Source organism: Acinetobacter thutiue, from assembly GCF_030385805.1.
In the GTDB taxonomy this organism is placed as follows: Bacteria; Pseudomonadota; Gammaproteobacteria; order Pseudomonadales; family Moraxellaceae; genus Acinetobacter; species Acinetobacter corruptisaponis.
In genome coordinates this window covers 1-115,343 of the sequence record NZ_JAUDZE010000001.1, presented here as the reverse complement: position 1 = coordinate 115,343, position 115,343 = coordinate 1, and the positions used below count along the sequence as shown (strand labels likewise).

At 42.3% G+C, this 115,343-nt stretch carries 106 protein-coding genes, 3 tRNA genes and 1 pseudogene (1 of these 110 running past the window's edge); 59 read left to right on the top strand and 51 right to left on the bottom strand.

Annotated elements, in window-relative coordinates; all coding sequences use genetic code 11:
* From QTA56_RS00550 to QTA56_RS00535, 4 genes are all read right to left on the bottom strand, one after another.
* Window positions 1–131: the 5' portion of an adenosine deaminase gene (locus QTA56_RS00550; protein ID WP_267979019.1), read on the bottom strand. The gene continues 868 nt to the left of window position 1, outside the view; the window shows 131 of its 999 coding nt (coding positions 1–131); its start codon is at window positions 129–131; the stop codon falls past the left edge of the window.
* A 64-nt stretch (window positions 132–195) separates the two neighbouring features.
* A complete protein-coding gene (locus tag QTA56_RS00545; RefSeq protein ID WP_004676959.1) occupies window positions 196–1,515 on the bottom strand; it encodes an NCS2 family permease in 1,320 nt (439 codons plus the stop codon).
* Window positions 1,516–1,845: 330 nt separating this feature from the next.
* Window positions 1,846–2,043, bottom strand: a complete 198-nt coding sequence (locus QTA56_RS00540; protein WP_267979018.1) for a hypothetical protein — start codon at window positions 2,041–2,043, stop codon at window positions 1,846–1,848.
* Between the two features lie 336 nt (window positions 2,044–2,379).
* Window positions 2,380–4,572, bottom strand: a complete 2,193-nt coding sequence (locus tag QTA56_RS00535; protein WP_267979017.1) for a TonB-dependent receptor — start codon at window positions 4,570–4,572, stop codon at window positions 2,380–2,382.
* 253 nt (window positions 4,573–4,825) lie between these two features.
* Here QTA56_RS00535 and QTA56_RS00530 point away from each other — a divergent pair, with 253 nt between their 5' ends.
* On the top strand, window positions 4,826–6,898 hold the full coding sequence (locus tag QTA56_RS00530; RefSeq protein ID WP_267979016.1) for a TonB-dependent receptor plug domain-containing protein: 2,073 nt from the start codon (window positions 4,826–4,828) through the stop codon (window positions 6,896–6,898).
* Window positions 6,899–6,967: 69 nt separating this feature from the next.
* Here the strand turns inward: QTA56_RS00530 and QTA56_RS00525 are convergent, their stop codons facing one another.
* Genes QTA56_RS00525 through QTA56_RS00515 form a run of 3 tightly spaced genes read right to left on the bottom strand, consistent with a single transcriptional unit; the run spans window position 6,968 to window position 10,639 of the window.
* The gene (locus QTA56_RS00525) at window positions 6,968–8,437 is read right to left on the bottom strand and encodes a sulfite reductase subunit alpha (RefSeq protein ID WP_267979015.1); all 1,470 of its coding nucleotides are present in this window, start codon (window positions 8,435–8,437) and stop codon (window positions 6,968–6,970) included.
* A 9-nt stretch (window positions 8,438–8,446) separates the two neighbouring features.
* Window positions 8,447–9,037 (bottom strand): PepSY-associated TM helix domain-containing protein, encoded by a 591-nt coding sequence (locus QTA56_RS00520; protein WP_267979014.1) that lies wholly within the window; start codon window positions 9,035–9,037, stop codon window positions 8,447–8,449.
* 36 nt (window positions 9,038–9,073) lie between these two features.
* Window positions 9,074–10,639 (bottom strand): DUF2271 domain-containing protein, encoded by a 1,566-nt coding sequence (locus QTA56_RS00515; RefSeq protein WP_267979013.1) that lies wholly within the window; start codon window positions 10,637–10,639, stop codon window positions 9,074–9,076.
* Between the two features lie 321 nt (window positions 10,640–10,960).
* Here QTA56_RS00515 and QTA56_RS00510 point away from each other — a divergent pair, with 321 nt between their 5' ends.
* The 3 genes from QTA56_RS00510 (at window position 10,961) to QTA56_RS00500 (ending at window position 13,712) form a co-directional block, all read left to right on the top strand.
* Entirely contained in the window at window positions 10,961–11,869 is a 909-nt protein-coding gene (locus QTA56_RS00510; protein WP_267979012.1) for a DUF4198 domain-containing protein, read from the top strand.
* Window positions 11,870–11,993: 124 nt separating this feature from the next.
* Window positions 11,994–12,992, top strand: a complete 999-nt coding sequence (locus QTA56_RS00505; protein ID WP_267979011.1) for an AraC family transcriptional regulator — start codon at window positions 11,994–11,996, stop codon at window positions 12,990–12,992.
* A gap of 96 nt (window positions 12,993–13,088) precedes the next feature.
* A complete protein-coding gene (locus tag QTA56_RS00500) occupies window positions 13,089–13,712 on the top strand; it encodes a sterol desaturase family protein (RefSeq protein ID WP_267979010.1) in 624 nt (207 codons plus the stop codon).
* A gap of 68 nt (window positions 13,713–13,780) precedes the next feature.
* Here the strand turns inward: QTA56_RS00500 and QTA56_RS00495 are convergent, their stop codons facing one another.
* The gene (locus tag QTA56_RS00495) at window positions 13,781–14,113 is read right to left on the bottom strand and encodes a DMT family transporter (protein WP_267979009.1); all 333 of its coding nucleotides are present in this window, start codon (window positions 14,111–14,113) and stop codon (window positions 13,781–13,783) included.
* Between the two features lie 109 nt (window positions 14,114–14,222).
* Window positions 14,223–16,103, bottom strand: a complete 1,881-nt coding sequence (gene mnmG, locus QTA56_RS00490) for a tRNA uridine-5-carboxymethylaminomethyl(34) synthesis enzyme MnmG (RefSeq protein WP_267979008.1) — start codon at window positions 16,101–16,103, stop codon at window positions 14,223–14,225.
* A 251-nt stretch (window positions 16,104–16,354) separates the two neighbouring features.
* Between mnmG and QTA56_RS00485 the strand changes: the two genes are divergently transcribed.
* The 9 genes from QTA56_RS00485 (at window position 16,355) to QTA56_RS00445 (ending at window position 26,024) form a co-directional block, all read left to right on the top strand.
* A complete protein-coding gene (locus QTA56_RS00485) occupies window positions 16,355–16,732 on the top strand; it encodes a hypothetical protein (RefSeq protein WP_267979007.1) in 378 nt (125 codons plus the stop codon).
* Window positions 16,733–16,925: 193 nt separating this feature from the next.
* Window positions 16,926–17,828: a 50S ribosomal protein L11 methyltransferase gene (gene prmA / locus QTA56_RS00480; RefSeq protein ID WP_267979006.1), complete on the top strand. Its 903-nt coding sequence runs from the start codon at window positions 16,926–16,928 to the stop codon at window positions 17,826–17,828.
* A gap of 14 nt (window positions 17,829–17,842) precedes the next feature.
* A complete protein-coding gene (locus QTA56_RS00475; RefSeq protein ID WP_267979005.1) occupies window positions 17,843–18,709 on the top strand; it encodes a DUF3426 domain-containing protein in 867 nt (288 codons plus the stop codon).
* Window positions 18,710–19,079: 370 nt separating this feature from the next.
* Window positions 19,080–19,349 carry a DNA-binding transcriptional regulator Fis gene (fis, locus tag QTA56_RS00470; protein WP_001086304.1) on the top strand — a complete coding sequence of 90 codons (270 nt, stop codon included), beginning with the start codon at window positions 19,080–19,082 and terminating at the stop codon, window positions 19,347–19,349.
* Window positions 19,350–19,433: 84 nt separating this feature from the next.
* Window positions 19,434–21,008: a bifunctional phosphoribosylaminoimidazolecarboxamide formyltransferase/IMP cyclohydrolase gene (gene purH / locus QTA56_RS00465; protein ID WP_267979004.1), complete on the top strand. Its 1,575-nt coding sequence runs from the start codon at window positions 19,434–19,436 to the stop codon at window positions 21,006–21,008.
* A 188-nt stretch (window positions 21,009–21,196) separates the two neighbouring features.
* Window positions 21,197–22,483: a phosphoribosylamine--glycine ligase gene (gene purD / locus QTA56_RS00460; RefSeq protein ID WP_267979003.1), complete on the top strand. Its 1,287-nt coding sequence runs from the start codon at window positions 21,197–21,199 to the stop codon at window positions 22,481–22,483.
* A gap of 612 nt (window positions 22,484–23,095) precedes the next feature.
* Window positions 23,096–23,971, top strand: coding sequence for a MetQ/NlpA family ABC transporter substrate-binding protein (locus QTA56_RS00455; RefSeq protein ID WP_267979002.1), 876 nt, complete (start codon window positions 23,096–23,098; stop codon window positions 23,969–23,971).
* A gap of 335 nt (window positions 23,972–24,306) precedes the next feature.
* Window positions 24,307–25,332, top strand: coding sequence for a methionine ABC transporter ATP-binding protein (locus QTA56_RS00450; protein ID WP_267979001.1), 1,026 nt, complete (start codon window positions 24,307–24,309; stop codon window positions 25,330–25,332).
* On the top strand, window positions 25,329–26,024 hold the full coding sequence (locus QTA56_RS00445; RefSeq protein ID WP_267979000.1) for a methionine ABC transporter permease: 696 nt from the start codon (window positions 25,329–25,331) through the stop codon (window positions 26,022–26,024). The genes QTA56_RS00450 and QTA56_RS00445 overlap by 4 nt, the downstream gene beginning before the upstream one ends.
* Before the next feature lie 44 nt (window positions 26,025–26,068).
* Here the strand turns inward: QTA56_RS00445 and QTA56_RS00440 are convergent, their stop codons facing one another.
* The 3 genes from QTA56_RS00440 to QTA56_RS00430 all read right to left on the bottom strand — a co-directional run bounded on the left by QTA56_RS00440 (window position 26,069) and on the right by QTA56_RS00430 (window position 28,381).
* The gene (locus QTA56_RS00440) at window positions 26,069–26,278 is read right to left on the bottom strand and encodes a hypothetical protein (RefSeq protein ID WP_267978999.1); all 210 of its coding nucleotides are present in this window, start codon (window positions 26,276–26,278) and stop codon (window positions 26,069–26,071) included.
* Window positions 26,279–26,522: 244 nt separating this feature from the next.
* Window positions 26,523–27,401, bottom strand: a complete 879-nt coding sequence (locus tag QTA56_RS00435) for an arginase family protein (RefSeq protein WP_267978998.1) — start codon at window positions 27,399–27,401, stop codon at window positions 26,523–26,525.
* Window positions 27,395–28,381 carry a hypothetical protein gene (locus tag QTA56_RS00430; protein WP_267978997.1) on the bottom strand — a complete coding sequence of 329 codons (987 nt, stop codon included), beginning with the start codon at window positions 28,379–28,381 and terminating at the stop codon, window positions 27,395–27,397. Before QTA56_RS00430 ends, QTA56_RS00435 begins: the two co-directional genes overlap by 7 nt.
* Before the next feature lie 350 nt (window positions 28,382–28,731).
* Between QTA56_RS00430 and gloB the strand changes: the two genes are divergently transcribed.
* The 8 genes from gloB to QTA56_RS00390 all read left to right on the top strand — a co-directional run bounded on the left by gloB (window position 28,732) and on the right by QTA56_RS00390 (window position 40,428).
* Entirely contained in the window at window positions 28,732–29,463 is a 732-nt protein-coding gene (gene gloB, locus QTA56_RS00425; RefSeq protein ID WP_267978996.1) for a hydroxyacylglutathione hydrolase, read from the top strand.
* 297 nt (window positions 29,464–29,760) lie between these two features.
* On the top strand, window positions 29,761–29,967 hold the full coding sequence (locus QTA56_RS00420) for a hypothetical protein (protein WP_004638493.1): 207 nt from the start codon (window positions 29,761–29,763) through the stop codon (window positions 29,965–29,967).
* Between the two features lie 308 nt (window positions 29,968–30,275).
* Window positions 30,276–31,658, top strand: a complete 1,383-nt coding sequence (gene ahcY, locus QTA56_RS00415; RefSeq protein ID WP_267978995.1) for an adenosylhomocysteinase — start codon at window positions 30,276–30,278, stop codon at window positions 31,656–31,658.
* 131 nt (window positions 31,659–31,789) lie between these two features.
* On the top strand, window positions 31,790–32,626 hold the full coding sequence (gene metF, locus QTA56_RS00410) for a methylenetetrahydrofolate reductase [NAD(P)H] (protein WP_267978994.1): 837 nt from the start codon (window positions 31,790–31,792) through the stop codon (window positions 32,624–32,626).
* Between the two features lie 22 nt (window positions 32,627–32,648).
* On the top strand, window positions 32,649–33,368 hold the full coding sequence (locus QTA56_RS00405) for a 16S rRNA (uracil(1498)-N(3))-methyltransferase (protein ID WP_267978993.1): 720 nt from the start codon (window positions 32,649–32,651) through the stop codon (window positions 33,366–33,368).
* Between the two features lie 119 nt (window positions 33,369–33,487).
* Window positions 33,488–36,364, top strand: a complete 2,877-nt coding sequence (locus QTA56_RS00400; protein WP_267978992.1) for a bifunctional diguanylate cyclase/phosphodiesterase — start codon at window positions 33,488–33,490, stop codon at window positions 36,362–36,364.
* A 205-nt stretch (window positions 36,365–36,569) separates the two neighbouring features.
* Window positions 36,570–38,840 (top strand): NADP-dependent malic enzyme, encoded by a 2,271-nt coding sequence (locus QTA56_RS00395; RefSeq protein ID WP_267978991.1) that lies wholly within the window; start codon window positions 36,570–36,572, stop codon window positions 38,838–38,840.
* A gap of 358 nt (window positions 38,841–39,198) precedes the next feature.
* The gene (locus QTA56_RS00390; protein ID WP_267978990.1) at window positions 39,199–40,428 is read left to right on the top strand and encodes a multifunctional CCA addition/repair protein; all 1,230 of its coding nucleotides are present in this window, start codon (window positions 39,199–39,201) and stop codon (window positions 40,426–40,428) included.
* Between the two features lie 69 nt (window positions 40,429–40,497).
* On the opposite strand, the gene tsf is transcribed toward QTA56_RS00390, so the two are convergent.
* Entirely contained in the window at window positions 40,498–41,376 is an 879-nt protein-coding gene (gene tsf, locus QTA56_RS00385; protein ID WP_267978989.1) for a translation elongation factor Ts, read from the bottom strand.
* A gap of 138 nt (window positions 41,377–41,514) precedes the next feature.
* The gene (rpsB, locus tag QTA56_RS00380) at window positions 41,515–42,267 is read right to left on the bottom strand and encodes a 30S ribosomal protein S2 (RefSeq protein ID WP_004878543.1); all 753 of its coding nucleotides are present in this window, start codon (window positions 42,265–42,267) and stop codon (window positions 41,515–41,517) included.
* A 212-nt stretch (window positions 42,268–42,479) separates the two neighbouring features.
* Here rpsB and map point away from each other — a divergent pair, with 212 nt between their 5' ends.
* Window positions 42,480–43,304 (top strand): type I methionyl aminopeptidase, encoded by an 825-nt coding sequence (gene map / locus QTA56_RS00375; RefSeq protein ID WP_004761570.1) that lies wholly within the window; start codon window positions 42,480–42,482, stop codon window positions 43,302–43,304.
* A 323-nt stretch (window positions 43,305–43,627) separates the two neighbouring features.
* Here the strand turns inward: map and QTA56_RS00370 are convergent, their stop codons facing one another.
* Window positions 43,628–44,179 carry a TetR/AcrR family transcriptional regulator gene (locus QTA56_RS00370; protein WP_267978988.1) on the bottom strand — a complete coding sequence of 184 codons (552 nt, stop codon included), beginning with the start codon at window positions 44,177–44,179 and terminating at the stop codon, window positions 43,628–43,630.
* 1,171 nt (window positions 44,180–45,350) lie between these two features.
* Here QTA56_RS00370 and QTA56_RS00365 point away from each other — a divergent pair.
* From QTA56_RS00365 to QTA56_RS00350, 4 genes are all read left to right on the top strand, one after another.
* Entirely contained in the window at window positions 45,351–46,406 is a 1,056-nt protein-coding gene (locus tag QTA56_RS00365; RefSeq protein ID WP_267978987.1) for an OmpW/AlkL family protein, read from the top strand.
* Window positions 46,407–46,806: 400 nt separating this feature from the next.
* Window positions 46,807–48,153: an MFS transporter gene (locus tag QTA56_RS00360; RefSeq protein ID WP_267978986.1), complete on the top strand. Its 1,347-nt coding sequence runs from the start codon at window positions 46,807–46,809 to the stop codon at window positions 48,151–48,153.
* 73 nt (window positions 48,154–48,226) lie between these two features.
* Window positions 48,227–49,351 (top strand): porin, encoded by a 1,125-nt coding sequence (locus tag QTA56_RS00355; RefSeq protein ID WP_267978985.1) that lies wholly within the window; start codon window positions 48,227–48,229, stop codon window positions 49,349–49,351.
* Between the two features lie 154 nt (window positions 49,352–49,505).
* Window positions 49,506–50,711, top strand: a complete 1,206-nt coding sequence (locus tag QTA56_RS00350) for an MFS transporter (RefSeq protein ID WP_267978984.1) — start codon at window positions 49,506–49,508, stop codon at window positions 50,709–50,711.
* 340 nt (window positions 50,712–51,051) lie between these two features.
* On the opposite strand, the gene QTA56_RS00345 is transcribed toward QTA56_RS00350, so the two are convergent.
* A complete protein-coding gene (locus QTA56_RS00345) occupies window positions 51,052–52,233 on the bottom strand; it encodes a trypsin-like peptidase domain-containing protein (RefSeq protein WP_267978983.1) in 1,182 nt (393 codons plus the stop codon).
* A 183-nt stretch (window positions 52,234–52,416) separates the two neighbouring features.
* Here QTA56_RS00345 and QTA56_RS00340 point away from each other — a divergent pair, with 183 nt between their 5' ends.
* The 8 genes from QTA56_RS00340 to QTA56_RS00305 all read left to right on the top strand — a co-directional run bounded on the left by QTA56_RS00340 (window position 52,417) and on the right by QTA56_RS00305 (window position 57,063).
* Entirely contained in the window at window positions 52,417–53,175 is a 759-nt protein-coding gene (locus tag QTA56_RS00340) for a Nif3-like dinuclear metal center hexameric protein (RefSeq protein ID WP_267978982.1), read from the top strand.
* 313 nt (window positions 53,176–53,488) lie between these two features.
* On the top strand, window positions 53,489–54,112 hold the full coding sequence (locus QTA56_RS00335) for a superoxide dismutase (RefSeq protein ID WP_267978981.1): 624 nt from the start codon (window positions 53,489–53,491) through the stop codon (window positions 54,110–54,112).
* 227 nt (window positions 54,113–54,339) lie between these two features.
* On the top strand, window positions 54,340–54,966 hold the full coding sequence (gene sodB, locus QTA56_RS00330; protein WP_004761574.1) for a superoxide dismutase SodB: 627 nt from the start codon (window positions 54,340–54,342) through the stop codon (window positions 54,964–54,966).
* A 146-nt stretch (window positions 54,967–55,112) separates the two neighbouring features.
* Window positions 55,113–55,188, top strand: a tRNA-Asn gene (locus QTA56_RS00325).
* Window positions 55,189–55,197: 9 nt separating this feature from the next.
* Window positions 55,198–55,273 (top strand) — tRNA-Asn (locus tag QTA56_RS00320).
* Between the two features lie 177 nt (window positions 55,274–55,450).
* Window positions 55,451–55,759, top strand: a complete 309-nt coding sequence (locus QTA56_RS00315) for a DUF8200 family protein (protein ID WP_267978980.1) — start codon at window positions 55,451–55,453, stop codon at window positions 55,757–55,759.
* 88 nt (window positions 55,760–55,847) lie between these two features.
* Window positions 55,848–55,923: transfer RNA gene (locus QTA56_RS00310), tRNA-Asn, on the top strand.
* 78 nt (window positions 55,924–56,001) lie between these two features.
* Window positions 56,002–57,063: a hypothetical protein gene (locus QTA56_RS00305; protein WP_267978979.1), complete on the top strand. Its 1,062-nt coding sequence runs from the start codon at window positions 56,002–56,004 to the stop codon at window positions 57,061–57,063.
* Window positions 57,064–57,112: 49 nt separating this feature from the next.
* Here the strand turns inward: QTA56_RS00305 and QTA56_RS00300 are convergent, their stop codons facing one another.
* From QTA56_RS00300 to QTA56_RS00250, 11 genes are all read right to left on the bottom strand, one after another.
* Window positions 57,113–57,769, bottom strand: coding sequence for a MiaE family protein (locus QTA56_RS00300; RefSeq protein ID WP_267978978.1), 657 nt, complete (start codon window positions 57,767–57,769; stop codon window positions 57,113–57,115).
* Between the two features lie 4 nt (window positions 57,770–57,773).
* A complete protein-coding gene (pdxJ, locus tag QTA56_RS00295) occupies window positions 57,774–58,502 on the bottom strand; it encodes a pyridoxine 5'-phosphate synthase (RefSeq protein ID WP_267978977.1) in 729 nt (242 codons plus the stop codon).
* A 54-nt stretch (window positions 58,503–58,556) separates the two neighbouring features.
* Window positions 58,557–59,264, bottom strand: a complete 708-nt coding sequence (gene recO, locus QTA56_RS00290) for a DNA repair protein RecO (RefSeq protein WP_267978976.1) — start codon at window positions 59,262–59,264, stop codon at window positions 58,557–58,559.
* Window positions 59,265–59,273: 9 nt separating this feature from the next.
* Window positions 59,274–59,474 (bottom strand): NF038104 family lipoprotein, encoded by a 201-nt coding sequence (locus tag QTA56_RS00285; protein ID WP_267978975.1) that lies wholly within the window; start codon window positions 59,472–59,474, stop codon window positions 59,274–59,276.
* Window positions 59,475–59,500: 26 nt separating this feature from the next.
* Complete coding sequence (era, locus tag QTA56_RS00280) at window positions 59,501–60,541, bottom strand: GTPase Era (protein ID WP_267978974.1); 1,041 nt, start codon at window positions 60,539–60,541, stop codon at window positions 59,501–59,503.
* A 4-nt stretch (window positions 60,542–60,545) separates the two neighbouring features.
* Complete coding sequence (gene rnc, locus QTA56_RS00275) at window positions 60,546–61,241, bottom strand: ribonuclease III (protein WP_267978973.1); 696 nt, start codon at window positions 61,239–61,241, stop codon at window positions 60,546–60,548.
* Entirely contained in the window at window positions 61,210–61,587 is a 378-nt protein-coding gene (locus QTA56_RS00270; protein ID WP_267978972.1) for a DUF4845 domain-containing protein, read from the bottom strand. The genes rnc and QTA56_RS00270 overlap by 32 nt, the downstream gene beginning before the upstream one ends.
* Window positions 61,588–61,616: 29 nt before the next feature.
* On the bottom strand, window positions 61,617–62,480 hold the full coding sequence (gene lepB, locus QTA56_RS00265) for a signal peptidase I (RefSeq protein ID WP_267978971.1): 864 nt from the start codon (window positions 62,478–62,480) through the stop codon (window positions 61,617–61,619).
* Between the two features lie 21 nt (window positions 62,481–62,501).
* Window positions 62,502–64,319 (bottom strand): translation elongation factor 4, encoded by a 1,818-nt coding sequence (gene lepA, locus QTA56_RS00260; protein ID WP_267978970.1) that lies wholly within the window; start codon window positions 64,317–64,319, stop codon window positions 62,502–62,504.
* Window positions 64,320–64,476: 157 nt separating this feature from the next.
* Window positions 64,477–64,935, bottom strand: coding sequence for an acyl-CoA thioesterase (locus QTA56_RS00255; RefSeq protein ID WP_267978969.1), 459 nt, complete (start codon window positions 64,933–64,935; stop codon window positions 64,477–64,479).
* 111 nt (window positions 64,936–65,046) lie between these two features.
* Window positions 65,047–66,423, bottom strand: a complete 1,377-nt coding sequence (locus QTA56_RS00250; protein ID WP_267978968.1) for a Do family serine endopeptidase — start codon at window positions 66,421–66,423, stop codon at window positions 65,047–65,049.
* A 307-nt stretch (window positions 66,424–66,730) separates the two neighbouring features.
* On the opposite strand from QTA56_RS00250, the gene QTA56_RS00245 reads away from it, so the two are divergent.
* Window positions 66,731–67,744, top strand: coding sequence for an AraC family transcriptional regulator (locus QTA56_RS00245; protein WP_267978967.1), 1,014 nt, complete (start codon window positions 66,731–66,733; stop codon window positions 67,742–67,744).
* A 7-nt stretch (window positions 67,745–67,751) separates the two neighbouring features.
* Here QTA56_RS00245 and QTA56_RS00240 read toward each other — a convergent pair whose 3' ends face one another.
* The 5 genes from QTA56_RS00240 to QTA56_RS00220 form a co-directional block, all read right to left on the bottom strand.
* A complete protein-coding gene (locus QTA56_RS00240; RefSeq protein ID WP_267978966.1) occupies window positions 67,752–68,522 on the bottom strand; it encodes a fimbrial biogenesis chaperone in 771 nt (256 codons plus the stop codon).
* A complete protein-coding gene (locus tag QTA56_RS00235) occupies window positions 68,519–70,108 on the bottom strand; it encodes a fimbrial protein (RefSeq protein WP_267978965.1) in 1,590 nt (529 codons plus the stop codon). The genes QTA56_RS00240 and QTA56_RS00235 overlap by 4 nt, the downstream gene beginning before the upstream one ends.
* Before the next feature lie 2 nt (window positions 70,109–70,110).
* Window positions 70,111–72,735, bottom strand: a complete 2,625-nt coding sequence (locus tag QTA56_RS00230; RefSeq protein WP_267978964.1) for a fimbria/pilus outer membrane usher protein — start codon at window positions 72,733–72,735, stop codon at window positions 70,111–70,113.
* Between the two features lie 23 nt (window positions 72,736–72,758).
* On the bottom strand, window positions 72,759–73,499 hold the full coding sequence (locus tag QTA56_RS00225; protein WP_267978963.1) for a fimbrial biogenesis chaperone: 741 nt from the start codon (window positions 73,497–73,499) through the stop codon (window positions 72,759–72,761).
* Window positions 73,500–73,624: 125 nt separating this feature from the next.
* Window positions 73,625–74,167 carry a fimbrial protein gene (locus tag QTA56_RS00220; RefSeq protein WP_267978962.1) on the bottom strand — a complete coding sequence of 181 codons (543 nt, stop codon included), beginning with the start codon at window positions 74,165–74,167 and terminating at the stop codon, window positions 73,625–73,627.
* A 521-nt stretch (window positions 74,168–74,688) separates the two neighbouring features.
* Between QTA56_RS00220 and nadB the strand changes: the two genes are divergently transcribed.
* The gene (gene nadB, locus QTA56_RS00215; RefSeq protein WP_267980004.1) at window positions 74,689–76,329 is read left to right on the top strand and encodes an L-aspartate oxidase; all 1,641 of its coding nucleotides are present in this window, start codon (window positions 74,689–74,691) and stop codon (window positions 76,327–76,329) included.
* Window positions 76,330–76,415: 86 nt separating this feature from the next.
* On the opposite strand, the gene QTA56_RS00210 is transcribed toward nadB, so the two are convergent.
* On the bottom strand, window positions 76,416–76,847 hold the full coding sequence (locus QTA56_RS00210; protein WP_267978961.1) for a transcriptional repressor: 432 nt from the start codon (window positions 76,845–76,847) through the stop codon (window positions 76,416–76,418).
* Between the two features lie 474 nt (window positions 76,848–77,321).
* Between QTA56_RS00210 and QTA56_RS00205 the strand changes: the two genes are divergently transcribed.
* The 4 genes from QTA56_RS00205 to QTA56_RS00190 all read left to right on the top strand — a co-directional run bounded on the left by QTA56_RS00205 (window position 77,322) and on the right by QTA56_RS00190 (window position 82,427).
* A complete protein-coding gene (locus tag QTA56_RS00205; RefSeq protein WP_267978960.1) occupies window positions 77,322–79,670 on the top strand; it encodes a TonB-dependent receptor in 2,349 nt (782 codons plus the stop codon).
* 99 nt (window positions 79,671–79,769) lie between these two features.
* A complete protein-coding gene (locus QTA56_RS00200) occupies window positions 79,770–80,453 on the top strand; it encodes a Fe2+-dependent dioxygenase (protein ID WP_267978959.1) in 684 nt (227 codons plus the stop codon).
* Between the two features lie 55 nt (window positions 80,454–80,508).
* On the top strand, window positions 80,509–81,168 hold the full coding sequence (locus tag QTA56_RS00195; RefSeq protein ID WP_267978958.1) for a response regulator transcription factor: 660 nt from the start codon (window positions 80,509–80,511) through the stop codon (window positions 81,166–81,168).
* Window positions 81,165–82,427: a sensor histidine kinase gene (locus QTA56_RS00190; protein WP_267978957.1), complete on the top strand. Its 1,263-nt coding sequence runs from the start codon at window positions 81,165–81,167 to the stop codon at window positions 82,425–82,427. The genes QTA56_RS00195 and QTA56_RS00190 overlap by 4 nt, the downstream gene beginning before the upstream one ends.
* Here the strand turns inward: QTA56_RS00190 and tmk are convergent.
* From tmk to pabC, 3 genes are read right to left on the bottom strand one after another with little or no spacing between them, the layout of a single operon-like run.
* Complete coding sequence (tmk, locus tag QTA56_RS00185) at window positions 82,420–83,019, bottom strand: dTMP kinase (RefSeq protein WP_267978956.1); 600 nt, start codon at window positions 83,017–83,019, stop codon at window positions 82,420–82,422. The genes QTA56_RS00190 and tmk overlap by 8 nt on opposite strands.
* The gene (mltG, locus tag QTA56_RS00180) at window positions 83,019–84,095 is read right to left on the bottom strand and encodes an endolytic transglycosylase MltG (RefSeq protein WP_267978955.1); all 1,077 of its coding nucleotides are present in this window, start codon (window positions 84,093–84,095) and stop codon (window positions 83,019–83,021) included. The genes tmk and mltG overlap by 1 nt, the downstream gene beginning before the upstream one ends.
* A gap of 1 nt (window position 84,096) precedes the next feature.
* Entirely contained in the window at window positions 84,097–84,909 is an 813-nt protein-coding gene (gene pabC / locus QTA56_RS00175) for an aminodeoxychorismate lyase (protein WP_267978954.1), read from the bottom strand.
* Between the two features lie 251 nt (window positions 84,910–85,160).
* Between pabC and QTA56_RS00170 the strand changes: the two genes are divergently transcribed.
* From QTA56_RS00170 to QTA56_RS00145, 6 genes are all read left to right on the top strand, one after another.
* Complete coding sequence (locus tag QTA56_RS00170; RefSeq protein ID WP_267978953.1) at window positions 85,161–86,168, top strand: sulfate ABC transporter substrate-binding protein; 1,008 nt, start codon at window positions 85,161–85,163, stop codon at window positions 86,166–86,168.
* 155 nt (window positions 86,169–86,323) lie between these two features.
* Window positions 86,324–86,926 carry an RBBP9/YdeN family alpha/beta hydrolase gene (locus QTA56_RS00165; protein ID WP_267978952.1) on the top strand — a complete coding sequence of 201 codons (603 nt, stop codon included), beginning with the start codon at window positions 86,324–86,326 and terminating at the stop codon, window positions 86,924–86,926.
* Between the two features lie 84 nt (window positions 86,927–87,010).
* Window positions 87,011–87,844, top strand: a complete 834-nt coding sequence (cysT, locus tag QTA56_RS00160) for a sulfate ABC transporter permease subunit CysT (protein ID WP_004676888.1) — start codon at window positions 87,011–87,013, stop codon at window positions 87,842–87,844.
* A complete protein-coding gene (gene cysW / locus QTA56_RS00155) occupies window positions 87,841–88,725 on the top strand; it encodes a sulfate ABC transporter permease subunit CysW (RefSeq protein WP_262450360.1) in 885 nt (294 codons plus the stop codon). The genes cysT and cysW overlap by 4 nt, the downstream gene beginning before the upstream one ends.
* Before the next feature lie 11 nt (window positions 88,726–88,736).
* On the top strand, window positions 88,737–89,807 hold the full coding sequence (locus tag QTA56_RS00150; protein WP_267978951.1) for a sulfate/molybdate ABC transporter ATP-binding protein: 1,071 nt from the start codon (window positions 88,737–88,739) through the stop codon (window positions 89,805–89,807).
* Between the two features lie 75 nt (window positions 89,808–89,882).
* The gene (locus tag QTA56_RS00145; RefSeq protein WP_267978950.1) at window positions 89,883–90,806 is read left to right on the top strand and encodes a CysB family HTH-type transcriptional regulator; all 924 of its coding nucleotides are present in this window, start codon (window positions 89,883–89,885) and stop codon (window positions 90,804–90,806) included.
* 59 nt (window positions 90,807–90,865) lie between these two features.
* Here QTA56_RS00145 and QTA56_RS00140 read toward each other — a convergent pair whose 3' ends face one another.
* From QTA56_RS00140 to carO, 3 genes are all read right to left on the bottom strand, one after another.
* Window positions 90,866–92,020 (bottom strand): fatty acid desaturase family protein, encoded by a 1,155-nt coding sequence (locus QTA56_RS00140; protein ID WP_267978949.1) that lies wholly within the window; start codon window positions 92,018–92,020, stop codon window positions 90,866–90,868.
* An 11-nt stretch (window positions 92,021–92,031) separates the two neighbouring features.
* Window positions 92,032–93,159, bottom strand: a complete 1,128-nt coding sequence (locus QTA56_RS00135) for a ferredoxin reductase (protein WP_267978948.1) — start codon at window positions 93,157–93,159, stop codon at window positions 92,032–92,034.
* Window positions 93,160–93,434: 275 nt separating this feature from the next.
* Complete coding sequence (carO, locus tag QTA56_RS00130; RefSeq protein WP_267978947.1) at window positions 93,435–94,169, bottom strand: ornithine uptake porin CarO; 735 nt, start codon at window positions 94,167–94,169, stop codon at window positions 93,435–93,437.
* 290 nt (window positions 94,170–94,459) lie between these two features.
* On the opposite strand from carO, the gene dapD reads away from it, so the two are divergent.
* From dapD to QTA56_RS00090, 8 genes are all read left to right on the top strand, one after another.
* A complete protein-coding gene (gene dapD / locus QTA56_RS00125) occupies window positions 94,460–95,281 on the top strand; it encodes a 2,3,4,5-tetrahydropyridine-2,6-dicarboxylate N-succinyltransferase (protein ID WP_267978946.1) in 822 nt (273 codons plus the stop codon).
* Between the two features lie 86 nt (window positions 95,282–95,367).
* Complete coding sequence (gene queE / locus QTA56_RS00120) at window positions 95,368–96,078, top strand: 7-carboxy-7-deazaguanine synthase QueE (protein WP_267978945.1); 711 nt, start codon at window positions 95,368–95,370, stop codon at window positions 96,076–96,078.
* Between the two features lie 71 nt (window positions 96,079–96,149).
* Window positions 96,150–96,818 carry a 7-cyano-7-deazaguanine synthase QueC gene (gene queC, locus QTA56_RS00115; protein WP_267980003.1) on the top strand — a complete coding sequence of 223 codons (669 nt, stop codon included), beginning with the start codon at window positions 96,150–96,152 and terminating at the stop codon, window positions 96,816–96,818.
* A gap of 30 nt (window positions 96,819–96,848) precedes the next feature.
* Window positions 96,849–97,268, top strand: a complete 420-nt coding sequence (locus tag QTA56_RS00110) for a hypothetical protein (RefSeq protein WP_267978944.1) — start codon at window positions 96,849–96,851, stop codon at window positions 97,266–97,268.
* Between the two features lie 93 nt (window positions 97,269–97,361).
* A complete protein-coding gene (locus QTA56_RS00105) occupies window positions 97,362–98,048 on the top strand; it encodes a Dph6-related ATP pyrophosphatase (protein ID WP_267978943.1) in 687 nt (228 codons plus the stop codon).
* Window positions 98,049–98,067: 19 nt separating this feature from the next.
* Entirely contained in the window at window positions 98,068–98,532 is a 465-nt protein-coding gene (locus QTA56_RS00100) for a peroxiredoxin (RefSeq protein ID WP_267978942.1), read from the top strand.
* 113 nt (window positions 98,533–98,645) lie between these two features.
* Window positions 98,646–99,215, top strand: a complete 570-nt coding sequence (locus QTA56_RS00095; protein WP_267978941.1) for a CAP domain-containing protein — start codon at window positions 98,646–98,648, stop codon at window positions 99,213–99,215.
* Window positions 99,216–99,226: 11 nt separating this feature from the next.
* Window positions 99,227–99,589: a glyoxalase superfamily protein gene (locus QTA56_RS00090; RefSeq protein ID WP_267978940.1), complete on the top strand. Its 363-nt coding sequence runs from the start codon at window positions 99,227–99,229 to the stop codon at window positions 99,587–99,589.
* Between the two features lie 42 nt (window positions 99,590–99,631).
* Here QTA56_RS00090 and QTA56_RS00085 read toward each other — a convergent pair whose 3' ends face one another.
* From QTA56_RS00085 to gstA, 3 genes are read right to left on the bottom strand one after another with little or no spacing between them, the layout of a single operon-like run.
* Window positions 99,632–100,012, bottom strand: coding sequence for a nuclear transport factor 2 family protein (locus QTA56_RS00085; RefSeq protein ID WP_267978939.1), 381 nt, complete (start codon window positions 100,010–100,012; stop codon window positions 99,632–99,634).
* Between the two features lie 5 nt (window positions 100,013–100,017).
* Window positions 100,018–100,245, bottom strand: a complete 228-nt coding sequence (locus tag QTA56_RS00080) for a tautomerase family protein (RefSeq protein WP_267978938.1) — start codon at window positions 100,243–100,245, stop codon at window positions 100,018–100,020.
* A 43-nt stretch (window positions 100,246–100,288) separates the two neighbouring features.
* Window positions 100,289–100,891, bottom strand: coding sequence for a glutathione transferase GstA (gene gstA, locus QTA56_RS00075; protein WP_267978937.1), 603 nt, complete (start codon window positions 100,889–100,891; stop codon window positions 100,289–100,291).
* 97 nt (window positions 100,892–100,988) lie between these two features.
* Here gstA and QTA56_RS00070 point away from each other — a divergent pair, with 97 nt between their 5' ends.
* On the top strand, window positions 100,989–101,906 hold the full coding sequence (locus QTA56_RS00070) for a LysR family transcriptional regulator (protein ID WP_267978936.1): 918 nt from the start codon (window positions 100,989–100,991) through the stop codon (window positions 101,904–101,906).
* 1 nt (window position 101,907) lies between these two features.
* On the opposite strand, the gene QTA56_RS00065 is transcribed toward QTA56_RS00070, so the two are convergent.
* Window positions 101,908–102,474 (bottom strand): nicotinate-nicotinamide nucleotide adenylyltransferase, encoded by a 567-nt coding sequence (locus QTA56_RS00065; RefSeq protein ID WP_267980002.1) that lies wholly within the window; start codon window positions 102,472–102,474, stop codon window positions 101,908–101,910.
* A 107-nt stretch (window positions 102,475–102,581) separates the two neighbouring features.
* Here QTA56_RS00065 and QTA56_RS00060 point away from each other — a divergent pair, with 107 nt between their 5' ends.
* Window positions 102,582–103,382, top strand: coding sequence for an enoyl-CoA hydratase-related protein (locus tag QTA56_RS00060; protein WP_267978935.1), 801 nt, complete (start codon window positions 102,582–102,584; stop codon window positions 103,380–103,382).
* Window positions 103,383–103,495: 113 nt separating this feature from the next.
* Window positions 103,496–104,257, top strand: a complete 762-nt coding sequence (locus tag QTA56_RS00055) for a nitroreductase family protein (RefSeq protein WP_267978934.1) — start codon at window positions 103,496–103,498, stop codon at window positions 104,255–104,257.
* 1 nt (window position 104,258) lies between these two features.
* Here QTA56_RS00055 and QTA56_RS00050 read toward each other — a convergent pair whose 3' ends face one another.
* Together QTA56_RS00050 and QTA56_RS00045 are read right to left on the bottom strand one after the other, a co-directional pair.
* Window positions 104,259–104,573, bottom strand: a complete 315-nt coding sequence (locus tag QTA56_RS00050) for a YqfO family protein (RefSeq protein ID WP_267978933.1) — start codon at window positions 104,571–104,573, stop codon at window positions 104,259–104,261.
* 62 nt (window positions 104,574–104,635) lie between these two features.
* Window positions 104,636–104,767 (bottom strand): KGW motif small protein, encoded by a 132-nt coding sequence (locus QTA56_RS00045; RefSeq protein WP_267978932.1) that lies wholly within the window; start codon window positions 104,765–104,767, stop codon window positions 104,636–104,638.
* Between the two features lie 142 nt (window positions 104,768–104,909).
* On the opposite strand from QTA56_RS00045, the gene QTA56_RS00040 reads away from it, so the two are divergent.
* Window positions 104,910–105,554, top strand: coding sequence for a prolyl hydroxylase family protein (locus QTA56_RS00040; RefSeq protein ID WP_267978931.1), 645 nt, complete (start codon window positions 104,910–104,912; stop codon window positions 105,552–105,554).
* Window positions 105,555–105,597: 43 nt separating this feature from the next.
* Here QTA56_RS00040 and QTA56_RS00035 read toward each other — a convergent pair whose 3' ends face one another.
* The 5 genes from QTA56_RS00035 to QTA56_RS00015 form a co-directional block, all read right to left on the bottom strand.
* On the bottom strand, window positions 105,598–106,005 hold the full coding sequence (locus tag QTA56_RS00035; RefSeq protein ID WP_267978930.1) for an NUDIX hydrolase: 408 nt from the start codon (window positions 106,003–106,005) through the stop codon (window positions 105,598–105,600).
* Window positions 106,006–106,068: 63 nt separating this feature from the next.
* Window positions 106,069–107,289 carry a multidrug effflux MFS transporter gene (locus tag QTA56_RS00030; RefSeq protein ID WP_267978929.1) on the bottom strand — a complete coding sequence of 407 codons (1,221 nt, stop codon included), beginning with the start codon at window positions 107,287–107,289 and terminating at the stop codon, window positions 106,069–106,071.
* A gap of 167 nt (window positions 107,290–107,456) precedes the next feature.
* Window positions 107,457–107,930, bottom strand: coding sequence for a CC0125/CC1285 family lipoprotein (locus QTA56_RS00025; protein WP_267978928.1), 474 nt, complete (start codon window positions 107,928–107,930; stop codon window positions 107,457–107,459).
* A gap of 203 nt (window positions 107,931–108,133) precedes the next feature.
* A complete protein-coding gene (gene purL / locus QTA56_RS00020) occupies window positions 108,134–111,964 on the bottom strand; it encodes a phosphoribosylformylglycinamidine synthase (RefSeq protein WP_267978927.1) in 3,831 nt (1,276 codons plus the stop codon).
* 400 nt (window positions 111,965–112,364) lie between these two features.
* The gene (locus QTA56_RS00015; RefSeq protein WP_267978926.1) at window positions 112,365–113,306 is read right to left on the bottom strand and encodes a trypsin-like serine peptidase; all 942 of its coding nucleotides are present in this window, start codon (window positions 113,304–113,306) and stop codon (window positions 112,365–112,367) included.
* Between the two features lie 454 nt (window positions 113,307–113,760).
* Between QTA56_RS00015 and QTA56_RS00010 the strand changes: the two genes are divergently transcribed.
* Window positions 113,761–115,101 (top strand): deoxyguanosinetriphosphate triphosphohydrolase, encoded by a 1,341-nt coding sequence (locus QTA56_RS00010; protein WP_267978925.1) that lies wholly within the window; start codon window positions 113,761–113,763, stop codon window positions 115,099–115,101.
* Between the two features lie 130 nt (window positions 115,102–115,231).
* Here the strand turns inward: QTA56_RS00010 and QTA56_RS00005 are convergent.
* Window positions 115,232–115,343: pseudogene (locus QTA56_RS00005) on the bottom strand (IS982 family transposase); the annotation flags it as partial.

The following is a 115,343-nucleotide window of genomic DNA, read 5'->3' as shown; positions in this document are numbered from 1 at the left end:
ACAGATTGATATGGAATCTGAATCTGGTTGCGTTGTGCGATGGCAAACATCAACTCTGGTTCAAATGTCCCTTCAATATGCACATGCAATTCAGCTTTTGGTAAAGCCTGTATCAGTTCAATTGCATTCATCATTTTTCTCCAAAGAAAAAAGGATGTCGCCAGCCATAACGACATCCTTTTATTGATTGATATGTTAACCGCCAAAGGCAATAAACTTAAATACCCAAAGTGCTGCAATAATCCAAACCATATAGGGAACGGTCTTTGCCTTGCCCGTGAATAATTTAACCAGCGCATAGCTGATAAAGCCCATCGCGATACCATCTGCGATTGAGTAGGTAAATGGCATAAACACGATGGTTAAAAAGGCAGGAACCGCTTCGGTAATATCTTCCCAGTCAATATGGGTAATGCCCTGAATCATCAACACGCCAATGAACAGCAATGCGGGTGCCGTCGCAAAGCCAGGTACTGACTGCGCCAAGGGTGCCAGAAATAAACAGCCAATGAACAACAAGGCAACCACAACTGCGGTTAAACCTGTACGCCCACCTGCCGCAACCCCAGAAGCAGATTCAATATAAGGTGTGGTGGATGATGTACCCAAGGCCGCACCCGCAACAATTGCGGTTGAGTCTGCGAACAAGGCCTTTTTCAAACGCGGTAATTTTCCATCCTGCAACAAGCCTGCACGATGTGACACCCCCACCAGTGTTCCTGTACTGTCAAACAGGTCAACAATAAAGAAGACAAAAATCACGCCCACCATACTTGCGGTGAACAGGCCCTCAAAATCCATTTGCATAAATGTCGGTGCGATGGATGGAACCTGTCCAACAACACCCTTGAACTCGTTTAGGCCCAAGGCTGTCGCAATTCCAGTAATCACCAGAATACTGATGATGATGGCACCACGCACCTTAAACTGATGCAAAACCACAATCATCAGGAAGCCAAATAGCGCAAGCAATACCGTTGGCTGCTTGATGTCACCCAGGCCAACCAAGGTCGCAGGGTTATCCACAATAATTCCTGCATTTTTAAGCGCAATCAAGGCAAGGAATAAACCGATACCGCCCCCGATGGCAAACTTCAGTGACATGGGAATAGCATTGACAATCGCTTCACGGATTTTAAAGAAGCTAATCGCTAAAAACACAATTCCCGAAACAAAGACCGCCGCAAGTGCGGTTTGCCACGGCACTCCCATTCCCAGACAGACAGAATAGGTAAAATAGGCATTCAGGCCCATCCCAGGTGCAAGTGCTATTGGATAATTCGCAACCAGCCCCATCACCAAACAGCCGATTGCGGCAGCCAGACAGGTCGCAACAAACACAGCACCATGATCCATACCCGTTTCAGACAGGATAAGCGGGTTTACAATAATGATGTAACACATGGTCAAAAATGTGGTTACACCTGCTAGAACTTCGGTTCTAAAGCTGGTTTTATTTTCGCTTAGTTTAAATAAGCGTTCCAACAAACCAGCCGAAGCATGAGGCGTTGTCATAACATGGCACCTGTAAAATCCAAGATCGTAGAATTGAAATCTATACGCTTGTGTTGAAACATTTTTTCAATGGACACAAAACGGCATATCATGCGACAAAGCAATCTATATGCCAGTTTCATACGTGTTACACAAACAATCCATATAAAATTCGATTCCGCTATCAGAACGTAAAAAGCCGCATAACAAGATGCAGCTTTTTATTTAATGGTAAATATTTTAGCAGATTCCATACAAAACTGGCGCATGGCCAGATAAAAAAGCACATGGATTCCTGAGTTCAAAAAATATCAGGCACCTCACCTGCCGCATCATCATAGAACTCCATCCTTAGTTATGGTGTTTTGAGGAGGAGATATGGGTGGAATTTACATAATTGGTATGATGCTGGATTGTATTCAAGCTATGTTCAGCATCATTCACAATTTTAGTAATTTCCTGGCGTTTCTTGTTTTGGGAATCCATATAGGCAGCATACCCTAAAACAAGGACTGAACAGACCATAACCAGTGCAAGCAATATCTTCATTATTATTATCTCTATTGTATGGTTTTCTTTAATACTAACAAAAAGGAACAAAAATGAGAACTGTTTAACATTTAATAATCACAAACTAAAAACAAGTCACAATTATATGATCATTTAAATATTAATTTTGTACATTTTTCACCCACTTAGATACTAGAATATTCCATTTTTTAAATCAATGACTTTTTATATTATTCAATAAGATAGATATCAAATATTTTAAAAAATTTACCAAAAGGTTTATTTTAAACACTTTATCAGCGCTTTAATTGATAAAAAAAGCATCTTTGCACAGACAAAGATGCTGAACTTTCATTGGCAAAACCTACCGTTTTTTTAGAATTGATAGTTTAATCGAACCAAGAAACTACGTGGTGTCCCAGGCATGGACTCAGAACGCCAATATTCCTTATTGCCCAGGTTGTTTACAGCAACTGTCGCGCCCCAACGCTCATCCTTATAACCGATCGCAGCATCTACACGGTTAAAGCCATCCACCTGCGTCAGGTTGTTCAGATTGGTATAGTAGGCACCGACATAGGTCACACCCACTTCACCATAGAGCTTTTCAATCGGTAAATAACGAATGAATAAGTTGCCTGTATTTTTTGAGTTGTAGGCTAATTCATGACCCACATTGGCAGGTGTCTTCACATCTTTTCTTACCGTTGCATCGGTATAGCCATAACCACCACGAATAAACAGATTATCTAGCACACGTCCAATAAAGCTGACTTCCACCCCTTTAGACTGATGCTGACCAGCGACAGCCCATTCATTGGTCTTTTCTAGATTTGGCAGATAGCGAATATTGTTTTTACGAATGTCATATACTGAAAGCTGCGTATTTAGACGGTCATCCAACCAGTCACTTTTTACACCCACTTCATACTGCTCATTATATTGTGGCTCTGCATCAAAAGTTTCTATTTTCGTATTCGCAGAAACCACACTGACACCAACACGACCACCAAATGGAGCAAAGCTCTTACTATAAGAGACATAGAAGCTATGCTGATCTGTAGGTTGCCATACTAAACCAATATTTGGGCTAAAGCTTTCATCATCAATATGTTGTTGGTAATCATCATCCCCCGCCTTTTTAAGGCGATTTGTTGTCTGGGTATTGTAATAGTCATATCGCCCACCTAGCATCATTTTAATATAATCATTAAAACTGATTAAATCCTGAAAAAATACACCATAACTTTCACCCTGATTATAATTATGGGTATTTATACTCAAGTCACCCGTTCCACGAGAACTTGTACGCTGCCCTGTAAGTGGATTTACATAACCATAAATTGCTGAACCATTCTGATTTTTATTGGCAAGCAAGGGTTCCCGCTGCTCATAGGTCCAGTCCGCCCCAACAACGACATTATGCTTTAAACGGCCTGTATCAAACTCACCCTTAATATCAAAGGTATTGCTGGTGGTTTTATTGCTGGTTTCTTGCCAGTAATACACCTGCGAAATTTCACCAACATGGCCGTTACAGCTACCCGCATTTGAAATTTTGGTGTCATCTGTTAAGCAAAGGCCACCCAAGTAAAAATGGTCAAAATTCTGCTCAGCCTGACGGTGGCTCACCGCCCAATGGAAATTCCAGTTGGGTAAAAATTGATAGTTGAGGTCAGAACGAACCACCTGTAGTACATCATTGACAAAGTCACCGTCCTGGGCAAATCCAGTTTTAATTGAGGTACCCTTTGGAAGTGCAGTAAATGACGGGCCACGGTCGGGAACACGATGCAGCTTGTCGTAGGTATATTGCATGGTCCAGCTTAGGCCATCATCATTCTTATAGGTAAAACTTGGCGAAAGCATTTCAATTTCATTTTCAATACTTGAACGGAAACTATCCGACTGACCATATTCACCTGTTAAACGTACAGCAAGGTTGTCATTTAACACCTGATTAAAATCAACGGTTGTTCCATAATTATTATAAGAACCACCATACACACCTACTGAGCTTTTTGAATCAAAGTTGGCAAACTTGCTCACCATATTGATCACGCCACCACCCGCGCTACGTCCATACAGCACAGAAGCTGGCCCTTTTAATATCTCAATGCGTTCAACATTGGCCGTGCTACGGCGCACCTGCCCACTTTCACGAATACCATCGCGATAGACATCACCTGTATCGGCATTAAAACCACGCAGGCTAATTCCATCCCCACGCATGTCATAGTTGGTGGATACACCTGGTGTACCCTGCAACATTACACTTAAATCATTTGAACCATAGATTTTATATTTTTGAACATCAATCGTGTCAATGGTCTGTGGAATGTCCTTTTTCTTTAAACCATTCCGCGTGACACTGGCCTGATCATAGTCAATATAGCTTTTAACTGGATCAAGCTCACTCATGGCTTCAATTTTGATGGTTGGCATAACAGCGGTTTGACTATTATTTTCGTCATTCGCAACAGCATACTGGGCCTGAAGCAGCATCATGCTGAGCAAGCTAAACTTAAATATAGGTGTGTGGCTTGCACCAAGGTTTAAAGGTTTCATGGAATTTCCAAAAATAACTCAGACAAAAATTTAACAAAGCTTAAAAACAACAAATCAATACAAATTTTAATAAAAATCATTCTCATTTGCATCTTTTTTTACATATTTATTCTGATTTTCTGATCAAATGAATGAAAATAATTTAAATGTAAAAATTCAGGTCTTTCCCTGCTTAATATTCGATTTTTCTACACAATTTTACATTAGTCTATATTCAAAATAATTTGATCATCAATGTTTTGGGGTAATTTCAATGAAGCATCCATTCCGCTATGGAAAGCTGACCGTACTCAGCTCGGCTTTACTCAGCCTAAGTTCTTCAGTTTTAGCAAATGATGTTGAATCCACCACAGCGCCAGCCTCATCTCCTGCTGAACAGACAGCACAGGTGCTCCCAACACTGTCATTCAAGGCATCAGCGGAACCACAAAAACCAAAAGATGATGATATTAGTGCAGTGCCTAAAACCATCATTACCCGTGATGAAATGCTCCAGTATGGCGACCAGACGGTTATGGATGCCTTGCGTCGCGCCGCTGGTTTCCAGTTACCAGGTGGCCCAGGCCCACGTGGTGGAAATGGTGCTTCTGGCATGCGTTTCCGTGGTGGTGGCGCACCAACATTCCTGATCAATGGTGAACCTGTGCAAGGTGGCCCACGTGGCGGCATGTCGATTGTTGACACCATTACCCCAGACATGATCGAACGGATTGAGGTGGTCAAGCAGCCAAGTGTCGCTCAGGCATCTGTCGCATCTTCCGCAGTCATCAATATTATTTTAAAGGAACCGCTGGATACCCGTTTAAATGGTTCAGTAAAGCTCGGCTATGGTTTACGTGATAGTGGCAAGCAGGAAGCCGAACGCAAACAGGTCAGCGTTCAGGCCGATGGTCGTGACAATCAGTGGGTCTACAGCTTGTCTGCCAACCAGATGTGGAATGACACCACCTCCATTACCAAGACGGAAACAGCTACAGGCACACGTGAACAGCTACGCACCACCAACCGTACCAGCCAAATGTTCTCCCCTCGTCTGCAATATGAGTTGGATGACCAGCAAAAACTCATTGCTGAACTGTTTTATCGGAATAATAAAAGCACAGGGGTACGTGGCGACCAGATTCAGGATGATAAAAATGACAGTATTCGTCTGAATACACGTTATGAACGTAAGGATAAAGACCTCAGTGACAAGGTTCGCTTAACAGTTGAACATCAGACTGAAACGCAATTGACCCGCTCCCCACTCAACAGCATTTATACTGATGAAACCGTGGATGAATATGGTTTGGCCTATGATGGTGTGCGTAAGTTTGGTCAAACCCGTCAGATTAAGTTTGGGATCAGTGCAAATAACAGTCAGTTGGACAGCAATGTCAGCCAAAGTCTGGATGAACAACGCTATGCCCTCTACAGTGAGGGAAGCTGGCGCTTTACTGACCGCCAGACTATCACCTTGGGTGCGCGTCAGGAATGGTTGGACCGTTCGGGTCTGGTGGATTATCAGGACCATCATTTAAGCCCTGTGCTTGCCTACCGTTTTGACCTCACCAACCAATGGTCGATTCAGACCAATTTAAGTCAGGCGTTCCGCAGTCCAAACACTGATCGACTGATTCCAAACGTAACGGTTTCCACGGACAGCGATGCGGGTTCACTCAATAATCCTGACCGTGGGGGTAATCCAAACCTAAAACCTGAAAAGATCAAGGCATTTGAGTCAACCCTGGCATTTGATTCTGCCAGTGGTGGCGTGAACTTAACCGCCTATCACCGTGAAATCAAGGACTACATTGAACGGGTGATTGCGCTTGAGGGTAGCCGTTATGTTGAACGCCCACAAAACCAGAATGAAGCCACCACCTATGGTGTGGAATTCTCTGGCCGCTATGCCTTGAAACAGACTGAAGCTGGACATGCCTTTATGCTCAATGGACAAGTCTCAACCGTACGTGCAACCATTGAAGATGCCCAGCACAATGACCGTCTGGTCAGTGATGTTGCACCTTATACCGCGAGTTCAGGCATTTCATACAGCTACAAGCCTTGGCAGCTCTCCACCAGCATCAATGTCAATTACACACCTGAATTTACCCGTGCCCTGGATGGCCAGCCTTATAACCGTACCACCAATCAACGTTTCAATGTTGACATTGCAGCGACCAAACGCTTTCCCAAAAACTGGTCAGCCAGCCTAAACCTGAACAACATTTTAAATACTGACTATAAAGAGCGTTTAACCAACCAGTCTGATGGCAGCCTTTATCAGGCCCGTAATAACGAAGCTATTCCGAGTTTCCAGTTTACGCTTGAAAAGAAATTCTAATCAGCCCCCCTTATACAAAAAACCAGTAAGTGAACCACTTACTGGTTTTTTCTTAATCATTTTTTCTATTTAATAAACATCCCGTTGATAACGCTGCTCATGCCTCAACTGTTCAACCAGCTCATCACCTAGAATTTCTTTTAGGACTTGATCCACGCCACCAGCCATACCATTCAAGCTACCACAAACATAAACTGCCGCACTTTGTTCGATCCATTGTTTTAAACGTGTAGACTGCTGTTTTAGAATATACTGAACATAGATTTTTTCAGCTTGATCACGTGAGAATGCATAGTCAACATGCTGTAAAAAGCCGTGCTGTTGCCAATACTGAATTTCCGCATGATATAAATGGTCAAACTGCTGCTGTCTTTCCCCAAAAATCAGCCAGTTTTGCCCATAGCCCCACTGTTCCCGTTGCTTTAAATGCGCAACCAGACCTGCAATCCCCGTCCCATTGCCAATTAAAATTAAAGGCTGTGGACAATGTTGTAGATGGAAACTTGGGTTATTACGTATATAAGCCTGAATAGGCTGGTTCTGCTGCAAACCTGCCGTCAACCAGCCAGAACCCAGTCCAAGACCTGTTTCCGTCTGTTGTTGTCTCACCACCAGCTCAATCAAGCCATTTTCAGGCAAGCTGGCAATTGAATACTCACGCTTAGGTAATCGATCAAAATGTTCCAGCCATGCGGCAAATGAATAGTGCTCACGATTTGGCAATATTCTTAAATTCAGCGTTTTTAATGCATCTATATCATTAAAATCATCCTGCTGATGCGTAACCAGAAACTGTCGAATCTCAGTAATGTTATTTTCACACTGAATTTCCAGAATATCACCTGATGACCAAACCAGTTCCTGCTCAGCAACCAACTGAATCTTATAAATTGGTTCGCCAGCACTGCCCACATTTAAACACTGACGATGGGCAAACTTGAGTTCAACATTTTCCCGCTCATTTTCCAGTGCTGTCAGCTTGGTTGCGGTCAACTGTTCTAACCCTGTTAGCCATTGTTCCAGATCACGGCTATTGAGCTGATCCACCAGCACTGTGGTAAATAAAGGCTGGGCTTGTTGCTGTAACAACCACTGTTCAATGGTGTGTCCAAACTGGCAGAAGTTTGTATAGCGCTTATCACCCAATGCCAAGATCGCGAAAGACAAATGTGATAAAGCTACAGACTGTGACAATATTTTATGCACAAAATGCTGGGCATCATCAGGTGCATCACCCTCACCATAAGTACTGACCACCCACAAAATCCGTTGATATTGGGTCAAGTCAGTGGCTGTCAGTTTTTGAATGTTCTTGAGCGTGACGTGCTGATGAATAAGCTGTAATTGCTCAGTGGTATGTTTTGCCCACGATTCAGCATGACCTGACTGGCTGGCATAAACCACTAAATAAGCATGATCGTTTTGAACCCGTGACTTGTTGCCATTACGTTGCTGCCATAGCAGCCACATGATGATAAAAATATGCAGACTCAATAATATTGCGAGTATCACAATAATTGTCATGACAGCTTGAGTCATTGTTTCACCTTAGATGGCAGACCAAATGAGCAGAATGATTGCGAATAAACTGCATGCGGTTAACAGCAAATGTGTGACCAAACGCGTTTTGATGGTCAAGAAAAGGATATAACCTGCCAACGACAACAGAATAATGATGATGGCACTGACATCAATCAGCCAACTCCAGGCTGTACCCACATTTTTGCCACGGTGCAGGTCATTGAGCAGGGATACTGTGGTTGCAGGTTTTTGGGTGATCTCAACCTCACCTGTATCAAGCAACGCCCACACATCGGTTGAGCCTGCTGGACTTTCCAGACGAATCATTACCTCGCCATCCAGTACCTCACTACTCTTATAGCGACCAACCAGCGAATGTTTTTCACGTACATAGTCAAGGATAGTTTGACTTGGGTTTTCCTGCTGTTGAACTGTCTCAACAAAACTTTCAGGCAAGCCAAGCTTGACTGTCTGTTCCTGATTGGAGGCACTAAACCACTCAGGATGATTCAGTAACAACCCTGTGGCGGCAAAAAAAAGCAGGACAATAAAGGCAAAGGCAGAAAGCCAGCCATGCACATAGCGTGCATGGCGGTAAAAATCACGGCGTTGATACAAGAGACAAGCCTCTCATGGATTCAGGAAGAAATTAAATTAAGCACCACGTTGGAAGTTCAATTTAACAATACCAATTTCTGCCTGTGCAGGAAGCGTTTGGGTGGCGGCTTTTGGTGCAACATCCAATTCAATGGTTTGATAAGAGTGATCACCATGCTCACGTGAGGTTTCGATATGAATCAGGTATTTACCTGCATTCACAGCCTTGCCCTCTTCATCCTTGCCATCCCAGGCCAATTTATATTGACCAGGTTGACGTGATGGCTTCGCCACTGCATCCAGGTTTGGCATTTGACGGCCATAACGGCGCCACCAAACATAGTTGGAGTTGATCCATTTTTCATCCTTACCCCAAACCGCAATGGTACGGACCAGTTTCTTATTGGCATCTGTCACCCATACCGATACATACGGCGCACGATAGTTGTCTACCGCAATTTTTGGAATATTGACTTCGATCTGTGCCTGGTAGCCTTTTGGCCATGCGGTTGCCGCTCCACCTGCCGCAACATGGCGCATGATGGCTGGCTGATTGGCATCTAACAGTGTTGACCAGCCCGAACTTTGATACTGTGTTCCATCAGTGCTGACCAGTTGCGCCTCATATCCCACCAGTTGTTCAATCAACTGAATCCCCTCATGCGCAGGCATTGCAGTTAAAGCGGTTGCCAAGGCATCGGCATCGGCAGCGCATTGCCCCACAACTACACACTGTTCCACCGTTTGCACAGGCTGACCTGTATGTGGGTTAAGTAAACGAGATTGTCCCGCAAGGTCACGATAACCCTGACCACTGAACGCCACAGCCTGATCCTTAACATTGAGGACCTGTGCTGGTGCCGCATTATCAAAACGTTCATTTGGATTCTGGATACCAATTTTCCAGCCTGCCTGTTGTGGAGACTGCCCCCAAACACGCATATCACCACCAATATCAATCAGGACACCCTGCAAATGCGGAACAGCCTGCTGTGCCGCAACCAAGGCACGGTCAATCACATAGCCTTTTGCATAGGCATCTGGAGCAACCTTAATGGCTGGAGACAGCGTAATTTGTTTGGTCTGTGGATTTAACTCAATACTTTGTGTTTTTAGCTGTTGTAGTAGTGCTTCCTGAGTCTGGTCATCCAGCTTTTGCACCTGATTGCTGTTTTCCCACAGGCTGATCAGCTGCCCTAAACGCGCGTCAAAGCCACCACAGGTTGCACTGCGCCATTGCTCACAGGCTGCAATCACATCATACAGCTCTGATGAAGCCGAAATTTTTTGTTCACGGTTCAGTTGGCTAATTTCACTGTCATCACGCCAAACCGATAAAATCTGGTCAAGTCGGGCAATTTCGGTCTGGATTGCCTCTAAGGCCTTTTCTGCATCTTTCTGGTTTGCTGTGGTCACCACAACATCTAAAGAGGTTCCTAAAACATGGTCCTGATGAAAACGGTAGCTTGGTAACTGAACAGGTGCTTCCAGCTTATTTATAGTTGAGGTTGTTTCATTTGCTTGAACTGCCGTGATTGGCGAGATAAATACAGCCAAGGCTGCCATCAACGGTGATAAACGGAAGATTATCTGAACTGGGCGAAAAAGTTGAGTTGATGACATACGCAGGGTTCCATTCTCTAGGATTTGCCTAAATCAACGTACTGGAAAGATTTATGGCAAATGACTAACTTTATCTGAATTCCTGTTCAGGTTCACTATTTAAGGCCATGCAAAGAAATAATGGTGATTTTTAAGTAAAATCAATAATTTCTTCATAGTTTTAAATAATAATAAACAGGCGAAATATTTTTAAGTCAGAATGCCTGAGCAGGCGGCACAATGACTAAAAATTTATCGAAATAATATTGCAACTGATACTCGTTATCAAGTAAATTGTAGCAATTCTTTTGCATTTTGTTTAATTATTTAGGAAATCTTTATATGCGCCATTTGCTTAGCCTCGCCTTGCTTTCTGCCCTGCCGACCCTTGGCTTTGCCCATACCGCCAGCCCTTTTGTATTACCAGAAGTATTTGACAGCAAATCCGACAATGTAAGTTTCCAAAGCGGCATTACCGTAGAAAAATTTTTCGTTGCAAGCCGTAACTTTAAAACGACCTATCAAATCACAGCCCCTGATGGCAAGACTGAAACAGTCAACCCAGCAGCAGAGTTAAAAAAATTCAACATTGGTGAGTTTAATCTGGCGAATGAAGGAACTTATCGTATTCGTACTCAGGATGCGGCTGGTATGCCAAGCAAATATGCCTTGATTGATGGTCGCTGGTTACGTGTCCGTGCACCTCGTCCTGCAAATGCAAATCCAATGCCGCCACAAGCTGCCAACGCAGAGAAACGGGACAATCCAGAACAAAAGGCACCTCAGCAGGCGCCAGCAAATCAGCCACCACGCTTCATTGCTGAAGACCAGATTCCAGCCAATGCGAAAACGGCACAGACTATCAATACCTATATTGCTGAAAGTTTTGTGACCAAAGGCAAGCCAAGCCCTGTTCCAGCAGTGACCAATAAAGGTTTTGAGTTTAAGTTCCTGACCCATCCAAATGAGCTTTATTCTGGCGAATCATTAAAAGCCCAGGTTCTGCTCGATGGCAAACCAGTTCCAAACCTGGAAGTTGATGTATTTAAAGGTGCAAGCAGCTACCAGCCAAATGCAAAACGTGACCAGCCTCATGTAAAAACCAATGCAAAAGGTGAAGTTGAGGTTAAATTCAATGAAGCAGGTATCTATTTAATCACAACAGCTTATCCAGAAGCTGGCAATGACAATACCAAGCCACCTGTTGCTCAAAGCTACACCTATAGCGTTACCGTTGAAGTGACTGAGTAAGCCATTCAGGCACTTACATTTACATTTTTGTAAGTGCCTTTGATTCCTTTACTCCAATTACAATCAGTTCCTATCATAAAAATAACATAGTATATTGTTTTAAAATCCATATTTATCCCGTTTTATGAGCTCAGAAAACACCAGTGATGCAGGCGTCTTTTTATGGATGGTTTACCAGACCATGCAAAAAATGAATCTTGATGCTGCCGCAATCTTTGCCAGTGTGCACTTACCCGACCAGCCACCAGACAAATTTGTTCGCCGTGATAATTCAACCCAGCAACGTTTTTGGCGAGCTGCTGAAGAAATCAGTCAGGATCAGGATATTGGCCTGCATGTCGGTGCAAATGTCCCCCCATTTCGTGGTCAGGTGATTGAATATCTATTTCTCAGTAGCCCAACCTTTGGTGAGGGCCTGCAAAGGACAATGCGCTATCAGGCCCTACTCACCAACGCCATGTCTTTTAAACTGAAACTTGATGGGAACACTGTTTCAATTTCTGGACTAAATCATCCTGTTCGGCATTATCTGGAATGTGCAATTGGCATCTTGCTGAATTTTTTTAAATATATCAGTGAAAACAATTTTGCTCCCACAGAAATCTGGCTGCCGTATCAGCATGGTGCAGAGCTGGAAGAATATAAAAAGATATGGGGATGTGATGTCAGGCTTGGACAAACAGATGGTTGTATTTGTTTTCATTCAGCGCTGCTGTCTTACTCATCTCCTGCCCATGAGCCTGAATTGCTCAAAATCCATGAATCGCTTGCCGAAACACAACTTGAGCTGCTTAATAAACACCAGCTCATCCATGATATTGAAAAGATTCTGGCCAGCGGAATACTTGAGTCAGGTGAGTTCGACCAGAATATTGTGGCTAAACGTTTAAACCGCAGCGCACGCAGTTTAAGGGCTGATTTACAACTACTGAACACAACCTATGAAAAAGTGATTGCACATTATCGGGAACGCCTTGCCCGACGATTACTTTCACATACACAGGAATCGATTGACCAGATTGTCTATTTAACAGGCTTTTCAGAACCCTCCGCATTTTCCAGGGCATTCAAACGCTGGACTGGAGAAACACCAAGCGCCTATCGACAAAGAAAACACGCTTGACTTGATTTTATAGGCAAGAAAAAACCTGCAATTCAGTCAAACAATTTCAGCCTATTGTTTTTAGACTCTGATTCATGTTTTAAGAGGTAATCTAGCATGATCGGTTTTCCAGCAGGTATTTTTGTTGCAAATGGCATGGAGTGGTATTTTCACAAGGTTTGGCTACATGAATTTCCAAGCAAGAATAGAAACAGCCCATTCTTTACCCATATCGCCCATCATAAACGTGCCCGTTTAAATGGCTTTCATGATGAGGGTTATGCTGAATCCATGTTTAAAAACGCTGAAATTTATAATGAGAAAACGGCTTTGATTGGCTTAACGGCAGCAGCCACCATTTTTCTTCCAGTTGCGCCTTTCTTTACTGCGGGTTTGTATTACGGCATCTGGAACTACTGGAAAGTTCATGCAAAGTCACACATGGATCCCGAATACGCAAAGAAACGTATCCCCTGGCATTATGACCATCACATGACCAGCAACCAGAATGCTAATTGGTGTGTAACGAAACCCTGGTTTGACTACATTATGGGAACACGGGTAATGACCGATGTATCCGTGACAGAAACCAATCCTTTGGCAATAAAAATACCAAAATGGTTAGAAAAAAGAGTCAATAAGGCTGCACGCCGTTTATTACCCAAAGCCTATGCGAAGATTGATGCAAACACCCAGCTTGATCAGTTGAATCTACGTCAGGGAATTGAGGTAGCGTTATAAATTAAGATGTATTCACTCATATCATATCTTCTAAAACTAGGCTGGCACTTGGACTCGGTTTTAGAAGATTAGTGGGAACTTGTTTTCGACAACAAATTCAGGACAAGAACACCACTCATAATCAATGCAATGCCAACAATTCCCCAGACATCCAGTTTCTGACCAAATACAATCCACGCTATTGTCGTCACCAGAACAATACCTACCCCTGACCAAATGGCATAGGCAATCCCAACAGGAATAGTTTTCAGTGTAAGTGACAAACAATAAAATGCAATGATATAGCCCAGCACCACAATGACAGAGGCAATCGGTTTGGTAAAACCCTCACTACTTTTTAAAGCTGAGGTTGCAATGACTTCCGCTATAATTGCAACAAATAAAAATATCCAGTTTTTCATCTAAATATACCTAAGCCGCATACTAAAGATTTAAATAAGCCAATAAAAAAACACCCTTTTCATTAAAGGGTGTTTTCAATATTGATCTTATATCGCTTATAGTCAGAAATTATGCTGACTTTTTCGCCATATTGTTTTTACGGATTGTAATCATCACCAACTGAACCGCAGCAGGTGTTACGCCAGGAATACGGCTGGCCTGTGCCAATGTCTCTGGACGTACAGTTTTCAACTTCTGTGTGATTTCACGGGACAGACCTGAAACACCATTATATTCAAAATCAGCAGGAATCCTGGTTTCCTCAAGACGCTTCATTTGTGCAACATCATCATGCTGACGGTTAATATAACCCTCATACTTCACTGCAATCTCAATTTGCTCGCCGACTTGCTCAGACACTTCCGAACCCGTCAGTTCAGCGATTTGACTGAAATTGATATTTGGACGTTTCAGCAAATCAATCGCACTACATTCCTTGCTCAGGTCAGCACCCGTCATTTCAACAAACTTTTTGCCCATTGGATTATTTGGTGCAGCCCATAAATGCTGTAAACGAGAAGTTTCACGCTCAACCGCTTCCATTTTCTCGCTATAGGTAGCCCAACGCTCATCATCAACCAAGCCAAGTTCACGACCAATTGGGGTTAAACGCTGATCGGCATTATCCTCACGCAACATCAAACGATATTCAGCACGAGAGGTAAACATACGGTACGGTTCTTTGGTTCCCAACGTAATCAGGTCATCCACCAATACACCCATATAGGCTTGGTCACGTTTCGGTGTCCACTCTTCCTGTTCCCAAGCACGGCGGGCAGCGTTCAGACCAGCAAGCAAACCTTGCGCACCCGCTTCTTCATATCCTGTTGTACCATTAATCTGACCCGCAAAATACAGGTTTTGAATGGCTTTGGTTTCAAGCGTGAACTTTAATGCCTGTGGATTGAAGTAGTCATATTCAATCGCATAGCCAGGACGCAAAATGTGCGCATTTTCCATACCACGAATTGAACGAACCAAGTTGAACTGAACATCAAACGGCAATGAAGTCGAAATACCATTTGGATAAAGCTCATGGGTATCCAGACCTTCAGGCTCCAGAAACACCTGATGCGAATCTTTATCAGCAAAACGATGAATCTTATCTTCAATTGATGGGCAATAACGTGGGCCAACACCCTCAATCACACCTGTATACATCGGTGAACGATCCAGACCACCACGAATAATGTCATGGGTTTTTTCACTGGTATGCGTGATATAGCAATTCACCTGTTCAGGGTGCATCGACACATCCCCCATAAATGACATCACTGGCGATGGGAAATCACCTGGTTGAGGCGTCATTACTGAGAAATCAACGCTACGAGCATCAATACGGGGCGGTGTCCCTGTTTTTAGGCGACCCACTGGAAGTTTAAGTTCACGTAGGCGATGTGCCAAGGCAATCGATGGAGGATCGCCCGCACGGCCACCACTTGAATTTTGTAGACCAATATGGATTACGCCACCAAGGAATGTTCCTGTTGTAAGCACCACCGTTTTGGTGTCAAAACGGATGCCCATCTGTGTCACGACACCTTTTACGGTATCTCCCTCAACAATCAGGTCATCCGCCGCTTGCTGGAAAATATCAAGGTTTGCCTGATTTTCCAGCGTATGACGAATTGCAGCCTTATAACGGACACGGTCAGCCTGTGCACGTGTTGCACGTACAGCCGCCCCCTTGCGCGAATTCAGAATACGGAACTGAATACCACCTTTATCCGCCGCAAGCGCCATTGCACCACCAAGCGCATCAATCTCACGAACAAGATGTGATTTACCAATACCACCAATCGCTGGGTTACAGCTCATTTGCCCCAAAGTTTCAATATTATGCGTCAACAATAAGGTTTGTCGTCCCATACGCGCCGCAGCCAGTGCCGCTTCCGTACCAGCGTGACCGCCACCAATCACGATAACGTCGTAAACTTTAGGATAGTGCATAGTGGTAAATGTGTATTCAAAAAATGACAGAGTATTATACAGGACTTTTCTATTAAGTTGACAAAAACTGTCGATATTCTTGCCGCTCGCAAGAATTTGATATCGCTGTTAAATACACAAAAAGAAACGTTATGTTGCATTTTCATCGCACTTTTAACACATCGCCCCATAATTATTAACTTGATCACCACTGTTTTATTTGATGAATTTCTTATTCTAAAACATGCATAACAAATACTTAGGACAATGATATGAACACGAAGCTTATACTTTCATCACTGATTTGTGGTCTGTGTTTTACCGTTGCAGCCCAGGCAAATGCCAAAACCACTCAAGACCCACAAACACAGAAGTATCAACAGGTATGTAAAGGTAAAAAACAGGGCGATGCCGTTTCATTTGCCTATAAGGGTGTTGTTTTCAACGGTGTTTGTGAAAATGATGATGCTGGCAAACTAGCTTTCCAGCCACCTGCTCCACCAGCGGGTACAACACCTGAAACCCAGAGCCGCATGTCGCAAACCCAGTCTGAGCCACGTCCTGTCAGTGCCCCTATGCCTGTAGATGTTCCTCCAATGCAACCAGCGCCGCCTGTTTCAGACTCAGATGTTGAACAGACTGCCCCTTAATTTAAAGCACTAGACTAAAGGATACCCATTTCAGGTATCCTTTAATTAGCTAAAAATATAAAATACACAATAAAATAGATAGAATTGGCCACAACATATTTCATCTTAAAATTGTAATCTGTTTATTTTATAATCCCTTTAACGGGTTTGAATCCATTACAATAACTGCAAATACATTAATTTAGGTTTTCCTGTGAACTGGCTACAAATTCATATTACTGTTGATCAACATCAAGTTGAACTTACCGAAACCCTGTTACTCTCTTTGGGAGCGGTCAGCGTAACGCTGGATGATGCAGAAGATCAGGCATTGCTTGAGCCTTTACCAGGAGAAACCCCTCTCTGGAATAAAGTTATTGTAACGGGTATTTATCAACAGGAAGAAGATGATCCAATTGATGTTGATACCCTGGAGGCTTTTCTCAGGGCCCAACTTCCAGATGTGCCAATGCGCCATGAATATCTGGAAAATCAGGTCTGGGAACGTGCCTGGATGGATTACTATGAACCAATTCAGATTAGTGAGAAATATTGGATTGTGCCTGAATGGCTGGCACCACCTGAAGCGGATGCCACTAACATTAAGCTGGACCCAGGTTTAGCGTTTGGTACAGGCAACCACGCCAGTACCTTTTTATGCTTACAATGGTTGGGCAAAACCGATGTAAAAGATAAAGTTGTAATCGACTATGGCTGTGGTTCAGGCATTTTAGGGGTTGCTGCATTGTTACTGGGTGCAAAAAAGGTTTATGCAACCGATATTGACCCTCAGGCTGTTTTGGCAACCAAACAAAACGCTGAACTGAATGGTGTACTTGATCGACTTTATGTAGGTTTACCAGAAGAGTTTGATCAGGAATTCAAACCACAACAGGCAGACGTCCTGGTTGCGAATATTCTGGCTGCACCGCTCATGGCACTCGCGCCTGAATTCGCAACTTTGCTTAAAAATGAGGGTGAGTTCGCACTTGCTGGTGTAATCGAAGAGCAAGTTGCTGATGTTTCTAGTGTTTACTCTGAGTTTTTTGATATATTAGAGATCGAAAAGCGTGAAGAGAACTGGTGCCGCATTTCTGGAAAACGAAGAACAACTTGAGATCTCGATCAATTATGAGTGAAAAACAAACCCGCTGCCCTAAATGTTCGACCGTGTACAAAGTGACCCTTTCACAACTCAGTGTTGCACAGGGTATGGTTTGTTGTCCAAAATGCGTGATTAACTTTAACGCACTGACTAATTTACTGGAATCCGAGACAAGCGAAGTTGTGCCAACACCCAGTAGCCGCTCACTATTTTCGTCGATTCAGCCAGACAGTTCATTTGCAGAAAAGCAAATGCAGATTTTGAGTATTTTTGACCAGAAAATTGAAAACTCCAATATTGATCTGCTCACCTATCTCAACAACCTAAATTATTTCAATACAGAGCCAGTGACCGCCTTGCCTAACTTGAATTTGTCTGAAGATGTTTTACTTAATAATAATGATGATCACAGCACCAAACAGCATGGGTGGCTTTATTACACGCTCTGGGGGATTGGCAATATCGCACTGATTCTGGTGTTTGCGTTCCAGATTTTATGGTTCAACCCAAAATTGATGCACGATAGCCCTGCCTTAAACAAAATGTTTAACTATGCCTGCGGCATGCTGACCTGCAAAACCCAGAATGACCAATATAAATATCTCAGTTTTGAAAAGGTTAAACTTAAACAAACCAGCAAGAATGAAACCCAGTTTTCAGGGGTGCTGATCAACCGCCACGAAAACAGCATATTGATCCCCTCAATCAAGGTGGTTCTGAAAGATCAGGGAGAAGTGACGACAGACATCACACTCAAGCCACAGGATTATCTGGTTGACAGTTTAAAAACCATTCAACGCATTCCATCAAATAGTCCTTTTAGATTTGAATTTAGCATTCCAAAAAGTAAAAATAGCTTCGATGACTATAGTTTAGAAATTGTACAGCCCTAAAAGCATAAAAAAATGACAAAAAAATAAAAAAAAGTGCAGTTAATTTGCTCACTTTTTCGCTGACAGTGGTATGATACGCGCCACGAATGCTTTGACCTACATACTCCTCGTTATTTACAGACAATAAAATCGTTAAACGAACTGTGCTTTTATCTCCTAAGCGCACTGTTGGTTTTTTTGTTTTTAAAAGTGGGTTGTAACAAATATTTAACCATTGTTACGCTTATTTTTTACACAATTCGAGGATTTGTGGCAAGCTAATAGTTCTTTTGTTTTAGAGTTGCTGAGATCTAAAATAGGATTCAGTAATTTAGACCACATTTATATATTACTTTACCCAAGTGATATTTGATTTTTCGGATTAACACGCATGAATAGCAAATCTCCTATTTTTACGGCTCAATCTGATGTCGCTCTCCGCATCCATGTAGATCGCGCAGTTCGTCATTATTTTGCACAGTTGCAAGGTGAGCAACCATCTCAAGTGTATGACATGGTTTTAGCAGAAATGGAGAAACCTCTTTTATCTGTGGTCTTGGAATATACCCGTGGCAACCAGACGCGTGCCGCTGAAATTTTAGGCCTTAACCGTGGAACTTTGCGTAAAAAGTTAAAAGCTCACGGTTTAATGAGTGAATAATTGATAAAATGCTCACGTTCTCGTGGGCATTTTTTTATGCTTAATTGTTTTAATCTGTAGACTTCAAAACTGTTGACCAAAATCATGACTATCAAACGTGCTTTAATCTCTGTTTCCGACAAAACTGGAATCGTTGAATTTGCTCAAAACCTTGCAGCGCTAGGGGTGGAAATTCTATCTACGGGCGGTACATACAAGTTGCTTAAAGACAACAACATTGCCGTTGTGGAAGTTTCTGAACACACAGGCTTTCCTGAAATGATGGATGGACGTGTTAAGACACTGCATCCAAAAATTCATGGCGGCATTCTGGCTCGTCGTGGTCTGGACGAAGCGGTGATGCAGGAACACAACATTGATCCGATTGACCTGGTTGTGGTCAACCTTTATCCATTTGCTGCGACTGTGGCTAAACCAGATTGTTCACTTGCTGATGCGATTGAAAACATCGACATTGGTGGTCCAACCATGGTTCGTGCAGCGGCAAAAAACCATGCTTCAGTCGGTATCATCGTCAATGCTGCTGACTACGATGCAGTTGTTGCTGAGTTAAAAGCAAATGGTGGACTTTCCTACGAAACTCGTTTCGACTTGGCGGTAAAAGCATTTGAACATACCGCACAATATGATGGCATGATTGCTTCTTATTTGGGTGCGCGTGTAGGTAAGGCTGAGGGCGAAGCAGATTTGTTCCCCCGCACTTTCAATACGCAACTGAATAAAGCGCAAGATTTACGTTATGGTGAAAATCCTCATCAAAACGCGGCTTTCTATGTCGAAGCAAATGCCAAAGAAGCATCTGTTTCAACAGCAAAGCAATTACAGGGTAAAGAGCTTTCTTATAATAATATTGCAGATACGGATGCAGCGCTTGAATGTGTGAAATCATTTGCCAAGCCAGCGTGTGTCATTGTTAAACATGCGAATCCTTGTGGTGTTGCGGTTTCATTGGACGGCATTAAAGCAGCTTATGACCTTGCTTATGCAACTGATCCTGAATCTGCTTTTGGTGGCATCATTGCATTCAACCGTGAGCTTGATGTTGCAACGGCTCAGGCAATTGTAGATCGCCAATTCGTTGAAGTGATTATTGCACCAAGCATTGCTGACGGTGTACTTGAAGTTACTGGTGCGAAAAAGAATGTTCGTGTCATGGTGTGTGGTGAACTTCCAGCCATTGATGCACGTGCAGCACAGCTTGACTATAAGCGCGTGAACGGTGGTTTGCTGGTTCAAGATCAAGATTTAGGTATGATCACCAAGGATGACCTTAAAGTTGTGACCAAACGTGCGCCAACCGAACAGGAAATTGATGACCTCATCTTTGCCTGGAAAGTAGCGAAATACGTGAAATCGAATGCGATTGTGTATGCGAAAAACCGTCAAACCATTGGTGTGGGTGCAGGTCAGATGAGCCGTGTCAACTCAGCACGTATTGCAGCCATTAAAGCGGAACATGCGGGTTTGGTGGTTGAGGGTGCGGTGATGGCCTCTGATGCATTCTTCCCATTCCGTGATGGTATTGATAATGCGGCTAAAGCTGGCATTAAATGTATCATCCAGCCAGGTGGTTCAATGCGTGACGAAGAAACCATCGCCGCTGCCGATGAAGCAGGTATTGCAATGGTCTTTACGGGTATGCGTCACTTCCGTCACTAAATGCTACTTTAAAATTTCCATCTTATTTACCTCCCTCTAAATCTCCCTCCTAAAAGGAGGGAGACTACACCAATATCAATAATATAGATTCCCTCTCCTCTTAGGAGAGGGTTAGGGAGAGGTTAAGAGGGACTTTTTTATTTTTAACAGGTATATTCTTAAATACTGAAAAAGGGAATAACTTTAAAATGAATATTTTAGTTTTGGGTAGCGGTGGTCGTGAACATGCACTTGCATGGAAAATCGCACAAGATGCAAAAGTAACTCAGGTTTTTGTTGCACCAGGTAATGCGGGCACAGCAACAGAAGATAAATGTAAAAACGTTGAGCTGGACATTTTAGACAACCCAGCCATTATTCGTTTTGCACAGGAAAATCAGGTTGAGCTGATTATTGTTGGACCAGAAGCACCTTTGGTTAATGGTGTGGTTGATGCCTGTCGTGCCGCAGACTTGAAAATCTGGGGACCTACCCAGTATGCTGCCCAGCTTGAAGGTTCAAAAGCATTTGCCAAACATTTCCTGAAGCGCCATGACATCCCAACCGCATTTTATGATGTCTTTACTGAAGTGGACGCTGCAAAAGCATATATTGAACAACATGGCGCGCCAATCGTGATCAAGGCGGATGGCTTGGCTGCGGGTAAAGGCGTGATCGTTGCCATGAGCAACGAAGAAGCGTTTGCCGCAATTGATGACATGCTGGCAGGCAATAAGTTTGGTGATGCAGGTTCACGTGTTGTCATTGAGCAATTTCTTGATGGTGAAGAAGCAAGCTTCATTTGCATGATTGATGGTACCAACATTTTACCAATGGCAACCTCACAGGATCACAAGCGTATTTTCGAGGGTGACCAAGGCCCGAACACGGGTGGTATGGGAGCCTACTCTCCTGCTCCAGTGGTCACTGCTGATGTATTTGAACGTGTGATGACGGAAATCATGCGTCCAACTGTAGAAGGTATGGCAAATGATGGACATACCTATACTGGCTTCCTATATGCTGGCTTAATGATTGATGAACAGGGTCAACCTCGTGTGATCGAGTTCAACTGCCGTTTTGGCGACCCAGAAACCCAGCCAATCATGATGCGCCTGAAATCCTCATTGGTTGATCTGGTTGAGGCAGGTATTGCAGGCAACCTACCAAAAGAAGCTGAGTGGGATGAACGCAAGTCAATTGGTATCGTCCTTGCTGCTGAGGGTTACCCTGAAACCGTTCGTAAAGGTGATGTCATCTCTGGTCTTGGGCAATCACCTGAAGACACCAAAATTTTCCATGCAGGTACAGCCACCACTGAAGATGGCCATATCATTACCGCAGGCGGCCGTGTGCTATGTGTAACCGCACTTGGCGATACTGTACTTGAAGCGCAAATTAATGCACTGGAAGTATGTGGTCAGGTCACATTTACAGGTATGCAATACCGTAGCGACATTGGTTACCGTGCCATTGCGCGTGAAAAGGCAGAATAAGCCAGTCTAGTTGATAAAAAAGCTTTCCTTGGAAAGCTTTTTTATTCTTTAATAGGCAATAAATCAAACTTCTATATTCATTACTTAAATATAAAATTCAGAAAAACATATATTTATTTTCTCGTAAATCACTCAACCCCACATTTAAAAAAATTTATAAAACTATCATCAGTTTATATTTACTTTAAAGACAATTTCCCTCAGATAATCATATGCTTATATATCCAAATACAAATACTTCCCCTGTATCAGTTGGTAAATTATTGCTATGATTGCTAAAATTTTGAATACAGCTCAATTGTTGTTTTAGATTATTCATGATTATTTTCAATCATTTAATAAAATAAAACATCAATATTCAATCGTATTCAGTTCCCAATTTAATTTAAGGAATAATTGGATAGAGATTTTCCAGACACGGGATAGACCAACTGGAATTTGAATATTTATCTATTTCTTCTGTTGTTGCAAACAGTCTTCTGGATTAAAACTTAAAAACAATTCACGTGATTGTTGAATGAGGATGCCAATTTGCAACATACAAACCCATTGCAATGATTGATGCTTGAGAAATCATAATGTTCTCGGCATTCTTCCGATTAGGATTTATACATGAAAAAGCTGATTAGCCTTTTTTTAAGTGTATCGGTGCTACTACTTGCAGCATGCAGTAAACAGCCAGATACCGCATCGAGTGAACAAAAAAATGATGCTGCGGGCCTCCAGACTATTGTCATCGCATCTACAGGTTCAGACGCTGATATTTGGCGTCATATTGCCAGCTTGCCAGAAACCAAGGCTGCTGGTATTAAACTGGAAGTGAAAAACTTCACGGATTATGTGGCAATGAACACCGCGGTTGCCAATAAGGAAGTTGATCTCAACGCATTCCAGTCTTATGCTTATCTGGTTGCTTTCAACGCAGCAAACAAAGACAAGATCGCGCCTGTTTCAACCACTTATTTAGAACCTATGGGGATTTATTCAAATAAGGTAAAGAAAGTGGAAGAGTTTGCCCAGGGTGCAACCATTGCCATTCCAAATGATGGTGCCAATGAATCCCGTGCATTATTACTTTTACAAAGCGCTGGCTTGATCAAGTTAAAACCTGACTTCGACCCAGTGAAAGGTACGCCTGCCGACATCATTGAAAACAGCAAGAAAATTGTGATCAAGCCGATTCAGATGGCAACTGCTGTACGTGTAAAAGACGAGGTTGATGCAATCCTGTTGGGTAATACCCTTGCGATGGAAGGTGGTTTGAACGTTCTTAAAGATGCAATCTTCTATGAACCAATTGACCAGAGCACCAAGTTAAACGTCAACATTTTGGCAACTGCCGAATCACGTAAAGATGATCCAGTATTGCAAAAAGTCGGCGCGCTTTATCATACCGAAGCAGTCAAGCAATATGTGCAGGAACACTTTGCTGGCACTAAAGTTGACGTAAACAAGCCAACAAGCTATCTCACAGCAGCAAATCCGTAATATAATCGTAGGGTCTGTTGACATTTCACAGATGCTTGCGACAGAGGATATTTTTTAGACGGTACAAGACGTGACTTACGAAATTTAGTCATTCTAAATGAGTAAGGCATAACGCTGTAACGGCAAAAAATATCCCTGTCCCAAAGGGTTATGGCTAAAACCGCCCCAAACTTCGTTATGAAACTTGGCAAGGGTCTCTCCATTACCTGCGTTTCATGCCTCGTTTGTGTAGTTTTAGCCGATAACGCAATGCATGGCTGAAATATCAACAAACCCTAAATAAAACAGGCAAAATAATTTTGCCTGTTTTTCTTTTTTGCCTAGTATTGACGAACATGATCCAATTTAAAAATATTTCAAAACGCTATCAGCTAAAAGGCCAAACGATCAATGCGCTGGATCAAATCAATTTAGAGATTCCAGCGGGGAGTATCTTTGGTATTATTGGCTATAGTGGTGCAGGTAAAAGTACCTTAATCCGACTGATTAACTTGCTTGAACGCCCATCCGAAGGGCAAGTCATCATTAATCAAAAAGATTTTACTGCAATGGATGCACGCACTCTTCGTCAAGAACGTGCAAATATTGGCATGATTTTTCAGCACTTTAATTTATTACAAACCAAAACGGTGTCTGAAAACATTGAAATGCCACTTAGGTTACTTGGCCATAGTAAGGCGGAACGAGAAAAACGTTTAGCTGAACTGCTAGATTTTATTGATCTCAAACATAAAAAAGATGCCTACCCTGACGAACTTTCAGGTGGACAAAAACAGCGTGTAGGCATTGCACGTGCGCTTGCCAATCACCCAAAGATTCTGCTGTGTGATGAGGCGACTTCCGCACTTGATCCACAAACCACCCAATCTGTATTGGCACTGTTAAAGAAGATCAATCAGGAACAAAACATCACCATTGTGATGGTCACCCATGAAATGGATGTGATTGAGACTGTTTGTGATTATGTGGCAGTAATGGAAGCTGGCAAGGTAATTGAAACAGGGCCTACGCTGAATATTTTTAGTCAACCACAGCACCCCACCACAAAAACCTTTATCCAAACGGTCTTACAGCAACAGTTACCAGTAAATATCTTAAACAACCTTGAACATAAACATCACAATAGTATTTATAGTTTGCAGTTTCTGGGTACATCTGCACAGGAAACGGTAATTCAGGCAGTCATCAAGCAGTTTGACATCAGTTTAAATATTCTGTTTGCCAATATGACTGAAATCAATGGTACCGTGATTGGGCAAATGTTTATTCAACTGCTCGGTGATGAAAGCATTATTCAGCAAGCAATCCAATTTCTGGAGCAGCATGGCGTTAAAGTTGAACAGTCTGGAGTCAGCCAATGAGAGATTTAATTGTACAATGGCTGACTGAAGTCACGGCACCTTTTTGGCATAGTGCCCTCAGCATTGACCAGTTTGTGACAGCCTTGCAGGAAACCTTTCAAATGGTTTTCTTCTCATTACTGTTTGGCTGTATCTGGGGACTGATTCAAGGTATTACTCTAGTGGTTACCCGTACAGGTGGCATCCTACAAAATCGGGCGATTTACTATTTCCTCAATCCTATTGTCAATGCCCTGCGTTCACTCCCCTTTATCATTTTATTGATTGCTGTCATTCCCCTGACCAAGCTGCTGGTGGGAACATCCATTGGGACATGGGCTGCAATTGTGCCTTTAACCATCTATGTGGGTCCATACCTAGGCCGTCTAATTGAAACTTCTCTGCTTGAAGTGAATGAAGGAATTATTGAATCAGCTCAGGCAATGGGTGCAACCCCTTGGCAAATCATCTTTAAGTTTATTATCCCTGAAGCACGTAGCTCACTAATCCTGAATCTCACCACAGGAACGATTACCCTAATTGGTGCCACAGCAATGGCGGGCGCTGTTGGCGCAGGTGGTATCGGTGATTTAGCCATTTCTTATGGTTATCAGCGTTTTGATACCAGTGTGGTTATCCTCACTGTCATCGTGCTTCTGCTGCTTGTCCAGTTGGTGCAAATGTTGGGGGATTGGTTAGCAAAATTGCGTTAAACGATATAATTAATAAAAAGACAGCCCTCATTTTGAGGGCTGTTTCATTGCATGACCAAATCATTTCCTGAAGTAATCCGATGTCCAGCATCACATTCCTCCGCTGTTGCATAACGAAGCTCTGAAAAACTAATGCCTAGAAAATAGTCATCCTCATTCCAGACATCACAACATTCTTGTACATTAAAGTTAGCTACTTCAAGTACCAAATCATAGCCTTTTTTTAAGACCACAAGATCACCTAAATGGAACATACCGTCTATCCTTTTCTAAAGAAGATAATTAAAGTTTAAGAGTATTTTTTTTCATTTTTATGACAGAGTCACTTTAATCATTTAAGTGCTGAGTCATTTAATTTTCATTGAAAATGTAAAATTAATCACAATAATTAAAATTAATGCATATTATTTACACTAAAAACTATCACATATTTCCTCCCTATTACAAGCTATTAATAACCGTATAACCAGTATTCTTTACCTGCATAATGATGAATCCTTATAAATTTATATGAGGAAAATAAACCTCATTTGCAGCCTTAAACGTATTTACATGCAAAGGCACTAGATCTTCAAGTGCCTGATAGCCACCCGCCAACACGAACAGCATTGGAATTTTCATTTTCCTTGCCATATCAAACACCAAACGGTCACGTTCAAACAACAGCTCTGTGGTCAACCACTTCGAGCCATACTTATCATGCTGATGGCAATCCATCCCTGCCTGATAAATAATCAGATCGGCCTCCCAACGTGAAGCATATTGAAACGCCTCAAAAATGGACTCCCGATATAAATCAAAATTGCCCTGCTTGGGGTGGATATAACGGGTCAGGCTGCGCTCACCTGCCTTACAACCAAAACGAATCCCAAAAATTCCAAAATTGACCAGATTGGTGAGTCGGTTGGTAAATATCGCGGTGCCATCTCCACCATGCTGATCACAGTCCAGCACAAAGATTCGTTTTTCAGGATATTGCTTGGCGACCAAGGCCAAACCATTAAAGGTACAATACGCCGCACCAGACTCATAACTGGCATGATGAAAGCCCTGTGCGATATTGGCAGCAATACCCTCTTTAAATGCGATCTCAGCACCAACCAACTGCCCTGCCTGTACTGATAGGATTGCATCTCTTAATTGTTCATTCCAGGGTTTAAAGCCCTGTATGGTTGCAAATGCGGACTCACCTGCCAGAAAGGCCTCAACATATTGTGGATTATGGAGCTTCTTTAGGATTTCAACATCAATTAAACCTGGATCAATCAGTTCAACCATTTTATGCTTACACAACACATCCGCCACCGCGGTGAGTTTTTCCATGCTATTGGTATGCGTTCGGGCATAATAGCGTGGAGAGTAACAGGCTTTTAGCATGGATGTCCTACGTAAATTTGATCTTGAGCAATTTCCATAAGTTGGCTCAATTCAGTCGTATCAGGTCGAAATAATCCATTATCCACCTGTTGTTTAAAATGATAGCCAAATGCACGAGGACGGTTTTTAGGCGACACTGCCAAAGTGGTCAAACGCAAAAACCAGAAGCCATTCATTTCAGAAATGGGAATCACATAGCCTTTATATTGTTTATTTTTATGTTTTTCCAGTTGTTCAATGTCATAGTTTGCAGAAAACAGGCTACCTGCGGGTAAACGCACTCCATTCATTATCAATGGTACCAAACTAATACAGGAATGGTTGTCTCCCATATTTAGCTTTTCCATCATAATCGGCTGGTCGTTTTCATCTACAAAAATATTAATTTCACCCTGTCTCAATAAACGATGGTGTGCGATCCGTAGAAAGAATTTCTCTGCCATTGGACAGGACCCAACTTTGGGTTTTTCTTCCAGCGCATAGCATTCAATCATCTCAATCGTCCGTGTATCCTGCGGCAGAATAATATCGGCAAGCAACTGGCAAATCAGGATGCTTTCCTCAAGTTCAGCATATTGATGGATATTTCTTAATTTGGCCTGAAAATCCACTTCCTGCCTTAAATTCTGGGCAAACGTTTCTTCTGGATTCAAACGTTGTAGACACTGCTGCACATCTGCATGAATATCCAGATTACGCCAAGTGGCGAGTTCCAAGCCATAGGAAGAGCTCTGGTTTAAAATATTTCTCAGCCCCTTGGTCTCGTAATCCTCAAAAATTCGTAAATCCTGAAAACCAAGCGCATCACGGGGTTGTGAAACAAATTCAGCAATCACACGTGTTGCCTGAGTATAACCACAACCACGGCGTTCGGTTTGATGACTAAAGTGCTCATTCAGCATTTCAGTAAGTTTGACAGACAAGGGATGCAAATATTTTTTAAAAATCACCACCACTTCGTGATCAACCAAATCAGACATAACTTCCTCTCTTATTGTTATGATTTATTTGCATTTCATCCTGAAAAATTGCCCTGTACTTATGTTGTTAAGCAATCTTTTTAAATTATTTCCACATTTATTCCATATATTTAAAGATGAATATAAATCATTAACTTATAAAACTTTTATACCATATTTATTTAAAATACTACACTTGTCAACTATAAAGATTTTCTGCTCTTAAGGCTGTCACAATCTGCCCTAAAACGTCATCCGCATGGCACACTATTTTTGCACTCTTTACTATTTCCACTTACACTAGACACAGGTGATGGTCTTTATCATCAACCCAGCAATAACCACATGAAACAAAGATTTAGGACTCGGCTATGCATTATAAGATTCATGCAATTGACGTAAAAAATGCCTTAAAAAACTATATTTGGTTATTGGAAGATACCATCACAAAAGAAGTTGTTGCGATTGACCCCACTGACGCAGATTTGGTGACTGCATTTTGCGAACAGCATCAACTGCACCTAAAACAGATTTGGTTGACCCATTGGCATCGTGACCATACCGATGGGGTACAGGGATTATTGGCAAAGCAAAATATTCTGGTGTATGGGCCACGTGATGAATTAACGAAAATCGCTTTTATTTCAAGCCCGCTGCAACATAATGACCATTTCCTTTTTCACAACCTAAAAGTTGAGATTATTGCCACACCAGGTCATACCCTCGGTCATATTGTTTATTTTATTGAGGAAATTGATACCCTGTTCTGTGGTGACACCCTGTTTGCAATGGGTTGCGGTCGCCTGTTTGAGGGTACGGCTGAGCAGATGTATCATTCACTGAATCGGCTTGCCGCCTTGCCAATCCAAACCAAGGTTTACTGCACCCATGAATATACGCTTGCCAATGGTGAGTTTGCACTGACCATTGAACCTCATAATGTTGCACTGCACGAGCGTATGCAACAGGTCAAGGCATTAAGGGAGGCTGATCAGATTACCCTGCCAAGCACCATTGAACTGGAACTTGCAACCAATCCATTTTTGCGTACTGAAAGTGCGGAAGAATTTGCCCATATTCGTAGCCTAAAAGATCAATTTTAGTCTGGCAATCCAATATGAATCCATGCATTTTCCGCTTTTGCATTAAAGTGGAAAATGAAATTATTTTTTACATTTAGGATTAAATGGATTTTTACACATTTTTTTTAAGCATAGCCAATAAAAAATATTTTTAATAATAAATACAATCAATTAAAAAACACACAGATAAACTTTACTTTATAAAAATTACGCTATTTTTACATAATTTACATGCAGAAAAATAAAAGTTTTCATTTGCCCTTTAAAAAATTTTCACTGACCCTTATTAATAAACACAGGTTCACAAGGAGTTCTGCTATGAAAAATAGAGTTGTTAAAGCAAAAAATTTACTGGCCTTTCGTATTTGGCTGGAAAAACTAGGATATTCCGTTAAGAATCTGACAGATAACCGTGGATTTACCTTTAGCTTTAAAAAAGAATATGGATTGGTCACAGGTGACCTATCGGGTAATGCTTTGGCAATGCAACTGGGCGAAGAATTCGAAGACCACTTAAAAGCATAATCATGATCTTATCTTTACATAAACTAGGGTTTCATATGGACATGAAATCCTATGATATGAATAACTGACCTGTTTTTTTAATTTCCATCTTATCGCTGATTTCTCACTTTCTAACCAACTGTCATTAAAATAACGTTGGAACAATTATAATTTCCAAGTATCATAATGCCCTAGTCGAGGGATGCTGCGACAATTGATGGGTACTAAAGATCAATTTGCCAGGCTCGACGATCGGTTGAACACTCGCTTTAACCAACAACGGCATCCGCGAACAGAATGATCCATACTATTTTTTCTAGGAGATCCTGATGAACGCGGTGAATGCTTCATTTACAGATTATAAAGTTGCCGATATTTCCCTTGCTGACTACGGTCGTAAAGAAATCAAGCTTGCTGAAGCAGAAATGCCAGCCCTGATTGGTTTACGCAAACGTTATTCAGCGTCAAAACCACTGGCTGGTGCAAAAATTCTCGGTTGTATCCACATGACCATCCAGACTGCGGTTCTAATTGAAACCCTAGTTGAGTTAGGTGCTGAAGTCCGCTGGACATCTTGCAACATCTTCTCTACCCAGGACCATGCTGCCGCTGCGATTGCTGCCCGTGGTATCCCAGTTTTTGCCTGGAAAGGTGAAACTGAAGAAGAATATGTGTGGTGTCTGGAACAACAGATCAATGTCAATGGTCAGCCTTGGGATGCCAACATGATTCTGGATGATGGCGGCGACTTAACCGCACTTGTTCATGACAAATATCCTGCGCTTTTAGAACGCATCCACGGCATTACTGAAGAAACCACCACAGGTGTGCAACGTCTGTTGGAAATGTGGAAAGATGGTTCTCTTAAAGTTCCTGCAATCAACGTGAATGACTCGATTACCAAGTCAAAAAATGACAACAAATACGGTTGCCGTCACTCACTCAATGATGCCATCAAACGTGCAACAGACATGCTACTTTCTGGCCGTCGTGCGCTGGTGATTGGCTATGGTGACGTAGGTAAAGGTTCTGCGCAGTCTTTACGTCAGGAAGGCATGATCGTCCGTGTAACCGAAGTTGACCCAATCTGTGCGATGCAGGCCTGCATGGATGGTTACGAAGTTGTGTCTCCATACAAAAATGGTGTACAGACTGGTAAAAAAGAAGACATCAACCAGGATTTATTAGGCAACACTGACCTTGTTGTCACCACAACGGGTAACTACCACGTATGTGATTCAGCAATGCTGGATAGCTTAAAAGCAGGTGCGGTGGTATGTAACATCGGTCACTTTGACACTGAAATTGATACAGCTTACCTACGTGGTTACAAGTGGGTTGAAGTTAAGCCACAGGTACATCAGGTTTATCGTTCAGAAGATGAAAGCAACTATTTAATTCTTCTTTCTGAAGGTCGTTTAGTGAACCTTGGCAACGCAACAGGTCACCCATCACGTGTTATGGATGGTTCATTTGCCAATCAGGTACTTGGTCAAATCCACCTATACAACGAAAAATTTGCTGATTTACCTGCTGACCAAAAACAGGCTGCAATCCGTGTGGAAGTGCTTCCGAAGAAACTGGATGAGGAAGTTGCCGCAGCAATGGTTGCTGGTTTTGGTGGTGTCTTGACACAACTGACGCAAGTACAGGCAGATTATCTCGGCGTTGCTGTTGAAGGCCCATTCAAGTCTGACGCTTATAAATATTAAGTTTTAATTCCCTCTCCCTAACCCTCTCCCTAAGGGAGAGGGAATATTCATTACCCGAATGAATATCAAAAAGTCCTCTCCTCTCAGGAGAGGATTTAGGAGAGGTGAAAAGAAATAAAAAAGGATTTGAAATGACCAAACGTGTCCCTATTTCTTTTGAGTTTTTCCCACCAAAAACTGATGCGGGTGCGGAAAAATTACGGCTTGTTCACCAAGAACTACAGCTGTTAAATCCAGAGTTTTTCTCCATCACTTATGGTGCTGGCGGTTCCACCCGTGAACGTACCTTAGCGGCGATTAATGACTTTAATCGCAAAGGTACGCCTGTTGCACCGCACCTTTCCTGTATTGGTGATGACAAGGCGCGTATTGCTGAACTTTTAGATTTATATAAATCCCAAGGTATTGATCGTATCGTTGCTTTACGTGGTGACTTACCCTCAGGTCAAGTGGGGCTGGGTGAACTGCCTTATGCACAGGACCTGGTTCGCTTTATCCGTGAACATTCAGGTGAGCATTTTCACATTGAAGTGGCGGCCTATCCTGAAATGCATCCGCAGGCAGAAAGTTTTGACGCGGACATCCAGCGCTTTGTCGAGAAAGTGAATGCTGGTGCCAATGCGGGTATCACCCAATTCTTCTTTAATCCAGATGCATATTTCTACTTCATTGAACGAATTGCCAAGGCAGGTGTGGATGTACCCGTTGCGCCAGGCATCATGCCAATTACCAACGCAAGCAACCTGATCCGCTTTGCCGATGGCACAGGTGCGGAAATCCCACGCTGGATTCGCAAGCAACTTGCCGCCTATGGTGATGACAGTGAAAGTATCAAGGCATTTGGTCATGAAGTGATTGTGAAACTTTGTGAACGTTTAATTGCGGGTGGTGCGCCAACACTACATTTCTATTCGATGAACCAAACCGAACCAACTCGACAACTCGTTGTTGATCTTGGCTTAAACTAATTTGCATGAGCATTCCCCAGACATGAACCGTTTTTACATCGAAGCCGAATTAAACACTGGCAATACCATTGAATTGACGGAATCGGTGTTTCATCATTGGGTGCGTGTGCTCCGTGCAAAAGAGCAGGAACAGGCCATCTTCTTCAATGGAAAAGGTGGTGAATATCGCGTGACGCTCACTGAAATCAACAAGAAAAATGCGTTTGTGTCAGTTGATCATTTTGAGCCAGCTGATCGGACACCCCCCTTTAAAGTGGTTTTAGGCCAGGTGATGAGCAAGGGGGATCGCATGGATTATGCGATTCAGAAAGCCACTGAACTTGGTGTGACCACTATTCAACTGTTGACCAGCGAACGTTGCGAAATGCGCCTGAAATATGACCGTGATCAAAAGAAGATTGATCATTGGCAGTCTGTGGCGATTGCAGCATGTGAACAATGTGGCATGAACATTGTTCCAGAAATCCTCGCTCCCATTGCCTTGACAGACTGGGTCAGCTCGGAACTGCCACAGGCCCGTTTCGTTTTGGCACCGAATAAAGACCAGAACAATGTATTGCAAAATAGTGAACCTGATTTAGCGCTACTGATTGGTCCAGAAGGCGGTTTGAGTGAAGCAGAAATTGAAACTGCAAACCATAACCATTTTCAAAGCTGGTGCATTGGAGACCGTGTTTTAAGGACTGAAACCGCTCCAGTTGTCGCCTTATCCATTTTAAATTATCACTTTTCAGCCAAATAATGGTTTTGGATTGCTTTCCAATGGCTTTAGCGGTAATTTAAAATAAAACACGATGATGTTGATATACAGCAACGTCTGTAGGCCCAACACAGATAAAAATGAAAAGGATTATTCTTTATATGTCAGGGGTTCAAGAAAAAAAATTTCCGCAATTTATTTATACGGATCAGATCAACTATCCTAACCACGTACGCCTATTCGTTTTAAGTGTATTTTTTATTGCGCTTCTGGATTATCTGTTATTTGCTTCTTTCTATTCCTTTAGTGCGAATATCTTTACCACATGGATGACCCTTACCCTTACGCTATTACTCAGTTTTTACGCAATCTGCCACTTTTCATTAAGATATTACTCATCAAGTCGCTTTGCTGGAAAAACCAACATTACCTTTCAGGTGATCTGCTTTTTCACGGGATTATTGCTGGGGATCAGCACCATTGTGATCAATTACCTATTGATTAAGGATGTCCCGAATCTTTCTGCATCACACATCCTGACCTTGACGGCCCTGCTGCTCACCTCTTCACATATTATTGCGCTGACTTTTTTAACCCAGCATATCCGTTACTTCTTCCTGTTCTTCATTCCAAGCATCAGCCCCTTGGTGATTTCCCAGATTATAAATAGAGATCAAGAACATACCCTATTTTACATTGCCTATTACCTGTCTTTTTTTGCAACCCTACTGTGTGCACAGGCCACCTTTAAAATTCACCAGCGCCTGTCACAGGTTCTGGACAAGAACAAGCAACTGATTGATGTGGCGGAACAACACAATCAGTGGACAGAGGAACTCTGCCAACAATTGCAGCGTGAAGTCAACAAATCCAAGGACATAGAAGCACAACTACAGTTCAATAATCATTTACTCGAACAAAAGGTTCGTGAACGTACTTTCGATCTTACCCAGATGAATGAGAGTCTGGAGGAACACCGCCAGAACCTGGCTTTTGCCCATGAAACTGCGGGTATTCGCCCCTGGGAATGGAATCTGGAAACCCATATGGTTGGTGTCACCAATGCCCATAGTCAGGCGGTTACACGCAAGTCTGAAAACCACTACACCCTGCTGCATAAAATCGTACACCCAGATGATGTGGATCGGGTTAAAAATACCCTGTATAGCCATTTGTGCGGACAAACACAACGCTATGAGGAAACTTTCCGCATCAAACGCCATAATGGTGAATGGGCATGGATTCATGATGTTGGACAGGTCATTCTAAGAAATCCCAAAGATGGAACGCCGTTGCGCATGGTGGGCATACACCGTGACATTAATCAGGAGAAAAAGCATCAGGAACGTTTGAAACTGGCTGCCAGCGTTTTTGAACAGGCCTCTGAAGGCATTTTTATTCTGGATGAAAATTTCTGCTATATCGAGGTCAACCCAAAATACGAACAACTGACTGGACTTGATAAGCAAATTATTCTAAACAAAGAACTTTTTGAAATTACCAAACAAAATAAACAGCATCACCATAATTTCCACCTCTCAATTCTGGACACCCTCTATGAAGAACAGGAATATGAAGGTGAATTTCAGGAAACCTATCTTTCTGAAAAGTCCTGCTTTTTATGGATGCATATTAATGCAGTAAAAGATGAAGCGGATCGGGTCATTAACTATATCGGCATTGTGTCTGACCAGACTGAACGTAAACATCAGGAACAGCGTCTTTCCTATCTCACCAACTACGACACCCTGACGGATTTACCAAATCGTTTCTATTACCACCAGCAATTGCATCAATATCTGGTCAATGAAGCATCTATCCAGCATCTTGCGGTAATTCGATTGAATATCGACAGATTCCGTGCCTTGAATGAACTACTAAGCAATCAGGCAGGCAATGAGCTGCTTAAACAGGCTGCACAACGTTTACGGATTAGTAATATTGACGCACTTCTGGTAGCACATTTAAGCGCGGATGATTTCGCCATTATTTACGAGATGTCACCACTCCATCCACAGATACATCAACTGTGCAACAATATCGTTGAGGCATTTAGCAAGCCATTCTATATTGCGGAACAGGAATATGTGGTCAGCATCTCTATCGGAGTCGCCATTTACCCAGAGCATGGCCGTCAGGTTGACAACCTCAACACTCATGCCGAACAGGCACTGACGGAAGCCAAACGTTTGGGCGGCAACACCATTCGTTATTATTCGAGTGAACGCACCAACTTTGTGGCGAGACACACTGACCTGGAACTCGATCTAAGAAAAGCGATTCAGAACAATGAGCTGGTTGTTTATTATCAACCCAAGATTACCGCCACGAATTGCCAGATTAATGGCTTTGAAGCCCTGATTCGTTGGAAACACCCAACCAAGGGCCTGATCATGCCAAATATCTTTATTCCTTTGGCGGAAAGCACCAGCCTTATTTCAGATATCGGGCGCTTCGTCCTGTATGAGGCGGCAAAACAAATCCAGATTTGGCAAAAACTGGGGTTCTCCAACATTCATATCGCTGTAAACATTGTGGCACAGCAAATCCTGCGTGGTCAGTTGCTGCATGATATTGATGCGGTCCTGGACACCTATGCGATTTCAGGCAAAGATCTTGAGCTGGAAATTACTGAATCCGCTTTCCTGGAAAATACGGAAAGTGTCAAAACAGTTTTATGTGCACTCAAAGAACGCAATATTTCCATTGCACTGGATGATTTTGGAACTGGCTATTCCTCCCTCGCCTACCTCACCGAATATCCAATTGACATCTTAAAAATTGATCGGGCATTTATTTCAAAAATTGGTGATGCCAAGCAGGATGCGATTGTTAATGCCATGATTGCCATGGGCAAAACCATTGGCTTAAAAGTCGTGGCGGAAGGGGTTGAGACCGAACAACAGCGCAACTATTTGAAACGCCAAAACTGTGACATATTGCAGGGTTACCTGTTTGCCAAACCATTAACGGCAGCCCATGCAACCGAATATCTACAACAGCACACCCAGCTGTCAACCGCAAGATATTCCATTTAAAATGAATTTTGGGCTTTTTGAGCGTTGATTTTGTCATCATTATCAATTGTCAATAAGCCTCATCGTTCAGTGAAAATAAGCTTTTTTGACTGGGCTAAACCATGAACTAGTGCTATATTCTTGTGCACTTATCTTAATATCATAATCAGTCCTAGCTATGACTGGTTGTTGTATTGAAACAACTATCGAAACAATCGAGACTCAGATGGACGATCAATCTTTAAAACAAGCCGCTTTGTATTACCATGAATTTCCTACACCTGGAAAAATCAGTGTGACACCTAGCAAGCAGCTCGTTAACCAACGAGATTTAGCGCTTGCATATTCTCCTGGTGTCGCAGCTCCATGTCTGGAAATTGAACGTGACCCTTCTGCCGCCGCTAAATATACAGCCCGTGGCAATCTGGTCGCCGTCGTGAGTAATGGTACAGCCGTGCTTGGTTTAGGGAACATTGGTCCCCTTGCCTCCAAACCTGTAATGGAAGGTAAAGGTGTGCTGTTCAAGAAGTTCGCTGGTGTTGACGTATTCGATATTGAAATTGCTGAAAACGATCCAGACAAGATCGTGGATATCGTTGCCGCATTGGAACCAACGTTTGGTGGTATCAACCTGGAAGACATCAAGGCACCTGAATGTTTCTATATTGAGAAGAAACTTCGTGAACGCATGAAGATTCCTGTGTTCCATGATGATCAACATGGTACCAGTATCATTGTAGGCTCAGCATTGTTGAATGCCTTGCAGATCGTGAACAAGAAAATTGATGAAATCAAGATCGTGGCTTCTGGTGCTGGTGCTGCCGCCCTTTCCTGCCTCGACTTGCTTTGCGCTTTGGGCGTGAACAAGGCAAACATCGTTGTTGCGGATTCCCGTGGTCTTCTCACAACATCACGTGAGGGGCTGGACGAGTCTAAAAAACGCTATGTTCAGGACATTGCAGCAACCCAGTTGCATGAAGTCATGGCTGGCGCAGATATGTTCCTTGGTCTTTCAGCAGCGGGAATCTTAACCAAGGAAATGGTTAAGGAAATGGCTGAAAACCCAATTATCTTTGCATTGGCAAACCCAGACCCAGAGATTTTGCCTGAACATGCGCATGAAGTTCGTCCTGATGCAATTATGGCGACAGGTCGTTCAGACTACCCGAACCAGGTAAACAACGCACTGTGCTTCCCTTATATCTTCCGTGGTGCGCTGGATGTAGGCGCAACCACCATTAATGAAGACATGAAGATTGCCTGTGTACATGCGATTGCGCGTATGGCACACGTTGAGGCGGATGCAGCAACCTATGGTGAAAAATCTGCATCATTTGGTCGTGACTACCTCATCCCTCGCCCACTAGACCAGCGCCTGATTCTGGAAATTGCACCAGCAGTGGCGAAAGCGGCAATGGACTCAGGAGTGGCAACACGTCCAATCGAGGATTTCTCTGCTTACCGTCAAAGACTGTCTGAGTTCGTATACAACTCTGCATTCCTGATGAAGCCGATTTTCTCTCAGGCAAAAACTGATCCTAAACGTATTGCGTATGCTGAAGGCGAAGACCAGCGCGTATTACGTGCAATCCAGATTGTGGTTGATGAGGGCTTGGCTAAACCAATCCTTATAGGTCGTACCGCTGTTATTGAAGAAAATATCAAGAAACTTGGTTTACGTCTGCAAAATGGTGTAAACATCGAAATCGTTGATCAGGAAAAGAATTCCCTGTATGACGATTTCTGGAAAGATTATTACCAGACCATGCAGCGTAAAGGCGTGACTGTTGAATACGCGCAGCGCGAAGCACGTCGCCGTTCAACCTTGATTGCAGCATTATTGGTTAAGTTTGGCAAGGCTGATGGTATGCTTTGTGGCACCTACTCAAGTTACGACATCCATTTAGACTTTGTTAAAAATGTGATTGGCCTGAAAGAGGGTCGCAGCACATTCTTTACATTGAATGCATTGATGCTTGAAGACCGTAACCTGTTTATTGCCGATACCTACGTCAACACCAATCCAACTGCTGAGCAGCTTGCTGAAATGACCATTTTGGCGGCGGAAGAAGTTCGTCGTTTTGGTATTACACCACGTGTTGCCCTACTTTCACACTCAAGCTTCGGTAGCGATCAATTTGATCCGAGCGCACAAAAAATGCGTGAAGTTTACCGTTTGTTGACAGAGCAGGCGCCTGAACTTGAGGTTGAAGGTGAAATGCATGGTGATGCAGCTTTGGACGAAACAATTCGTCACTTTGCTTTCCCAAATTCCCGCTTCAAAGGCTCGGCAAACCTGTTGATTATGCCTAATCTTGATGCTGCGAATATTTCATTCAACTTATTGAAGGCAACTTCTGGTAACAATGTAACCATTGGTCCTATTTTACTAGGTGCAGCAAAACCAGTTCATATCCTGACTCCAACAACGACCACTCGCCGTTTGGTCAACATGACTGCGTTAACTGTTGCTGAAATCCAGCAAAGTCAAAACTAATCACAAAGCTAGGCTTTTCGAGAAAAGCTTTGCTTAACGCTTGAGAAAACCTCTATTCTGTTGCATGATTGGGTAGGGTCTATCGACATTTCACAGATACTTGCGACAGAGGACATTTTTTAGACGATACAAGGCATGGTTTATGAAATTTAGTCATTCTAAATGAGGAAACCATAACGCAGTAGCGGCAAAAAATGTCCCTGTCCCAAAGGGTTATGGCTAAAACCTCCTCAAACTTCGTTATGAAACTTGACAAGGGGATCTCCATTGCCTGCGTTTCATGCCTCGTTTGAGTCGTTTTAGCCTATAACGCAAGTATGGTTGAAATATTGATAGACCCTAGAATAGAGGTTTTTTCATGCAAGTTTATTTAGTAGGCGGTGCAGTTCGAGATCACTTACTCGGGCATCCCTATCACGAAAAAGATTATGTGGTGGTCGGAGCAACACCAGAACAACTCCTCGCCGAAGGTTATCAACCTGTTGGTAAAGATTTTCCTGTATTCCTACATCCAAAAACAAAAGAAGAATATGCACTTGCCCGCACAGAGCGCAAGTCTGGTGTGGGTTATCATGGTTTCCAGTTTTTTACCGATACAACGGTCAAGTTAGAAGAAGACCTGATTCGCCGTGATTTAACCATCAATGCCATGGCAATGGATGAAGATGGTACAGTCTACGACCCTTATGGCGGACAAAAGGACTTAAACCAGAAAATCCTTCGCCATGTTTCAAATGCTTTTACCGAAGACCCTTTGCGTGTGCTTCGGGTTGCCCGATTTGCCGCACGTTATGCCAATTACGGTTTTAAAATCGCAGATGAAACGCTGCAACTAATGAGTGAAATTGCGAAATCAGGTGAGCTTGATGCATTGACTCCTGAACGTGTCTGGAAAGAAACATCACGAGCCTTAATGGAGGATCATGCATATATCTATTTCCAGACACTACAGGATTGTGGGGCGTTAAAAGTTCTGTTCCCAGAAATTGATGCCTTATTTGGTGTACCACAGCGCCCTGAATACCATCCAGAAGTGGATTGTGGGGTTCATACCCTCATGGCCCTAAAACAGGCGTGTCAGTCCAATTATGCACTGGATGTACGCTTCGCTGTTCTGGTCCATGATTTGGGCAAGGCATTGACCCCTGTTGAAGAGCTGCCACGCCACATCATGCATGAGGAACGTGGTTTGCAGCCCGTAACCGAGGTGTGTGACCGCTTAAAGGTTCCCTCTCAGCTCAAGAGTCTGGCCCTGACCGTCTGTAAAGAGCATTTAAAGTGCCATCAGGCCAAGAGTTTAAAACCAGGTACTTTATGGCGTTTATTACAACGTTTGGATGTTCTACGGAAACCAGAAAAGGTTGAGGCATTTGTACAGGCATGTGAATGTGACGCAAAAGGCCGCCTGGGTCTGGAAGACCGTCCTTACCCACAGGCCCAATATATTCTGGATGCAATGCAAATTGTACGGAATATTCGGGCACAGGATTTACCTGAACACATCACAGGGCCTGAGATTGGTGAAATGCTGATTCAGTACCGAATTGAGGCATTGGCACAGTTCAAACAGCAACACGATGAGTTATAGTTTGGGTATGTAAAAAAGAACCAATAAAAAAACCCAGCCACAAGGCTGGGTTCTTTGAAAAGATACGAATTACTTCGCAGCTTCAGCCTGAGCAGCAGCAACTTCTTCTGCAAAGCTCATTTCAGCTTTCTTCTCAATACCTTCACCCACTTCGAAACGAACGAATTGAGCTACATTGGTACCAGTTGCCTTCAATACATCAGCAACTTTCTTGTCGTTGTCGATTACATACATTTGACGGTCAAGTGCAACTTCGTTCAAGTATTTGTCAACTGAACCACTTACCATTTTCTCAACGATGTTCGCTGGCTTACCAGATTCCAACGCTTTCGCTTCAGCAATTTCTTTCTCTTTCGCGATCAAGTCAGCTGGAACAGCTTCTGCATTTACAGCAACAGGGTTGAACGCAGCAACGTGCATTGCAATACCTTTACCAGTATCAGCATCACCTGTGTAAGATACAACCACACCGATTTTTAAACCGTGCTTGTAAACAGCCAAGTTTTCGCCTTCAACGATTTGAGCACGACGAACCTGGATGTTTTCACCGATTTTTTGAACAAGCGCAACACGAGCTTCTTCTACAGTCGCACCGTCTTCAAGCTTAAGTTCAGCAATTTTTGCAGCATCAGTTTCATTTGCAGCAAGCGCAGCAGCAGCAACCTTATCAGAGAAGTTTTTGAAGTTTTCGTCTTTTGCAACGAAGTCAGTCTGACAGTTAACTTCAACAAGAATTGCTTTGTTACCGTCTTGAATAATTGTGATCGCACCATCAGCAGCAATGTTACCTGCTTTTTTAGCAGCTTTTGCCTGACCTGATTTACGAAGGTTATCAATTGCAAGTTCGATGTCACCGCCTGCTTCTGTTAATGCTTTTTTGCATTCCATCATTGCAAGACCAGTACGGTCACGTAATTCTTTTACCATGCTCGCAGTAACTGCAGTCATGTTGTTCTCCTAAAATCGGTAGAAAATAAATCTGTTCAACAAAAACGGCCCAAAGAATCTCTGGGCCGTTTGCAATCTCGACGCTTTAATCTGCCACCATTACATGTCGCAAAAATGACAAGCTTGCGTCAAAACGCATTAAGCCTCAGAAGCGTCTTTAGCAGCGTCGTCGCCTTTCGCTTGTGCATTTGCTTGTGATTGAGCATATTCTTTACCAGCAAGAATCGCATCAGCCATAGCAGAAGCATATAAAGTTACTGCACGGATCGCATCGTCGTTACCAGGAATAACGTAGTCTACGTTGTCTGGGTTAGAGTTTGTATCAACGATACCGATTACAGGAATACCCAGGTTTTTCGCTTCTTTGATTGCAATCGCTTCGTGATCAACGTCGATTACAAATAATGCGTCAGGTAAACCACCCATGTTCTTAACGCCGCCTAAAGCACGTTCAAGCTTGTCCATCTCACGAGTACGCTCTAAAGCTTCACGTTTAGTAAGCTTGGCAAAAGTACCGTCTTGAGATTGAGTTTGAAGATCTTTTAAACGGTTGATAGATTGGCGAAGTGTTTTCCAGTTCGTCAACATACCACCTAACCAACGGTGATCCACATATGGTTGACCAGCGCGTTGAGCTTGTTCACGGATGATGTTAGAAGCAGCTCGTTTTGTACCAACGAATAATACTTTGTTCTTTTTGCTCGCAAGGTTGTTTACAAAGTTCAAGGCATCATTTAACGCAGGAACAGTGTGCTCAAGGTTGATGATATGAATTTTGTTACGCGCGCCAAAAATGTATTGACGCATTTTTGGGTTCCAGAAACGAGTTTGGTGACCAAAGTGTGCGCCTGCTTGAAGAAGGTCGCGCATGCTTACGTTGTAATCTGCCATTTTCTTTACCTTAAAGTTTGGGTTAGGCCTCCATATATCCGCATTCTCCACCTATTGCTAGGCACCCAGAGTAATGTGACGATATATGTGCGGATTTTTTACGACTATTGTTATCGGCTACTTTCGTAAATATATTCACGAAAAGCATTTGATAAAATAGGCGGCTATTTATACCATATACGCTTGCAAATTACCAAAAGTTTTTAGAGATCATGAATACAACTTATACAGCCCCTCGTCGATTAATCAAAACACCTGAAGAAATTGAAAAGATGCGTGTTGCAGGCAAATTGGCGGCTGAAGTTCTAGACATGATTAAGCCGCACATTAAAGCGGGTGTAAGCACTTTAGAACTCGACACCATCTGCCGCAATCATATTGAAAATGTACAGCAGGCCATTCCTGCCTGTGTGGGCTATGGTGCCGCGCCAGGCCGCCCTGCTTTCCAGCATTCTATCTGTACTTCTGTCAACCATGTGGTTTGTCACGGTATCCCATCTGAAAATAAAATCCTAAAAAATGGCGATATCCTGAATATTGATGTCACGGTGATTAAAGATGGTTACCACGGCGACACCAATATGATGTACATCGTGGGTGGTGAAACCTCTATTCTTGCAAACCGTTTGTGTCAGGTGGCTCAGGAAGCCATGTACCGTGGTATGGCAACGGTTAAGGATGGTTCCTATCTGGGTGATGTTGGATATGCCATCCAGCAGTATGTGGAATCGCAACGTTTCAGTGTGGTGCGTGAATATTGTGGTCATGGTATTGGCAAGGTGTTCCATGATGAGCCACAGGTTCTGCATTATGGCCAGAAAGGCACAGGCATGATTCTGGAAGCTGGAATGACCTTTACCATTGAGCCAATGGTCAACGCTGGTGTTTGGCAAACCAAGCTGTTAGGTGATAAATGGACAGTGGTGACTAAAGACCATAAGTTGTCTGCTCAGTATGAACATACGATTCTCGTCACCAAAACAGGAATTGAAGTGTTAACAGCACGTCCTGAAGAAGACTTATCACGATTTATGTAATTTAGCTGAGTTCGACTTAAATATTTGTCTAACTTATTGAAAGAATATCTTGGAGGAGTCTTGCCGAGTCTTCATCCAATTTCGGCACATGTCTTCGACGACCTACTTTTGTTTCGTCATGAGGAGCGAAGCTCCGCAAGGGCAACCACCTTGCGCAGCTTCGCTGCTCACCGCAAAACTCGTTGACTACCATCAGCCAGTTTAATAAATCGCAGAAACAGCACTTTATTAGTGAAGTCCTGTCTCGAACAATTGCGGATGACGTTTCCGATTATCATATTATTGCCGAACTAAGATTAGTACATTCTTTTCATTTCCCAGAATCAAATCATCAACAGAAAATAATCCAGCAGGCTATCTTGTCTTTCTGCCCAATTCATTCTTAAAAGCTCAATAACCGAACCATCAACAATAAATAAAAATATCGCTGCATCCTCAACCGTCACAGTGTTTTTCATCTTTAACAGTAAAGACCGAATTTGTCTGACTAGCCATTTTCTATATCCGACAGCAATTCGATAGGCCTTGGGATATAACTTTTCAAGCTCAAAAATAGCCTTAAACAACAAATGATATGGGCCATTTAAATCGACATGGAGCAGATAAATTTTCCTCAATTGGTCAACTACATTTGAATGATGGCAACAGGTTCTGATTCTCCTGATTTTTTCTTTTAGCGTATCTTTTTGAAAAACAAGGCACAGCTCTATAAGTTTTTCTTTGGACTGAAAATAACGATAAAATGTTGCCTTCGCTACATTGGTTTCACTAATAATCCGATCCACACCCACCTGCTGAAATCCATACAAGTTAAAAAGATTTCTTGAGTAATCAAGCACTGATAATGCCCTTGAGGAAATTTGTAAATTTGGCATAAATACACCACTGAACATAAGTTTTTTTGTTGTATATGCATGAGATCAAAACACTAATGTCTTTTCAGGAACGTAAAAAATAGACAAGACTGTGCCTTAGCCATCTCACATGCTTTATTGTCGATATGATTTTTTTAGTCGGTCTGATCTAAAGTTCGCAGAACCTATAGACGATCAAACAGCATTAAAAGTCTGCTGGAATGTATGGGAATAAAGGCTTTGGCAATGATTGCCAGTGAAAAAGCAGAAATAGTACGCATAGTAAACTCCTAGATGAAATAGAAGTCCTACCAAATCACTGCTAAATGATGGTGGCAGAACGAAAAAGGGTTAGCAGACCAGTCATCTAGGAACTGGCACGCACAAGGCGTCCCTCTTCCGTCCTACCGCTACGAAAGGGGACGAACGAGTTCATCACCAAAAAATTACTTTTTTGATGTTCTAGATGACAAAAACGGTCTGCTAAAACCGACTGGCAATGAGCCAGCAAGCAAAGCATAGTCCGCAAGGTTTAGTGTGTCAATATTCTGTAGAAATAGCTGATCAAACAGTGTTAAAGCGCTATTGGAATGATAGAAAGTCTTTGTAATAGCCAACCTGTGTTCAGCTTAAATATTTCTTTAAATTATTGAAAAAATTCTTGGCGGAATCTTACCAAGTTCTCATCCAATTTCAGGATATGTCTTCGACGACCTACTTTTGTTTTGGCAAAAGTAGGCAAAACCATTGTCATCCGCAAAACTCGTTGACTACCATCAGCCACTTTAATAAATCGCAGAAACAGCACTTATTAATGAGGTCCTGTCTCGAACAATTGCGGATGACGTTTCCGAGTATCATATTTTATCCAGGACTCAGATTATTAAATATGGTGGCAGAACGAAAGAGGGTTAGCAGACTGATACCCAAGGATCAGCACACCCGAAAGTGTCCCTCTTCCATCCTACCGCAGCAAGATGCAAACGTAAGGATGAGCAGATCAGTTGTCTAGGAACTGATACAAATAAGGGGTCATCCTGTTATTTAAATTTTATTTATCAATTTATCCAAACTCAACAAAAATTTTCATAAGCATAACAATTATAAATTTTAACTAAACAAACCTTTTAGTAAAAAACGTTATTTTTGTCTGGATAAAAAGTTTCTATAAATCGGACATGGAGTCCTCACCATGAAAAAGCATGTGCTTTACATTGCTATGGGTTTAGCTACCACCTTACCTACCCTCAGTTTTGCGGATTCACCGTATTTCAGTTTAAAAGATGGAGATGGATTCAAACGTTTTTCCGTTTCAGCAGGCTGGCTGCATGCTATGCCGCAGGGATCGGCAAACCCAGTCAATATCAATACCAGTGTGGCTGAGGGAACCTCATCTAAAGTGGGTTCAGTCTCCAAACAGGCCGTATTGAATGCAGCGGATCGTGATTCCAATGTACTCTTGTATGAAGCCATCAAGATACTTCCAACCGACACCTTGCCTGCACTCCTAACAGGAACAGCAACGGTCAATGGACTGTCCAACTGGCAAAGTCAGGGAACAGGACTAGAAGCGGATGATGTTGATACTGTCGGAATTATGGCGAATTATCATTTTACCGATAACCTTTCTTTAGAAGTAAAAGCAGGTATTCCCCCTAAAGTAGACATTAAAGGTAAAGGCGACATTTATGCGCCATTGAGGGGTAAAGCAGATACTTCTTTAGGTGGAATTGATCTAAAGCAGGACATTCATATTACTGACCTGACTCAGGGAGATAAGGCCGCCTCTGCCCGTGCCTGGTTGCCCGCAGTCGAACTGCATTATCAGTTTGGCAAATCTGGGGTAAATAAATTCCGCCCTTATGTAGGTGCTGGTGTGATGTATGCCTACTTTAATGACTTAAAAATGAATTCTGGCATTGAGGCAGACCTTATTGCGGCAGGCCACATGATCCAGAATATCCATGATGGTCAGGCAGGTGCCGCTTTGGATGGTAAAACCTCCTCTGCCGATCCAGCGGTTAAGCTCAAGGCAACCGACACTTTTGCACCGATTGTCACAGTTGGCGCAACCTATGACTTTAAACCGAACTGGTTTGCTGTAGGCTCAGTCTCTTATTCTAAAATGAATAATGAGGCGCAAATTTACGTGACTGACCGCAACACGGGTAAAGAGTTAATCCGCGCCAATACAAAAATTGATATTGACCCACTCATCACCTATGTGGGTGTGGGCTATCGTTTCTAAATCCAACATGATATTTAAAAGCAGCTTCGGCTGCTTTTTTCACTGTTCTGCTTAGCGCCATCTTTTAACTCAAAATGCATGAAAACCATGCACCAATTGCAATCAATTTGCCCCTTACCCTCTAGCATGATTTTAAATAATGCATATACATTTCATTGATGGATCATGATTAAAACTCAATCAATAAAAATAATTCATCAATTAAATATTTATAAATAACAGCTTATATTTTTCACTTGGTTAAATATATGTTTTGGCACGACACTTGCTTTATATCCAGCATGCTGAATCAAAGATGATTCACAAAGAATTTGTTGACGGTCAATGAAGCCCGTTCTGTTCGGATTGCTGATGTCAAAGACATCGCAAAAATAAATGACGTTCAGTTCAGGAGAAGGCCATGTCTTCAAAAATGAATTTAGATGCGAAAAAAGCGACTGAAATAAAACTATTCAGCTTTTCCACTCCTGCCATGCGTGCCTTTCATATGACATGGCTTGCATTCTTCGTTTGTTTCTTTGCATGGTTTGCATGCGCACCGTTGATGCCAGTCATCTCTGGGGAATTTCACTTAACCAAGGAACAAATTGCAAATATCAATATTGCGGCAGTGGCCATTACCATTATTGTCCGCCTAATTGTTGGACCATTGTGCGACAAGTTTGGACCACGTAAAACCTATACCGCACTTTTACTGATCGGCAGTATTCCTGTATTTGGTGTGGCTGCGGCCAACACCTATGAGTCTTTCCTATTCTTCCGCCTGTTAATTGGTGCGATTGGCGCAAGTTTCGTCATTACCCAATACCATACCAGCGTGATGTTTGCACCAAACGTGGTGGGAACCGCCAATGCCGCTTCGGCTGGCTGGGGCAATGCAGGTGGTGGTGCCACTCAAGCCATCATGCCACTTCTTCTGGGTGCGCTGGTAATGTTTGGTGTTGAACAGGCTATGGGCTGGAGAATTGCCCTGCTTGTACCTGGCATCATGATGGTGATTGTTGGTGTACTCTACTGGAAACTGACTCAGGATTGTCCACAAGGTGATTTCAAGGAACTACGTGAAAATGGTGTAAATGTTGGTAGCGGTAAAAAAGGTGGCACAGCCATCCTGCTACAAGCTGCAAGCAACTACCGTGTCTGGATTTTATTCATCTCCTATGCTGCATGCTTCGGTATTGAAATCTTCATCCATAATGTTGCCGCAATGTACTATGTTGACCATTTCAATATGGGACTCAAGGAAGCAGGTTTAACTGCGGGTATCTTTGGTTTGCTTGCCCTGTTCGCCCGTGCTTTAGGCGGCATCATCTCTGACAAGGTTGCATTGGCTAAAGGTCTGGATGGTCGTACCAAAATCCTGTTTATCCTGATTCTATGTGAAGGCCTGTTCCTGATCCTGTTCTCACAAATGAATACGGTTGGCCTTGCCATTCTCAGCATGACCATCTTTGCCCTGTTTACCCACATGGCATGTGGCGCAACCTATGCACTGGTTCCATTTATCGACCGTGATGCACTGGGTGGCGTTGCAGGTATTATCGGTGCAGGTGGTAACGTTGGCGCAGTTGCGGCAGGTTTCCTACTTAAAGGTTTACTGGATATCCAAACCTGCCTGATGGTGTTAGGCACACTGGTCATGGTATCTGCCTTTGGTGTCATCCTCATTCGCTTCTCAGCGGAACACAAAACTAAAGAAAAACAATTGTTTGAACAAGCAGTTCTTGAACGCAACTCTATTGCCTAAACATCCTGTCCCTGTGTGAGGCTTTCCCCTCACACATTTAAAAATCAAATTTATCTTTCTTAGGGGTCTCAATATGAAATTGAATCTTCTTGGCTTTGCCATGCTCAGCATTTTTAGCAGTACAACCTTTGCAGCAGCACCAACCATTTATGGTGAGATTGATGCCAGTGTTGACTATCTACCAGAAAAAAATGCGACCAAGGCCAACAAGAATGTTTGGGAAATTAGCTCAAACAGCTCATTTATTGGTGTTAAGGGCGATGAAAAACTCACAGACCGCTTAAGTGCCGTTTATGCCATCGAATGGGGTTTCAGCGCGGATGGCGACAGCTCAGACTGGTCACAGCGTAACCGTTTTGTCGGTTTGAAGGATGCCCAGTTGGGTACAGTAAAAATTGGTGTGCATGACACTCCAGTTAAACAGTTGTCAAGTGTTGTTGACACCTTTAACAACTATGTTGCCAACAAGGCCGACATTGGTGGAATCTTTGCGGGCGAAACCCGTGTCAGCAATGCGGTAGTTTATGAGTCTCCAGCGGTCAAGGTGCCTGCCCTGAATGGTGCAGTCAAGGTGAACGCATTGCTGGCAACAGGTGAGGCAACGGGCGTTTCTGGAACCGCTGGCAATGCCAAGGTTGAGGGGCGTGGTCTGGGCGATGCATGGTCAGCTTCGGCAAGCTTTGAAAGCCCACTGTTAGTTGCGGGTATTGGCTATGACAGCGCGATTCCAAGCACATTCCTTGGCCGTGGCTTTTTAAATGCCTCTGACAAGGCGATTTCATCAACGGCTGCCCCAGCGATATTTGCCGCGGCAAACACCATCCGTGCCATTGGCCGTGTCAACCCAGTGAATGGTTTAGCCCTGAAAGCACTGTTCCAAAGTTCTGAGGTGGAAAATGTGGCTGGCAATACCGCAAGCGCAGACAAGATTGATGATGCCAAGGGCTGGTTGCTTGGTGCGGAATACACCATTCCACAGGCAAAGAACTGGACAGTGAAAGGTCAGTACAGCCAGAACACTACCAGCTTTAAGGACACCACGGCTGACTTTGAGGCCAAACAGATCATTGGTGGCGTGGACTATGCATTTAACAAGCAGGTGAAAACTTATGGTTATGCAGGTTACCTAACGCTTGAGCAGGCCAGTAAAAAGGATAAACAGCCTGTTGCTGGTTTAGGTCTGGAATTTAAGTTTTAGATGAATAAACGAGGCCTTTAGATTCAACAGGGCAATTTAGGTTGCCCCGTTGCCACATAATAACCATCCTAACAATTATTCCCCTAAAGAATCGAAATAATAGTCCAAGTCATTTAGAATACTTTTCACCTATTTCCCAGATTAAAAAACAACAATGCCAAATCAGCAATTTTCCAAGCAACTCATTTATATGCTTATCGGGAGTGCCATTATACTTGCGCTTTCCCTCGGCGTTCGTCATGGCTTTGGGCTTTATCTGGTTCCGATAAGTGACTCTTTTGGCTGGGGTCATCATATTTTTAGCTTAGCGATTGCTATGCAAAACCTGATCTGGGGCGCAGCCCAACCATTTACAGGTGCAATTGCGGATAAATACGGCACCAAAAAAGTGGTGATTGCTGGCGGCGTGCTTTATAGCATTGGCTTGGTCCTGATGGCATTCAGCTCTACAAGTCTGTTGCTAAACCTAAGTATGGGATTGATTATTGGTTTAGCACTTTCCGCGACCTCATTTACCGTTTTACTGTCCGCTGTTGGCCGTGCCGCCCCACCAGAAAAACGCAGCATGGTCATGGGGATCGCCAGTGCTGCTGGTTCATTTGGGCAGTTCATTATGCTGCCCTCAACCTTGCTGCTACTCAAAAATATTGGATGGTCATCTGCATTGCTGGTCAGCGCCTTTGCGGTTGCATTTATCATTCCACTTGCCTGGTTGCTCAAGACACCAAGTTCCACAGCACCCAAAGCACTTGATCAGCAAAACCTGACATTCAAGCAGGTTTTGACAATTGCGAAAAACCACAAACCTTTTTGGTGGCTGTCCCTTGGGTTTTTAGTCTGCGGATTTCAGGTGGTATTTTTAGGTGTGCATCTTCCAGGCTACTTGATTGATCATGGCTTTGATGCCACCACAGGAACCGTATTTTTAGCACTTGTTGGCTTATTTAATATTGTCGGAACCTATGGCGCGGGGTGGCTGGGTGATCGCTTTTCCAAACCAAGACTACTGATGCTGCTTTATGGCTTACGTGGTATCGCCATTATTGCCTTTCTGCTGTTACCACTCAGTATTTTCACGGTTTACAGTTTTGGCATTATCATGGGACTGCTCTGGCTCTCAACCGTACCGCTAACCAACGGTATTGTTGCCAATATGTTTGGGGTAAAATATCTATCCATGCTCAGTGGCATTGTGTTTTTTACCCATCAAATTGGTTCATTCTTCGGTGGATGGCTGGGTGGCGTAAACCATGACTTGGCGGGTAACTACAATATGATTTGGCTGGCTTGCCTGCTCTTGAGTGTCTTTGGAGTGCTTATTCATCTTTTCGTCAATGAAGAGGCTGTGATTCATGACTAGTGTTGCACGGAACCTTAAAATCGCACTCATCCTCTGCATGATTGGCTTAATGAGTGCCTCAATCCTCATCTGGTTTCAAACACCTGATTTATTTGAGTACTTTAATCAGGCATTTTGCGCTCATTAAAAATTTAAAAATGTGTTTCAGTGATTCACATTTGTCATTTAATCATCAAGAAACTGTCATCAAACCATCAAATTTTACTGTTTTAATAAAAAATAAAAAGCCTATAAACAATCAAAAAGCTTGCTGAGTGACCTTGATCAGCAAGCTTTTTTTATTGCTCAAACAAAAGGGCTGCCCTTAAGCAGCCCTTTTTCATTAAATATAATCAATTATTTATTGTCGTTTAGGCAATGGAATATATTGCGACTGGGCATTTTGCTGCACTTTACGCTCGCCTACTTTGACCTGCAAGGTTTGCTGCTTGCCATCACGTTCAACCACCACATCAATCACACTTGCAGGGGCTTGCAAGGCCACATAATTGATCAGGTGTGACGCTGAGCCAATTTGCTCATTATTGACCTGAATGATTTTATCGCCACGCTTCACTCCCGCAGCATCGGCTGGACCGTCACGCAATACATCCGCCACAATGACACCAACTGGTTTTGAGGCCAGTACATCTTCATCCAGCGTATTTGGAATCAGGCTAATGCCCAACCAGCCACGTACAACACGGCCATCTTTTAAAATCGAGTTGAGGACTTGCTGGCAAACCTGTGCAGGAATCGCAAAACCAATTCCCAGTGAACCGCCAGACTGCGAGAAGATTGCAGTATTCACACCAATCAGGTTACCCGCAACATCAATCAATGCACCACCAGAGTTACCTGGGTTGATTGCAGCATCAGTCTGAATAAAGTCTTCATAGGTATTGATGCCTAGATCTGAACGGCCTGTGGCGGAAATAATCCCCTGCGTGACAGTCTGGCCCACACCAAATGGATTACCAATCGCCAGCACAACATCCCCAACTTCATTACCACTGAGTTTAAATGGTAGAACTGGGAGCTTGTCCAATTCAATCTTAATGACAGCTAAATCGGTATCAGGGTCAGTTCCGATCACCTTAGCTTCAGCACGGCGACCATCATGCAACGCCACCACAATATGTTCAGCCTGAGCAATCACATGGTTGTTTGTTAAAATATAACCATCCGCACGGACAATAACCCCCGAACCCAGACTATTTTCATTTTGAGGCTGCTGAGGAATTTGGTTGCCAAAAAACTCACGGAACACAGGATCATTCAACAATGGATGATTCATCTGCTTCACTTTCTGCGTGGTAAAGATATTTACCACCGCTGGCGCTGCAACCTTTACCGCAGCACTATAGGAAACCACGCCACCCGTTCGGGTTGTATCAATCAGTGGCTCCACTTTTTCAGCAGGCATTTTAACGCCATCAGCGGCGACTGTTGGCTTCGGCTGATGCAATTTCTGCCAGGTTAGAAAACTAATGATAACAAGAATGAGTAATACCCAAGGTAACCATGTAAATGCACGGCGCACGTTTATTATCCTCTAGGCGAACAATGTAGTTAATGTATTGAAGAACAGGAAGTTTCCACTATTGTAAAGTAAATTGCTTAAAATCAATGCAAAAGTTAAAAAAGTTTTGTCTAGCTTTAGTTACATTCAAAAATATGTTTTTATTGACACTTCTATAAAAATGTAAGGCATTTGAGGAATCACATGGCAAATTTGCATGACATTGTGCAGTGGTGTAATCAGACATTAAAGGCAAATGAGTTTAAGGACTATGCACCGAATGGGCTACAAATTGAGGGCAAACCTGAAGTCAACAAGATTGTCTGTGCTGTAACAGCCTCTGAAGATGCCATTGATGCGGCAATTGCTCAACAGGCGGATGCCTTGCTGGTTCATCATGGCTATTTCTGGAAAGGTGAACCCTACCCAATCACAGGGATGCGTGGCAATCGCATTAAAAAACTCATTCAAAACAACATTTCACTGATCGCCTATCACCTACCCTTGGATGCCCATCCTGTGCTGGGAAATAATGTAGCCATTGCGGAGTTAATTGGCCTACAAGATTTGGAAGCGCTGGACCCAACCGAAAAACATCCCATTGGCAATATTGGCTATCTGGATCAAGCACTGAGTCCTGAACAATTTAAGGAAAAATTACAGGCTATCTCTGACTTTAATGTCATTCATTTACCAAGTGAAAAAACATTTATCCAAAAAGTTGGCTTTTGTACTGGCGGAGCACAGGACTTTATTGGCAAGGCTGCTGAGCAAAACTGTGATGCCTATATTTCGGGTGAGGTCAGCGAACGAACCTTTTATGAGGCAAAAGAGCTTGGCGTTCATTATTTTGCCTGTGGGCATCATGCAACAGAACGCTATGGTGTACAGCGTTTGGCTCAGGCAATTGCCAAGCAGTTTTCCATAGATGCCGAATATTTTGAATTAAACAATCCAATCTAAGCCGATTAAAACTTTGATTAAATTAAAAAATCCTTTACATATCACAACTTCATACACGTTACGTAATGTTTAATTCACAGCAGAAATAAGTCACATAATACTGTCAGCAAAAATTGACTTATCTCTAGCTGTAAGCAGTTTAAATAACCTGTTCAATTCCCTATCACATACGATAAATATAAAATTTCTAACTCATTTTTAATCTTAAAAGCAAATTAAAAAAATATTGATTATCATTTGCATTTAAGTGAATAATAAGCGTGCTTAATTTCATTTCGATAAAACCCGTTTGATTAAAAAAGGAATCAAATACATGGCTTATTCTTTACCAGCACTTCCTTATGCTTACGATGCACTTGAACCCAATATTGATGCTAAAACCATGGAAATTCACCATAGTAAGCACCATCAAACCTATATCAATAACATTAATGGTGCAATTGAAGGCACGGAATGGGAAAACCTTTCAGTGGAAGAGTTGGTTGCCAAAGTCAATGAAGTCCCTGCTGAGCTTAAAAACATGGTGATGAACAATGGTGGAGGACACGCCAATCATTCCCTGTTTTGGACAGTCATGAGTCCACAAGGTGGAGGGCAGCCAACTGGAGCGGTTGCAGAAGCCATTGATCAACAACTAGGTGGTTTTGATGCCTTTAAAGATGCGTTTACCAAGGCAGCTATCAGCCGTTTCGGCAGTGGTTGGGCATGGCTCAGTGTGACACCTGAACATAGACTGGTTGTGGAAAGTAGCGCAAATCAGGACTCTCCCCTTATGCATGGCAATACACCTATTCTAGGTCTGGATGTATGGGAACATGCCTATTACCTGAAATATCAAAACCGCCGTCCTGAATACATCGCTGCATTTTATAATGTGGTGGACTGGGATGAAGTGAACCGCCGTTATGATGCTGCGCTGCAAACAAAAGCACAGTGATTCTGAGATAGATTGAAATGGATCATCATTCCCATTAGCAGGGGCTGGCTAGGGTCTTTTGCAACGTTGCTATAATCTGCTAAAGACTCTAGCCCCATGTTGTATCACATATGTCTCATATAGAAATTTTTTGCATATTTTGTGTATTAAAAGACTGCCCTATTGTCTATAGAATCATTTACAATAAAGGCACTTAGTAAAACCCAGCAATTTGCAAGGAATGAAACATGACAACCATTACTTTACCTGCACTTCCATATGGCTATGATGATTTAGCGCCGCACATTACCCGCGAAACTTTAGAATACCATCACGACAAACACCACAATACTTATGTTGTTAACCTTAACAACCTCATTAAGGGTACTGACCTTGAAGGCAAAACTTTAGAGGAAATCATCCAGGCTTCTGCTGGCGATGCTTCTAAAGCAGGTATCTTTAACAATGCTGCACAGGTATGGAACCACACATTCTACTGGAACAGCATGAAACCAAATGGTGGTGGCAAACCTACTGGCGCAATCGCAGCTAAAATCGAAGAAGCTTTTGGTAGCTACGAAAAATTTGCAGAAGAATTTACTGCTGCTGCAACAACTCAGTTCGGTTCAGGTTGGGCTTGGTTGGTTGCTGATGAAATCAATGGTAAATTATCCATTACCAAAACTTCAAATGCAGACACCCCGCTTGCTCACGGTCAAATTGCGGTATTAACCATTGACGTTTGGGAACATGCCTACTACATCGACTTCCGTAACCTACGTCCAAAATACATTGCAACTTTCCTGGAAAGCCTAGTGAACTGGGACTACGCAAATGCAAAACTTGCAGGTCAACCAGCAGGTGTTGAGAAATAATTTTTATTTCGCCCCTAAAAACTGTCTACTTTAGGCAGTTTTTTTATGCCTAAAATCTGAAAAGAATATTTATCAAGCAAACAATTCATTTTATTTACTATTCTTGTTGACGCATGCGTTTTTCATGCCTAAAATGCGCATCAGATTCTCCAATAGCTCAGTCGGTAGAGCGACGGACTGTTAATCCGCAGGTCCCTGGTTCGAGCCCAGGTTGGAGAGCCAATCTACTAATCTCCCATAGCTCAGTCGGTAGAGCGACGGACTGTTAATCCGCAGGTCCCTGGTTCGAGCCCAGGTGGGAGAGCCAAGATTCTAAAAAGCCCATATCATTGATATGGGCTTTTTTTATGATCAAAGTTTTAATTAATTATCATCTGTGCTGTAACACTATTTATTTTTTATGTTGCATCACGTTTATATTTTAAACCCTTTGCCCTTTTCGACCCTATAATAAAAAACCATTGTCATGTTAAGGAAAACCATAATGAAAAAACTACTTCTCAGTTTATTATTCTTATGCAGTCCAGTCATGGCTGCGCAAACAATCTGGTATGCAGGCTCGACTTATAAAGGTACTGTGACCGTTCCTATCGAAAACGGGCCAAATGTGGTCTGGAAATGTAATGGCAAAGTTTGCAGCATGTCTGGACCTTGGGGCAATGACTTGTCTCTGGACTCCTGCCAAAGCCTGGTTCTACGTATTGGCAAGATTAGCTATTATAAAAATTCAGCGGGAGCAACCTGGCAAGCAAGTTCTTCCCAATTAGCCCAATGCAACCAGGTTGCACGTTAATATAAATATTTTAGGCACTTAACAGTTTATTATTTATACTGATTTTACTTGACTATAAACGTCTTGCCACCTAAAATTCGTTCCAGATTCTCCCATAGCTCAGTCGGTAGAGCGACGGACTGTTAATCCGCAGGTCCCTGGTTCGAGCCCAGGTGGGAGAGCCAGAATTCAAAAAGCCCGCAGCATAAAAGCGGGCTTTTTTATAAGTATAAAGCCAATAAATACGCCATTAGAAAAAAGTTATGTGGATTAAAACCGATAAAGAATCAAATCTAAAATCTCTCCGAGAATTCAAACGAGACATGATTGTTTTGGGCCTGATTTTGTTGATTGGGTTTATTTTCGTTAAAGGCTGTGAGCCAAAAAGTGAAATCGAAAAAATCATTGATGAGCCACCCACTTTATATGACAGTCAAACCAACTCACGAATTCCATCAACTCAACAATGGATTATTTCTGCACATGAGTTGAAGAAACAATCTTCAGCTATACAAGGTAGTCAAAGCAATGGTCAGACGCAGTCAGCCACCTGGTTCTCGCCTTCACTTTTTATTAAACATAATACAGGACAGGTTTATTTTTATTTTGACTTTGCAGGAAGTCAAAAAACACGCAAGGATGCAGAATTTTATCTTTTAGCTATTTGCCAGAATGTTAAAAGTCATCAGAACTGTGCTCCCTTTTTAGAAAGGGATGAAACAGAAATGATGATGGCAAGTACCAAAAACAATACAGATTATCAAGCTCAGGAGTACAATAAATCATGGTTTTATTACGGTCATAGTGATCAGCAACAGTTATTAACCCCATTTGTTCCTGATCTTCAATTCTCCATTAAGACCATATTCCCTCAAAATTACCACCCTGCATGGGTTCGACTTACTATTAGTGAAAATCCAATTACAGACAAAAAAGTAAACTTTTTCCTAACTAATCATTATTTGATGTTTTTTAAATATTTATTGTTATTACTTCCTATTTTTACCTTTATAGAGTTTCGTCACTACAAAAGTTTTTCGCATCAACAAGCTGTTGTGCTCGGTGGATTATTAATGACACTAGCCGTCATCCATACCCTAATCTGGGATATTAACTACATGGTGGTTGGCTATTTATTGATCAGTTTCTCTGGTGTCATGTATATGTTTGCCAATCATTTATATAAACTCGCTTATGGCTTAGGCTATTTTATTATATTAATTTTTGCTCATCAGTTTCATGAGGGTTTAACCAAAACTTTCTTTATGCAAATCGGATTAATTACACTCATTGGTGTAGGCATCTTCATTAAGCAACCCGACTAAAATCAAAACCATCAATTTCTTTATCGTTGATTGAAACTGATGGTCTATTTTATGCTGTTACCTTTGCAGGCACACCACTATGGAAGCGGAAAGTATCATCTGGAGTTAAAATCAGGTTCTTTTCCACTTCACGGATATGTTGAATCCGCTGCTGAATATTTTCTTCTGGATCTTTAAGTTTGGCAGTTTTTGCAACATCCAAGGCCAGTGCCAGATAATCCTCAAAATGACGCGATTCCGATTTAAGCAAGTAACGATAGTAACGTCCAAGTTCATCATCCACAATCGGTGCTAACGCATAGAAACGCTCACATGAACGTGCCTCTACAAAAGCTCCAATAATCATGACATCAATCAAGGCTTCAGGCTCGTAAGTACGAATTTCTTTACGCAATCCACCAGCATAACGCCCAGCACTCAATCCTTTCCACTCTTGACCACGTTTATTCATGAATTCCAGAACCTGCTCATAATGCAGCATTTCTTCACGAACCAATTGTGCCAGCTTCACCTGTAAATCGGTAAAAAAGCTATAGCGGAACATCAGGTTCATCGCTGTACTTGCCGCTTTTTTCTCACAGTTGGCATGGTCTTGCATCAGGACGTCGAGGTTATTCACCGCTTCATCCAGCCAAGCCTGAGGAGTGGTACAACCTAAAAATGCAATGACAGGTTGCATTAACTCATCATAATTCACACTACTCATCGATTTATCTCGCAGCAGCCTGAATCGCTGCTTTCATATCTTTCACTGCCTGAGCCAGACCAACGAATACACTATCGGCAATAATTGAATGACCAATATTAAGCTCATTAATTTGTGGAATTGCAGCAATAGCAGCAACATTATTTAAGTTTAAACCATGTCCTGCATTCACCACCAAACCTTTGGCAGCAGCATATTCTGTACCCTTGATAATACGTGCCAACTCTGCTTGCTGTTGTTCATCGGTTTCCGCATCTGCGTAGGCACCCGTATGAATCTCGATGGTTGGCGCACCACAGGCAACCGCCGCATCAATTTGTGCAAGATCAGCATCAATAAATAAAGATACATCACTACCAATGGCTGCCAGAGCTTCTGTTGCAGCCTTAACTTTTTCAAAGTTACCCACAACATCCAAGCCACCCTCTGTAGTCACTTCCTGACGACGTTCAGGAACAAAACAGACATGCTGAGGCTGAATTTCCTTGGCAAACGCAACCATTTCATCAGTCACTGCCAATTCAAGATTCATGCGTGTTTTTAACAACGGGCGCATACGGCGAACATCATCATCCTGTATATGGCGGCGATCTTCGCGCAAATGCAGGGTAATCCCCTCTGCACCCGCTTGCTCACAAACCAAAGCAGCCTGAACGGGATCAGGGTAAGTTGTACCACGTGCCTGTCTTAATGTTGCAACATGATCAATGTTTACACCCAAGATTACAGCCATAAAAAATATCCTATCGTTTCACCCTGAATAATTATTTTAAATACATCAGGAAAATCAAGTTTGTGTACTTTGAATCCACAGTTGGCGGCTTTTCAGGGGTCGATCACCCAACAAAGCGCTAATCATTTGACGGTATAGTTTACCCAATAATTGTAGTTGTTCGTGAGAAAAATCCTGCCCATCTTCATAACTTTTCATGGTGACAATCAAAGCGCCTGCAAGTGTAGAACGTGAGGCTTGGGCAACAGGCAAAAAACCATCATTGAGCTGAAATTGATACTGTTGAAATGGCAAAATTTCCTGCTGGTTTGCATCTACTGAAAAATCAATCGCATAGCCCAACTCCTGCAATAATACATGTTCAAATTGGCGTAAAATCTGTCGCAGAAATAAAGAGGCTTGTTTATGCGATGCCAATTGCTGTAATTGCAACAAGGTCAGTTGGTATTGTTCAAATGTCTGTGGCATCGCCTCTTCAAGCGGACATAAACGCAATACGATCTCATTTAAATAGAAACCAGCAAAAAATGCATCACCATGAAAAAATACAGGTTGATTCAAGATTTCAAGTTTAGTGAAATTTTTGAGCTCGGATTTGCCAGTCGCCTGTAGGCCTATCGGCTGATATTGCGGTGGTGGAATCTGTCTTAAAATTCCATCCACCCGCCCATATTCCTGTGTAAATAAATGCACAATATGGCTTTTTTCACGATATTTACGATGGTGAATCAAATAGCCGTTCAGGACTTCATTACGCATCATGGAACGATACTAGTCCTTTGCTTTTTCATCCTTTTTATCTTCATCATCACCATCAGGGATCACAGCGCCTACAACCGCAGCCGTTCCCTTAACAACACCTTTGGTGGTCTTATAGGCAACCTTAACAGGTACAGTCACAAGCTTATGGATACACCCTTGCAGCATGAAAATACATGTCACGATTGCGAATACACGAATTGTTGTTTTCATACCTGTTTCCATTGTCTTCAAACCAGTTAAATATCGCTATAACCCAGGCTTTTTAAGGCACGTTCATCATCAGACCAGCCACCTTTGACTTTCACCCAAAGCGTCAGCATGATTTTTTGCTCAAACATTTTTTCCATGTCTGTACGTGCATCCATCCCAATACTTTTCAGCTTGGCACCTTTATCACCAATCACAATGGCTTTTTGGCCCTGACGTTCCACAAAGATCGTTGCATCAATATAGGTACAAGGTGGTTTTAAGCGGCCTGTTTTTTCATTCACAGCCGCTTCTTCGGTTTTAAAAGATTCAATCTGTACAGTTAAATCATACGGAAGTTCTTCGCCCAACTGACGCATGATTTTCTCACGAATGATTTCACTTGCAAGGAAACGTTCAGAACGGTCGGTAATTTGATCCAATGAATACAATGGCGGCTGATAAGGTAGATACTTTTCAATCGTATCACGCAGATGCTCAAGATTCGCACCACGCAATGCGGAAACAGGAACAATTTCAGCGAAATTCATAAGTTTTGAGCGCTGTTGAATGAGGGGCAATGCCTCATTCTTGTTTTCAAAAGTATCCAGTTTATTAATCACCAGAATCACAGGCATATCAGCATTTTTAAGCTTTTCCAAAACCAGTTCGTCGTTTTGGGTCCACTTCTGCGCATCCACCACAAATAAAACCAAGTTCACATCACGCAATGCTGAATGTGCAGCACGATTCATCATTTTATTGATGGCACGGACTTCTTTTTTATGCATTCCTGGGGTATCCACAAATACCGCCTGTGATTTCTCACGCGAGTCAATGCCCACAATCTTGTGGCGTGTGGTTTGTGGCTTACGTGAAGTAATCGATAGCTTTTGACCTAACAAATGGTTCATCAGGGTCGATTTACCTACGTTAGGACGACCCACAATCGCAACAAAACCGCTTTTAAAATCTGATGGAATCGTGGTTCCCTGAGCACTAAAAAATTGATCAATCAGGTTATTACCATCTTGCTGTACAGCCGCTTCTGGCTGATTTTCATGTAAAGGGTTTTCATTTGAATGAGACATCAGGTTATTGCTCCAATAATTTTAAAATCTCGGCCGCCGCCGTTTGTTCAGCAAAACGGCGACTTGAGCCTTCGCCCTGAATTTTTGGCAATCCATCCACCAGACACTCCACCTTGAAATGCTGATTCGGCGCATCGCCCTGAATATCTACAACCTCGTAAACTGGGAGAGGTTTTTTACGTGCTTGTAAATACTCTTGCAAACGTGATTTTGGATCTTTGAGTTGATCAGTCGGTTCGATATGATCCAGATAAGGTTCATACCATTTTAGCACAATGCGTTCCAACAGGTTGAGATCATTGCTGTCCAAATAAATGGCACCAATAATCGCCTCAACGGTATCAGCAAGAATGGACTCTCGGTGATGTCCACCCGATTTTAGCTCACCAGTGCTTAAAATAAGTGACCGACTGAGTTGCAAGTCATTGGCAATTTTTCCTAAAGCCTCCTGACGAACCAGGGTCGCACGCATCCGCGTTAAACGCCCTTCATTTTCAAGTGGATAGGTATGATAGAGATAATTGGCAACGATCATTCCCAATAATGAATCGCCTAGAAATTCTAGGCGTTCATAATTGTGTTTATGGCTCACAGAACGGTGAGTCAGTGCCAGTTTTAACAAATCAACCTGTTTAAACTGGTAACCAATTCGTCCTTGCAGACGTGCATCATTGAGCTTGTTTGGCAGATTTTTGGTCAAAAGTCTTCTCAAAAGTCATTACTAAACTAATATTAAGTAAGAAAGGCTTACGCACTTCATATTTTTTATTGACAACCAAATCATTTTTATAAGTGACTTGTGCAATATCTTTAAAATGAAAGTCACGAATATTATTCATTTCAAATCGTTGATCCATTTTGTTGATAAACTTACTAGGGGTAATATTTTCAGGACTATCTTTTAACAGTCCCTCAATTTGAGTATCAATAAGTTTATCATCCCAGTATGCTGGCCAGATTGCGATGGTCGCTTTTACAGCAATCGCAAATAAAACCACCCCAAATAAAATTGCAATATACGAAGCGCCTTGCTGAGATTTACGCATCTTTCAGTATGTCCTATACGTTTTATTTATTAGTCAATCTTACCATTTCGGCCGAAACTTGGAAGATTGAAACCAGGTTCTTTATGCATCCATACATAAAAAGCACGGCCTGTTAGGTTTGCTTCTGGCACAAAACCCCAAAAACGGCTATCTGCACTTTGGTCACGGTTATCCCCCATTGCAAAATACTGGCCTTGTGGTACAGTCACTTCCCAATCCTGTCCATTACTTTTAATAAACACATCATTGGCTTTTGCCACAAATGGCACTAATGCTTCAGCACCCTTTAACTGTGCAAACTGAAACTGTTCAGCCAAAGGATTACGCCCATCCAGATAACGGATCAGATGCTGATGCTCACCCAAAGTTTCTTTAAAGTAATATACGGTTGGAGTTTCAAGTTGGTCTTTCTCACGTTTAACTTCAGTGGCAACTTTTGCAATTTGCTGACCATTAATAATCAGTTGCCCATCCTTAAACTGAATGTGGTCACCAGGCAAACCCACTACACGCTTGATATAGCTAATGGTTGGCTGTGGTGGATAGCGGAATACAATCACTTCACCACGCTTTGGTTCACCAACATTGATAACCTTACTATTCACAATTGGTAAACGCACACCATAATCAAACTTATTCACCAAAATAAAGTCACCTGTTTCCAAGGTAGGTACCATAGAGTCAGATGGGATATTAAACGGCTCATAAAGAAAAGAACGTAGCACCAACACAACTGCTAATACTGGCCAGAAATCATACGCCCATGTGATGACAAAGTTTTCCTGATCACGTCCCTTGTTCGCACGTTGTTTCAGTACCAACTTGTCAAGCAACCACACCACAAAGAAAATCAGTGTGACTGGAACGAGAATCAAATTAAAATCAAAATCCATGAGCGATTCCTAAGTCTTTTTCTATCGATCAACTTTTAATACGGCTAAAAACGCTTCCTGTGGAATTTCAACACTTCCCACCTGTTTCATGCGTTTCTTACCTTCTTTTTGCTTGGAAAGCAATTTTTTCTTACGTGACACGTCACCACCATAACACTTCGCCAATACGTTTTTACGCATCGCTTTTACAGTTGAACGTGCAATGATTTGCGCACCAATCGCTGCCTGAATCGCAACGTCGTACATTTGACGGGGAATCAGGTCTTTCATCTTCTCAACCAGGGCAATACCACGATGGCGGGCATCCTGACGGTGACAAATCATCGCCAGGGCATCCACCTTTTCACTATTAATTAACACGTCAACCTTAACCAGAGATGAACTCTCAAAACGGACAAAATTATAATCCAGTGAGGCAAAACCACGAGAACAGGATTTCAACTTGTCAAAGAAATCCATGACCACTTCAGCCATTGGAATTTCAAAGGTAATGGACACCTGATTCCCCAGAAATTTCATGTCTTTCTGCACACCACGACGCTCAATACACAAGGTCATGACATTACCCAGATATTCCTGTGGAACAAGGATATGACACTCTGCAATGGGTTCACGTAAATCTTCAACTGTTGACCCATCTGGCATTTTCGATGGACTATCGATATAAATAATGTCGCCTTTCTTGGTCAATGCTTCATAAATCACTGTTGGGGCAGAACTAATCAAGTCAAGATCATATTCACGCTCCAAGCGTTCCTGCACGATTTCCATATGCAGCATCCCCAGAAAGCCACAACGGAAACCAAAACCTAAAGCATCAGAGCTTTCTGGTTCAAAGAATAAAGCCGAATCATTAATCTGGAGTTTTTGCAGAGCCTCACGGAATGGCTCGAAATCACTGGCATCAATTGGGAAAAGCCCAGCATACACCTGTGGCTTCACTTTCTTAAAGCCTGGAAGTATTGCAACATCTGGCGTAGAGGCGAGCGTGATGGTATCGCCGACTGGTGCACCAAAAATATCCTTGATACCCGCAATGACAAAACCAACCTCACCTGCCTCAAGCAAATCAGTCTCAGTATGTTTTGGATTGAACACACCTACTGATGTTACTGGATGCGTTTGTCCAGTTGATTTGACCAGCATCTTGTCGCCCTTACGGATACGACCCTGTTTAATGCGGACAAGCGAAACAACACCCAGGTAATTATCAAACCATGAGTCGATGATCAACGCCTGCAACGGCGCATCGCGGTCACCTTCTGGTGCTGGAATCACATCAACCAGACGCTCTAAAACCCCCTCAACCCCTAAACCTGTTTTTGCAGAACAGGTTGGTGCATCTGTTGCCTCAATCCCGATAATTTCCTCAATCTCATGGATGACACGCTCAGGCTCAGCCTGAGGCAAGTCAATCTTGTTCAGGATGGGCAATACTTCCAAGCCCTGCTCAATTGCGGTATAACAGTTTGCCACAGATTGAGCCTCAACCCCCTGTGCCGCATCCACGACTAGCAATGCACCTTCACATGCAGCTAAGGAACGAGACACTTCATAAGAAAAGTCAACGTGCCCTGGCGTATCAATAAAGTTGAGTTGATATTCCTGACCATTCGGATGCGTATAGTACAATGTGACCGATGCAGCCTTAATGGTAATCCCACGTTCACGCTCAAGCTCCATGGAGTCCAGCACCTGAGCCTGCATCTCACGATCCTGTAAGCCGCCACACATTTGAATGAAACGGTCAGCTAGTGTTGACTTACCGTGGTCAATGTGAGCAATAATCGAGAAATTTCGTATATTTTTGATATCTACGGATTTTTTAGCTTGCGCCATGGGTTACCTTGAGAAAATAGAACGCCTGATACTTTTAAAAAGCAATAGGCCAAAGCGGTTTAACAAAATTGTTGCCGATTATAACAGAACAGCTTTTCAAAGTATCCAAAATAATGAGTTTCATTTAAAGGCTTCATGGTTCACGCAACAGCTTGATTCACTCTATAACAGCATAGGAAATTGAAAAATCCATTGGATCTATATCGGCTGAAATGGGCTGATAGGCATGGGTAAAACTTGGTGACATGCGTTTGGGACGACCTGTGGCAATTTCAATACAGGCCCATTTAGTGTTGCCAACAAACAGGATACTTTGATCCTTGGGACGATAAAATGCATACTGGCGAAAAGAATATAATGCATTAATATCATCAAGCCATGTCCTTAAAATGACGTCCTCTCCCTCAAGTGCAGCCTTACGATATTGCACATGATGTTCAACCGCGACCATCGCATGTTTGAGTTCCAGATATTGTGCCAGCCCCAAACCCAATGCTTCGATATGCGCCTCAGCAACATCTTGCATCCACTGGATATAAATCACATTGTTGACATGACCAAGTACATCAATATGTGCTGGCTGAACCTGTATTTTTAAATCAAAAATGGTACTCATTGTCCTGATATTTCATTAGTTAAAGTTTCGTTGCATACACTAGTCTAAACCCATCGTCATTACAAAATAAAAACCACTCCAATGAGGAGTGGTTTTAAAAATCAAGATGAATTACTGAAGACGTAAACCGACAATTGCACGTTGCCCCTGACGGACAATCACAATACGGGCCACACTATTTTTTGGCAATGCTGCAATTGCCTTGGCAAATGCCTGACTATTGGCAACAGGTGTGCTGTTGACTTGTACAATCACATCCCCCGCAACCAGATTCGATAATGAAGCCAAACCACCACGCTTCACCTCACGGACTAGAGTACCACCATTAACATTTAAACGGCTTTGTTCAGCTTCCGTTAGGTCTCGGATATTCATACCCAGACCATTGGTTGGATTGTTTTTATCCTCAGCCGCAGGTGTATCATCTGGCGCCACACTTAAAGTCGCAGAAATTGTACGGATCTTATCATCTCTCAGAACTTCGAGTTGGATGGTCTGGTTTGGTGCAATACGGTTTAAGCGATAAATCAGGTCACTGGTACGGCTAATGCTATTGCCATCCAGTTTTAAAATGACATCACCTGGTTTTAGGCCTGCTTTTTCGGCAGGAGATTTTGGTGAAACCTGATTAATCAATGAGCCTTCTGGTTTTGGCAGTTTATAGGCATCGGCCAAGTTGCGGTCAATATCCTGCAACATCACCCCCAAATAAGAACGCGTTACCTTGCCATTGGTTTTCAACTGCTGCACAACATCCATCGCTACATCAATTGGGATAGAGAATGACAAGCCCATATAACCACCCGTACCACTAAAGATACGCGAGTTTACACCCACTACCTCACCACGCTGGTTAAACAATGGTCCACCAGAGTTACCTGGGTTTAAGGCTGCATCAGTCTGAATAAATGGAACTGATGTTTCACCACTCATATTACGTGATTTGGCACTGACAATACCTGCCGATGCTGAATAATCAAAGCCAAAAGGAGAACCTATTGCCAACACAGGTTCACCCACTTTTAGCTGATTTGAATCACCAATTCTCAATTCAGGGAAACTCGCGCCATTCACTTTTAACAAGGCAATATCAGTGCGCTCATCACTTCCAACCAGGGTTGCATCAAGCTCGCGGCGGTCATTTAAGGTAATGGTAATACGTGACGCATCGTCAATCACATGACGGTTGGTTAATAGATAGCCATCCTTACTGATAAAGAATGCGCTACCATAAGCTGTTTTTTCCTGTGGTCCCTGCTGTTGGGGAACAATCACCTGATTACCAAAAAAACGACGTAGAATTTCGGGAACCTGTTGCTGCAACAACTCTTCCTGAGTCATTTTCTTCACAACATTGACACTCACCACAGCAGGGCTAACCTGCTCAACGAGACTAGAAAAATCCACTGGCGACGCAGCATTGACTTGAGCAGCTGCCACCGTAAATACCGCAGCATACATTCCTTGTTGTAAATAGCGACTTTTCATGAAGCAAGAACCTACATACTGATGATCAAATAAAATTCAAGATTATGTTTTTATCATAACCCCAGCATTCTTTTCGTAAAAATATGTTTATATTTTCAAGGCATACAACGAAATAGAATGACAAAATATGGATAAATTGTGGAGACAAGTCCACTCACATTTATATGCTACTTTACTTTTTATAAAAGATATCTTAAAAAATAATTAAAAAAATATTTCAAGTTCAGTAGAGATATGTTTTATTAGTGTTAATTAATTCATGTTTTTCGTATAAAATAACAATTATAAGATTGCAAGGAGGCAATAAATGTTTGAAAACAAATTAAATCAGGGCTCTGTATGTGCCTCCTTAGCACTAATGATAATTGACTTCTGTAAAGCCCATAATCTTCAAGTACCAAATGAATGTTTTTTATATGAAATGGATGAACGGATTCCATTTAATGTTTGGTGTTATATTCTAGAGAAAATTAGGTTACAAACCGATATTCCTGCCCTAGGTTTAGAAATTGCCAATTTCATTCAACCTCCTTATGCAGGGATTGTTTCTTATCTATCTTTTACCAAACCAACATTATTTGAAGCTGTACCAGAATTTATTCATTATGGACGTTTAGCTTATGATTTTAACTTTATGCACTTTCAAATAGAAGACAATGAGATTGAGTTTAGCTGGGGTGATTATATTGCCAGACCAGGATTGTTAGTTGATGAAAATGCAATCTCCCTACTCATCAATATTGTTCGGCATGCTATCACCCCACAAGAACTTCCGCTCAAAAGTGTACACTTTATTTACGAAAAACCAGATAACATATCAAAATATAATGATTTTTTTAAGTGCCCTGTTTATTTTAACGCAGCCGTCACATCCGTATGTTTTTCCGTTACTAAGGTTAAAAATATTTCACTCCCTAAAACTGATCCATTTTTGCATAAGTTATTACAAAAACAGGCAGATACTCTATTAAATAAACTTTCATCTTATAATCAGTTCGAACAAAAAATAAGAATCTGTATTATTAGCAGTTTAAAAAACAAGAAAATAAACATTGATATTATTGCTGACCAGATGGGTTTAAGCATTAAAAACTTAAGAGAATCACTTCACGAATATGGTTATACATTTAATGATATTCTTAATGATGTTAGATATGATCTGGCCAAGAAATATCTAAGCAATATTGAACTAAGTATTAATGAAATTTCTGATTTACTCGGTTATTCAGAACAAAGTGTTTTTCAGCGGGCATTTAAAACTTGGTCAGGAGAAACACCTTTAAAATGGAGAAACGACAATAATAGATATTTCCCTTTATAAAATGTAGCTAAAACTCCAGTTTTATTTTACCTAGTTTATAATCAAATTCACCTTGGTAAGTTTTGCCCTCGTCAGCTATTAAGGAAAATATTATTCTATCAGGTTGAATAATATTAAAATCACTGGGTAATAAATAAGCCCGTTGGCTTAATGCTTTCGTCATCATATCCATATCCTGCGGAACCTGAACATCCTGCTCTCCCTGTACAACTGTAAGACCTGCAAATGAGACATTGTAGGGTGTTGGATTCTGGCAGGTTAAATGCCATTGCCCTTGTTGTTGCTGCAAGGAAAAATGCAGTTGTTCAGCAATTTGCCTTAATTCCATCTTAGGGAGGCTTTTAGGTCGATAAAACACCTTGAGCTGGGTATTCATTGCCAAGTCCAGACGAGCCTGGTTGGGTTCCAGAGGCTTCATGTGCTCTTTGGTTTTACCTGGAATTTCATATAGATTTAACCAGAAAACAGTTTCTCGGTCCTGTGGCATGGTGCTGCCATTTTGTACAATACGTAAGGCTTGAATGGCTTTGGGTTGCATTTTAAATACTGCTGGAAGCACAACAAACGGAGCATTTGCCTGATCAGGATTACCCTGCCCATCATCCACCCAGGTTTGGGCAATAATTGGATAATCATTGATATTCGACAGAATGAGGGAACGTTCCCGTTCTCCCTCAGTGTAGATGATACGGCTTGATGAGGTTGCAAATCCTGCATAGCCCATACTACTTTGCAATAGCACAAGTAGTGGCGGAATAATAAGATTCAACCATTTCATTGGATTTTAACAACCACATATGCTGTTGAGTTGATCGTTCCAGCAGTGACTGGAGGCGCGCCTGTAATACGTTTAAGGTCAGCCATATAATTTGTGCGGTAAGTTGTATATCCAGTCAAAGGCGTACCAATATTGCTAAAGTAACCAGGATTCAAGACTGGATACCAACCTGCTGTATTCCCCTGTGGATAGGTGACAGCTGGGTAACACACTTGATTATTTGACGGCCCACAAGTCGAGTTATAGACATCTCGTGTAGTTTGAAGCAATGTTCCAGTTGCGCCTGGTTGCCCAAGCAATGTCAGGTAACTGCCTGCACCCTGATATTTAATATAAATGCCCACATTTTGGGCAACACCTGTGGCACCATAACTATTGTCCAGTAATGCCACCACTCCATTATTACCATTTACCAACGAGACAGCCGAATAATTCTTCGCTGCATTATAAGCCTGCTGTGAGGGTTGTATACCTATCGCGATTTTTCCTGAAGCTGTTCCTGATTTACTGCCTGAAAGCACGCCATCATGACAGTCGACATCCACAGCAAAACTTCGACTGACAATACTTCCACTATTTAAAGCAGCGGTAGTGGTGGCATTAAAGTCAATGGTTGGTGTTACTGTCTTTAATTTGCAGGCAACACTGTCATTAATCAGGTAGGCCGCATTATATAAGGTATAGCCAAAACCATTATCCGCTCCCCAGAAACGATATGTTGAACCATCATAACCATGGGTCACACCCACAGTATCATGTGGGAAACTCACCAGATCGTCACCACTGTCAGAGCCTCCCGTATGTGCCGAACCTGTATGGCCCAAGGTAATGTAAGATGAAGGTTGCGCACAGTTATAATTACCTGACTGGCCTAAATCCCTTAAATCCCCCGTTACGCCAGAAGTTGGCGTCTGGTCTGTACACCACTTGTTATGTGTTCCACCTGTGCTGGTGCTATAAGGTGGCAAACCAGCCACCCGAACCAATTCAAACTGTAAAATGGGTAGATGTTTTAAACGGATACAATGCCAACCATTTTGACAAACGTCTTTTCCAGCGCTCGTTCCACCCGTTCCCGTTTCATACTGTATAGGCAGCTCAGTCCATTGCGGTGCTAAAGTCACCCCATTCATCACCTGGCGAATCCCTACACCAGCAAACCAAGTATAAAATACGTTAGTCTGCCCACCAGCATCACTGGGATTGACAGGAAAAAAACCACCAACCCGATCATCTCCATTAACAGAGGTCAGGAAACGGATTTTGGACATATCCGTTCCAGGAGTACATGCCCAGAGCAGGCTATTTTCATTGGCATTACGGATTTTATATTCTGTAGGTGGTACAGAGGCCTGAGCCAGAACACTGCCTATAGGCTGGATGGCAATATCCATAAGATGAATATTACCCACCCGAATCTTGGCGGCATGGCCATCTTCTGTCTGGGTAATGGGCCTTGAGTTTGAAAAACCTGTGTAATAAACGCCAGTTTGCCAATCTACCTGTTGGCAAGCTGCCCATACCTGTTTCCCACTACAGCAGCATATTGCCAACGTGATCAATTTTAAAATGTCTATTTTTTTCATTATTATTCCCCAAACGTACATGTTGCCTGTAGTTTAATCAATGGTTGCCCAAGCTGTTGGGCATCAAGCTGGTATGGAAGCTGACAGCTTTGTCCAGCATCAGTCCCCCAACGTAAAGTCAGTTGACCCTGCTGCTGTTCTACACGTACATAGACCTGTCCGTTTTGACCCACCATCCCAATCACTTCGCCTGTATCTTTCAGGACATCGGCTCCCATTGGAATGATTTGTCCATCTGCAAGTCTACTTTGAATGAGTACACTATAACCACGACGGGTTTTAAATTTAACCTTAACCGCTGCACCTGCATAAGGGGCGATCCGTTGTTCACCGCCCTCCAATTCCACATCACCAGACATGCCCTGCGGATCAAGTGCAATCGTGTTGTAACGATATGGACTGACACTTGGTAAAAGCGCATAGCCAAAACGGTCAATTTTGCTGGTTGGCGCACTGACAATTTTTGCACCTGTGGCATCCTTTGCCTCAATCAGGGCAAAGGTGTCTCCCACATATTGCCCGAGTGTGATGCCGCCCGAGTGAACTGCCATCGCACCGCTGGCATTGACTGAGCCTTGCCAGTATTGATCACTATAGGCTGTATTTAGTCCAAGCTGAATATTAGAGAAACGTTTGTATAAGCCCGCATTGTAGGTTTGCTGATCATTCCCCATGCCATTCATGCCCACGTTGTAGCTTAAACTATAGTCCTGATCCAACGCCCCACTGACACCCACCTGATAATTATCCATATCATTGCTACGGTTATAATTGGCATTGAGATTTGGTGTCATGACATTGCGGGAACGGCCTAAAGGCATATTGATGGATAAGCCACCAAAGTTGTCAAAACGTTCTTCCTTAAGTACGCCATTATTAAGGGTATGGATTTTCTGACGGGTATAGGTCAGGTGCATACTCAAAATGCCAAAGTTCTTGTTATAGCCCAACTGTAAAGAGGTATCCCGATCACGTCCATCTCGATAATCCTGAGTTGAACCTGTCACATAAAAGGAACCATAGCGCCCCAATGGCTGGCTCATACTGACCTGAAAACGCGAACGCTGCAAATAGGTAGAGGATGTATAAACCACACCATCCTGCCAAGCCTGCCTGATTCCCAAAACATCATTTAAGTCGCGATAGCCACTGGTTGAGTAACGGTAACTTGCCAATGAAAAGGTGGTCTGAGTGGGTGTCAGAGTCTTGCTATAGGTTAAATCAGCCATCCAGCCATCAACATAGTCATTATTGTCTGTGGGGAGTTTCGCTCTGGAATAGCTAATATTTGAACCAATTGCACCATAACGTCCACCCAATACATTGCCCAAAGCCATTGCCTGATAATCATCCGCAATTCGCAATCCACTGTTGAGGGTAATCAGGTTATTCACACCATATTCATAATTTAGGTCGGCAAAATAACTATTCAAACCCATGTTCTGGTCAGTTTTTCCTGCTGAAAAACTGTAGTTGGAGATCCCCTCACGTAATGATGTTGGAACGGCAGCATAGGGAATTTCCGTGGAATGGGTTGAACCATCCGCCTCAGTCACCACAACTGTCAAGTTGCCATTGTAGTTAGTTGGATAAAGATCAGTAATTTCAAAGGGTCCTGGCGCAACAGTGATCTGATAAATATCCCGACCATTTTGCTGAACTGAAACTTTAGCATTACTTTGCGCTGTTCCCCGAATCACAGGCGCATAACCACGCAATGATTCTGGACGCATACGCTCATCTGTTGCCAAATTTAATCCTTTAAACGCCAACCCTGAAAAAAATCGGCCTGAGGTATATAACTGCCCCAGAGTGAGTTGTGACTGTAGCTGCTCAATCGGGCGCTGGACATAACTACGGATATTCTGCCATGTGGTTTCATGATCATCATTCATCGATAGATTGGACTGCTGGCGATACTGCCATTTTCCAATATTGATCCCACCATTTAAACTCAGAAATGCGGATTCATTATTGAGATGATTACCTAAACGGCTCTCTGTGTAGTAATAGTTCCCCATATAGTTAATAAAACCAATGCTGGTGCCTACGTCCAGTTCTGAGGGATTGACATAACCACGGGGTAAATTTTTCATTAAACTTTGTGGTACGGTTAAATCCAGGCGCAGGTTTGAAAAATCAAAAGAGCTGACACTTCCAGTTGCGACTTGTGCCAGTGTTAAACATTGTGCTGACTGAACCTGGGTATTTTCCTTGTGCTGCTGCCGATAATCCATATCCCCTAAAATACCTGCTCGCTCAATTAAATCAGCATTTAAGCATGCAACAGCACCTTGTTTATTCTGTTCATCTTTTTCAAACCTGATATTGCCCCGTTCAAAAAAACGTCCGTTGATATAAATATCAACTTTATACATTCCTGCCTCAACCTGATCAGCATGATTAAAACGTTCAATCATACTGGGTGTTAAACCACTCCCCTTAAACAGGTTGGGATCAAAAGCATACTCTTCCTGTTGCTTCGTACTGTGATCCGTTTTCACTTCCCTATCAGTTGTGTCTTCAGAAACAGATGCCATCACCTGTGCCTGTACTGTCTGCAATAAAATACCACTGACCAAAGCCGCCAGATATGAAAGACGAAAAAGGGGCGTATACCGTTCCATGTAATACTTCCTTTTTTAAATTATTATGGTTGTGCAATAAGGTCATACTTGGTGTATGCGCCGTAATCTGTTACCAGAGTCACCGTAACGGTTGCCGAGGCTGTATGGGTCATGTTTTTCTGTACCAGCCATTTTTCGCTGGACTTTGGCGCAACCATACCAATTGGCATTTCGGTGGTTTGCTCACCTACCTTGATAAAGGCCTGGGTTAAATTTGCGTAATAGCCTGTTGGATTATTAATCTGTAACCAGATACCTTTTGCATCCTGCTGTAGGCGATAACGTAATTGTTTTGGTACATCCTCAACCTTGCCCACAATCGTTTTAGGGCGATAAAAAATTTTAAAACGGTTTTTGACAATTAAGACCAGCTTATTCTGGTCAACCGCATCCTTGCTCATGGCTGGAATTTGCTTGAAATTTAGGTAATAAATCGATTCACGGTCTTTGGGTAATTGACCATCACCTGTATAGAATAACCGTGCGGTTTGCCCTGCTTGTGGATTAATCCGAAACACCTGTGGATTCACCATAAATGGTGCATCTGCCGTTTCAGGGGTGGATTGATCATTCCCTTGATCAACCCAGATCTGCACTAAAAAAGGCAGATTGTCTTTATTACTAAACTGAAGTGACTGGTCTTTGCTTTCCGCAGGAAAAACGACACGCGTCCCTGCCATTGTGACTCCCGCATACGCCATTGTTATCCCGAACATCTGGCAAAACAGCAGAAAAGCAAGCACCATATATCGAATCATGATCATTCCTCTATTCCTTGAGTCTTATCCTGATTAACACCATCAATAAGGTAATAGGATCACTTGCCATATCGAAACGGTTCAAGGGGTATGGCAAGTGATGTTCAGCAAGTTACGCGCTTGTGTAAAAATCAATCATAAACCAAGGTCCAGCCGAGTGCTGCCAATACAGTACCTGCTGTTGCATTACCTGTTGCCTTATATTTGGCAGTGAGTGGTAACGAACCAGTACCTGCTGTAGCGCCTGTAATAGCCACATTACCTGAACTTGCTGCCGCACCAGCAAATGCATATGGTGTAGATGAACCTATTGTTCCTCTTGCAATTTCAATCCCAACATTGGTGGCCGTACCTGTATTGGCAATCAAGCTATTATTCGTTGTATCAAAGCTCGCAGGCGTGAGGGTAAAATGTACACCACGGGCATCAGCACCTTCACAACCCGTTACATCCAGTGAAAATGCAGTTTCATTCGCCGTATCTCCAGCTGTAGCCAAAGCAGTTCTGTTTACCGTCGCCAAAGTCACTGCCGTTGCGCTTGCCCCACCTGTTAAGGCGGTTGCACAAGAATCCTGAATAACCTGTCCAGTAAAGTTAATTGTTCCTGTATCTGCCATTGCCATATTTGCTGCACCCATCGCAACAAATGCCAACGCTAAATGTTTAATTTTCATAAAAAGTCTTCCTTTTCAAACGCAAAAAATAAATTATTTTGTCCTTGGAGATCACATAAGAATACGTCTCACACCTCACCAATTATGTGAAGTTGTTAGCATTCTTTTTAAAAATTAACAGAAGAGCATGAAAAGCTCATTGATAGATATAGATTATTTTTTGACAATTCATTTTCAGTATTTTATGTTTTATTTTTATTTAAATTTTCCATTTATAATGAAAGGTTTATATTTTAAAAATCTCCATTTGATCAAAAAAACCATCTCATATTCTGGTATCTCCTGTTCTCGATCCTCCATTGTCGAAATAAAAGGTAAAAAACCTTTAAACTTTCAAAAAGAAAACTCATCATTTTTTACCAATTTATTTTTAATTCTGACCCTTTTTGTCTGTTTTATATTCCAATAACTTTGATTAAAAGTATTTTATTCGCAAAAAAATTGAGCAATTCTAGGCAGATTGGCACTTGCCTTTTTCATTAAAAAGCGTTGTCATTAGCGAACGTTTGAAAATGAAGCAGATCGTCATGCCTGATTTAGAAACAATTCACCATTTTGATGTGATTATTGTAGGCAGTGGTGGTGCGGGCCTAAGCCTCGCACTCTCTTTACCAAGTCATTACAACATTGCAATTTTGGCAAAGGCGGCGCTCACGGAAGCCAGTACCTTTTATGCTCAGGGCGGTGTTGCTGCGGTACTGGACGAGACTGATTCCATTCAACAACACATTAGTGACACTATGATTGCAGGCGCACATTTATGTGAAATGGATGCAGTCAAACACACCGTTGAGGGTGGCAAACCCTCTGTTGACTTCCTGCTGAAACAAGGTGTGCAGTTCACACTGGATGATGATGAGCAATTACACCTTACCCGTGAAGGGGGTCACTCACAACGCCGTATCATCCATTCAGCGGATGCAACAGGCAAAGCAATTTCAACCACATTGGTTGAACGCGCCAAGGAACGCGACAACATCACCATTTTTGAAAATTACATTGCAATTGACCTGATCACCTTGCATAAACTTGGCCACCAGAACCAGCCTAACCGTGCCATTGGCTTATATGCCCTGGATGAAAGTGCTGAACAGGTTCATACTTTTCTGGCCCCTTTCACCGCTCTAGCATGTGGTGGGGCAATGAAAGCCTATCTATATACCTCGAACCCTGACATCGCGACAGGTGATGGTATTGCAATGGCCTATCGTGCGGGTTGCCGTGTTGCCAATATGGAATTTAACCAGTTCCACCCAACCTGTTTATACCATCCCAAAGCACGTTCGTTCCTGATTACTGAAGCAATGCGTGGAGAAGGAGCCTATCTACGTTTACCTGATGGTGAACGTTTTATGCTGCGTTTTGATGAACGGGCCGAACTTGCACCCCGCGATATTGTGGCCCGTGCCATTGACTATGAGATCAAGCGTTTGGGTATCCGTCATGTATGGCTGGACATTACCCATAAATCACCAGAGTTTATTACCGAACACTTCCCTACACTCTATGCACGCCTGCTAGAGCTTGGCATTGATATTACCAAGGACATGATTCCTGTTGTACCTGCCGCCCACTATACCTGTGGCGGCGTGGTGGTGGATTCCAGCAGCCAGACCGATTTGACGGGTTTGTATGCCATTGGTGAAACCTCCTACACAGGTTTGCACGGTGCAAACCGTATGGCGAGCAACTCCTTACTTGAGTGCTTTGTGTATGGCATGAGCGCGGCGGAAGATATTGAACAGAAATTTGATGCGGGCTTTAAATTCCCTGAGGTTCCTGCGTGGGATGAATCACAAGTCACCGATGCGGATGAAGATGTGGTGATTCTGCAAAACTGGGATGAATTGCGTTCAACCATGTGGAACTATGTTGGAATTGTGCGTACCACCAAACGTTTACAACGTGCCCTGCACCGTATTGAAATGTTAAAACGTGAAATCACGGAGTATTATCAGGATTACCGTGTGAGCAAGAACCTGATTGAGCTGCGTAATCTGGTGCTTGTTTCTGAGATGATTGTTCGCTGTGCCATGCAACGCAAGGAATCCCGCGGCCTGCATTACACGCTGGATTATCCTGAACTTTCCAGTGAAATTCGTAAAACTGTTCTGACGCCACCAAATTTTGCAGTGGAACAGCCATTGGTCAATCAATCCTAAAATTAATAACTAAAAATCAGGGTCTGTTTTTCAGCTTATGAATATAAACAGGCCCTATTCTTTTCAATGCTTATTTATATCCAGAATCAGGAACATTCCTTACATTCAACCTGGATAATCAAATTATAAGATTTAACATTTAACTGTTGCTGCTGATAAAATTGCTGCAAATTTTGGTCTAATTCACGTTGGTCCACTTCTATTCGTTTTTTGCACTTAATACATTCACAAATAACAGAACCCGATTGTGTACCTATAGAGAAAACAGCCTGACGCTCACCTGGTTTATGATAACGCTGGATAATATTCGCCTGTTCCAATGACCTTAACACAGTATAAATACTGGTTAAAAATAGCGTACTATTTAATTCTGCCACAGCTTTTTCAATTTCATAGGCAGTCATCGCCTGATTAGATTCACTCAGTATCCTTAAAATTAATAATCGGGGCAGCGTGGCACGAACCTTGGCAGCACGTAACTTCTTTACGAGTTCATCCATGTTAACAGTATGATTCATCTTTCTTTATTCACATTTAATACCAGAAATCCACACTCAAAATAAAGGCTTATGATCAAATAAGCTTCCGCTTTTTCTAGGATTTTATCTAAAGTAAAACTTAACATCCCGAGCTTACTTTAGCCTAAAACTTTAAAATTATGGCATACTCAATGTCAAAAAAATGTCAGATTTTTCCAATGAAATATCCACAAAATAAAATTTATCCCAAGTTTTATTTAGACAAATCAATATAATATGAAAATTTCAAAATATAAAAATTTATTTTTATTTTTTTATAAAATAGATTATTATTAAACAATAATAATTCTTATTAATATAATCGCTGTTTAAAAATAAACAAATGAAATACATAATCTCCATCATCATGGAGATTATGTTTATGCTTTATTAATACTGTTAGATTCATATTGTGAATGTAAATAAGAATTACTATTATTTCTCCACATTTGTAACCATTTATTAAGGTTGACCATGTCTTTTATTAAATCCCGTAAGAAAATTGTCAGTACGGCAATTCTTTCTACTCTGTCAGCGGTAGCAAATGCTGATAATAATGCGACACAATTACCAACCATTGATGTAAAAGCAGAACAAACCCAAGGTTTAAAAGTAGATTCTTCAGCAAATACAAAATATGTTGCGCCCTTATTGGATACACCAAAATCAGTTTCAATTATTTCAAAACAACTGATTGAAGATACCCAGGTGACGACTTTGGCGGATGCCTTGCGCACAGTACCAGGCATCACATTAGGTGCGGGTGAAGGGGGTAATCCGAATGGTGATCGTCCATTTATTCGTGGTTACAACTCTGAGGGTTCCATGTATGTGGATGGCGTGCGTAGTGGCGCCTCACAAAACCGTGAAATGTTCGCTGTTGAACAGGTTGAAGTGACCAAAGGCTCCTCTTCTGCCCTGGGCGGTGGCGGCAATGCCAGCGGTAATATCAATCTGGTTTCCAAGTTGGCAAAAGCGGGTGACAGTATTGAGGGAACCATCGCCCAAGGTACGGATGACTATCGTCGTATTGTACTTGATGGGAACAAAGACTTTGGCAATGGCATTGCGGCACGTGTTGTGGCAATGGGTCATGAAAATAATAAAGCGGGTCAGGATAACGGTGCGGAATATAAACGTGCGGGTATTGCGCCAAGTATCAGTATTGGTTTAGGTACACCAACCCGTGCGACTTTAAGTTACTACTACCTTAAAACAGATGATGAACCTGATTCAGGCGTACCTTATAACAACCCGCGTAACTACACGGCAGGTACAGGTGAGCCAATCAATGTTAAACAGGGCATTTACTACGGCTGGAAAGACCGCGATTTCCAAAAACAGGAAAATCAGATCGGGACGTTGAAACTAGAGCATGACCTCACTGAAAACCTAACGATCAGCAATATTGCAACCTATAATAAATCCAAAAATGACTACATCTGGACACAGCCTGATGATTCCCAAGGAAACTTCTTAAATCCAACGACTGGACAATTGGGAGGTGATGGGGTTTGGCGTCGTGTAAACAGCCGTACCACAGATGGTGATACCTTTAGCGATCAACTCTCCTTACGTGGTAAGTTCAATACCAGCATCTTAAAACATAGTTTTAATACAGGTGTCGAATATTCAAAAGTAGACAAAGATGCTGGTACTTATCTTGTTACCGATAGCTTAAAACCAAAACAGCAAATTGATAAAGATGGTAAGCCTGTTGTAGATAAAGATGGCAAACCTGTAATGAATAATCCTATCGGTGGCGCAGTAGGAGTAGCAGGTGGTGCATGTAGTAGCAATCCTTATTATGGTCTTGGTAAAGGTGCAGCATCACATTATTGGTGTACAGATGCACTTAATCCAAATGCAAATGACCCATTCTTAGGTACAATTACCAAGAATGCTCGTGTCAGCAATACTACAACAGAAACAACTGGTATTTATTTCTTTGACAACATTGAAATTAATCCCCAGTTACTGGTTGACTTAGGTGTACGCTGGGATAAATTCGAAACAGAATTAACCACCTACAAGAGTGGCGCTAACCTACTTCCAACGCCAACGGTAGTAAACAGTGATTCAGATTTCTGGAGCTATAATGCAGGTATCACATTTAAACCAACTGAAAATAGTGCGGTTTATGCCAGCTATGCAACTTCCGCGACTCCAGTCGGAGTAGACTCAGGCGAGTCTTCAGAATCAAGCCCATCTCTGGCAATCAAGGACCTTGATCCTGAAAAGGCACGTACCATTGAAGTGGGTACAAAATGGGATTTATTGAACAATAAACTCAATGCAACCGCGGCGATCTTCCGCACTGAAAAAACCAATACCCGTGTTGCTGTTGATGCCAACACAACCATGAATGCTGGTGAAAGCAAGGTGGACGGTGTTGAGCTTGGCCTGAATGGTAATATCACTGATGCATGGGCTATGTCATTTGGCTATACCTATCTGGACAGCGAGTTGGTGAAAGCGGCCTACAATGCCAAGGCAAATGAAGGTTTACCTTTACCAAACGTTCCTAAAAACAGTGCCACGCTTTGGACAACCTACCAAGTCCTGCCACAAGTCACTGTCGGTAGTGGTGCAACCTATATGGATAAAGTGTTTGGTGCCAAAACATCAACTTCTGAAAAATGGGTTCCAAGCTATGTACGCTACGATGCAATGGCCCGTTACAACGTCAACAAGAATGTGGATTTACAGTTAAACGTAAACAACCTGTCTGACAAGCGTTACTTTACCAAAGCTTATGGTTCACACTATGCCACAGAAGCTGAGGGTCGCAGCGCAGTATTATCAGTAAACTTTAAATACTAATTGCTGATTAATCCTATATAAAAGTCTTTTGAGATAGCTTTAAAACTAAGGCTATCTCTTTTCTGTTTATTGGCATTACACATAAATAAGGTGGTTGTTGTGATTCATCATATTCCTCAAGTATTAAGCAAGGAACAAGTGCGGTACTTCCGAGATGAAATGAATAAAATTGAATGGGTCAATGGCAAGGTCACCGCTGGCACCTTATCTGCAAGTGTGAAACAAAACCAGCAGCTTCCCGAAGACCATCCACTGACCCATCATTTGAGCAATATTATTTTAGAGTCTTTAGGCCAGCATCCCCTGTTTTTATCTGCCGCCATTCCGCTGGATATCATTCCTCCCCTGTTTAACCGTTACGAGCATAATGAGCATTTTGGTTTTCATGTCGATAACTCGATCAGACGCATTCGTGGAACCAAGGACCGACTGAGAACTGACCTGTCCTGCACCGTTTTTCTTAGCGAACCAGATGAATATGAGGGCGGTGAACTGGTTGTGGAAGACACCTATGGCTACCATGAAATCAGGCTGCCCGCTGGGGATATGATTCTTTATCCATCCACCAGTCTGCATGAGGTGACGGCTGTTACACAGGGCTGCCGAATCGCCTCATTTTTCTGGGTGCAAAGCATGATTCGGGATGATGCCGAACGCCATATCCTGTTTAATCTGGACCAGACCATACAAAACCTGAGAATACAGTTGGGAGACCATCATGAAGAAGTCATTAAACTCACCAGCCTTTATCACAACCTGATGCGAAAATGGGCAGAGCTTTAAATGATTTTCATAGCAATGCATAACCCAATCTGCATATAAGGATGATAAACACAACATGAGAATCCTGATTGTCGAAGACCATATTGACCTGCTCAGCAATATTTTTGCTTATCTGGAACCCAAGGACTATGTTTTAGATGCGGCCTATGATGCAGAAACAGCCTACCAACTGTGCCATATTCACCAGTATGATGTGCTGGTGATTGACTGGATGCTGCCGAAAATGCAGGGTATAGAGTTGCTGGAAAAACTGCGTCAGGACAGAATTGAAACACCGATTATCATGCTGACGGCAAAAACAGAACTGGAAGACAAACTTTCCTGCTTTAACCTGGGTGCAGATGATTATCTGACCAAGCCTTTTTCAATTGAAGAGCTGGAAGCCCGTATCCTGGCACTGCATAAACTTTATAGCCGACAGAAAAAAATCCTACAGGTGGCGGACCTTAGCTATAACCTATATACCGATGAAGTCTCACGAAACAATACCGCCATTCATCTGCATGCAAGTGATAAAAAGCTATTGGCTGTCCTGATGCAGGAAAGCCCCAAAGTTGTCTCCAGGGATAAGCTTGAATATGTTTTATGGGGCGATGACCGACCTGAAAAAGACCTATTGCGCACCCATATTTATGAATTAAGAAAAAGAATAGATGCGGAATATAAAACCAAGCTGTTAAGGACCATTCCCAAAGTGGGTTATCAAATCGCATGATCAGATTACCCAACCTTAGAAAAAATATTGTCATTGGTTTAGTGGGTTATACCCTATTGCTTAGCTTTGCAGTGGGTCTGCATGGCTTTCTGGTTAATGAGCATATTGAAAAACTGGTTTGGCAAAATATTCTGGGCATTGATTTTGAAAACTTTAACCTGAACAAGATTCGTGCAGAGAACAATCAGGATTCATCAAACAACAACCTCAAATGGTATGACGAAAACCAGAATGACCGTATTCCTGCGGAATTTAGCGATTTTGAGGTTGGTATCCATGATGAGGTGGAATATCAGGATCGGGTTTATGTGATTCGTGTGACTGAAAAGAATGATAAAAAACAGATTCTTGCGCTGGACATTACCGAGATTGAGAAGCAGGAATTCTATGTCGTATTCTTCGCCTTTGTATTGATGGTTTTCTCAATCATACTGATTACCTATATTGCCTATAACCAGCTTGGTAAATTGATTAACCCATTACTGAGTTTGGCCAATGATCTGTCCAGACTCACTCCGATTCAGGACCAGATTCAAATTGACCATTCAAAAATAAAATATTATGAGTCCTATGTTTTATCTGATGCCATTCAGAATTATGTTGAAAGGTCACAGCATTATCTAGAAAAGGAAAAGGTATTTTTTTCCACAGTGAGCCATGAGCTTCGCACCCCTGTTTCCGTAATCTTGGGTGCAATTGAGGTGTTGCAACACCATCAATCCATCCCTGCCACTGTGCTGCCACATCTGGACCGAATCGCACGGATCACACAAGATATGGAGGAGCTGATTGCGTGTTTGTTATTTCTGGCACGTGATCAGCAACGTTTAAACCGTTATGCTGAAGAGGTGGATTTGTACCATGAAATTCCAGTGATGATTGAACATCATATTTCCCTGTATAAAGGAAAAAATGTGGAGATATTAAATCTGGTCAACCAGCCATTTAGAATTAACGTACCCCCACAATTGATTCGGGTAGTAGTGAGTAACCTACTGAGAAACGCCATAGAAAACTGTGATGATGGCACAATCAAAATATATCAACATGACGCGCAGATCATGATTGAAGATTCGGGGCATGGCATGTCGGCTGAGGCACTGAGTGCCTTTTATACCTCACGTGCCAGAATGGGCAACAATCAAAGTGCGGGAATTGGCATTCCATTGATTTTAAAAATCTGTGACCATTTTGGCTGGTCACTCATCTTTAAATCCAAACCAGAAAAAGGAACCATTGCGATTTTAAAGTTTAGTTAAAATAACCAATCGCATCCTTAAACACCTGTTCAGGATTCTGTGTGGCATCCAGTCGCTTAATCCGTTCAGGTTCAGCCTGCCACAAGGATTCATATCCTGCCCGCACCTTGGTAAAGAAGCTCAGCTTTTCCTGTTCAAAACGATCCAGTGCCCCACGCTCTCTGGCACGTGTCATACCCAGTTCAATCGGTGCATCCAGCCAAAAAGTAATATTCGGCATATGGGAAACGAAAGTCTGGTTAAGTAGCTGCAACTTTTCCTGACTTAAGCCACGCCCAGCACATTGATAGGCAAAACTGGCATCAGTAAAACGGTCACTTAACACAATCTTGCCAGCCTCCAAAGCTGGAATAATCACCTGCTGTAAATGTTGCGCCCGTGCCGCATAGATCAGTAGCAACTCAGTATCATGGCTCATTTGTTCTTCATGATTCACCGCCAACAGCAACGAACGAATCTGTTCCGCCAATGGTGTTCCCCCTGGTTCACGGGTGAGCACCACCTGTTTACCCTGCTGTTCAAAGTACTGATGAATTTTACGAATCAGCGTGGTTTTCCCTACACCTTCCGTCCCTTCAAAACTAATAAACATCATTCACCCTGATTTTTCTTTGAACGTAACACAGTTAAATATTCCTGCACCGCACGGTTATGCTCTTCCAACGATGCTGTAAATTTATGCCCACCATTACCTGTGGCAACAAAATAAACATTTTTTGAGTCATCTGGATGCATGGCGGCTTCAATCGCCTTTTTACTTGGCAAGGCAATCGGTGTTGGCGGCAACCCATTAATGGTATAGGTGTTATAAGCTGTTGGGGTACGTAAGTCATTACGTGTGATATTGCCCTGATAACTCTCCCCCATACCATAAATCACGGTTGGGTCTGTTTGCAGACGCATTCCGATTTGCAGGCGACGCACAAACACACCTGAAACCTGTTGCAACTCACTGTCCAGACTGGTTTCCTTTTCAATAATCGAAGCCATGATCAATGCTTCATACTTATCTTTGTAAGGGAGATTCACCGCTTTATTTGCCCATGCCTCATCCAGTGATTTCATTTGACGGCGGTATAAATCGGTCAGGATTTTCTTGTCCGTTTCACCTTTGGCAAAGAAATAGGTATCAGGCGCAAACAAACCTTCTGGATGTGCATATGGAATGTCCAGTTCCTTGAGTAATTGATCCCGTGGCAAATCCAGAATGGTTTTGCTGACATTTGGGTCTTTTTTAAGATTCTGAACCAGTTGCTTAAACGTTGTTCCCTCAATCACCAGAATACGGTTCATCTGTGCATTTTCAGCATTTGACAACATATCCAGCACCTGACGAACACTCATGCCATGAGTAACTTCATACACACCCGCTTTCATGCTGTCATGAATCATGAACTTCTGGTACAGCTTTAATATTATCGGAAAATTCACCTTATTTTCTTTTGCAAGACGGTCAATAAATCTGGAATAGGTATCGCCCGAAGAAATGACCAAAAGCTGTTTCTTGCCCTCAACAGGATAGTTTTTAAACAGGCTTGTCCCCACAATGCTCAACAGGATGACAATCAAGATAACGATTGCGCCCAAAACGGCCTTGACTGGAAATCTGGATTTCGGCTTGGCTTTCGATTTTTTCTTGCTTTTGCTTGAATTTGGCGGCTTTGGCATATTAATCAATCTGGTTCAGTTTTAAAGTTTTAAATAAATCAAGGCAGGGTTGTTGCTCTAAAGCCCGATCATGAAATCGAACAACCGCTTTCATCGGGTGCAAGGCATTACAGAAAAACAGGCTTTGAATCTGCCCAAGCTCATCTATTCCAATATAACGTTGCTCACATTCAATCTGTGATTGCTGCATCCGCGACAGGATGGTTGCCCGCATGACACCGTGGACGCCATTATAGCGAAGTTCTGGCGTAATCCACCGTCCATTTATACGAATAAAACAATTACTGCTCACGCCTTCAACGATATAGCCCTGTACATCACTGACCAATGCCTCAAGCCAACCCTGCTGGTCTGCTTCCTGTTTCAATAGCACCTGTTCCAAACGGTTCAGGGTTTTTAAGCCCACCAGATTCGGCATGGTCAGGCCCAAGGCCCGATTTAGCATTCCACTGGCAATCCATTCAGGCTGGAAAGCCTGCAATGTGGCTGGATAATACCAAAGGTAAATATCGGCGGGATGTAAAGGCAAGCTATAGCCACGGTTTCCCTCTCCACGACTAATCACGATCTTTAAGGTGCCATTTAAGCTTGAATGCTGTTGTTGCAACTGCTCCATTGATTTTTCAATTTGAGATAAATCAGCATCCAGACTCAGGCTCTGGCAAGCCCGTTTTAAACGTGCAAAGTGCAATTCTTTTAGTTCAAAATTTCCTTGAAAAATACGTGCTGTGGTAAAGCATCCATCTCCATAGTGAAATGCCCGATCAAGTAAAGGGATGGAATCAATGAATTGTCCATTTTTATAGCACTGCATGATTCAAACACCTTTCAATCCAAATATCCCGCATGATTAACAACAAATAACTCTTTGATTTTAAATAATTATAACAATTTAAGGATTGGAATAAAAATTTATTATTTATCAATAATTCAGCATAGCTTATCTATTTTATGCAATTGCATTTTTTTCATATCAAATTCTTTTTTAATTATTTTTTTTGCAAAAAAACTAGCGTTATGCTGCATCCATATTCCAAATCAAGATTTAGTTTCAAGGGGTTTTTCATGCGTTTATCTCAGTTAAAAGTTGGTGTCATTGCCGCATTACTCTCAGTGTCTTCTTTCGCGGCACAAGAGTTTTTAAATGTTTCCTACGACCCAACTCGTGAGCTTTATACCGATTTCAACAAACAATTCGGGGCTTTCTGGAAACAGCGTACTGGTCAGGACATTGACTTCAAACAATCTCATGGTGGTTCAGGCAAACAGGCTCGTGCCGTGATTGATGGCTTAAATGCCGACGTGGTGACACTTGCTCTTGCAGCGGATATTGATGAAATTGCCGAAAATGCAAAACTGCTTCCAGCAGACTGGCAGAAGAAACTGCCAAACAACTCAACACCTTATACCTCAACCATCGTTTTCCTTGTGCGTAAAGACAACCCAAAACAGATTAAGGACTGGGGTGATCTGGTTAAGCCAGGTGTAGAAATCATTACCCCAAACCCTAAAACTTCAGGTGGTGCGCGCTGGAACTATTTAGCAGCGTGGGCTTGGGCAAAACACCAGAAAGGTGGTAATGATGCCAAGGCACAGGAATTCGTACGCCAGATTTATAAACAAACCAAGGTGCTTGACTCAGGCGCCCGTGGTTCAACCACGACCTTTGCTGAACGTGGAATCGGTGACGTGTTGTTGGCTTGGGAAAATGAAGCGTTCCTTGCCGTACGTGAGCAGCCAGGCAAGTTTGAGATTGTGACTCCATCTCTTTCAATTCTTGCTGAGCCACCTGTGGCAGTGGTTGAGAAAAATGCCGAGAAGAAAGGCAACCTGCAAATTGCCCGTGGTTACCTGAACTATCTCTATTCACCAGCAGGTCAGGAAATTGCAGCGCGTAACTTCTACCGTCCGCGTAATGCAGACACATTGAAGAAATACAGCAATGTATTTAAGCCGCTCAAACTTGTCACCATTGATAAAGAGTTTGGTGGCTGGACCAAGGTACAAAAAACCCACTTTGACAACGGCGGTATTTTTGACCAGATCGTTAAGACCAATAGTACAGGCAAATAGAATCCCTCCCTCTTGCGGAACTATAATCGTTCCTCATCCCTCCTAAAAGGAGGGAAACTTCCCACGAATACAAAGACTTACTCATATTCGTGATATTCCCTCTCTTATTAGGAGAGGGCTAGGGAGAGGTTAAGAAAATTTAAAGGAGAATAGACATGGTTCATACAGTCATTGTTCCTGGTGTTGGTGGCAGTGAAGCACAACATTGGCAGTCGTGGTTACAACAGCAACTCGTGTCTAGTTCTCGTGTGCAGCAAAAATACTGGGACCGACCAGTATTAAATGAATGGGTTGCCCAGTTTGTCAAAACAGTTGCAGCAATTAAATCGCCTGTGCAAATCGTTGCACACAGCTTTGGTTGCCTGACCAGTGTTGCGGCACTTGCCGAACATCCTGAACTCAGGGCAAAAGTAAAAAACCTGATTCTGGTGGCACCTGCCAACCCTGCCCGTTTTGGTGAAAGTGGCTTTGCCCGTCATAGCCTGACGGACTACAAGCAATATTTTCATCAACTCAGCATTGATGTGCCAACCACTTTATTGATTAGTGAAAATGATCCGTGGCTGGGTTATGTCGATGCGTTACAGCTTGCACAGGCATGGAAACTTGCCCCAATCAATTTAGGCCAGGTTGGCCATATCAATGTGGCATCTGGGTTTGGTCCTTTTCCTGAAATCCTCAATTACATGCTGCCCGAAAAAAAGATGCAGCCTGTAAACCGAATGAGTCAGGCAAATTTTAACCTGAAATTTGCCTAAGCTCAGCTCTTCATACTTTTGGTTTTCGCGTTATTTATTTGCTTACTGGCCTTTAGCAAGCATCTCTCATCTTGAGGAAATATCATGTCGCAGCGTTCCCGAGTGCTGCCTGGGTTTGGTCTCTCTTTAGGCTTTACCCTCGCTTACGTGTCTTTCATTGTGCTTATTCCTTTATCTGCTGTGTTTATCAAATCCTTTGGGATTGGATGGGACGGATTATGGGAAATCTTAACTTCTGAACGAATCTTGAAGTCTCTACAACTGAGCTTTAGTGCGGCCTTGATTGCCGCCACAGTCAATGTGATTTTTGGCTTATTACTGGCATGGTGCTTGGTACGTTATAGCTTTCCAGGCAAAAGAATTGTCGACGCACTGGTTGATCTTCCTTTTGCATTACCGACTGCGGTTGCAGGCATTGCCCTCACCTCACTGTATGCAAAAAATGGCTGGATTGGACAATATCTTGAACCTTTAGGCATTCATGTGGCCTATACCCCGCTAGGTATTACCCTTGCCTTGATCTTTATTGGCCTGCCTTTTGTGGTGCGTACCGTACAACCCGTACTCAGTGACATTGAAACGGAACTGGAAGAAGCGGCTTCTGCACTGGGCGCAAATCGCTGGCAAACCATTAGCAAAGTGATTCTGCCGATTTTATTCCCTGCATTACTGACAGGTTTTGCACTGGCATTTGCCCGTGGTGTTGGTGAGTATGGTTCAGTTATTTTCATCGCAGGAAATATGCCGTATAAGACCGAGATTGCACCATTGATGATTATTTCCCGTCTGGAAGAATATGATTATGCAGGTGCAACCACCATTGCCGTGGTGATGCTGGTTCTCTCCTTTGCGATCCTATTTTTAATTAACTTATTACAGGCATGGGCAAGCCGTCGCACAGGGAGAGTTGCACAATGAGCTTAAATAACAATAGCAATGCCTTGGCACTCAAGTTGCAGGCCCGCGATGCAACCCGTGAACCGACCTGGGTACGTTATACGCTGATCACAGTGGCAATGATTTTCTTCCTAAGCTGCCTAATTTTGCCGCTGATTCTGGTGTTTGTAGAAGCATTTAAACAAGGGATTGAAGTGTATATCAATGCCTTGACCGATTCAGATACCCTGTCTGCGGTGAAGCTGACTTTATTAACCGCTGCGATTGCCGTTCCAATCAATGTGGTATTCGGGGTTGCCGCGGCATGGGCGGTGGCTAAATTCCAGTTCCGTGGCAAGGCCATCCTCACCACCATTATTGATATGCCGTTTTCGGTTTCCCCTGTCATTGCAGGTTTAATGCTGGTGCTGATTTTTGGTACACAAGGCTGGATTGGTGGCTGGTTAATGGATCATGACATCAAGATTCTGTATGCAGTTCCTGCGATTGTATTGGCGACCATTTTTATTACCGTTCCTTTTGTTGCCCGCGAGTTAATCCCACTGATGGAAGCTCAAGGTACAGAGGAAGAAGAAGCTGCGATTGTTTTGGGTGCTTCAGGTTGGCAAACCTTTTGGAAAGTAACCCTGCCAAATATTAAATGGGGTCTGATTTACGGTGTGATTCTATGTAATGCCCGTGCAATGGGTGAGTTTGGTGCGGTATCGGTGGTGTCAGGACATATTCGTGGTCAGACCAATACCTTACCGCTACATGTTGAGATTCTTTATAACGAATATACCTTTAGTGCTGCATTTGCTGTGTCTTCATTACTGGCATTTTTAGCGATCATTACCCTGATTTTGAAAACATGGTTAGAAATCCGTCAAGACCAAGCCAATGAACACCAGCCAAATACATAAGGAATGAACACATGAGTATTCAAGTTAAAAATATTGAAAAACACTTTGGTGCATTCCATGCGCTAAAAAACATCTCTCTGGACTTTCCTGAGGGTGAGTTGGTTGCGTTGCTTGGTCCATCTGGCTGCGGAAAAACCACACTGTTACGTATCATTGCAGGACTTGAATCTGCGGATGGCGGTCAGGTCTTACTTGAAGGTGAAGATGCCACCAACATTCATGTACGTGAGCGTCAGGTCGGCTTTGTATTCCAGCACTATGCCCTGTTCCGCCACATGACTGTATTTGACAATATTGCCTTTGGCCTACGTGTTCGCCCACGTGCCACCCGTCCAACAGAAGCTGAAATTAAAAAACGTGTGACTCGCTTATTGGACTTGGTGCAATTGGGTTTTCTGGCAGACCGTTATCCTGCCCAGCTTTCTGGTGGTCAACGTCAACGTATTGCTTTGGCTCGTGCCTTGGCAGTTGAACCACGTGTCTTGTTACTGGATGAACCGTTTGGCGCACTGGATGCCAAAGTGCGTAAGGAACTTCGTCGCTGGTTGCGTACCCTACATGATGAGCTGCATATCACCTCAATCTTTGTCACCCATGATCAGGAAGAGGCGCTGGAAGTTGCTGATCAAATCATTGTGATGAACAAAGGTGATGTTGAGCAAATCGGTTCACCACGTGAAGTATATGAAAAACCAGCCACACCATTCGTGTTTGATTTCCTGGGTCAGGCAAACCGCTTTGAGGGTGAGCATACAGGCGGTATCATTCGCCTCGGTGATGACCGTATTCAGTTACCGACTGCTATTGATGCACCGCAAGGAAAAGTGATCGCCTTTGCACGACCAAATGAACTGCATATTCATGCACAACCCCAACCAAATACCATTGAGGCAACGTTCCTACGTGAAGTCTGGATTGCAGGTAAAGTCATTGCTGAATTACAAGATCGCAGTGGACGTAACATCGAAATTTTATTAAGTGTAGAAGAAGCGAATTTACATCAATTCAAGCCAAATCAAACCGTTTGGATTAGTGCGACTCAACTTCATTTATTTGCAGACCAAACAACGCAAGTGGCTTAAAATAATATATGGAGGAACACTAAACTTCCTTACTGAACTTTAGTTGTTCCCCACCTCTTATGTGGAAAAATATTTATGAACTTTCAACAACTCAGAATTATTCGGGAAACTGTTCGTCAAAACTTTAATTTAACCGAAGCGTCTGCGGCACTTTATACCTCCCAGTCAGGTGTCAGTAAACACATTAAAGATCTTGAAGATGAACTCGGCGTACAACTTTTTGTCCGTAAAGGTAAACGTTTGCTGGGGCTGACTGAACCAGGCCAGTCATTGTTGAGTATTGTTGAACGGATGCTGGTCGATGCAGACAATATCAAGCGTCTTGCCGATGACTTTAACAAGGTGGATGAAGGAACACTGACCATTGCCACCACCCATACTCAGGCACGTTATGTACTTCCACCGATTGTGAATCAATTCAAGAAATTATTTCCAAAGGTTCACTTGGTCTTACAACAGGCCAGTCCAGTAGAAATTGCAGAAATGCTACTTCAGGGCGAGGCGGATATTGGCATCGCAACGGAATCATTAACCACAGAGGAAAATCTTGCAAGCGTGCCTTATTATGAATGGCATCACAGCATCATTACGCCTAAAGATCACCCATTAGCCAAATTGGACAAAATTAGCCTTGAAGTCTTGGCGGAATATCCGTTGATTACCTATCATGGTGGTTTTACAGGCCGTTCCAAGATTGACAAGGCCTTTGAAGATGCGCAACTGCATGCTGACATTGTGATGTCTGCACTTGATGCCGATGTCATCAAGACCTATGTTGAACTGAATATGGGCGTAGGGATTGTCAATGATGTCGCCTATGATGCTGAGCGGGATTATCGTCTACAACAGATCAAAACCGATATTTTTGGTGCTAATACCACATGGATTGCTGTACGCAAAGGACATTTGCTTCGTGGTTATGGTTATGAGTTTATTTCCTTATGCTCACCTGAAACCGATATCAGGGCGCTTAAAAAAGTTGCCTATCCTGATGAATAATCAAAAGCCTATTCAACTTACACTGAATAGGCTTTTAAATTACAAGATTATGGTTTTATTCATGAATTAGGAAACGCCAAACGAATGTTATTCCACCATGTTGTGCCAAACTGCCGTGTCAGGGAACCTCTGTTATAGGGAATCCCATAGCGTGCAGCCAATGCCTCAACACGGGGCGACACTTCTGGATAACGGTTGCTACACATATCAGGGAAAATATGATGCTCAATCTGATGGCTTAAATTTCCCGACATAATATGGAACAGTTTACCGCCCTCAATGTTGGCTGAACCGAGCATTTGACGTAAATACCATCTTGCTCGTGTTTCTCCCTCAACCTGCTCCAGGGTAAAGGTATGAACCCCTGCTGGAAAATGTCCACAGAAAATAATCACAAAGGCCCAGACATTACGAATGATATTGGCAATCGCATTTGCACCAGCCACCAGCCCAAACACCAAGAACGGTGAGGCAGGCACATAAAAAGAAATTGGGATACTGACCAGCATGGCTGCCAGAGGCCACATCAGATAATCTTTAATCACCTGCCCACGAACTTTACGGCCAATGTGCCGAAACATCGGAAGTGTTTCTTTCCATGTTTTCTTGCCTTTCAGTGTGTCATCAATGACCTGTTCATGCAGGGCTACACCCTCCTCAAACAGCAGCATCAACAAAATAAACCAAAGGGGTTGCAATAAAAAAGAGGGTTTCCACGGCTGCATCGGTGTCACCCGCAAAATGCCATACCCCACATCCAAATCTTTTTCCAATACATTGGTCCAGGTATGATGTACCACATTATGCGAGTTCATCCAACGATCAGACGGGCTCATGTTATCCCATTCCCAAGTATTGGACTGAATTTCGGGGTCTTTCATCCAGTCCCACTGGGCATGCATCACATTATGGCCAATTTCCATATTTTCCAGAATTTTGGCACACCCCAGCATAAATGTACCAATTGCCATAATGCCTAATGCGATTCCCCATGACGCTAGGGCATGCCCCCACGCTGGAATAAAAAACAGGCCTGCATAAATAATGATCCGTCCAATCACCGCCATAGTGCGTTGGGTACGAATCACCTTGAGAATATAGGCACGGTCTTTCTCTCCCCGACTGTCCATGACTTCGTTATAAATGGCATCCATTTCACGACCGAACTCTTCAATCTGGGCATCAGTAAGATTTACAGGAAGTTTATGTGTCATATCATCCGCTCCTATTGATTCAGTTCACAATCGCCAGCCGCTGCACAAACACAGGTTTGTACAATGCTGCCTGCTTCATTAATAATCTTGCCTGTACGCAAATCACGCACACAACCTGAAACCAGCGTAGTATTACAAGTATGGCAAATACCCATTCGACAGCCATGCGGTGGATTCATGCCTGCATCTTCGGCAACACGTAATAATGGAGTCTGATGATCGGCCTGTACCGCAATATCACTTTGGGCAAAACGCACCAGACCACCCACCGCATCTTTAGGTACTTCTGCAAATGCGGCACGGAAGCGTTCAGTATGCGCATAGCGGGAACGCCCAGCCTGTTCAAGCAACTGTTCAACCGCATCCAGCAAGGCTGGTGGACCACAGGCATAGACTTCCCGCTCACGCCAGTCAGGGCAAAGTCGGGACAGTTGCTCTTCATTAAAATAGCATTGACGGCGTTTTTCCTGTTCATCCCCCAATGCATGGGTATGCACTTCGTGTAAGGTGTAACGTGGATATTGTTGCGCCAACTGCCGTAATTCCTGCCCAAAAATCATGTCAAACTCATGTGGGGCATAATGAATATGTACACTATCAGGCAAACGCTCCCGTGCAATCAAACTGGTGATCATACTTCTGGCTGGAGTAATGCCACTGCCTGCGGTAATAAATAGAGGTTTTACAGGTTGCGCATCGGGCAGATAAAAATCTCCCTGTGGCAAACCAATCGGCAAATAATCTCCAACCTTTAAATTACGCACGATATGGCGTGAGATCCTTCCATCCGCAATAGCTTTTACCGTAATGGTAAAACATCCATCCTGCTCTTCCCGTTCAGGTGAGGAAGATATGGTATAGGTTCGGGTATAGTGCATTCCCTCAACAGGAATACCGACCCGAACATGCTGACCAGCACGGTGACCACGCCAATTTAGACCAGGTTTTAAGGTAATGGTACGGGCATCTTTGGTCTCATCCCATACACGCTCAATCCTTGCCTGTAATTTATGGGTTGACCAGAGTGGATTCACCAACTCAAGGTAATGAGAGGTTCTCAGTGGAAAAGCAAATAAATCGGTGATGACTGCAACTTTTGACCATAATGAAGTTGTGGCTGTTCCGTTGGATGGCTGCATATTATCTTATCCTTATCGTATTATATTGAATTTCATCCTGATTCATTTTTATTTTATAAACTTTCTGGAATTGTTCTCCTTTATTTCATGATGCTGTTGTTTTGATCATTAAACAAAATGAATAGCACAATCAAGAGCTTTTTATAATCACAGCTCAACAATAGATAAGTGGTAGCTTTTTCAAAGATGGAAAAGCTTGGATATACTTGAATATTGCAATAAAACGGACATAAAAAAACGAGCATTACGCTCGTTTTTTTATAACAACTAAAGTATTAGAAACGGAAACTTACACCAAGTTTAGCAGCAGGCAACCATTCATAAGTACCTTTGTTCTCAATTTTGCGTTCTTCAGCGCGAATTGCCTGACCTAATGTACGTCCATCATCACCAACTAATGCCAATGAGGCTGCGTCAGCATTTAAACTAACAGTTGGGTTACCTGTATAATAAGCTCCCAACTCTCCAAATACACCCCAACGGTTAGTAATTGCAGGAGAGAAGCCGACACCTACATAAGGTACGATATCATTTTTGTATTTCATCGTACCGTTAATTTGAGTAGTGCCTAGAGGGTTTGCGAAACGTGCGCCATCAACCTTAAATGAAGCATTTTGTCCCGCACGACGCTCCAAACCATAATCATTGTCAAGGTAAGATACACCAGTTGCAACATAGAACCAATTTGCCCAAGGACGAATCTCAGCGTTTAAATAAACGTTGTTGTTATCCATATCAAGGTCATACTTTGAACCATTAATCTTGAGATCATCTGACCATGAGATATCACCACCGTTATAACCCAGTGTTACACCCACATGTGGATTGGCATTGTAGGAAATTGCTCCACCATAACCTGTTGTACCAACTTCAGCACGAACAGATGCTGGTTTCAAGAAAGAGAAAGTTGCTACACCCTCATCTGTCACAATACGCTCATCAGCCGCAAAAGTTGTTCCAGCGATTGCAGTTAAAATACCAGCACTTAAAAGAATACGTACAGCTTTCATTGAAGTCTCCTCAAAAAAACGCTTTTATTTAAATATAATTGTTACCGTGGTTTTATATTAAAATAATGATTCATATCTTTTTATACAGAAACTGATTACTTTTTGTTATTTTTTGATACAAATTCAGGATAATTGTGTATTCCCAAATAATGAATAAAAAACAACTAAATCCGCTTTCATTACCGTTTTATTTCATATTTTAAAAACAAATTATTGTAACTATTTTTTTCAAAGATTCTTGTAGCAAATTAGTGTAAAATCTTCAAAATTTTTTTGGAAGAAGGAAGATCATGTCTCAGCTTTCTACGATCATTGAGCAAGCATTTGAAGACCGTGCCAACTATAGCGCAGCGGACTGCCCTACTGAAATTCGTCAGGCTGTAGAAGAAGCATTGGCAGGTTTGGACAATGGCACACTTCGTGTTGCTGAAAAAATCGATGGTGAGTGGGTTGTTCACCAATGGTTAAAAAAAGCCGTTTTACTTTCATTCAAACTGAATGACAACCAGCCAATCGAAGCATGTGACCTACAGTTCTATGACAAGGTGGCAACCAAATACTCAGGTTGGACTGAAGAGCAGTTTAAAGCGGCTGGCGTGCGTGTTGTACCACCTGCGGTTGCTCGTCGTGGCAGCTTCCAGGCAAAAAATGTGGTGTTGATGCCATCTTATGTCAACATTGGTGCGTATGTGGATGAGGGTACAATGGTGGATACATGGGCTACTGTAGGTTCATGTGCACAGATCGGTAAGAATGTTCACCTGTCAGGTGGTGTGGGTATTGGTGGTGTGTTAGAACCATTACAGGCGAATCCAACCATCATTGAAGACAACTGCTTCATCGGTGCCCGTTCTGAAATCGTTGAAGGCGTGATTGTTGGTGAAGGTTCTGTGATTTCAATGGGCGTTTTCATTGGTCAGTCCACCAAGATTTATGACCGTGAAACTGGCGAGATCCATTATGGCCGAGTACCAGCAGGTTCTGTGGTTGTTGCGGGCAGTCTGCCATCTAAGTGTGGTACCTACAGCCTTTATGCCGCGATTATCGTGAAGAAAGTGGATGCAAAAACACGTGCAAAAACCAGCTTGAATGACTTGTTACGCGCTGACTAAGCAACTCTAACCCCGTTATTCTTCGTCTCTACAACCAGTCATGGTTGTAGAGATTTTGTTCTTTTATATGGTGTGGTTCTGAATCTATGGCTTCCTTACGTTCTTCTGCAATTCCTGTCTCCGATCCTGCGGCTGGTTTACGCATTACCGAGATTTTTTATTCCTTGCAAGGCGAAGCGAACACTTTTGGTTTACCTACCGTTTTTATTCGTCTGACAGGTTGCCCGTTACGTTGCAGTTATTGTGATACTACCTATTCGTTTGAGGGTGGCGAACGTCTGTCACTTGAACACATCATTGAAACAGCAAGCCAACATAAAACTCCTTATATCTGTGTCACAGGTGGTGAGCCACTTGCACAGCCGAATTGCTTAATTCTATTACAGCGCCTGTGTGACCTGGGTTTTCAGGTATCCCTTGAAACCAGCGGTGCGTTAGATGTTTCAAAGGTAGACCCACGTGTTTCCAAAGTGCTGGATTTAAAGACACCGACATCAAAAGAAGACCATCGTAATTTATTAACCAATCTTGACTATTTAACCCAGCACGACCAAATTAAGTTTGTGATTTGTAATCGTGAGGATTATGAATGGTCGAAGCAACAATTGATCAATTTTCAATTGCAGGATAAGGTCAGTACCGTTTGGTTCTCCCCTGCCTTTGCCGTTGAAAAAGGTGCTGTTGTCCTGCCTGCTTTTGCGCGTGACCTGGCACAGTGGATTTTAGATGACCATCTCCCTGTTCGCTTCCAGCTACAGTTGCATAAACTGTTGTGGAATGATGAATCTGGTCGCTAAACAGTTCAAACTCGGTTCATTTTCGAACTTGCTTTCATTAAATATATTTAGGTTGAATCATGGAAAATAATATGCGTTCCCGCGCCATCGTATTATTGTCTGGTGGCTTAGACTCAACAACTTGTCTCGCCTGGGCACAAGCACGCTATGAATGTATTGCCATTAGTTTTATGTATGGACAGCGCTCCACCACAGAACTTGATGCAGCCAGGGCATTGACTCAGCGTGCGGGTGTTGAGCACCGTGTCATTAATATTGATCTTGGAAATTTAGGTGGCTCGGCACTTACAGACCATAACATTGATGTGCCAGAACAATTACAGGAAGGTATTCCTGTAACTTATGTTCCTGCACGTAACACAATTTTCCTGTCCTATGCACTTGCCGCCGCTGAGGTTTTTGATGCCGAAGCCATCGTGATTGGAGTCAATGCCGTTGATTATTCAGGATATCCTGACTGTCGTCCTGAGTTTATTGATGCATTTGCCAATCTTGCGCGTTTGGCAACAAAAGCGGGTGTGGAAGGAAAACCCCTTAAAATTGAAACACCTTTGTTACATTTATCCAAAGCGAATATTATACGCTTAGGTATCGAACATGGCGTAGACTATAGTCAAACGGTATCCTGCTATCAGGCAGATGCTCAAGGACGTGCGTGTGGCAAATGCGACAGTTGCCGTTTACGTCAACAAGGTTTTATCGAAGCAGGTATTGCGGATCCTACACGTTATACCGAATAGACGATATAGGGTTATAATTAGGTACAATATATGAAGTTTTTTAAATCAAATCTTATTCTTTCCACAATGATGTCAGCGGCTGCCCTACTTGCAACGGCAACCCATGCTGCGGATGAGAATCCACTCCAAGCTGCGTATAAAAGTACCAATGTCAAATCTGCATTGATCAACGTCTGTAAAGACCAGACCACAAAGGGTGGAAAACTGACTGCGGCAGAAGTCAGCAAATTCTGTTCTTGTAATATTGAAGCACAGGGCAAAGTAACTGAAGCACAGAAATGGGAAATTCAAAGTGCAATCAATGCCAAGAAAAGCCCAAGCTCCCTTGCCTTTGTACAGCAACAGAATAAGGATTTACAGGCTTGCCTAGGTGCACCGCTTGTTACCAAGCTAGAAAAGTTGACTGAGGAAGCAATGAAAGCTGCCCAACAACAGGCACCTAAAAAATAATCCTGCGCTGTTGTAAACAAGGCCTGCATTGATGCAGGCTTTTTTATAAGTTCTGTTAAAATTTCCTTTATCTCTAATAAGTTGAACAATACCATGCAGGACCAATGGAAAACCAATGCCCACCACAGCCAATGTATTGTTTCCTTTAGTGGTGGCAAGGACAGTTCCCTCGCCTTGTATCATGCCCTGCAAACAGGCAAGGTCATTGGACTGATTGTCATGCTGGAAGAACAGGGTCAGCGCTCCCGTTCACATGCCATGCCACTTGATATTATCCAAGCACAAGCTGACTCAATTGGTTTGCCTGTTTTTATGGCCTCCTCAAGTTGGGTAGATTATGAAAGCAAGTTCATAGAGTTACTCCGTCAGGCCAAACAACAAGGGGCTGAGGTACTGGTCACAGGGGACCTGGATATGCCCCAGCATGGTTGCTGGCATGATCGCGTTACCCAACAAGTCGGACTAAAACTGGGTATGCCGCTATGGCTACGCCCTCACCGTAAGGTGGTTGAAGAGTTTATCAATCTTGGCTTCCGTAGCGTGATTGTCACTGTAAACCTAAAACTGGGCATGCAAGTTGAGGATTTAGGCAAAATCCTGACACTGGAATACATTCAGGAACTTGAGCATCGTGGCATTGATCCTTGCGGTGAGGGTGGAGAATTCCATACCACTGTGATTGACGGGCCAATTTTTAACAAAGCTATTCCTGTACGTCAGGGAAATATTGTTTATCATGAAGAATATGCTTTTTTACCCCTTGAATTAGATCAAATTTAGCTTTGGCAAAGGATACAAAATGTCTGAACAAATCCAGTTACCCAATCAAACCTTTCCAGCCACTCAGGGCGAAATCAACCTAGCCGAACTCACAAATGAATGGCTGGTATTATATTTTTACCCAAAAGACTCAACCCCTGGCTGTACAATCCAGGCGGTTGGCTTTTCCTGCCTAAAAGACCAGTTTGATGCATTGAACTGTAAAATCATTGGTATATCCCGTGATTCGGTCAAGGCACATCAGAACTTTACCGAAAAACAAGCACTGACCATTGACCTGATTAGCGATAAGGAAGAAGTGCTTTGTAAACACTTCGATGTGATTAAGGAAAAAAATATGTATGGCAAACAGGTGATGGGTATTGAACGCTCTACCTTTATTTTCCATAACAAACAACTGGTTAAAAGCTATAGAAAAGTAAAGGCGGCGGGACATGCCGAACAGGTGCTTGAAGATTTAAAAACACTGCAAGCAGCTTCGTAAACCTAGGTAACAAAAGGCAAGTTTCACTTGCTTTTTTGTTGCGGCAAATTGCTCCTGTCTTTGAGCTTGGCGTATGATGAAAATATTCAAATAATTCAACCAAAGGCATCCAAATGAGTCAGTTCAAGGTATTTATCTCGTTGCCTTTTTATCTTTTTATCTCAGCATGTGGGGTGAGTTCAACCACGATGCCGCAGGACATTGCTGCGTCCATTCCCCAAATTCAAAAACCCGCCCTGGAAATAAGCTGTCAGGACTTACAGAATCCTGCGTATCAGCAGGTCATCATGAATGCGATTAATGAAATTCGGCAACATCCCCGTCAATGTGGGCAACAATATTTTGCCGCTGTGGCACCGCTGACATGGAATAGCGGTCTGCATAGGAGTTCTCTTGCCCATGCACAGGATATGGCGGAACATAATTTTCTAGGCCATACCAGTAGTACAGGCTTGAATTTAAGGTCACGTCTTCAACTGTATCAGGTTAAAACGCGCGGTGGCGGTGAGAATGTGGCACGCGGCCAAAAGAATCTGGATGAAGTCATGGCAACCTGGGTCAGCAGCCCTGTGCATTGCAGCAACCTGATGCAGTCAAAATTTACCGATTACGCAGTTGCCTGTAGCTTTGATCAGTCAGAAAAACCCAAGGCATACTGGGTACAACAATTTGGTGTTCGTTAAGAGGAAGCATGATGCAGTCTGGTACAATTACCCCTATCTTTCGGATCTTTGATCTTGAGTTGGCCAACAGTTTCTATCTGGAATATCTAGGTTTCCAGATCGACTGGCAGCACAGGTTTGGAGACAACTTTCCTTTATACCTACAGGTTTCCAAAGGCGACTGTATCATTCACCTTTCAGAGCATTTTGGTGATGCCAGTCCGCATAGTGCCATCCGTATTTATTGGGAAGACCTCGCCTCTCTACATGCTGAACTGACTAAAAGTGATTATAAGTTTGCCAAGCCTCAAATTGAAAAAACAGACTGGGAAACTCTGGAACTGAGCATCACCGATCCATTTTCAAACCGAATCACCTTTTGGGAAGATGCTTAAGTCACATAAACCCAAGCAACTTCCTTTTTAATCTTGAAAGATTCAGGATGACAGAGTTTCATAATGAAAAACTTTGGTGATAATTTTCCATTGCTGCCGTTCATATATCAGTGTTAATGCATCATAAAAGTATTTCGGTTGGATAGCGCACTCAACATGCACTATCGCCAATTGATTATGAATCAGGTTGATTGAGACAATTGTATCCTGTCTTAACTCATTTTTAGATGCGGGTGAAACACGTTTTTCCACAATTGCAAAATATGATTCCATATCCATTTTCAGGAGAGGATCATCGTTTGCATTGATATAAACTGCATCAGGATGAAACACATCTTGCAGTTGATTCACATCACAAAAATATAAACCATCAAAATATTTCTGGAGTTGCGAATGAATATCTAAAATTGTGTCTTTAACCATCTTTGTCACCCAATTCCATCGCCTACTTTTATGCTCTGTTTCTGTCTTAGCAGGGATACCGATTCGCCCGCTACGCCCCAATTATCTGTATCCACTTCATCAATCACCACAAATGTGGTTGCAGGATCTTTGTCCAACACCCGAACCACAAGCTCTGTTGCCTCTTTAATCAGTTGCTGCTTTTGCTGTACTGAAACATTCTCTTTCGTCACTTGAATCAGGATATAAGGCATGGTTTTCTTCTCCTCTGGTATTATTTTATTAAGATAGATGTTTCTAAGCAGCTTCGGCTGCAAGCGCTTCTTGTACAGTGTGTCGGTTGGCAACTTGCTGCATAAATCTGGTCAAATGAATAAAATGTTCCAGCTCCAGGCCAATAAAACCAGCCCATCGCGTTACGACAAACAGGTAAATATCCGCAATGGTGAAATCATTTCCAGTTAAATAGTCTTGCCCAGCCAATTGCTGATCCACACATTCATAGTGCTTATTTAAGATTTCGCTAAATACAGCTTTGCTCTGCTCACCATACGATTCATGGAAAAATGGTGAATATGCCTTATGAATTTCTGAAGCAATAAAGTTCATCCATGCCAGCACTTGATAACGTTGCGGTGTATTGATTTCAGCCAACAAATCTCTTCGACCAGCCTGATCAACCAGAAACTGGCTGATGACAGCACCCTCAGTTAAAAATGAACCATCACCAAGCTGCAACAAAGGCACCTGTCCTTTTGGATTAAACTGATAAAAATCCTCGCCCAACGCAGTCAGATGCTGCTGTAAATCCACCTTGATCAACTCAAAGGAAATTCCAAGTTCTCTTAAAACAATATGGGGGGCTAAAGAACAGGCATCTGGTGAATAAAATAGTTTCATATAATCGCTCCATCACAAGGTATGCAGCCATCTTATTATTTACATTTATGTGCTTAAATAGCATATAACTCAAATCATTTTTTACATGGTGTAATCAATGACTCAACAACTCAAACGCATGATGTTTAGCAGTGTAGAACTGTTTTGTCTGGTTGCTGAATATCAAAGTTTTTCCAAAGCGGCACTGCATGCGGGTGTCAGCCCAGCAGCGGTGAGTCGTTCCATTGCCCGTCTGGAAAAGCATTTGACCATCCCCCTTTTTGTCAGAACCACTCGTCAGGTCCGTTTAACCCCGCAAGGCAAAATATATTTCGATGAATGCAAACAGGCATTGAACCAGATTCTTGAAGCGGAGCAACAATTAAAAAACCAGAACCAGCAACCTACTGGTCTCATCAGAATCAGCGTTCCCACACCTTATGGGCATTATCGAATATTGCCTTTACTGGCAAAGTTCTCGCAGCAATATCCAAAGATCGAGATTGATATACAGCTCACCAATAAAAATGTGGACTTTATAGCGGAGGGTTATGATCTGGCGATTCGTGGACGACAGTTTGCCGATTCAAGCCTGATTGCACGCCAACTCGAACAGGCGGAACTGATTGTGGTTGCATCACCGCAATATTTAAGAGACTTTGGCACACCGCAAAACCTTGAGGACTTACAACAGCACCAATGCATTCAGTTTGTACTCCCCAGCACAGGAAAAAATGTAACCTGGCTATTCAATGTAAATCACCAAATTGTTGAATATGTCACCACCGCAAAACTACGTTGTCTGGATGATATTTTAGGAACCGTCACCTTAGCCAGACATGGTGCAGGTTTATTGCAGACCTATCGCTTTATTGTGGAAAAAGAACTCGAAAATAATGAACTTGTTGAAGTCCTAAAAGACTTTTCTGGAGCATCACGCCCTTTTTCCTTGATTTATCCATCTAAAAAACACGAATCTTTTCATATCCGTGTTTTTATTGATTTCCTCATCAATGAGTTAAAAACATTCAACTAATTTACTGAATATTACTGCGGTCATCGGCGAGATATTTTTTCTGTAATTCAGTGTAGATTGGGGACTTCTGAAATTGCGTAAGGAACTGGACTGTCCCCTCTGGAAAAAATTCCGTATGTATCTCACCGCGATAATAGGCTTCTCGCATTGGTGTTGCCGAAATCGCATCTTTCAGGCTGTCCAATTCCACCATTTCCCACTCAGGAAACAAGGCCAAGTAATAGGAGGACTCATCCTTAAAGTGACCAATCAGGCCAACTTTCGCATTTGGCTGGATGATCTGGTTAACAAGCCCTTTAACCTGCTTCACCCATTTTTCATCATTATAAACATCAATCACATGCACAAAGTGAATCCGTTTTTGGTCTTGCTCTGAAAAATTGGAGAGAATCATCTGCTCACGTTCAGTCGCCAAAAATGGATTCTTGATATTCCGTTCCAATTGTGCCGACCCCAAAGCCAAGATCACATGCTGACTTTGCTGCAAGGCAATTTCAATGGTTTGCATATGAGCCAGATGAAATGGCTGAAAGCGTCCAATAAAAACAAGATAGTCAAATGTGTACATAGGCGTCATTTCACTTTTTGTGAACTCATCAGTTGCACCATTCAGGTAAATATGCGACATAATGAGGACACTTAAAAATCAATCTGGATTAAAGCAAGGATAGTACGATGACACTTAGCTGTATTCAACAACCTCATCAACATTTGCAAGCAAATTTAGAAGATGGCGTACTCACCTTAGCCATTAACCGTTCAGAAGCAAAAAATGCACTTTATGGTGAACTTTACCTGTGGATCGCAAAGGCTTTAGATGAAGCAGATACCAACAAGGACGTTCGCGTGGTGATTTTCCGTGGTGCAGAACAGGACTTTACGGCGGGTAATGACATGAAAGACTTCATGGGCTTTATGCAAAAGCCATATGAAGGCAAAGCGGGTGACCAGCCGCCATTTGTATTATTAAAAGCTGCGGCTCGTTTTTCTAAGCCACTGATTATTGCGGTAAAAGGCGTGGCAATTGGTATTGGTGTAACGATCCTGTTACATGCCGATATGGTATTTGCTGACAATACAGCCCTGTTCCAGATTCCATTTGTGAGTCTTGGCCTTTCTCCAGAAGGTGCTGCAAGCCGTTTATTGGTGAAACAGGCAGGCTATCAAAAAGCAGCCGAACTATTATTCACGGCGAAAAAGTTTGATGCTGCAACAGCAGTAAAAGCAAATCTGGTGAATGATGTGGTTGAAGATGTTTATGCAACGGCACAACAAACGGCACAACATCTTGCTGCCCTGCCATTGGCTTCACTGAAACAAAGCAAGGCACTCATGAAAAAAGACCTGGCTGAAATTATTGCCTGTGTGGATGATGAAGCAGAAATCTTTATGCAACGTGTCCGCTCACCTGAAATGATGGAAGCGGTACAGGCCTTTATGCAAAAGCGTAAACCTGATTTTTCCCAGTTCAATTAATGAGGCAATAACTCATTAATGAAAACGAAACCACTTCATTGCAAAATCGAGGTGGTTTTTTTATTGAACGTCCCAATATGAATATAAAGTAACTTTAGGATGATATTTTCCTCATGTCAGAACAAACACAAACCGAAAAGAAACGTTATTATGAAGCCGCGCCACAAGATATTGATGTTGACAATTTCCGTAAGGTGATTGAAAGCCGCCGTTCAGTGCGTAAATTTACCGACAAGCCGATTCCTAGTGAAGTTTTAGATGCCTGTCTGGATTTGGCGATGCTTGCACCCAACTCATCCAACTTACAACCGTGGACTTTTTATGTGGTGCAAAATTCGGGTAAGAAAAAACAATTGGTCAAAGCCTGTCTAAATCAACTGGCTGCAAAAACTGCCTCTGAACTGATTGTATGTGTTGCCCGTACAGACCGTCTTGATGAAATGGCAAAACGAAATATCAGCGAGTTCCCTTTTCCCGAAGCCCCACCTGCCGTACAGAAGTATTACCGCTTTATTCCATACAACTATAAAACAGGTTACTTCAATGCATTGGGGAACTTTAAGAAAGTTGCATTTAAGGTAGTACGTACACTGGATAAACAACTTCCTGTGACTGCATTCAATCCTGCTGATGCAAAATTATGGGCAACCAAAACCACCGCTCTAGCCTGTGAAAACTTGGTCTTGGCTTTGCGTGCCTATGGTTTTGACAGTTGTATGATGGAGGGTTTTGATGAACCACTGGTTCGTAAAATCCTGAAACTAAATGATGAGCAATATCCTGTCATGGTGATTGGTGCAGGTGAACGTGCCAAAGATGGGGTGTTCTTTCCTCAGTACCGATTTGATCGTGATTTATTTATTCAAAAAGTCTAAATTATTCAATATTTAATATCTGGATAAACTCAAAGGCAGGCTCCTCATAAGGATGGCTTGCCTTTAATGCTTTTGCCACAGCATGGGCATTTTCTTCTGAAACAATGGTTTCCACACGCCATTCCTCAAGCTGTTCCAGTTCATCCAACTGCCCTAAAAAAGGATTTGCACCGTGAACAGGCTTAAATTGCCCTATGCCTTTCACCTGCCATGCACAGTGTTCATAATTACCAATACCACCAGCCCCCACTTCAAAAATAGCGAGCTTGGTAAACTCAAGATGTGACTCAGGAACGTAATAAATAAGTTTTAGCATGGATAGAATGACTCAAATAGGATGACCAGTCATTGAATCATAGCGTTAAAAAACACCAATAATCAAAGTGAAATATTGATTACAAGATAGCTCACCACAATACATAAAATCTGGATTACCACCGTTAAGCCAAACCAAAACCAGCCCTTATCTTTTGTGTATACTGTTCCGATATGATTTTCATGTTTCATCATTCTACTCTCCAAGACTCAAAATATCTAAGTTCTGATCACCACAATAAGAAAAGCAAAATTTGAACCATGTAAAACATTTAAAAAATAATGATGCTAAAATAGCCACTCCAAACTTTAAATCAATAGGTTACAAAATGGGATAATGTCCAAACAAACACCGCCACTACAACAAGAAAATCTGCAAACATATCAAGACTCACCTTTGATTTTTACCGTAGACAAAGTGTTTTCAAGTGAAGAATGTGGTGCTTTTATCGCGCTCAGCAATAAATATCATTATGAAACAGCAGATATATTCGTAAACTCAGCTCGTCAAGTGCTCAGCAATGTCAGAAATAACAAACGTGTAATTTATGATGATATTCAGCTTGCCAAAACCCTATTTTCCAGACTTAAACATTTCCTGCCTGAACAATTGAATGGCTGGACATTAAGTGGCTTAAATGAACGTTTTCGTTTTTATCGTTATGAAAATGGCGAAACGTTTAGACCACACTATGATGGAATTTATGAAGTGAATGATTGGCACAGTAGCCAACTCACCTTATTGATCTATCTGAGTGAAGATTTTACAGGTGGAGAAACCATTTTTTACCGTGACAGTGGCATGCTGAAACCGTGTAAAGAAACGCAAATCGCCAATATCCAGCCGAAACTTGGGCAGATTCTGCTGTTTGAGCATCAACAGTTGCATGAGGGAGCACCTGTGCTTTCAGGTCAGAAATATGTGCTGCGTACCGATGTGATGTATAAGCATCCAATGATCCTAAAATCTCAGGATTGCTAAATCCCATAAACTTATACAGGTAAAAGCCATTTTATGATGGCTTTTACTTTTCCAGATCAAAATACTTTCTTATAAAAGCTAATGCTTCCTGAAAAGTCTCGTGCCAATCTGCATTCGGTTTTTGGTTTAATGGATACCAAAAGAATTCAAATGCCAGACCACCATCATCCTGACAATGAAAAACCCAGGTCTCAGGAATCTCATAGCTAATGTCACATAAATAGAAATACCAATCCTGCTGGTTAAATTGAAGTGAAAGATTTCCCATGAATTTTGGTTTAACCACTAATCCAGATTCTTCAAATAATTCGCGGACAGCGGCCTGTTCATATTGCTCATCCTGTTCTATTGTCCCCTTGACCAATTGAGTTCCAGCCAATGGATGGCGAAAAGCCAATATTTCCAGCCCTTGACCATGATTTCTTACCACAACTGGCACAGCTTTTTTCATGATTTCTTATCTCTCAGATGCTTTAAAATTTAGGGGCTAAAAAGCTAGCTACTCTCTACTTTTCTATACTTCAGCACCTACACTTTCCAAAACCTTTAAGTGTCTTTTCTCATATAAGGTCATGGCAAAGGCCAAACCACATAAAATCACAAAACCGCAAGTCATTGGAACCAATGTTCCGTTATAAAGCTGCCCGATAATAGAGGCCAGAATCAGGGAGAGCACCGAAGATGCAGCTCCAATAATTGCAGATGCCATACCAGCAACATGCCCCATTGGTTCCATTGCAATCGCATTTAAATTGCCAAATAAGGTGCCAAATAGTAAAAACAAAATGCAGGCATACAGCATAAACATCCAGAAAGAGATGGAAACACCCACCAACTGAATGATCAAAAAAACAAGTGAGATCAGGCATAAACCCAGAAAGCCATAGATACAGATGGGGCGCATACCAAATTTCATCACGATTCTAGAATTGGTAAATGAAGCAATCCCCATCACGCCTGCCAATACGGCAAAATAGGCACTAAATTCCTGTCCTGTTTTACCAAACTGCTGCATAAAGATTTGCTGTGAAGTTCCCAGATAGCCAATAAACCCACCAAAACAGAAGCCAGCACATAACAGATAACTCATGGTGGTTTTATTGCTGATCACTTCCTTAAAGCCATGCTGGAACGCCTCTAAACGCATGGGTAGGCGATTTTCAGGAACAAGGGTTTCTTCCAAGCGTAAAGCCACCCATGCGCCTACAACCGTGGCATAAACCATATACAAAACAAAAATATCGCGCCAGCCAAAGAAATGGATAATCAACTGCCCCAAACTTGGTGCAATTGCAGGTGCAACCATAAACACCATCATAATCAGGGACATGATACGTGCCATTTGTGCACCGCTGTATTTATCCCGCACGATGGAAATGGAGGCGACATAGGGCCCTGAAACTCCAATCCCCTGAATAAAACGTCCAGCCAAAAACCATTCAAAACTTTGTGTGGAGAAGCACAACAAGCTTCCCAAAAAGTAAATGACGATTCCCTTGAATAAAATACGTTTACGTCCAATCGCATCGGATAACGGCCCTGCAATCAATTGGCCTATCGTCATTCCTGAAAAGATACCAATAATCACCCACTGCGCCTGATTGCCACTTTGCAGTGTAAAAACCTTTCCAATTTCACCTAGCGCGGGCAAGACCGCATCTATAGAAAAAGACACAATCGACATCAACAATGCCATTAACAGGGCAAATTCATGGAAATGGATTTTTGATTTCATTATTGTTCTCTACGATTGATCAATCTTTTAGCCAATATAAAGCCACCTTACGGTGGCTAGTCTGGTTAATTTATATGAGAAAGATTCTAAAATCATGCATTATTTCTACTTTAGCCTTTCGAAAGCCACTAAAGCTTATCGCAATATGCCTAGAATTCTAAAACTGCCTATTTTATGCCAATTCCATATTTATGCCTGATTGATTCATTGATGGAGGCTGAAGTATAGACTTTACTTTCATCACCTACATTTTCTGTTGCACAGCCAACTTCAACTGTCGATTTAGGTGCATAGACTTTGGAAAATTCATTCGCATCAGCATGAATGCGGTTTTCTATTGTGCTTGAATAGGCATTAATCTTATGAGTTTGCGGTAGCACTAAACTGCCGATATTTTCATTGGCAGCACTCAATACTTTAAAATTGCTGCAACCTTTGGCAATCATCAACTCAGAAGCACGTAACAAAGCCAAGTCACTTGCTCGCTCTGCGGAAGTTTTTTCATTGCCCTGAAATGTGATTTTAAAATGATTTTGTGTCAGTTCTGTTTCGTTAAAGCCACTCTTATTAAAAGCAGTATGCGGTTGATAAGAGCTTGCACATCCTGTTAGCAACACTGTAAGTATCAGTAATTTTTTCATAATTTTTCTCCCCCATACAATGAAAAAGAATAGCACATCTTAGACCAAAGTATAGTAGACAAAGTTTTTAATTACCAATAAATCAATGTTTATCAAATATTTATTTTTAATTGAATAGTGAATTATATTCTATTTATAAAATCAGTCTGTTATGAAAAAAAATGCCACTAAATAAGTGGCATTTTCAACAATTGGTTGCTTAATTAACCAATAAATTTACGTGCATTACGGAACATGCGTAACCAAGCACCATCTTCCGCCCAGTCTTCTGGCTTCCAAGAATGCTGTAAGGCACGGAAGTTACGCTCTGGATGCGGCATCATCACTGTTGCACGACCATCTTTCGAGGTTAAGCCTGTAATCGCTTCAGGTGAGCCATTCGGGTTCAACGGATAATGTTGAGTTGGATTACCCAAACTATCCACATAACGCAAGATCACTTGGTTCTCAGCATTTAAAGCAGCAAGTTGCTGTTCAGTGGCAACCAGACGACCTTCACCATGCGCAACCGCGATTGGTAAAATCGAACCTTGCATATCTTCAAGCAATACCGAAACTGATTTTTCCACGCGAACATTGACTGCACGCGCTTCGAATACTTCTGAGATGTTACGATGGAAACGTCCCCAATGCTCTGCACCTGGAATCAATGGTGCAAGTTGCGACATCATTTGACAGCCATTACATACACCTAAGCTGAATGTATTTTCACGATGGAAGAACTGTTCGAACTGATCACGCAATTTTGCATTGAACAATACTGATTTCGCCCAACCACCACCAGCACCCATCACGTCACCGTATGAGAAACCACCACAAGCCACTAAACCTTCGAAGTCGCTCAAGCTGACACGACCTGCAAGTAAGTCACTCATGTGTACGTCGATAGTATTGAAGCCAACTTTGTCAAATGCAGCCGCCATTTCCACATGACCATTGACACCCTGCTCACGCAAGATTGCCATATTTGGACGACGTGTATTGATAAACGGCGCTTCAACAGGTTCATTTAAATCATACGTTGCTTGTGCAATTAAACCTTTATGGTTTTGATCTGCAATTAAAGCAAACTCTTGATCAGCAGTTTCAACATTGTCACGTAAACGCTGGATTTGATGTGAAACTTCTGCCCATGCTTGTTGTAATTCGGCACGTTCTAAAGTCAAACCATTGACAGCCAATTGATCCGTGCTATTGACACGGCCCACAACTGCGATGGCATCTTTTAGACTAGACGCTGCAACTTCGGTTTGTAGTGTCGCCCAATCTGCTGCACTGATTTGTAATACTGCACCAATTTCTTCAGCAAATAAGCTTTCAGTTGTTTGATTTTCTAAAGCAACACCTAAGCGCGATGCAAACATCATTTCTGCAACAGTCACCAATAAACCACCATCACCAATGTCATGGTAAGCCTTAATCACATCACGGTTGTTCCAGTCTTGAATCAAGGCAAAGAATGCTTTGAAGTCATCAAAACTATCGACATCAGGAGTAACAGAACCGATTGCTTTATATACTTGTGCAAGGATTGAACCACCTAAACGGAACTGACCTTTAGATAAATCGATACGCACCAGTACTGAGTCTGCTAAGTTCTTCAATTCAGGTGTCAATGTTTTACGAACATCTAGAACTGGTGCAAATGCAGTAATCACGCCTGTCATTGGAGAAGTCACAGCTTTGTCTTCACCATCATTCCAAGTGGTCCGCATTGAAAGTGAATCTTTACCGACTGGAATTGCGATGCCTAATGCAGGACACATTTCCATGCCAATCGCTTTCACACCTTCAAATAAGGCTTGGTCTTCACCTTTTTGACCTGCCGCTGCCATCCAGTTTGCAGAAAGCTTGATATCACTAATTTGTTCAATATTGGCACAGGCAATATTGGTAATTGCTTCCGCAACTGCTAAACGTGCCGATGCCGCAGGATTTAACAATGCGACTGGTGGACGTTCACCCATTGCCATTGCTTCACCTGTGAAACCTTGCAAGCTGGTGGTGGTTACTGCTGCATCTGCAACAGGAACCTGCCAACGACCAACCATCTGATCACGTGCAACCATACCTGTAATCGAACGATCACCAATGGTGATCAAGAAAGATTTAGATGCCACTGTTGGGTTCTTCAATACGCGGAAAATCGCATCTTTCAAATCAACTTTTGCAGCATCAAAGTCGTTACCCGTACGCTCAATCGTTTCATACGAACGTTGCATACGTGGCGTACCGCCAAGCATGACTTGCATTGGGAGATCGACGGCATTGTTTTCAAACAATGGATCTTCAACGGTTAAGTGACGTGCTTCAGTCGCTTCACCGAGTACCGCAAATGGACAACGCTCACGCGCACAAATTTCTTCAAACTGTTCTAAAGATTCTGGGCGGATTGCAAGTACATAACGCTCTTGCGCTTCGTTTGACCAGATTTCCATCGGGCTCATACCTGGCTCTAAAGATGGAATCTTACGCAGGTTAAGTACAGCACCTAACTCATGATCATTCACAAGTTCAGGCATGGCATTGGATAAACCACCTGCACCCACGTCATGCACAGATACGATTGGGTTAAAATCTTCTAAGCGCCAGCAAGTATCGATGACTTCCTGGCAACGGCGTTCCATTTCTGGGTTTTCACGTTGTACCGAAGCAAAGTCCAAACTCTCGCCCATGGTTCCGCTATCGACAGAAGATGCAGCACCACCGCCCAAACCAATGAGCATGGCTGGGCCACCCAACACAATGAGTAAATCACCTGGCTGGATTGCATCTTTTTCAACATGGTCAGGACGGATGTTTCCGTAACCACCCGCGATCATAATTGGCTTATGGAAGCCTTTCACGTCACCATTGACATTCTGTTCAAAAGTACGGAAATAACCATTTAATGCAGGGCGACCAAATTCGTTGTTAAACGCAGCGCCACCTAAAGGGCCTTCAATCATAATTTGAAGTGGTGATGCCATACGGCTCGGTTTACCGTAATTTTCTTCCCAAGGCTGTTCAAAACCTGGAATATTTAAGTTTGAAACGGTAAAGCCAGTTAGACCCGCTTTCGGTTTACCACCACGACCTGTTGCACCTTCATCACGGATTTCACCACCTGAACCTGTTGCAGCCCCTGCAAATGGAGAAATTGCGGTTGGGTGGTTATGGGTTTCCACTTTCATTAAGATATGAGCGGCTTGGCTCTTATATTTATAAACGAAGTGACCATTTTCATCCGCTTTTGGATAAAAACGCATGGTGTCATAACCTACGATCACAGAGGCATTATCTTTATATGCCGATAATACGTCAGTCGGAGATTCTTTATAGGTATTTTTAATCATCTGGAACAATGACAATGGCTGTTTTTCACCATCAATTGTCCATTCAGAACCAAAGATTTTATGACGGCAGTGCTCAGAGTTGGCCTGTGCAAACATCATCAATTCAATGTCATTTGGATTACGACCAAGCTTAGTAAATGCCTCGGTTAAGTAATCAATTTCCTGTTCTGATAAGGCAAAGCCAAACTCATTATTCGCTTTAACCAATGCATCTTTACCTTGACCCAAAATATCAATTGAGTTCAATGGCTTCGGCGCTGTTTCCGAAAATAAGGCTTTTGCATCTTCAATTTGAGCAAAAACAGTTTCCGTCATACGGTCATGCAAAGCCAATTTCACTTCATTTGAAACTTCTTTTACACCTTTCAGTGTAAATAAAATTCCACGTTCCAAACGGTGAATTGGGGTATTGCAGTTTTGAAAAATATCGGTTGCTTTCGATGACCACGGCGAGATTGTGCCGACACGTGGTGTCACTAGAATCTGGATTTCATCACTTGCGGCTTGGCGCAGTTCAAACGATTGACCATCGTTTAACAGTTGTAATGCAGATTGATGTTGCTGCTCGTTGAGCGCTTGATCAAACAAATAAACCCACTGGCTGTCAAAAGACTGAACAGAACTCATTGACGCTAAACGATTTACGAGTTGAGTTTTCTTAAAAGAAGAGTGTGCTGCTGCACCTGCCACGATAAACATGCTGACTTTGGCTCCACGGGCAGGTCGTCTAACGAGCCTACCGCAATGTGACTTATGAGAGAGCGCATATTCTACTGTGAAAGCCTGCTTTCAGCTAGCCATATCCATCTTAAAAATCAGAGTTTTCTAGCTCAGTTTGCCTAATTTCCTCTAGCTTTAAGTGTTTTACTCTATTCGTAACAATTCATTTACTTTGTAGCCTAGATGCGCTTGTCGATTTAAAACTTAGGATTTATAAATAATCTTCAATTTTGCACAACAATAACAAAGCTCCCCATAATGAAAGACAACTTATGTCGCTCTACCCTAGTGCTTTAATCTTTTTTGGCATGATGATTCCAAACTCATAGCGAATAATAGTCAAAGAGCTTAGAAAGTTATCCTTAAAAATAAAACTTCTTTATCTATACTTCTTAATTTCACTCATACGCAATACTGTTTCTCCATAAACAGAATCATCATATTTTGCAAGTTCTTGACATGACCTTCCTCCCACCGACCTAAAATCATCACGACCTTGTATCAAAATCCCGATAACTTCATTTGTACTATAATTCATAACTGGAGATCCAGAGTTACCTGAAAAGGTATCTAAATTGCTCTTTAATTTAAAATCACCATATCCACTTGTAACAGAACCACTTGTATAACTTAAAGCCCCTCCTCTTGGATGCCCAAGCGAGAAAACATCATCACCTTCTCTCATCTCTTCTTCATTTCCAAGCGTAAAAATTGTGCGATTTTTTACTGGTCTATCTAAACGAATCACTGCAAAATCAAGTCCATCTTCACGAGCAACTACTTTTTCAATTTTGCCACATTTATATTGATTTGATTTAAGAACCTCAAAACCACCATCTATAATACGAGCCTTTCTCACTCCGAAAACAAAGTTCATTCTCTCACACAATGTTCTCTCACTCATTCCTGAATTAGGAGTTGTTCCTGCCATCATATATACGCAGTGTCCAGCCGTCATAACTTGATTTTCGCTAATTAAAAAAGCAGTACACGCATTACCTGAAGCAACTGTCATATTTCTTAAAGGTTCTCCCTCACATAGTTTTTCTTCTTCGTCCCAACCTTTTTTAACTTCTTCTTTATTTAAAACAACATCTTTTAAAAGCATTCCCTTAATTTTGATACTGATATCTGTATATTCACTAATATTTGTTGGTCTTACTATTAAGGCAATTCCCTCGGCCAAGCTATTTACATCGCCTGTTACAGTCTCTCCTGTCACATATTGATTAATAAAATCTCCATAAACAGCACCGAAAACCTCTTTACCGATAAATACACTTGTAAGTGTAAATATTATTACTGCTAGTCGTTTTTCCATTGACTTTTCCCACAAGTTTTATCTTTAAATTTTAAATTAATTTAAATCTGCTGCTCAAAGTATATTTTTTACCTCATTCCACTACTATGCGGTGGAATGTCAAATTGGTTAGCCTTTTAACAAAAATTGATTTCTTCACTTCATAAAATAAAGGTGTAACGCAGCAAAAATTAATGATTAATTCCCGAGTATGTAACTTTGATCCACAAAGTAAGTTTATACAAACGTTTATCCAAAGCCCATAATTACACATTAAGTGCCACCCGTGTCACTGCAAGTAATGCTAATTAACTAGGCCATATAACTTTTTATTTTCAATCCTTTCAGCATCAACTTTATCATTAATAATAAATAAATGTCTAAATCTTGTAAACGCCAAATCATGTCGCTCTACCCTAGTGCTTTTTACTTTTTTTTGGCATGATGAAACAGAACTTATCGTGAATCATGCTACATGGAACAAATGCGTTGGTTGGAATTGCTTTCCGCAATTCGTTTAGGCAGTAAAAAAAGCAGTACAGAATTGGCCCGAAGCCCATTCCACAAAGATTACGACAGAATTATATTTTCCCAAAGCTTTCGTCAACTGAATAGAAAAACACAGGTTCATCCACTCACTCAACATGATGGTATCCATACCCGCCTTACCCATTCGCTTGAGGTTTCCTGTATTGGCCGCTCGCTGGGCATGTTGGCTGCGGAGAAGATTAAAGATGAACTACCAATGTGGATTTCCCCTGCGGATGTCGGTGCGATTATTCAGGCAGCCTGTTTGGCCCATGACATTGGCAATCCACCTTTTGGTCATGCAGGTGAATATGCGATTCGGGAATGGTTTGATGATGCCTCACATCGGGACTTTTTAACTAAACTCACGCCAGAAGAAGCAGCGGATGTCCGTCAGTTTGAAGGTAATGCGCAAGGACTTCGTTTGTTGAGCCGTATTGACTATCATCCCGATGATGGTGGTATGCGCCTAACCTATGCAACATTAGGTGCTTATTTAAAATATCCGTGGCTCTCCAAAACCATTGAGGAACAAGGTGATATTCCGTCACATAAGCGAGCCAAGTTTGGTTGCTATCAATCTGAAAAAGAAATTTTAAAACAGATTGCCGAACAACTCGGACTGATTCAGTTGGGCGAATATCATTATTGCCGTCATCCACTCACCTATTTGCTGGAAGCAGCCGATGACATTTGCTATGCATTGATTGATCTGGAAGATGGCATCATCCTCAACATGCTGAATTATGCCGAAGTTGAGCCTATTTTCCTGAACCTGATTGCGGATTATGGCTACCCAGAAGAGCTGCATTTACCACATACCACATGGCAACAAAAAATCGCCGCCCTACGTGGCCGTGTGATGAAACGTCTGGTCGATGAAGTCACCACAGCTTTTGCCAAATATCAGTACGAAATCCTGACAGGACAGCTTCAAGGCAGTTTACTACAATATTGTTCACCTGATATTGAGGCAGGTATTCAAACTGCCAAGAATCTTGCCAAAGATCGGATTTTTGAGCATCCACAAAAATCAGGTCTGGAAATCATTGCTCATCAAAGTTTACAGACGATTTTAGATGCCTTTGTACCATTGACCATGCCACATAAAACTCTAAGCTTTAAGGAACAACGCTTGATGTCAATATTGCAACATTCAGGCGCACATTTCCAAAACAACCATTACCATAATATTATGCAAGTTCTGGATATTATTAGTAAGTTTTCTGACCATCAAGCCTATAGTTTGGCGCAAGAGTTACAGGGAAATAAAGTTGGTTTGCTTTAAGTAATTTGAAATAAAAGTTTGAGTTTCCTATCCAGTTGAGAAGTATCTTGACTAGTAAAGTGTACTTAACAATTCCTTTGTCTTGTACACTTCTTTTTTAAATCTAACTCTATAATAACCCGAATCTTGTTTAAGCCGATATTTCCATAATACGAATCATCGGCTTGTTTTGATGACATATTTGATAAGCACATAAAGATGCATAAATACCAGCTAAATAGCCTGCAACACTTCTCGCTCTA

What these genes read in the sequence shown, in the direction of transcription:
- QTA56_RS00140 (WP_267978949.1), bottom strand. Translation starts at nt 92,020, where the DNA reads ATGACACATAAACTTCCTGTAAATCTTACTGATGCCCAGATTGAAGAG.
- QTA56_RS00245 (WP_267978967.1), top strand. Translation starts at nt 66,731, where the DNA reads ATGTTTGAAAACAAATTAAATCAGGGCTCTGTATGTGCCTCCTTAGCA.
- QTA56_RS00100 (WP_267978942.1), top strand. Translation starts at nt 98,068, where the DNA reads ATGTCTGAACAAATCCAGTTACCCAATCAAACCTTTCCAGCCACTCAG.
- QTA56_RS00040 (WP_267978931.1), top strand. Translation starts at nt 104,910, where the DNA reads ATGTCCAAACAAACACCGCCACTACAACAAGAAAATCTGCAAACATAT.
- QTA56_RS00545 (WP_004676959.1), bottom strand. Translation starts at nt 1,515, where the DNA reads ATGACAACGCCTCATGCTTCGGCTGGTTTGTTGGAACGCTTATTTAAA.
- QTA56_RS00225 (WP_267978963.1), bottom strand. Translation starts at nt 73,499, where the DNA reads ATGATCATGATTCGATATATGGTGCTTGCTTTTCTGCTGTTTTGCCAG.
- lepB (WP_267978971.1), bottom strand. Translation starts at nt 62,480, where the DNA reads ATGGATTTTGATTTTAATTTGATTCTCGTTCCAGTCACACTGATTTTC.
- mltG (WP_267978955.1), bottom strand. Translation starts at nt 84,095, where the DNA reads ATGCCAAAGCCGCCAAATTCAAGCAAAAGCAAGAAAAAATCGAAAGCC.
- QTA56_RS00250 (WP_267978968.1), bottom strand. Translation starts at nt 66,423, where the DNA reads ATGAAAAGTCGCTATTTACAACAAGGAATGTATGCTGCGGTATTTACG.
- QTA56_RS00300 (WP_267978978.1), bottom strand. Translation starts at nt 57,769, where the DNA reads ATGAGTAGTGTGAATTATGATGAGTTAATGCAACCTGTCATTGCATTT.
- carO (WP_267978947.1), bottom strand. Translation starts at nt 94,169, where the DNA reads ATGAAAGCTGTACGTATTCTTTTAAGTGCTGGTATTTTAACTGCAATC.
- QTA56_RS00205 (WP_267978960.1), top strand. Translation starts at nt 77,322, where the DNA reads ATGTCTTTTATTAAATCCCGTAAGAAAATTGTCAGTACGGCAATTCTT.
- QTA56_RS00210 (WP_267978961.1), bottom strand. Translation starts at nt 76,847, where the DNA reads ATGAATCATACTGTTAACATGGATGAACTCGTAAAGAAGTTACGTGCT.
- QTA56_RS00455 (WP_267979002.1), top strand. Translation starts at nt 23,096, where the DNA reads ATGAAAAAGCTGATTAGCCTTTTTTTAAGTGTATCGGTGCTACTACTT.
- QTA56_RS00135 (WP_267978948.1), bottom strand. Translation starts at nt 93,159, where the DNA reads ATGCAGCCATCCAACGGAACAGCCACAACTTCATTATGGTCAAAAGTT.
- QTA56_RS00240 (WP_267978966.1), bottom strand. Translation starts at nt 68,522, where the DNA reads ATGAAATGGTTGAATCTTATTATTCCGCCACTACTTGTGCTATTGCAA.
- QTA56_RS00065 (WP_267980002.1), bottom strand. Translation starts at nt 102,474, where the DNA reads ATGTACACATTTGACTATCTTGTTTTTATTGGACGCTTTCAGCCATTT.
- QTA56_RS00105 (WP_267978943.1), top strand. Translation starts at nt 97,362, where the DNA reads ATGCAGGACCAATGGAAAACCAATGCCCACCACAGCCAATGTATTGTT.
- lepA (WP_267978970.1), bottom strand. Translation starts at nt 64,319, where the DNA reads ATGGCGCAAGCTAAAAAATCCGTAGATATCAAAAATATACGAAATTTC.
- QTA56_RS00270 (WP_267978972.1), bottom strand. Translation starts at nt 61,587, where the DNA reads ATGCGTAAATCTCAGCAAGGCGCTTCGTATATTGCAATTTTATTTGGG.
- QTA56_RS00485 (WP_267979007.1), top strand. Translation starts at nt 16,355, where the DNA reads ATGAACACGAAGCTTATACTTTCATCACTGATTTGTGGTCTGTGTTTT.
- tmk (WP_267978956.1), bottom strand. Translation starts at nt 83,019, where the DNA reads ATGTTTATTAGTTTTGAAGGGACGGAAGGTGTAGGGAAAACCACGCTG.
- QTA56_RS00255 (WP_267978969.1), bottom strand. Translation starts at nt 64,935, where the DNA reads ATGAGTACCATTTTTGATTTAAAAATACAGGTTCAGCCAGCACATATT.
- QTA56_RS00070 (WP_267978936.1), top strand. Translation starts at nt 100,989, where the DNA reads ATGACTCAACAACTCAAACGCATGATGTTTAGCAGTGTAGAACTGTTT.
- gstA (WP_267978937.1), bottom strand. Translation starts at nt 100,891, where the DNA reads ATGAAACTATTTTATTCACCAGATGCCTGTTCTTTAGCCCCCCATATT.
- QTA56_RS00350 (WP_267978984.1), top strand. Translation starts at nt 49,506, where the DNA reads ATGCCAAATCAGCAATTTTCCAAGCAACTCATTTATATGCTTATCGGG.
- QTA56_RS00360 (WP_267978986.1), top strand. Translation starts at nt 46,807, where the DNA reads ATGTCTTCAAAAATGAATTTAGATGCGAAAAAAGCGACTGAAATAAAA.
- QTA56_RS00055 (WP_267978934.1), top strand. Translation starts at nt 103,496, where the DNA reads ATGTCAGAACAAACACAAACCGAAAAGAAACGTTATTATGAAGCCGCG.
- QTA56_RS00510 (WP_267979012.1), top strand. Translation starts at nt 10,961, where the DNA reads ATGCGCCATTTGCTTAGCCTCGCCTTGCTTTCTGCCCTGCCGACCCTT.
- QTA56_RS00110 (WP_267978944.1), top strand. Translation starts at nt 96,849, where the DNA reads ATGAAGTTTTTTAAATCAAATCTTATTCTTTCCACAATGATGTCAGCG.
- QTA56_RS00190 (WP_267978957.1), top strand. Translation starts at nt 81,165, where the DNA reads ATGATCAGATTACCCAACCTTAGAAAAAATATTGTCATTGGTTTAGTG.
- sodB (WP_004761574.1), top strand. Translation starts at nt 54,340, where the DNA reads ATGACAACCATTACTTTACCTGCACTTCCATATGGCTATGATGATTTA.
- QTA56_RS00195 (WP_267978958.1), top strand. Translation starts at nt 80,509, where the DNA reads ATGAGAATCCTGATTGTCGAAGACCATATTGACCTGCTCAGCAATATT.
- purD (WP_267979003.1), top strand. Translation starts at nt 21,197, where the DNA reads ATGAATATTTTAGTTTTGGGTAGCGGTGGTCGTGAACATGCACTTGCA.
- QTA56_RS00035 (WP_267978930.1), bottom strand. Translation starts at nt 106,005, where the DNA reads ATGAAAAAAGCTGTGCCAGTTGTGGTAAGAAATCATGGTCAAGGGCTG.
- QTA56_RS00045 (WP_267978932.1), bottom strand. Translation starts at nt 104,767, where the DNA reads ATGATGAAACATGAAAATCATATCGGAACAGTATACACAAAAGATAAG.
- QTA56_RS00395 (WP_267978991.1), top strand. Translation starts at nt 36,570, where the DNA reads ATGGACGATCAATCTTTAAAACAAGCCGCTTTGTATTACCATGAATTT.
- ahcY (WP_267978995.1), top strand. Translation starts at nt 30,276, where the DNA reads ATGAACGCGGTGAATGCTTCATTTACAGATTATAAAGTTGCCGATATT.
- mnmG (WP_267979008.1), bottom strand. Translation starts at nt 16,103, where the DNA reads ATGCACTATCCTAAAGTTTACGACGTTATCGTGATTGGTGGCGGTCAC.
- QTA56_RS00025 (WP_267978928.1), bottom strand. Translation starts at nt 107,930, where the DNA reads ATGAAAAAATTACTGATACTTACAGTGTTGCTAACAGGATGTGCAAGC.
- QTA56_RS00015 (WP_267978926.1), bottom strand. Translation starts at nt 113,306, where the DNA reads ATGGAAAAACGACTAGCAGTAATAATATTTACACTTACAAGTGTATTT.
- dapD (WP_267978946.1), top strand. Translation starts at nt 94,460, where the DNA reads ATGTCTCAGCTTTCTACGATCATTGAGCAAGCATTTGAAGACCGTGCC.
- QTA56_RS00540 (WP_267979018.1), bottom strand. Translation starts at nt 2,043, where the DNA reads ATGAAGATATTGCTTGCACTGGTTATGGTCTGTTCAGTCCTTGTTTTA.
- queE (WP_267978945.1), top strand. Translation starts at nt 95,368, where the DNA reads ATGGCTTCCTTACGTTCTTCTGCAATTCCTGTCTCCGATCCTGCGGCT.
- gloB (WP_267978996.1), top strand. Translation starts at nt 28,732, where the DNA reads ATGCATTATAAGATTCATGCAATTGACGTAAAAAATGCCTTAAAAAAC.
- QTA56_RS00315 (WP_267978980.1), top strand. Translation starts at nt 55,451, where the DNA reads ATGAAAAAACTACTTCTCAGTTTATTATTCTTATGCAGTCCAGTCATG.
- recO (WP_267978976.1), bottom strand. Translation starts at nt 59,264, where the DNA reads ATGATGCGTAATGAAGTCCTGAACGGCTATTTGATTCACCATCGTAAA.
- QTA56_RS00090 (WP_267978940.1), top strand. Translation starts at nt 99,227, where the DNA reads ATGCAGTCTGGTACAATTACCCCTATCTTTCGGATCTTTGATCTTGAG.
- QTA56_RS00530 (WP_267979016.1), top strand. Translation starts at nt 4,826, where the DNA reads ATGAAGCATCCATTCCGCTATGGAAAGCTGACCGTACTCAGCTCGGCT.
- QTA56_RS00515 (WP_267979013.1), bottom strand. Translation starts at nt 10,639, where the DNA reads ATGTCATCAACTCAACTTTTTCGCCCAGTTCAGATAATCTTCCGTTTA.
- QTA56_RS00390 (WP_267978990.1), top strand. Translation starts at nt 39,199, where the DNA reads ATGCAAGTTTATTTAGTAGGCGGTGCAGTTCGAGATCACTTACTCGGG.
- QTA56_RS00010 (WP_267978925.1), top strand. Translation starts at nt 113,761, where the DNA reads ATGGAACAAATGCGTTGGTTGGAATTGCTTTCCGCAATTCGTTTAGGC.
- pabC (WP_267978954.1), bottom strand. Translation starts at nt 84,909, where the DNA reads ATGCAGTGCTATAAAAATGGACAATTCATTGATTCCATCCCTTTACTT.
- QTA56_RS00150 (WP_267978951.1), top strand. Translation starts at nt 88,737, where the DNA reads ATGAGTATTCAAGTTAAAAATATTGAAAAACACTTTGGTGCATTCCAT.
- cysW (WP_262450360.1), top strand. Translation starts at nt 87,841, where the DNA reads ATGAGCTTAAATAACAATAGCAATGCCTTGGCACTCAAGTTGCAGGCC.
- QTA56_RS00335 (WP_267978981.1), top strand. Translation starts at nt 53,489, where the DNA reads ATGGCTTATTCTTTACCAGCACTTCCTTATGCTTACGATGCACTTGAA.
- QTA56_RS00340 (WP_267978982.1), top strand. Translation starts at nt 52,417, where the DNA reads ATGGCAAATTTGCATGACATTGTGCAGTGGTGTAATCAGACATTAAAG.
- pdxJ (WP_267978977.1), bottom strand. Translation starts at nt 58,502, where the DNA reads ATGGCTGTAATCTTGGGTGTAAACATTGATCATGTTGCAACATTAAGA.
- QTA56_RS00230 (WP_267978964.1), bottom strand. Translation starts at nt 72,735, where the DNA reads ATGGAACGGTATACGCCCCTTTTTCGTCTTTCATATCTGGCGGCTTTG.
- QTA56_RS00305 (WP_267978979.1), top strand. Translation starts at nt 56,002, where the DNA reads ATGTGGATTAAAACCGATAAAGAATCAAATCTAAAATCTCTCCGAGAA.
- QTA56_RS00450 (WP_267979001.1), top strand. Translation starts at nt 24,307, where the DNA reads ATGATCCAATTTAAAAATATTTCAAAACGCTATCAGCTAAAAGGCCAA.
- QTA56_RS00145 (WP_267978950.1), top strand. Translation starts at nt 89,883, where the DNA reads ATGAACTTTCAACAACTCAGAATTATTCGGGAAACTGTTCGTCAAAAC.
- QTA56_RS00370 (WP_267978988.1), bottom strand. Translation starts at nt 44,179, where the DNA reads ATGCCAAATTTACAAATTTCCTCAAGGGCATTATCAGTGCTTGATTAC.
- QTA56_RS00235 (WP_267978965.1), bottom strand. Translation starts at nt 70,108, where the DNA reads ATGAAAAAAATAGACATTTTAAAATTGATCACGTTGGCAATATGCTGC.
- QTA56_RS00060 (WP_267978935.1), top strand. Translation starts at nt 102,582, where the DNA reads ATGACACTTAGCTGTATTCAACAACCTCATCAACATTTGCAAGCAAAT.
- QTA56_RS00220 (WP_267978962.1), bottom strand. Translation starts at nt 74,167, where the DNA reads ATGAAAATTAAACATTTAGCGTTGGCATTTGTTGCGATGGGTGCAGCA.
- QTA56_RS00495 (WP_267979009.1), bottom strand. Translation starts at nt 14,113, where the DNA reads ATGAAAAACTGGATATTTTTATTTGTTGCAATTATAGCGGAAGTCATT.
- QTA56_RS00445 (WP_267979000.1), top strand. Translation starts at nt 25,329, where the DNA reads ATGAGAGATTTAATTGTACAATGGCTGACTGAAGTCACGGCACCTTTT.
- QTA56_RS00355 (WP_267978985.1), top strand. Translation starts at nt 48,227, where the DNA reads ATGAAATTGAATCTTCTTGGCTTTGCCATGCTCAGCATTTTTAGCAGT.
- QTA56_RS00050 (WP_267978933.1), bottom strand. Translation starts at nt 104,573, where the DNA reads ATGCTAAAACTTATTTATTACGTTCCTGAGTCACATCTTGAGTTTACC.
- tsf (WP_267978989.1), bottom strand. Translation starts at nt 41,376, where the DNA reads ATGACTGCAGTTACTGCGAGCATGGTAAAAGAATTACGTGACCGTACT.
- era (WP_267978974.1), bottom strand. Translation starts at nt 60,541, where the DNA reads ATGTCTCATTCAAATGAAAACCCTTTACATGAAAATCAGCCAGAAGCG.
- map (WP_004761570.1), top strand. Translation starts at nt 42,480, where the DNA reads ATGAATACAACTTATACAGCCCCTCGTCGATTAATCAAAACACCTGAA.
- cysT (WP_004676888.1), top strand. Translation starts at nt 87,011, where the DNA reads ATGTCGCAGCGTTCCCGAGTGCTGCCTGGGTTTGGTCTCTCTTTAGGC.
- metF (WP_267978994.1), top strand. Translation starts at nt 31,790, where the DNA reads ATGACCAAACGTGTCCCTATTTCTTTTGAGTTTTTCCCACCAAAAACT.
- purL (WP_267978927.1), bottom strand. Translation starts at nt 111,964, where the DNA reads ATGTTTATCGTGGCAGGTGCAGCAGCACACTCTTCTTTTAAGAAAACT.
- QTA56_RS00435 (WP_267978998.1), bottom strand. Translation starts at nt 27,401, where the DNA reads ATGCTAAAAGCCTGTTACTCTCCACGCTATTATGCCCGAACGCATACC.
- queC (WP_267980003.1), top strand. Translation starts at nt 96,150, where the DNA reads ATGCGTTCCCGCGCCATCGTATTATTGTCTGGTGGCTTAGACTCAACA.
- QTA56_RS00475 (WP_267979005.1), top strand. Translation starts at nt 17,843, where the DNA reads ATGAGTGAAAAACAAACCCGCTGCCCTAAATGTTCGACCGTGTACAAA.
- QTA56_RS00170 (WP_267978953.1), top strand. Translation starts at nt 85,161, where the DNA reads ATGCGTTTATCTCAGTTAAAAGTTGGTGTCATTGCCGCATTACTCTCA.
- purH (WP_267979004.1), top strand. Translation starts at nt 19,434, where the DNA reads ATGACTATCAAACGTGCTTTAATCTCTGTTTCCGACAAAACTGGAATC.
- QTA56_RS00430 (WP_267978997.1), bottom strand. Translation starts at nt 28,381, where the DNA reads ATGTCTGATTTGGTTGATCACGAAGTGGTGGTGATTTTTAAAAAATAT.
- QTA56_RS00535 (WP_267979017.1), bottom strand. Translation starts at nt 4,572, where the DNA reads ATGAAACCTTTAAACCTTGGTGCAAGCCACACACCTATATTTAAGTTT.
- QTA56_RS00165 (WP_267978952.1), top strand. Translation starts at nt 86,324, where the DNA reads ATGGTTCATACAGTCATTGTTCCTGGTGTTGGTGGCAGTGAAGCACAA.
- QTA56_RS00500 (WP_267979010.1), top strand. Translation starts at nt 13,089, where the DNA reads ATGATCGGTTTTCCAGCAGGTATTTTTGTTGCAAATGGCATGGAGTGG.
- QTA56_RS00420 (WP_004638493.1), top strand. Translation starts at nt 29,761, where the DNA reads ATGAAAAATAGAGTTGTTAAAGCAAAAAATTTACTGGCCTTTCGTATT.
- rpsB (WP_004878543.1), bottom strand. Translation starts at nt 42,267, where the DNA reads ATGGCAGATTACAACGTAAGCATGCGCGACCTTCTTCAAGCAGGCGCA.
- QTA56_RS00505 (WP_267979011.1), top strand. Translation starts at nt 11,994, where the DNA reads ATGAGCTCAGAAAACACCAGTGATGCAGGCGTCTTTTTATGGATGGTT.
- QTA56_RS00285 (WP_267978975.1), bottom strand. Translation starts at nt 59,474, where the DNA reads ATGAAAACAACAATTCGTGTATTCGCAATCGTGACATGTATTTTCATG.
- QTA56_RS00030 (WP_267978929.1), bottom strand. Translation starts at nt 107,289, where the DNA reads ATGAAATCAAAAATCCATTTCCATGAATTTGCCCTGTTAATGGCATTG.
- QTA56_RS00365 (WP_267978987.1), top strand. Translation starts at nt 45,351, where the DNA reads ATGAAAAAGCATGTGCTTTACATTGCTATGGGTTTAGCTACCACCTTA.
- QTA56_RS00440 (WP_267978999.1), bottom strand. Translation starts at nt 26,278, where the DNA reads ATGTTCCATTTAGGTGATCTTGTGGTCTTAAAAAAAGGCTATGATTTG.
- QTA56_RS00400 (WP_267978992.1), top strand. Translation starts at nt 33,488, where the DNA reads ATGTCAGGGGTTCAAGAAAAAAAATTTCCGCAATTTATTTATACGGAT.
- QTA56_RS00085 (WP_267978939.1), bottom strand. Translation starts at nt 100,012, where the DNA reads ATGGTTAAAGACACAATTTTAGATATTCATTCGCAACTCCAGAAATAT.
- QTA56_RS00405 (WP_267978993.1), top strand. Translation starts at nt 32,649, where the DNA reads ATGAACCGTTTTTACATCGAAGCCGAATTAAACACTGGCAATACCATT.
- fis (WP_001086304.1), top strand. Translation starts at nt 19,080, where the DNA reads ATGAATAGCAAATCTCCTATTTTTACGGCTCAATCTGATGTCGCTCTC.
- QTA56_RS00525 (WP_267979015.1), bottom strand. Translation starts at nt 8,437, where the DNA reads ATGACTCAAGCTGTCATGACAATTATTGTGATACTCGCAATATTATTG.
- QTA56_RS00080 (WP_267978938.1), bottom strand. Translation starts at nt 100,245, where the DNA reads ATGCCTTATATCCTGATTCAAGTGACGAAAGAGAATGTTTCAGTACAG.
- QTA56_RS00095 (WP_267978941.1), top strand. Translation starts at nt 98,646, where the DNA reads ATGAGTCAGTTCAAGGTATTTATCTCGTTGCCTTTTTATCTTTTTATC.